General features: G+C 63.9%; 100 protein-coding genes, 3 tRNA genes, 6 pseudogenes and 1 riboswitch (2 of these 110 cut by a window edge). Of the genes and pseudogenes, 70 read left to right on the top strand and 39 right to left on the bottom strand.

Going from position 1 to position 114679, the window contains the following annotated elements; genetic code table 11:
- The 8 genes from HMPREF9153_RS10140 to HMPREF9153_RS10110 all read left to right on the top strand — a co-directional run.
- Positions 1-1055 carry the 3' portion of an MDR family MFS transporter gene (locus HMPREF9153_RS10140; protein ID WP_036980167.1) on the top strand. Its footprint begins 736 nt before the window's first position, so only the last 1055 of its 1791 coding nucleotides appear in the window; the start codon falls outside the window, past its left edge; the stop codon is at positions 1053-1055.
- A 102-nt stretch (positions 1056-1157) separates the two neighbouring features.
- Entirely contained in the window at positions 1158-2675 is a 1518-nt protein-coding gene (gene obgE, locus HMPREF9153_RS10135; RefSeq protein ID WP_004811740.1) for a GTPase ObgE, read from the top strand.
- Positions 2668-3801, top strand: a complete 1134-nt coding sequence (proB, locus tag HMPREF9153_RS10130; protein ID WP_004811739.1) for a glutamate 5-kinase — start codon at positions 2668-2670, stop codon at positions 3799-3801. Before obgE ends, proB begins: the two co-directional genes overlap by 8 nt.
- A 52-nt stretch (positions 3802-3853) precedes the next feature.
- The gene (locus tag HMPREF9153_RS10125) at positions 3854-5101 is read left to right on the top strand and encodes a glutamate-5-semialdehyde dehydrogenase (protein ID WP_004811738.1); all 1248 of its coding nucleotides are present in this window, start codon (positions 3854-3856) and stop codon (positions 5099-5101) included.
- 59 nt (positions 5102-5160) lie between these two features.
- Positions 5161-5283: a hypothetical protein gene (locus HMPREF9153_RS12795; protein WP_004811737.1), complete on the top strand. Its 123-nt coding sequence runs from the start codon at positions 5161-5163 to the stop codon at positions 5281-5283.
- On the top strand, positions 5283-5948 hold the full coding sequence (gene nadD / locus HMPREF9153_RS10120) for a nicotinate-nucleotide adenylyltransferase (protein ID WP_004811736.1): 666 nt from the start codon (positions 5283-5285) through the stop codon (positions 5946-5948). The genes HMPREF9153_RS12795 and nadD overlap by 1 nt, the downstream gene beginning before the upstream one ends.
- Positions 5945-6331 carry a ribosome silencing factor gene (gene rsfS, locus HMPREF9153_RS10115; RefSeq protein WP_004811735.1) on the top strand — a complete coding sequence of 129 codons (387 nt, stop codon included), beginning with the start codon at positions 5945-5947 and terminating at the stop codon, positions 6329-6331. Before nadD ends, rsfS begins: the two co-directional genes overlap by 4 nt.
- Positions 6328-6960: a histidine phosphatase family protein gene (locus HMPREF9153_RS10110; protein WP_004811734.1), complete on the top strand. Its 633-nt coding sequence runs from the start codon at positions 6328-6330 to the stop codon at positions 6958-6960. Before rsfS ends, HMPREF9153_RS10110 begins: the two co-directional genes overlap by 4 nt.
- 299 nt (positions 6961-7259) lie before the next feature.
- Here HMPREF9153_RS10110 and HMPREF9153_RS10105 read toward each other — a convergent pair whose 3' ends face one another.
- Entirely contained in the window at positions 7260-9338 is a 2079-nt protein-coding gene (locus tag HMPREF9153_RS10105) for an MFS transporter (protein WP_080564874.1), read from the bottom strand.
- 531 nt (positions 9339-9869) lie between these two features.
- Between HMPREF9153_RS10105 and HMPREF9153_RS12260 the strand changes: the two are divergent.
- Positions 9870-10039 (top strand): annotated as a pseudogene (locus HMPREF9153_RS12260) (IS256 family transposase); the annotation flags it as partial.
- 442 nt (positions 10040-10481) lie between these two features.
- On the opposite strand, the gene HMPREF9153_RS10095 reads toward HMPREF9153_RS12260, so the two are convergent.
- The 5 genes from HMPREF9153_RS10095 to HMPREF9153_RS10075 all read right to left on the bottom strand — a co-directional run bounded on the left by HMPREF9153_RS10095 (position 10482) and on the right by HMPREF9153_RS10075 (position 13955).
- A tRNA-Ala gene (locus HMPREF9153_RS10095) sits at positions 10482-10554 on the bottom strand.
- A gap of 69 nt (positions 10555-10623) precedes the next feature.
- Positions 10624-10699, bottom strand: a tRNA-Ala gene (locus tag HMPREF9153_RS10090).
- 219 nt (positions 10700-10918) lie between these two features.
- Complete coding sequence (locus HMPREF9153_RS10085) at positions 10919-12211, bottom strand: N-acetylmuramoyl-L-alanine amidase (RefSeq protein WP_004811730.1); 1293 nt, start codon at positions 12209-12211, stop codon at positions 10919-10921.
- A 110-nt stretch (positions 12212-12321) separates the two neighbouring features.
- Positions 12322-12900 (bottom strand): nitronate monooxygenase, encoded by a 579-nt coding sequence (locus HMPREF9153_RS10080; protein ID WP_004811729.1) that lies wholly within the window; start codon positions 12898-12900, stop codon positions 12322-12324.
- A 110-nt stretch (positions 12901-13010) separates the two neighbouring features.
- The gene (locus HMPREF9153_RS10075) at positions 13011-13955 is read right to left on the bottom strand and encodes a sugar-binding transcriptional regulator (protein ID WP_004811728.1); all 945 of its coding nucleotides are present in this window, start codon (positions 13953-13955) and stop codon (positions 13011-13013) included.
- 180 nt (positions 13956-14135) lie between these two features.
- On the opposite strand from HMPREF9153_RS10075, the gene HMPREF9153_RS10070 reads away from it, so the two are divergent.
- The 6 genes from HMPREF9153_RS10070 to HMPREF9153_RS10045 all read left to right on the top strand — a co-directional run bounded on the left by HMPREF9153_RS10070 (position 14136) and on the right by HMPREF9153_RS10045 (position 19771).
- Complete coding sequence (locus HMPREF9153_RS10070; RefSeq protein WP_004811727.1) at positions 14136-15128, top strand: phosphotriesterase family protein; 993 nt, start codon at positions 14136-14138, stop codon at positions 15126-15128.
- A 5-nt stretch (positions 15129-15133) separates the two neighbouring features.
- Entirely contained in the window at positions 15134-15787 is a 654-nt protein-coding gene (locus HMPREF9153_RS10065) for a 3-keto-L-gulonate-6-phosphate decarboxylase UlaD (protein ID WP_015582938.1), read from the top strand.
- On the top strand, positions 15784-16671 hold the full coding sequence (locus HMPREF9153_RS10060; protein WP_004811725.1) for an L-ribulose-5-phosphate 3-epimerase: 888 nt from the start codon (positions 15784-15786) through the stop codon (positions 16669-16671). Before HMPREF9153_RS10065 ends, HMPREF9153_RS10060 begins: the two co-directional genes overlap by 4 nt.
- 91 nt (positions 16672-16762) lie before the next feature.
- A complete protein-coding gene (locus HMPREF9153_RS10055; protein ID WP_004811724.1) occupies positions 16763-17431 on the top strand; it encodes an L-ribulose-5-phosphate 4-epimerase in 669 nt (222 codons plus the stop codon).
- Positions 17428-18378 carry a sugar kinase gene (locus HMPREF9153_RS10050; protein ID WP_004811723.1) on the top strand — a complete coding sequence of 317 codons (951 nt, stop codon included), beginning with the start codon at positions 17428-17430 and terminating at the stop codon, positions 18376-18378. The genes HMPREF9153_RS10055 and HMPREF9153_RS10050 overlap by 4 nt, the downstream gene beginning before the upstream one ends.
- 34 nt (positions 18379-18412) lie before the next feature.
- Positions 18413-19771 carry an MFS transporter gene (locus tag HMPREF9153_RS10045; protein WP_036979800.1) on the top strand — a complete coding sequence of 453 codons (1359 nt, stop codon included), beginning with the start codon at positions 18413-18415 and terminating at the stop codon, positions 19769-19771.
- Positions 19772-19775: 4 nt separating this feature from the next.
- On the opposite strand, the gene HMPREF9153_RS10040 is transcribed toward HMPREF9153_RS10045, so the two are convergent.
- Positions 19776-21143 carry a serine hydrolase domain-containing protein gene (locus tag HMPREF9153_RS10040; protein ID WP_004811721.1) on the bottom strand — a complete coding sequence of 456 codons (1368 nt, stop codon included), beginning with the start codon at positions 21141-21143 and terminating at the stop codon, positions 19776-19778.
- 111 nt (positions 21144-21254) lie between these two features.
- A riboswitch (TPP riboswitch) is annotated at positions 21255-21363 on the top strand.
- On the opposite strand from HMPREF9153_RS10040, the gene thiM reads away from it, so the two are divergent.
- The 4 genes from thiM (at position 21332) to HMPREF9153_RS10020 (ending at position 25615) form a co-directional block, all read left to right on the top strand.
- Complete coding sequence (gene thiM / locus HMPREF9153_RS10035) at positions 21332-22165, top strand: hydroxyethylthiazole kinase (protein ID WP_036901749.1); 834 nt, start codon at positions 21332-21334, stop codon at positions 22163-22165. (Overlaps the previous riboswitch by 32 nt.)
- Complete coding sequence (thiE, locus tag HMPREF9153_RS10030; protein WP_004811720.1) at positions 22152-22799, top strand: thiamine phosphate synthase; 648 nt, start codon at positions 22152-22154, stop codon at positions 22797-22799. Before thiM ends, thiE begins: the two co-directional genes overlap by 14 nt.
- A gap of 98 nt (positions 22800-22897) precedes the next feature.
- A complete protein-coding gene (locus HMPREF9153_RS10025) occupies positions 22898-23866 on the top strand; it encodes an L-lactate dehydrogenase (RefSeq protein ID WP_023032573.1) in 969 nt (322 codons plus the stop codon).
- Positions 23867-23908: 42 nt separating this feature from the next.
- The gene (locus HMPREF9153_RS10020; RefSeq protein WP_004811718.1) at positions 23909-25615 is read left to right on the top strand and encodes an NAD-dependent malic enzyme; all 1707 of its coding nucleotides are present in this window, start codon (positions 23909-23911) and stop codon (positions 25613-25615) included.
- 109 nt (positions 25616-25724) lie between these two features.
- On the opposite strand, the gene HMPREF9153_RS10015 is transcribed toward HMPREF9153_RS10020, so the two are convergent.
- Complete coding sequence (locus tag HMPREF9153_RS10015; protein ID WP_036976547.1) at positions 25725-25967, bottom strand: hypothetical protein; 243 nt, start codon at positions 25965-25967, stop codon at positions 25725-25727.
- Between HMPREF9153_RS10015 and HMPREF9153_RS12905 the strand changes: the two are divergent.
- Positions 25960-26349: pseudogene (locus HMPREF9153_RS12905) on the top strand (hypothetical protein). The gene HMPREF9153_RS10015 and the pseudogene HMPREF9153_RS12905 overlap by 8 nt on opposite strands.
- Before the next feature lie 72 nt (positions 26350-26421).
- On the top strand, positions 26422-27426 hold the full coding sequence (locus HMPREF9153_RS10010; RefSeq protein ID WP_004811716.1) for a DUF4192 domain-containing protein: 1005 nt from the start codon (positions 26422-26424) through the stop codon (positions 27424-27426).
- A 19-nt stretch (positions 27427-27445) separates the two neighbouring features.
- On the opposite strand, the gene HMPREF9153_RS10005 is transcribed toward HMPREF9153_RS10010, so the two are convergent.
- Positions 27446-28273 (bottom strand): VIT1/CCC1 transporter family protein, encoded by an 828-nt coding sequence (locus HMPREF9153_RS10005; RefSeq protein ID WP_004811715.1) that lies wholly within the window; start codon positions 28271-28273, stop codon positions 27446-27448.
- Between the two features lie 142 nt (positions 28274-28415).
- Between HMPREF9153_RS10005 and leuS the strand changes: the two genes are divergently transcribed.
- From leuS to holA, 5 genes are all read left to right on the top strand, one after another.
- The gene (gene leuS / locus HMPREF9153_RS10000; protein WP_004811714.1) at positions 28416-30896 is read left to right on the top strand and encodes a leucine--tRNA ligase; all 2481 of its coding nucleotides are present in this window, start codon (positions 28416-28418) and stop codon (positions 30894-30896) included.
- 152 nt (positions 30897-31048) lie between these two features.
- Entirely contained in the window at positions 31049-31903 is an 855-nt protein-coding gene (locus tag HMPREF9153_RS09995; RefSeq protein WP_004811713.1) for a helix-hairpin-helix domain-containing protein, read from the top strand.
- A 40-nt stretch (positions 31904-31943) separates the two neighbouring features.
- Positions 31944-34226 (top strand): ComEC/Rec2 family competence protein, encoded by a 2283-nt coding sequence (locus HMPREF9153_RS09990; protein ID WP_036980163.1) that lies wholly within the window; start codon positions 31944-31946, stop codon positions 34224-34226.
- Between the two features lie 113 nt (positions 34227-34339).
- Positions 34340-36088: a DEAD/DEAH box helicase gene (locus HMPREF9153_RS09985; RefSeq protein WP_004811711.1), complete on the top strand. Its 1749-nt coding sequence runs from the start codon at positions 34340-34342 to the stop codon at positions 36086-36088.
- Positions 36089-36120: 32 nt separating this feature from the next.
- Positions 36121-37119 (top strand): DNA polymerase III subunit delta, encoded by a 999-nt coding sequence (holA, locus tag HMPREF9153_RS09980; RefSeq protein ID WP_036979796.1) that lies wholly within the window; start codon positions 36121-36123, stop codon positions 37117-37119.
- 186 nt (positions 37120-37305) lie between these two features.
- Here the strand turns inward: holA and rpsT are convergent, their stop codons facing one another.
- On the bottom strand, positions 37306-37572 hold the full coding sequence (gene rpsT, locus HMPREF9153_RS09975; RefSeq protein WP_004811708.1) for a 30S ribosomal protein S20: 267 nt from the start codon (positions 37570-37572) through the stop codon (positions 37306-37308).
- 145 nt (positions 37573-37717) lie between these two features.
- Entirely contained in the window at positions 37718-39631 is a 1914-nt protein-coding gene (locus HMPREF9153_RS09970; RefSeq protein ID WP_004811707.1) for an alpha-amylase family protein, read from the bottom strand.
- A 175-nt stretch (positions 39632-39806) separates the two neighbouring features.
- Between HMPREF9153_RS09970 and lepA the strand changes: the two genes are divergently transcribed.
- From lepA to menD, 3 genes are read left to right on the top strand one after another with little or no spacing between them, the layout of a single operon-like run.
- Entirely contained in the window at positions 39807-41654 is a 1848-nt protein-coding gene (gene lepA / locus HMPREF9153_RS09965; RefSeq protein WP_004811705.1) for a translation elongation factor 4, read from the top strand.
- Positions 41651-42661: an o-succinylbenzoate synthase gene (locus HMPREF9153_RS09960; protein WP_004811703.1), complete on the top strand. Its 1011-nt coding sequence runs from the start codon at positions 41651-41653 to the stop codon at positions 42659-42661. The genes lepA and HMPREF9153_RS09960 overlap by 4 nt, the downstream gene beginning before the upstream one ends.
- The gene (menD, locus tag HMPREF9153_RS09955; RefSeq protein WP_004811701.1) at positions 42658-44208 is read left to right on the top strand and encodes a 2-succinyl-5-enolpyruvyl-6-hydroxy-3-cyclohexene-1-carboxylic-acid synthase; all 1551 of its coding nucleotides are present in this window, start codon (positions 42658-42660) and stop codon (positions 44206-44208) included. The genes HMPREF9153_RS09960 and menD overlap by 4 nt, the downstream gene beginning before the upstream one ends.
- 6 nt (positions 44209-44214) lie before the next feature.
- Here the strand turns inward: menD and HMPREF9153_RS09950 are convergent, their stop codons facing one another.
- From HMPREF9153_RS09950 to HMPREF9153_RS09935, 4 genes are read right to left on the bottom strand one after another with little or no spacing between them, the layout of a single operon-like run.
- A complete protein-coding gene (locus HMPREF9153_RS09950; protein ID WP_004811699.1) occupies positions 44215-45405 on the bottom strand; it encodes an isochorismate synthase in 1191 nt (396 codons plus the stop codon).
- A 60-nt stretch (positions 45406-45465) separates the two neighbouring features.
- Positions 45466-46632, bottom strand: a complete 1167-nt coding sequence (locus HMPREF9153_RS09945; protein ID WP_004811697.1) for an AMP-binding protein — start codon at positions 46630-46632, stop codon at positions 45466-45468.
- A 39-nt stretch (positions 46633-46671) separates the two neighbouring features.
- Positions 46672-47661 carry a 1,4-dihydroxy-2-naphthoyl-CoA synthase gene (locus tag HMPREF9153_RS09940; RefSeq protein WP_004811696.1) on the bottom strand — a complete coding sequence of 330 codons (990 nt, stop codon included), beginning with the start codon at positions 47659-47661 and terminating at the stop codon, positions 46672-46674.
- A 33-nt stretch (positions 47662-47694) separates the two neighbouring features.
- On the bottom strand, positions 47695-48216 hold the full coding sequence (locus HMPREF9153_RS09935) for a rhomboid family intramembrane serine protease (protein WP_036980159.1): 522 nt from the start codon (positions 48214-48216) through the stop codon (positions 47695-47697).
- A gap of 229 nt (positions 48217-48445) precedes the next feature.
- On the opposite strand from HMPREF9153_RS09935, the pseudogene HMPREF9153_RS12790 reads away from it, so the two are divergent.
- The 3 genes and pseudogenes from HMPREF9153_RS12790 to HMPREF9153_RS12785 all read left to right on the top strand — a co-directional run.
- Positions 48446-48616, top strand: a pseudogene (locus tag HMPREF9153_RS12790) (acetyl-coenzyme A synthetase N-terminal domain-containing protein); the annotation flags it as partial.
- Between the two features lie 60 nt (positions 48617-48676).
- A pseudogene (locus HMPREF9153_RS09930) lies at positions 48677-49783 on the top strand (AMP-binding protein); the annotation flags it as partial.
- 66 nt (positions 49784-49849) lie between these two features.
- Positions 49850-50332, top strand: coding sequence for an AMP-binding enzyme (locus tag HMPREF9153_RS12785; protein WP_370882837.1), 483 nt, complete (start codon positions 49850-49852; stop codon positions 50330-50332).
- A 94-nt stretch (positions 50333-50426) separates the two neighbouring features.
- On the opposite strand, the gene HMPREF9153_RS09925 is transcribed toward HMPREF9153_RS12785, so the two are convergent.
- Genes HMPREF9153_RS09925 through HMPREF9153_RS09915 form a run of 3 tightly spaced genes read right to left on the bottom strand, consistent with a single transcriptional unit; the run spans position 50427 to position 53567 of the window.
- Positions 50427-51281, bottom strand: a complete 855-nt coding sequence (locus HMPREF9153_RS09925; protein ID WP_036979794.1) for a carbohydrate ABC transporter permease — start codon at positions 51279-51281, stop codon at positions 50427-50429.
- Positions 51274-52278 (bottom strand): carbohydrate ABC transporter permease, encoded by a 1005-nt coding sequence (locus tag HMPREF9153_RS09920; protein ID WP_004811684.1) that lies wholly within the window; start codon positions 52276-52278, stop codon positions 51274-51276. The genes HMPREF9153_RS09925 and HMPREF9153_RS09920 overlap by 8 nt, the downstream gene beginning before the upstream one ends.
- On the bottom strand, positions 52275-53567 hold the full coding sequence (locus tag HMPREF9153_RS09915) for an ABC transporter substrate-binding protein (protein WP_004811683.1): 1293 nt from the start codon (positions 53565-53567) through the stop codon (positions 52275-52277). Before HMPREF9153_RS09915 ends, HMPREF9153_RS09920 begins: the two co-directional genes overlap by 4 nt.
- Positions 53568-53718: 151 nt before the next feature.
- Between HMPREF9153_RS09915 and hemW the strand changes: the two genes are divergently transcribed.
- The 3 genes from hemW (at position 53719) to HMPREF9153_RS09900 (ending at position 56618) form a co-directional block, all read left to right on the top strand.
- On the top strand, positions 53719-54897 hold the full coding sequence (gene hemW / locus HMPREF9153_RS09910; protein ID WP_016667415.1) for a radical SAM family heme chaperone HemW: 1179 nt from the start codon (positions 53719-53721) through the stop codon (positions 54895-54897).
- Between the two features lie 84 nt (positions 54898-54981).
- Complete coding sequence (locus tag HMPREF9153_RS09905; protein WP_171048644.1) at positions 54982-55860, top strand: DUF3097 domain-containing protein; 879 nt, start codon at positions 54982-54984, stop codon at positions 55858-55860.
- Positions 55857-56618 (top strand): inositol monophosphatase family protein, encoded by a 762-nt coding sequence (locus HMPREF9153_RS09900; protein WP_004811680.1) that lies wholly within the window; start codon positions 55857-55859, stop codon positions 56616-56618. Before HMPREF9153_RS09905 ends, HMPREF9153_RS09900 begins: the two co-directional genes overlap by 4 nt.
- A 26-nt stretch (positions 56619-56644) precedes the next feature.
- Here HMPREF9153_RS09900 and HMPREF9153_RS09895 read toward each other — a convergent pair whose 3' ends face one another.
- Positions 56645-57328, bottom strand: a complete 684-nt coding sequence (locus HMPREF9153_RS09895; protein WP_016667416.1) for an MBL fold metallo-hydrolase — start codon at positions 57326-57328, stop codon at positions 56645-56647.
- 143 nt (positions 57329-57471) lie between these two features.
- Between HMPREF9153_RS09895 and hrcA the strand changes: the two genes are divergently transcribed.
- The 3 genes from hrcA to HMPREF9153_RS09880 are packed head-to-tail and all read left to right on the top strand — an operon-like array spanning position 57472 to position 60401.
- Entirely contained in the window at positions 57472-58491 is a 1020-nt protein-coding gene (gene hrcA / locus HMPREF9153_RS09890; protein ID WP_004811678.1) for a heat-inducible transcriptional repressor HrcA, read from the top strand.
- A 3-nt stretch (positions 58492-58494) separates the two neighbouring features.
- Positions 58495-59670 (top strand): molecular chaperone DnaJ, encoded by a 1176-nt coding sequence (gene dnaJ, locus HMPREF9153_RS09885; protein ID WP_004811677.1) that lies wholly within the window; start codon positions 58495-58497, stop codon positions 59668-59670.
- A complete protein-coding gene (locus HMPREF9153_RS09880) occupies positions 59667-60401 on the top strand; it encodes a 16S rRNA (uracil(1498)-N(3))-methyltransferase (RefSeq protein ID WP_004811676.1) in 735 nt (244 codons plus the stop codon). Before dnaJ ends, HMPREF9153_RS09880 begins: the two co-directional genes overlap by 4 nt.
- A 111-nt stretch (positions 60402-60512) precedes the next feature.
- On the opposite strand, the gene HMPREF9153_RS09875 is transcribed toward HMPREF9153_RS09880, so the two are convergent.
- The 5 genes from HMPREF9153_RS09875 to HMPREF9153_RS09855 form a co-directional block, all read right to left on the bottom strand.
- On the bottom strand, positions 60513-60923 hold the full coding sequence (locus tag HMPREF9153_RS09875) for a DoxX family protein (protein ID WP_004811675.1): 411 nt from the start codon (positions 60921-60923) through the stop codon (positions 60513-60515).
- A 160-nt stretch (positions 60924-61083) separates the two neighbouring features.
- On the bottom strand, positions 61084-63213 hold the full coding sequence (locus HMPREF9153_RS09870; RefSeq protein ID WP_004811674.1) for a RecQ family ATP-dependent DNA helicase: 2130 nt from the start codon (positions 63211-63213) through the stop codon (positions 61084-61086).
- 83 nt (positions 63214-63296) lie between these two features.
- Entirely contained in the window at positions 63297-64514 is a 1218-nt protein-coding gene (locus tag HMPREF9153_RS09865; protein ID WP_004811673.1) for a hypothetical protein, read from the bottom strand.
- Between the two features lie 42 nt (positions 64515-64556).
- Entirely contained in the window at positions 64557-65408 is an 852-nt protein-coding gene (locus HMPREF9153_RS09860) for an EamA family transporter (protein WP_004811672.1), read from the bottom strand.
- A 102-nt stretch (positions 65409-65510) separates the two neighbouring features.
- Positions 65511-66743 (bottom strand): hypothetical protein, encoded by a 1233-nt coding sequence (locus HMPREF9153_RS09855; RefSeq protein ID WP_238993154.1) that lies wholly within the window; start codon positions 66741-66743, stop codon positions 65511-65513.
- Positions 66744-66890: 147 nt separating this feature from the next.
- On the opposite strand from HMPREF9153_RS09855, the gene tgt reads away from it, so the two are divergent.
- The 3 genes and pseudogenes from tgt to HMPREF9153_RS12355 all read left to right on the top strand — a co-directional run.
- Entirely contained in the window at positions 66891-68132 is a 1242-nt protein-coding gene (tgt, locus tag HMPREF9153_RS09850) for a tRNA guanosine(34) transglycosylase Tgt (protein ID WP_174266643.1), read from the top strand.
- A gap of 118 nt (positions 68133-68250) precedes the next feature.
- Positions 68251-68366, top strand: a pseudogene (locus tag HMPREF9153_RS12780) (sensor histidine kinase); the annotation flags it as partial.
- Positions 68367-68598: 232 nt separating this feature from the next.
- Positions 68599-68765 (top strand): annotated as a pseudogene (locus tag HMPREF9153_RS12355) (ABC transporter permease); the annotation flags it as partial.
- Positions 68766-68891: 126 nt separating this feature from the next.
- Here the strand turns inward: HMPREF9153_RS12355 and HMPREF9153_RS09845 are convergent.
- On the bottom strand, positions 68892-69644 hold the full coding sequence (locus tag HMPREF9153_RS09845; RefSeq protein ID WP_036976556.1) for a queuosine precursor transporter: 753 nt from the start codon (positions 69642-69644) through the stop codon (positions 68892-68894).
- Between the two features lie 37 nt (positions 69645-69681).
- On the opposite strand from HMPREF9153_RS09845, the gene pip reads away from it, so the two are divergent.
- Positions 69682-70686, top strand: a complete 1005-nt coding sequence (pip, locus tag HMPREF9153_RS09840) for a prolyl aminopeptidase (RefSeq protein WP_004811668.1) — start codon at positions 69682-69684, stop codon at positions 70684-70686.
- A gap of 64 nt (positions 70687-70750) precedes the next feature.
- Here pip and HMPREF9153_RS09835 read toward each other — a convergent pair whose 3' ends face one another.
- Positions 70751-71893, bottom strand: coding sequence for a phosphotransferase family protein (locus tag HMPREF9153_RS09835; RefSeq protein WP_171048635.1), 1143 nt, complete (start codon positions 71891-71893; stop codon positions 70751-70753).
- Between the two features lie 36 nt (positions 71894-71929).
- Here HMPREF9153_RS09835 and HMPREF9153_RS09830 point away from each other — a divergent pair, with 36 nt between their 5' ends.
- From HMPREF9153_RS09830 to era, 4 genes are read left to right on the top strand one after another with little or no spacing between them, the layout of a single operon-like run.
- Positions 71930-72958: a PhoH family protein gene (locus tag HMPREF9153_RS09830; RefSeq protein WP_169311836.1), complete on the top strand. Its 1029-nt coding sequence runs from the start codon at positions 71930-71932 to the stop codon at positions 72956-72958.
- The gene (gene ybeY / locus HMPREF9153_RS09825; RefSeq protein WP_004811665.1) at positions 72955-73422 is read left to right on the top strand and encodes an rRNA maturation RNase YbeY; all 468 of its coding nucleotides are present in this window, start codon (positions 72955-72957) and stop codon (positions 73420-73422) included. The genes HMPREF9153_RS09830 and ybeY overlap by 4 nt, the downstream gene beginning before the upstream one ends.
- Positions 73419-74717: a hemolysin family protein gene (locus HMPREF9153_RS09820; RefSeq protein ID WP_004811664.1), complete on the top strand. Its 1299-nt coding sequence runs from the start codon at positions 73419-73421 to the stop codon at positions 74715-74717. The genes ybeY and HMPREF9153_RS09820 overlap by 4 nt, the downstream gene beginning before the upstream one ends.
- Complete coding sequence (gene era / locus HMPREF9153_RS09815) at positions 74710-75732, top strand: GTPase Era (protein ID WP_036979792.1); 1023 nt, start codon at positions 74710-74712, stop codon at positions 75730-75732. Before HMPREF9153_RS09820 ends, era begins: the two co-directional genes overlap by 8 nt.
- Positions 75733-75746: 14 nt before the next feature.
- Here the strand turns inward: era and HMPREF9153_RS09810 are convergent, their stop codons facing one another.
- Positions 75747-77243 (bottom strand): amidohydrolase, encoded by a 1497-nt coding sequence (locus HMPREF9153_RS09810; RefSeq protein ID WP_023032602.1) that lies wholly within the window; start codon positions 77241-77243, stop codon positions 75747-75749.
- A gap of 211 nt (positions 77244-77454) precedes the next feature.
- On the opposite strand from HMPREF9153_RS09810, the gene leuA reads away from it, so the two are divergent.
- Positions 77455-79179 carry a 2-isopropylmalate synthase gene (leuA, locus tag HMPREF9153_RS09805; protein WP_004811661.1) on the top strand — a complete coding sequence of 575 codons (1725 nt, stop codon included), beginning with the start codon at positions 77455-77457 and terminating at the stop codon, positions 79177-79179.
- 28 nt (positions 79180-79207) lie between these two features.
- Here leuA and HMPREF9153_RS09800 read toward each other — a convergent pair whose 3' ends face one another.
- Together HMPREF9153_RS09800 and HMPREF9153_RS09795 are read right to left on the bottom strand one after the other, a co-directional pair.
- Positions 79208-79903: an isoprenyl transferase gene (locus tag HMPREF9153_RS09800; protein ID WP_036902381.1), complete on the bottom strand. Its 696-nt coding sequence runs from the start codon at positions 79901-79903 to the stop codon at positions 79208-79210.
- Between the two features lie 225 nt (positions 79904-80128).
- Positions 80129-80794: a membrane protein gene (locus HMPREF9153_RS09795; RefSeq protein WP_004811659.1), complete on the bottom strand. Its 666-nt coding sequence runs from the start codon at positions 80792-80794 to the stop codon at positions 80129-80131.
- Between the two features lie 143 nt (positions 80795-80937).
- Here HMPREF9153_RS09795 and recO point away from each other — a divergent pair, with 143 nt between their 5' ends.
- Positions 80938-81678, top strand: coding sequence for a DNA repair protein RecO (recO, locus tag HMPREF9153_RS09790; protein ID WP_004811658.1), 741 nt, complete (start codon positions 80938-80940; stop codon positions 81676-81678).
- A gap of 68 nt (positions 81679-81746) precedes the next feature.
- Positions 81747-81983, top strand: a complete 237-nt coding sequence (locus HMPREF9153_RS09785) for a hypothetical protein (protein ID WP_004811657.1) — start codon at positions 81747-81749, stop codon at positions 81981-81983.
- Positions 81984-82100: 117 nt separating this feature from the next.
- Here HMPREF9153_RS09785 and HMPREF9153_RS09780 read toward each other — a convergent pair whose 3' ends face one another.
- Positions 82101-83264 carry a sensor histidine kinase gene (locus HMPREF9153_RS09780; protein ID WP_004811656.1) on the bottom strand — a complete coding sequence of 388 codons (1164 nt, stop codon included), beginning with the start codon at positions 83262-83264 and terminating at the stop codon, positions 82101-82103.
- 48 nt (positions 83265-83312) lie between these two features.
- A complete protein-coding gene (locus HMPREF9153_RS09775) occupies positions 83313-83495 on the bottom strand; it encodes a hypothetical protein (RefSeq protein ID WP_036979789.1) in 183 nt (60 codons plus the stop codon).
- A 229-nt stretch (positions 83496-83724) separates the two neighbouring features.
- On the opposite strand from HMPREF9153_RS09775, the gene HMPREF9153_RS09770 reads away from it, so the two are divergent.
- Entirely contained in the window at positions 83725-84399 is a 675-nt protein-coding gene (locus tag HMPREF9153_RS09770; protein ID WP_004811654.1) for a response regulator, read from the top strand.
- Here HMPREF9153_RS09770 and HMPREF9153_RS09765 read toward each other — a convergent pair whose 3' ends face one another.
- Complete coding sequence (locus HMPREF9153_RS09765) at positions 84400-84810, bottom strand: Fur family transcriptional regulator (protein WP_004811653.1); 411 nt, start codon at positions 84808-84810, stop codon at positions 84400-84402.
- Positions 84811-85022: 212 nt separating this feature from the next.
- Here HMPREF9153_RS09765 and HMPREF9153_RS09760 point away from each other — a divergent pair, with 212 nt between their 5' ends.
- The 4 genes from HMPREF9153_RS09760 to HMPREF9153_RS09745 all read left to right on the top strand — a co-directional run bounded on the left by HMPREF9153_RS09760 (position 85023) and on the right by HMPREF9153_RS09745 (position 90225).
- Positions 85023-86441, top strand: a complete 1419-nt coding sequence (locus tag HMPREF9153_RS09760; RefSeq protein ID WP_004811652.1) for a glycine--tRNA ligase — start codon at positions 85023-85025, stop codon at positions 86439-86441.
- A gap of 129 nt (positions 86442-86570) precedes the next feature.
- Positions 86571-87341 (top strand): succinate dehydrogenase cytochrome b subunit, encoded by a 771-nt coding sequence (locus HMPREF9153_RS09755; protein ID WP_004811651.1) that lies wholly within the window; start codon positions 86571-86573, stop codon positions 87339-87341.
- Positions 87338-89470: a fumarate reductase/succinate dehydrogenase flavoprotein subunit gene (locus HMPREF9153_RS09750; protein WP_004811650.1), complete on the top strand. Its 2133-nt coding sequence runs from the start codon at positions 87338-87340 to the stop codon at positions 89468-89470. The genes HMPREF9153_RS09755 and HMPREF9153_RS09750 overlap by 4 nt, the downstream gene beginning before the upstream one ends.
- On the top strand, positions 89467-90225 hold the full coding sequence (locus HMPREF9153_RS09745; RefSeq protein ID WP_004811649.1) for a succinate dehydrogenase/fumarate reductase iron-sulfur subunit: 759 nt from the start codon (positions 89467-89469) through the stop codon (positions 90223-90225). The genes HMPREF9153_RS09750 and HMPREF9153_RS09745 overlap by 4 nt, the downstream gene beginning before the upstream one ends.
- Before the next feature lie 83 nt (positions 90226-90308).
- On the opposite strand, the gene nadC is transcribed toward HMPREF9153_RS09745, so the two are convergent.
- From nadC to nadA, 3 genes are read right to left on the bottom strand one after another with little or no spacing between them, the layout of a single operon-like run.
- Positions 90309-91199, bottom strand: coding sequence for a carboxylating nicotinate-nucleotide diphosphorylase (nadC, locus tag HMPREF9153_RS09740; RefSeq protein WP_004811648.1), 891 nt, complete (start codon positions 91197-91199; stop codon positions 90309-90311).
- A complete protein-coding gene (gene nadB, locus HMPREF9153_RS09735) occupies positions 91196-92776 on the bottom strand; it encodes an L-aspartate oxidase (RefSeq protein WP_004811647.1) in 1581 nt (526 codons plus the stop codon). Before nadB ends, nadC begins: the two co-directional genes overlap by 4 nt.
- Positions 92769-93776 carry a quinolinate synthase NadA gene (nadA, locus tag HMPREF9153_RS09730; protein ID WP_036979787.1) on the bottom strand — a complete coding sequence of 336 codons (1008 nt, stop codon included), beginning with the start codon at positions 93774-93776 and terminating at the stop codon, positions 92769-92771. Before nadA ends, nadB begins: the two co-directional genes overlap by 8 nt.
- A 99-nt stretch (positions 93777-93875) precedes the next feature.
- On the opposite strand from nadA, the gene HMPREF9153_RS09725 reads away from it, so the two are divergent.
- Positions 93876-94628: an NUDIX hydrolase gene (locus tag HMPREF9153_RS09725; protein WP_016667444.1), complete on the top strand. Its 753-nt coding sequence runs from the start codon at positions 93876-93878 to the stop codon at positions 94626-94628.
- Positions 94629-94688: 60 nt separating this feature from the next.
- Here the strand turns inward: HMPREF9153_RS09725 and bluB are convergent, their stop codons facing one another.
- Positions 94689-96455, bottom strand: coding sequence for a 5,6-dimethylbenzimidazole synthase (bluB, locus tag HMPREF9153_RS09720; RefSeq protein WP_004811644.1), 1767 nt, complete (start codon positions 96453-96455; stop codon positions 94689-94691).
- 70 nt (positions 96456-96525) lie between these two features.
- Here bluB and dusB point away from each other — a divergent pair, with 70 nt between their 5' ends.
- Positions 96526-97737, top strand: a complete 1212-nt coding sequence (gene dusB / locus HMPREF9153_RS09715) for a tRNA dihydrouridine synthase DusB (RefSeq protein WP_174266641.1) — start codon at positions 96526-96528, stop codon at positions 97735-97737.
- Positions 97738-97785: 48 nt separating this feature from the next.
- Positions 97786-98904 (top strand): HD domain-containing protein, encoded by a 1119-nt coding sequence (locus HMPREF9153_RS09710; RefSeq protein ID WP_004811641.1) that lies wholly within the window; start codon positions 97786-97788, stop codon positions 98902-98904.
- A 29-nt stretch (positions 98905-98933) separates the two neighbouring features.
- On the opposite strand, the gene HMPREF9153_RS09705 is transcribed toward HMPREF9153_RS09710, so the two are convergent.
- Positions 98934-99728: an ABC transporter permease gene (locus HMPREF9153_RS09705; protein WP_004811640.1), complete on the bottom strand. Its 795-nt coding sequence runs from the start codon at positions 99726-99728 to the stop codon at positions 98934-98936.
- Positions 99729-99770: 42 nt separating this feature from the next.
- Here HMPREF9153_RS09705 and dnaG point away from each other — a divergent pair, with 42 nt between their 5' ends.
- The 4 genes from dnaG (at position 99771) to HMPREF9153_RS09685 (ending at position 103203) form a co-directional block, all read left to right on the top strand.
- Entirely contained in the window at positions 99771-101615 is a 1845-nt protein-coding gene (dnaG, locus tag HMPREF9153_RS09700) for a DNA primase (protein WP_023032616.1), read from the top strand.
- 86 nt (positions 101616-101701) lie between these two features.
- Entirely contained in the window at positions 101702-102514 is an 813-nt protein-coding gene (locus tag HMPREF9153_RS09695; protein WP_004811638.1) for a sigma-70 family RNA polymerase sigma factor, read from the top strand.
- 13 nt (positions 102515-102527) lie between these two features.
- Complete coding sequence (locus HMPREF9153_RS09690; RefSeq protein ID WP_023032617.1) at positions 102528-103034, top strand: hypothetical protein; 507 nt, start codon at positions 102528-102530, stop codon at positions 103032-103034.
- A gap of 96 nt (positions 103035-103130) precedes the next feature.
- A tRNA-Asn gene (locus tag HMPREF9153_RS09685) sits at positions 103131-103203 on the top strand.
- A 132-nt stretch (positions 103204-103335) separates the two neighbouring features.
- Here HMPREF9153_RS09685 and HMPREF9153_RS09680 read toward each other — a convergent pair.
- Entirely contained in the window at positions 103336-104739 is a 1404-nt protein-coding gene (locus tag HMPREF9153_RS09680) for an alpha,alpha-trehalose-phosphate synthase (UDP-forming) (protein ID WP_004811636.1), read from the bottom strand.
- 124 nt (positions 104740-104863) lie between these two features.
- On the opposite strand from HMPREF9153_RS09680, the gene otsB reads away from it, so the two are divergent.
- From otsB to cysK, 4 genes are all read left to right on the top strand, one after another.
- Complete coding sequence (gene otsB, locus HMPREF9153_RS09675) at positions 104864-105757, top strand: trehalose-phosphatase (RefSeq protein WP_015582861.1); 894 nt, start codon at positions 104864-104866, stop codon at positions 105755-105757.
- 439 nt (positions 105758-106196) lie between these two features.
- Positions 106197-107267, top strand: a complete 1071-nt coding sequence (locus tag HMPREF9153_RS09670) for a YeeE/YedE family protein (protein ID WP_004811633.1) — start codon at positions 106197-106199, stop codon at positions 107265-107267.
- Positions 107264-107491, top strand: coding sequence for a sulfurtransferase TusA family protein (locus tag HMPREF9153_RS09665; RefSeq protein WP_004811632.1), 228 nt, complete (start codon positions 107264-107266; stop codon positions 107489-107491). Before HMPREF9153_RS09670 ends, HMPREF9153_RS09665 begins: the two co-directional genes overlap by 4 nt.
- A gap of 74 nt (positions 107492-107565) precedes the next feature.
- Positions 107566-108501: a cysteine synthase A gene (cysK, locus tag HMPREF9153_RS09660; RefSeq protein WP_004811631.1), complete on the top strand. Its 936-nt coding sequence runs from the start codon at positions 107566-107568 to the stop codon at positions 108499-108501.
- A gap of 52 nt (positions 108502-108553) precedes the next feature.
- On the opposite strand, the gene pdxR is transcribed toward cysK, so the two are convergent.
- On the bottom strand, positions 108554-109960 hold the full coding sequence (gene pdxR, locus HMPREF9153_RS09655) for a MocR-like pyridoxine biosynthesis transcription factor PdxR (RefSeq protein WP_023032619.1): 1407 nt from the start codon (positions 109958-109960) through the stop codon (positions 108554-108556).
- 83 nt (positions 109961-110043) lie between these two features.
- On the opposite strand from pdxR, the gene pdxS reads away from it, so the two are divergent.
- The 5 genes in view from pdxS to HMPREF9153_RS09630 are tightly spaced (at most 35 nt apart) and all read left to right on the top strand, a layout consistent with a single transcriptional unit that may run on beyond the window.
- Entirely contained in the window at positions 110044-110940 is an 897-nt protein-coding gene (pdxS, locus tag HMPREF9153_RS09650; protein WP_015582858.1) for a pyridoxal 5'-phosphate synthase lyase subunit PdxS, read from the top strand.
- A complete protein-coding gene (pdxT, locus tag HMPREF9153_RS09645) occupies positions 110891-111583 on the top strand; it encodes a pyridoxal 5'-phosphate synthase glutaminase subunit PdxT (protein ID WP_004811628.1) in 693 nt (230 codons plus the stop codon). Before pdxS ends, pdxT begins: the two co-directional genes overlap by 50 nt.
- 35 nt (positions 111584-111618) lie before the next feature.
- On the top strand, positions 111619-112956 hold the full coding sequence (gene bioA, locus HMPREF9153_RS09640; protein WP_004811627.1) for an adenosylmethionine--8-amino-7-oxononanoate transaminase: 1338 nt from the start codon (positions 111619-111621) through the stop codon (positions 112954-112956).
- Positions 112953-113657: a dethiobiotin synthase gene (gene bioD, locus HMPREF9153_RS09635; RefSeq protein ID WP_004811626.1), complete on the top strand. Its 705-nt coding sequence runs from the start codon at positions 112953-112955 to the stop codon at positions 113655-113657. Before bioA ends, bioD begins: the two co-directional genes overlap by 4 nt.
- Positions 113654-114679 carry the 5' portion of an APC family permease gene (locus HMPREF9153_RS09630; protein ID WP_004811625.1) on the top strand. It continues 345 nt past the right edge of the window, so the window shows 1026 of its 1371 coding nt (coding positions 1-1026); the start codon lies at positions 113654-113656; the stop codon falls past the right edge of the window. Before bioD ends, HMPREF9153_RS09630 begins: the two co-directional genes overlap by 4 nt.

Below are 114679 nucleotides of genomic sequence, written 5' to 3'. Positions count from 1 at the left end.
CGGTCGTGGCGTGGGCCGTGCTGCCCGTCGTCGAGCGTCGGGTCGCCGATCCGGTGCTGCCGCTGGAGCTGTTTCACAACCGCACCTTCGTCGTCTCGACGATCATCGGAATGCTCGCCATGGGCGCCATGTTCGGTGTGCTGGCCTATCTGCCGACCTACATGCAGATGACCTACGGTTACTCGGCCACGGTGTCTGGTCTACTGCTCATCCCCATGACCATCGGTATTCTGCTGTCCGCGACGATCACCGGTCTGCTGACCTCCAAGATCGGGCGGTACCGCATCTTCATCATCATTGGTCCGATCGTCGCTGCCGGTGGCATGGCGCTGATGTCGACCCTGAACCAGGACTCCCCGGTCTGGCGGATCATGGGCGACACCTTCGTCCTCGGTCTGGGCATGGGCATGTTCTTCCAGCTGCTCGTCATGGCGGTCCAGAACGACGTCCGCCCAACCCTGCTGGGAACGGCCACCAGCCACAACAATTTCTTCCGTCAGATCGGTGTGTGCCTGGGCTCTTCTCTCATCGGCGTGGCCTTCACCACCCGCCTGACCAATCGTGTCACGGACCTGTTCACCTCCCTGGCCACCAGCAAGGATCCGACCGTTCTCAAGGCGCTGGGCTCGATGAGCTCGTACAGCCACGCCGCAGCCTCGTTGACCCCGGGTGCCGTCAATCAGATGCCTGACGCGATTCGGGACGGTATCGTCCAGGCCTACGTCAACTCCCTGACCCCGCTGTTCCTGTGGATGGCCCCGATGGTTGCTGTAGCAGGTCTGCTGGCCTTCCTCCTCAAGGACGTGCCGCTGTCCCACCACACTGGTATCCAGATGCGCGCTGCGTCCGAGTCCAAGGAGAGAACTTCTCAGGAGACTTCGGCAGCCTCCGGTGACGCCGTGGAGATTCCGTCCCAGGACGCCTGCGCCGAGGCTTCGGACGGCCCGAAGAGGGACGAGCTCTCCGGTACGCCACGGCATGCCGCGGATTCGGTGAAGGTTGAAGCAGGTCCGCCACGTCGAGCTGCTGGACCGGAACGACCAGCACAGGCCTGACAGTTCGGGACGCGCCACCTGGATGGGGTGGCGCGTCCCGGCGTCTAGACTTGGGATCCACCCTGGGCCAGACGGCCCGACCCCATCTTCGAGGAGCAGAACATGGCCATCCCGTCCTTCGTCGACCGCGCGACGCTGACCGCCGTGGCGGGCAAGGGAGGACACGGCTGCGCCTCCATCAAGCGTGAGAAGTTCAAGCCGTTGGGCGGCCCCGATGGTGGCAACGGCGGTCATGGCGGATCGGTCATTCTGCGCGTCGACCCCCAGGTGACGACCTTGGTCGACTATCACTGGCAGTCCACTCGCAAGGCGACCAACGGCGAGCCTGGACGCGGTGACAACCAGGCCGGGGCCAACGGCTCCGACATCGTCCTGGGTGTTCCCGAGGGCACGGTCGTCTCCGACGCCGACACCGGCGAGCCACTGGGAGACCTCGTCGGAGTGGGATCCGAGCTCGTCGTCGCGGCCGGTGGTCGTGGCGGTCTCGGCAATGCAGCGCTGGCTAACTCGGCGCGCAAGGCCCCCGGTTTCGCCTTGCTCGGTGAGGCCGGAGAGGAACGCAAGGTCCTGCTCGAGCTCAAGGTCGTCGCCGACATCGGCCTGGTGGGATTCCCCTCGGCCGGAAAGTCCAGCCTCATCGCGGCGATCTCGCGAGCCAAGCCGAAAATCGCCGATTATCCCTTCACCACCCTGGTGCCGAATCTGGGCGTGGTCGTCGCGGGGGAGACGACCTACACCGTTGCGGACGTGCCTGGCCTCATCCCGGGGGCCTCGCTGGGCAAGGGCCTTGGCTTCGACTTCCTGCGCCACATCGAGCGTTGCCGGGCCATCGTCCACGTCATCGACTGCGCCACCTACGAGCCCGGTCGCGACCCTGTCACCGACCTCGACGTCATCGAGGGGGAGCTTGCTGCCCATGGTGGCCTGGAGGATCGTCCACGTCTGGTGGTGCTCAACAAAGTTGACGTCCCGGACGCCGCTGACCTGGCCGACATCGTCTTCGACGATGTCGCCAAGCGTGGCTGGGCGGTCTTCCGCGTCTCGACGAAGTCGGGAGAGGGGCTCAGCTCCCTCAAGTTCGCCATGGCCGATCTGGTCGAGAAGGCTCGCGAGGATGAGCCCGAACCCGAGCCGGAGAGGATCGTCATCCGGCCCAGGCCCAAGGAGGAGGGTCCGGCCTTCTCCATCAAGCGTCAGGGCGACGGTGAGGGCGGCTTCCTGTGGCGTGTGACCGGTGACAAGCCGGCTCGATGGGTCGCCCAGACCGACTTCGACAACCCGGAGGCCGTCGGCTACCTGTCGGATCGTCTCAACCGCCTGGGCGTCGAGGAGGAGCTGCTGGCCATGGGTGCCATTGCCGGTGATGCCGTCGCCGTCGGTGGTGAGGACGCCGTCATCTTCGACTTCGCCCCGCAGATCGAGTCGGGTGCCGAGCTGTTGTCCCGCCGCGGTGAGGACCAGCGTCTGGAGACCGAGCGTCCCTCGGCCACCCGTCGTCGCGAGATGGATCGCGAATATCACCGCGCCCGTGAGGAATACGGCCAGGTCGGTCGCGATCCACGGGGTGAGTCGTGGCGTGCCCGTGTCGCCGAGGAGGAGCGGTTCGAGGGCCGTGACTGATCAACGTCAAGTCATTTCCGCGGCCACCACTGTGGTAGTCAAGGTCGGATCATCCTCGTTGACCCTGCCCGGCGGCGGGATCGATGTTCGCCGTGTCGACGAGCTGGTCGACGTGCTCAGCGAGGTCGTCGCGGACGGCAAGCGGGTCGTCCTGGTGAGCTCAGGAGCCATCGCCACCGGTTTTCCAGCGATGGGAATGACCCACCGCCCACGGACCGTGGCCGGCAAGCAGGCGGCAGCCTCGGTCGGGCAGGGAATCCTGCTGGCCCACTACACGTCACGGTTTGCCAGCCACGGGTTGCGGGTCGGACAGGTACTGCTGACCGTCAATGACCTGGTCCGTCCCACCTCCTATCGAAATGCCTGGTCGACCCTGGACACCCTGCTCGAGCTGGGAGTCGTGCCAATCGTCAACGAGAACGACACCGTTGCCACCGGGGAGATCAAGTTCGGCGACAACGACCGACTCGCTGCCCTGGTGGCTGAGCTGGTGCGCGCTCAGGCCCTCGTGCTGCTGTCTGACGTCGACGCCCTCTACACTGCTCATCCGGATTCCCCGGACGCCCGTCGTCTGGATGTCGTTGAGGACATTGACGCTCTGGAGATCGACACCCACAAGGCCGGATCCGGGGTCGGCACCGGGGGCATGACGACGAAGCTGGAGGCCGCCCGAATGGCCACCAGCGCGGGGGTCCCTGTGGTGCTCGCATCGGCTTCGGATGCCCGTGGCGTCCTGGGTGGGGCAGCCGTGGGCACCTACTTCCGACCGATGGCGACGCGGCGGTCCCGGCGTCTGCTGTGGTTGGCCGACGCCGCCACCCCGCAGGGTCAGATCGTCATCGACGAGGGGGCCGTCGAGGCCCTCACCACACGCCATTCGTCGTTGTTGGCGGTGGGTGTCACTCGGGTTCACGGGGATTTTCAGGCGGGCGATCCGGTGACGATCCTGGCCCCGGACGGTCGGCTCGTCGGGCGCGGCATTGCTCAGTTCTCCCATGACGAGGTGCGCGTGATGAGAGGACGTTCGAGCGCCTGGCTGGCCGCAGAAATGGGCCCGGCGGCGTCTCGGGAGATCATCCATCGCGACGCCATGGTGTTGAGCCGTCGTCGAACTACCAAGAAGTGACTCACCGTCGCTGTGGTCACCATGGTGGTGTTGCCCATCTGACGAATACCATGTGGCCATGAGCTCGCGAGTCATCGAACAGGCCAAGGCTGCCCGATCTGCCGCCACGGTGTTGCGTCGGCTGCGTCGCATCGACAAGGACGACCTGCTGATGGCCATGGCCGCCGGGTTGCGCCAGAACGTCGACGACATCCTGGCCGCCAACCGTGCTGATGTCGATCGTGGCCGCGGAAACGGGATGGACGAGGCCCTTGTCGACCGTCTCACCCTCACCCCGGAACGGGTCGAGGGAATGGCCGTCGGTCTGGAAGGGGTCGCTCGGCTCGACGACCCCGTCGGTGAGGTCGTGCGTGGCAGGCACACTCCGCTGGGAGTCAAGGTGGAGCAGGTCCGGGTGCCGATCGGCGTCATCGGGATCATCTACGAGGCTCGTCCCAATGTCACCTCTGACGCCGCCGGTATCTGTCTCAAGTCCGGTAACGCCTGCCTGTTGCGAGGATCGTCCTCGGCTCTGGAGTCCAACCGTGCCGTCATCGCGGCGATGCGTTCCCGGTTGCCCGAGGAGATCCGTGAGGCGGTGCAGCTCGTCGAGGGTGGCCATGAGGTCACCGACGAGCTCATGGCTGCCCGCGGGTACGTCGACCTGCTCATTCCGCGTGGTGGGGCCGGGCTCATCAACGCCGTCGTCTCCGGGGCCGAGGTGCCCGTCATCCAGACCGGAACCGGTAACTGCCACCTCGTCATCGACGTCAGTGCCGATGTGGAGATGGCAATCGGCATTGCCGTCAATGCCAAGACGCAGCGTCCCAGTGTGTGCAATGCCGTCGAGACGGTGCTGGTGCATCGGGGAATTGCGGACACCGCGGTGCCGCTGCTGGTGGACGCCATGAGCGATCGCGGAGTGACGGTGCATGGCGATGAGGACAGTATTCGGCTGGATCCCCGCATCGTGCCGGCCGAACCCGATGAGTACGACGACGAGTACCTGTCCCTGGACCTCGCGCTGCGCATCGTCGACGACCTGGAGGAGGCCGTCGACCACATCGCCAAGCACGGTTCGGGCCACTCGGAGACGATCGTCACCAAGTCGATGACCTCCCAGGAGTTCTTCACCTCCAGCGTCGATGCCGCGGCGGTGTTGGTGAACTGTTCCAGCCGGTTCGTCGATGGCGGGGAGTTCGGATTTGGTGCCGAGATCGGTATTTCCACCCAGAAGCTCCATGCCCGCGGACCGATGGGTCTGCGGGAGATGACGACGACGACCTACGTCTTGCAGGGCGACGGTCAGACCCGTCCGTGAGGCTGTCCTTGACCGTCCAACGGTAGTTCTGGGGTGATTGTGGGATAGGCTGAGGCGCCATGAGCATGGTTCCTCTTCTCATGGAGTCCTCGGCCCTCGTCGTCGGTATCCTGACGCTGCTGGTGCTGCTGATTGCACTCGGCATCGTTCGTGGCATCGGCAAGGGTCGGCCGCATTCCTGATGCCGAGTGTTGAGCTGGGGCTGGCGCGGGTCCACAACGGACGCCGCTACCGGCTCGGGGTGATGGGCGGTACCTTCGACCCCATTCATCATGGCCACCTCGTCGCAGCCTCGGAGGTTGCGGCCAGGTTCGACCTCGACGAGGTCGTCTTCGTGCCCACTGGCGTGCCCTGGCAGAAGAAGGGACGTAAGGTTTCGCAGGCCGAGGACCGTTACCTCATGACGGTCATCGCGACGGCGTCGAACCCGTCGTTCTCGGTGTCACGGGTCGACATCGATCGTCCGGGGGACACGTACACCGTCGACACCCTCAAGGATCTGCGACGAGAGCGAGGCAGCGACGTCGACCTGTTCTTCATCACCGGTGCCGACGCGCTGAGTCACATCCTCACGTGGCGTGGCGCTGAGGAACTGTTCGACCTCGCACACTTCATTGGGGTGTCGCGTCCTGGAGTGCCGCTGGGAGCCAAGGACATCTCCCATCTGCCGGCTGAGAAGGTCACTCTTCTCGAGGTGCCGGCCATGGCCATTTCGTCGACCGACTGCCGTCAGCGGGTCGGGGAGGACATGCCGATCTGGTACCTCGTGCCGGACGGCATCGTGCAGTACATCAACAAGCGCGGTCTCTACCACGACAACATCAACATCAATCCGGAGGATCATTGAGCGCCACCGAACAGGCCATCGAGCTCGCCCGTGTGGCGGCACACGCCGCCCTCGACAAGAAGGGCTTCGACATCGTCGCCCTTGATGTCTCGGAGCACCTCGCCATCACTGACATCTTCGTCATCATCTCTGCGGCCAGCGAGCGTCAGGTGTCGGCCGTGGTCGACGCCATCGACCAGACCATGCATGAGCACAAGGCTCATCGCGCCCGCCGCGAGGGAGAGCGGGAGAACCGTTGGGTGTTGCTCGACTACGTCGACATCGTGGTGCACGTGCAGCATCAGGAGGAACGCGAACTGTATTCCCTGGAAAGGCTGTGGAAGGACTGCCCGGCCGTCGACCTGCAGCTGCCTGAGGAGCAGCTCGACTGGGACCAGATGTGACGACGCGGATCGTCCTGGTTCGGCACGGCGAGACCGAGTTCAACGCCGACGGACGACTCCAGGGGCAGCTGGACATTCCGCTGTCCTCGGTGGGGATTGCCCAGGCCGAGGCCGTCGCGCCCGTTATTGCCGGGATGGATCCGGTGGCGATCGTGTCGTCGCCGTTGGTGCGTGCCAGGGTGACGGCCGAGACGATCGGGCGTGCTGCCGGTCTCGAGGTCGGTTTCGATGACCGGCTCAAGGAGGTCGACGTAGGTCAGTGGGCGGGGGAGACCGTGCCCGCTCTACATCGCAACGACCCCCATTACACGCACCTGATGGCCTCCGGTGAGGATTTCCGGCGCTCTGACGGTGAGACGACCGCCGAGGTTGCCGAGAGGGTGACGGCGGCCGTCAGGGATGCCGTGGACGAGCAGAAGAACCAGACGGTGTGCCTGGTGGCCCATGGATTTGCTCTGCGGGCTGCCGTGGTGTGGCTGCTCGGCGGTGGGTACCCGGAGTTCCTTCGGTTCGGTGGGCTGGGGAATTGCTCGTGGACCGTGCTGGATCGGATTGGATCCGGCGAGGCCGACCGACGCGGAATGGACGATCGGTGGAGGTTGCGGACATATAACGCGACCGTACTGTGACTTGGCGATGCTGGTGTACTGATCGGACGCGTTGATTTACGCCCGCCAAGAAACCTCGTTCCACGAATGCTACAAGTTGTATTTGTGGCACTGCCTGGGAGGTCATCGTGGACATGGGACACATGCCCCAACCGGACGAGTACGCCGCAATGTCAAGGTCGGCCCGACGCCGAGCTTCCCTTCTCACGATTCATCAACGTCCCTAGTCAGTACAGCGCGAGCAACGCTGGGCATGAGAGTGAGGCTGGTGGGCTTGGTCCTGCGGCATGCGCTCTGGCTTGGAGCAGTCGACTTGAGCGTCATGCCTCCGGCGGCTGCGATCCGGTCAGCCACACCTGGAAACTCTCGGTCAGACACTGCTTGAGTAGGCGGACATCCGGTTGGGTTGAGGTGGCCGGCCAGGCAAGCAGTCCCTCGAGCCCCACGGCGACGAGGCTGCGAGCCTCCGCGCGGCGGGCGAGGCTCGTTGTCGCGGGCATGTGTGGGGCGAGTGCGTCGGTCCATGTGGTCGTCCGTGTCCAGAGAGCCTCGCCGAGCTCCGGGGTAGACGTGATGAGCACGACCCGCTGGTAAAGCTGCTCTACCGGATTGGACGCAATGTGAGCGACCATGGCATCAGTCAATGAAGCCGCGTCGAGGACATGACCTTCGGAGACAGCTGCAAGCAGGACATCGACATCAGAGGTCTTGGCGACGGAGAGAACCAGGGATTCCTTGGTGCCGAAGTGTCGATAGACGGTCATGGGTGACACGTCCGCAGCAGCTGCGACTTCCTCGACGGTGGTCTCTGCGTAACCGCGGGCCGTGAAGAGATCGATGGCTGCACTGCGGATTTTGCGGCGCAGCTCAAGCTTCTTCGCTGCTCGAGATCGGGACGTCGCCATGAGCCGTACTCTACTGGGCGAAGTACGGCCCATGGCGGTGGTGAACAGGAGCAGTGCGCTGACGATAACGGTGACCGAACAGAGGGCCAGTACCGAATCCATGGCAGTGACGTAGGCAGTGTTAGCCGTGGCATCGATCTGGTCCCGGAGCCCAGGGAACTGAGGGGCTGTGGCCTTGGCCACACCGATACCGGTATTGATCTGCTTCACGATGAACTCGGGAAGGTGCGTTGATTGGCTGGTGACTGCCCGGGTGTAGCGGTTTCCGAGCAGGCTGCCGAGGATCGCGATCCCGAGCATGGACCCGATCTGATGAATGGTGTTGATGAGCGCCGCCGCAGTTCCATGTGCTTCTTCGTCAACTTGGTCCATGGCGTGCGCAAGAGCAAATGATTGAGAAAGCCCCTGCCCCAATCCCAAGAGTGTCAGTCCCGCCATGATCGGCGCAGCGCCTGAGACGACCTTGGTGGCGGCGATGCCCATCCCGATCCCGATCAGGACCAGACCGCTGGGGAGGGCTAGTTGTGCGCTTTGGGGATGCTTGGACGCGCGGGCAGCAGCGAAGGACCCCAGTCCAGTCGCCGCTGCCATGGGGAGCAGCATCAGCCCCCCGGCAACGGCCGAGTGTCCCAGCACGCTCTGGATGAATCCCGGCACGATGAACAACACGCCGAACAGAACGAGGTTGACCACCATGAGGCCCATGGCGGACGTGCGGAAGTGGTGATTCCTGAGCAGGGACAAGTCGGCCAGGGGCGACTGGGTCCGGGAGTCGACGACGAGGCACACAATGAGTGCGGCGACCCCTGACGTCGTGGCCATGTAGCCGCCCGGTGAGTTGATCAGTCCGGCGGTGATCAGGATGAACCCGGCAGTCGACAGAAGTATCTGCGGGGCAGGGGCCGCTCGCCTGACAGGGCGCATCGGGTCTGGTGGGATGCACGCCGCAAGCACCATCACGAGGGCAAGGGCACCGACGAAGTCGATCGCGAACATTGCCTTCCATCCCCAGTTGTCAATGGCCAGCCCGCCGAGGATGGGACCGAGCGGTGCGCCCAGCGAGCCGGCAGCGCTCCAGATGGCGGTCGCACGTGCCCGGTATGGCGCCTGGACGAGCCATGGGATCAAGGCAAGTGACATCGGAGTGAACACGCTCGCGCCCAGTCCCATGACGGCCCGTCCCACGAGCAGCCCGATCACCGTGGGACTGAACAAGGGGACAGCGGCCCCCACTCCGAACAGACAGACGCCGATCAACAGAAGGCGGCGGTGCCCGATGCTGTCGCCCAAAAGACCGCCGGGGAGCAGCGCAGCGAGAAAGCCCAGCGTGTAGGAAGACACGATCCACTGCAAGGCTCGGTTGCCCGCATGGATGCTGCTGCCGAGGTCCGGCAGTGCGACGTTCACCATGGTGGTGTTGACGTAGAGCAGAGCCATTCCTCCAGCAAGAGCCCACACTCCTGCCCACCGTTCAGAACTGGTAGTCCCTAACATATGTTAGAGGCTACCAGTTTCCGATCGTCCACTATCACGGCGAGCAGCTCAGGAGGCATACACATGCGTATCTATGCGTCGGGTCGACCTCTGTATCAAATCACCCACCAGATCCATGACCTCATGGTCCAATGTGATCACGAGTTCTTTTCTCCGCTCTCATGACGCCAAGGCGTGGGCGTTCAAGTGCGGAGTGATCACCAGCTCGAGGGCGGTGCCGAAAACCGCTTCTCCTCGATGATGACAGGCGCCCGCACCATCACTCTTGTCAAGAACGGCGATCTGGATGCCTTTCTGGCCCGCTGCGCTCCGGTGTCATGGAAAAGGGGTAGGGCTATGTCCACGTGAGCACGGCGGTCGTGACACCGGCCAACCGTGGTAAAAGGCTCACCAAAACGTTCGCGGCTCCCGTCGTGGTGGCGGTTGTGCGGCAGGGTGCGGCCGGTCGATTATGGAAGGTCGGGGACCAGGTGGACAAACATGAGGTAGTGTTCGCTTCGAGGTCGGTGGGACCACACCGTGGGGTCAGCATCCTCGATCGTGCGCCTGGCCGGAGCCGTTCTGGCCGAGCAGACCGACGAATGGGTCGAAGGATGTCGCTACCGCGGCCTCGAGGTCCTGGGCCCGCTGCCCGTATCACTCTGGTACCCGACACCTACCTCGAACACACAGACCACGACCTACCAGCCCTGACCGTCTGACCCCGAGAAGGAGTACGCAGCTACACCACCACTAGGGATTTGGCCTTCCCGGCCCTGCTCGCAGCGGGACCATCCGGACCGCCTCCGTTTTCTCATCCGGGGTGTGGCGCCGTGTCTGCGGTTTCCCGGGAACCTGCCACTTCGGCATGTACTCATTCTCGTTTCTAGACCAGTGCCTGAACAGGCTTGGATCAGCTCACCGAACTCCTGGTCGACCTCGACGACCTCCACAGCAATTGCGAACCAGCCGAACGCCGCATCCTCAACCGCACACTGTTCACCCACATCACCATCGACGACGAAGAAAACGCCACCCACATATCCGCCGAGGCCACCGTCAGCGTCCTCGCCCACACCAACATCGATGCCTCGGCGCAGGTCACCGCAGAAACAAAACTGCCCCACCATCAGGCGGGGCAAGCTTCGATATTCTCATTTTACGTGGAGCATAGGGGATTCGAACCCCTGACCTCTTCCATGCCATGGAAGCGCGCTACCAACTGCGCCAATGCCCCGCGGGCGACCTTGTCAGGCCTTCGACACGATCCTCCGCTGCGGCGTCCACCACGCCGGAACATCCTGTCTGGTGGAGCATAGGGGATTCGAACCCCTGACCTCTTCCATGCCATGGAAGCGCGCTACCAACTGCGCCAATGCCCCGAAAACAACTCCTCAGGAGGGTCATCCTCTTCGTTCACCCGACCGCCCGGGCGACCAGGCAAACGTTACCGGATCCCACCCATCCTCACCAAATCGGACCAAGCCAGGCCAGTATTTGCGTATGGGTATCGACACACACTCATGCGCAACGCACCTTCACCGCCCCAAGAAGCCGTCCACCACCGCGCCGCCCCTCTCGCACGACTCCTACTGCCGAGGTCAGCTCTGCACGTCTGTGGCTTTCAGGTAGCCCTGACGGTGTCCCAGGAAGACACATACGTACCGGTCCTTTCCGGTCACATCGACGTGGTCCTTGGGTGGCGGAGCGTTGAACGTCTTGGACCGGTAATAGTCTGTCGCGGGCTGAGGGTCGATGACGACATAGCGCTGACCAGGCTCCAACACGTACGGCAACGCAGCCTCGGGCTGCACCCAGGTGCCGTCCGGATAGGCAGAGGCTTCCGGGTACGCCCGGCCATAACCTGACGTGCGCGAAACCACGGTGATCGTTCGCGCCTCCGGGACGACTCGTGCCACCGGCTGCTGAGCGGGATTGTGGAACCACGCCTTAGCTCCCAGGTACCAGACGGCGACCCACTCGTCGTCCTTCCCTCCAACCTCTGCGACGACATACTCCGCACCCGTGTTCAGCCGGGCGCCGACGTCGGCAGGTTCTGTTGTTGCCGGCTCCGGGCTGATACCGGCATCAACAACCGTCGGGGCATCCGACGACGGGGCCTGCCTCGCCGTCACAAAGTTCACTCCTCTGACGACCTGGCCGTTGTAGGCCTGCGTGTTCATTTCGAAATCAGGCAAAATCCTCACGACGTCGTCGCGCTTGGGTCTGGTGCTCACCGTGCCCTCGGTGAGTGGGCGGCCCAACAGCTCAAAGTATCGAGCCCAGTTCCAGAAGGCGCCCGGATCCCAGTGCATCCCCTTGATGTGCTCGGTGTCAATGCCAGGAACCTCGTCATGGCCAATGACGCGACCACGCGTCAGCGGGATCCCATATTTATCGCACAGATAGCGGACTAGCGCTGCACTCGAGCGGTACATCGCGTCCGTGTACCAGGATTCTCCCTCGAGAGCCTTACCCTCGTGCTCGAGTCCGAGGGCGTGCATGTTGTAGTACCAGTTCCCGGAGTGCCAGCCGATGTCCTTGGGATCGAGGTGCTGCGCAACGTGACCGTCAAATGATCTCAACGTGTAGTTCCATGCGAGGTAATTCGGCTTCTCCACAAGTTTGATGGTGTTGTCGTAGGTCTCCTCGGTGTCGTGGATGACGATTCTCGTCAGCGAAGGCGCAGAGGGGCGGCGCGCAAGGTCGTGATTTCCGTACTTCACCGGATCAGATCCGTACTGCTGATATGGAGCAGGTATCCACTCGATGTGGAGGCTATCCGGCCCGTCAATCGGCGGCCCGGACACCTTATGCTCAGGTAACGCTGTTCGGCTGATAAGCGGGCCGAAGATGGCCATGGTAGTAAACGAACGGCGGCTCATGTCGATCATCGGAATCGTCCTCTCGCCCAGTAAAGATGCTTATGAACCCACACAAGCACACCACATATGGGGGTCACATCACGAAGGATCACCGCACAGGAGCGTTACATCCATACCGGTTAGGTGAGGTGGCCATCGTCGGGGAGTGGGTAGAGCGTGCGGATGATGTTGGCGGCTGGGCCGGTGGGTGCGTTGCGGTAGCCGGTGCCGGCCCAGAGGTGGACTCGGTGGGTGTCTCCGGCTTGGGTGGCGGCTTGTCGCAGTGGGCGGGTGAGATGGTGCATGGCGGGGTATGCGTGGGGTGCGGTGGCGTGGTGTTGGGTGATGAAGTCGTTGGTGAGGGCGCGGGCCGGTCGTCCGGTGAACGCGTGGGTGATGGTGGTGTCGTCGAAGGCGGGGTCGGCCAGTGCCGCCCGGTGGGTGGCTGAGGTTCCGGCTTCGTTGGTGCGGAGCAGAAGGGTCCCTACGGCAACCGCGATGGCGCCTGCATCAAGTGCTGCTCGTACCGCTTCAGCGCCATCGATGCCGCCGGCGGCGATCACTGGCAAAGGGCTGGCCTTGCGCACGTGTGAGACGAGAGTGGGGAGGTCTTCCGGTTGTGGTGTCCGCGTGGGGTCGAAGGTGGCGCTGTGTCCACCGGCTGAGGGGCCTTGGATGATGAGCCCGTCGGCGCCGCGTTCGGTTGCGGCGACGGCCATGCCGTGGGGGAGGGATACGCCGTCGTCGGTGAGGAAGATGGGGACGTTGTTGATCTCGCGGAGTTCATGGCAGGTGGGTATTCTGTTTTGCGGGGCCGGTCATACCAACCTCAGCCGCGAGGATCGAGCACAGCCTTCGCAGTTGCGATGTCGGTTACCAGATCCGTTACCAGATTGCCTCGAAGGATCGCAGTCAAAGCCGGGGCCTTTTCGGCTCCGAAAGCGCTGACGATGACGTGGGTGATTGATGGGATTCGGTCGATCGGTATTGTCATCAACCCTTGGCAGAAGCCCGCATCGACGTGACGGCCCTGAGCATCGATGTGGTGCCCACAGATGTGGCCGACCGCTCCCCGCGACAACAACTCGGCATGAGCCCGTTCGGGCATCACATGATCGAAAATCGGTGCCACCGAATTCACCCCGACCGCGCCCACCCCTGTCACCAAGATGTCGGCGTGGGAGGCCATTGCGATCGTCATTCCAATGGACTTCTCCGCCTTTAAAGCCGCTGCTACTTGCGGATTCGATACCAACACTGGCGCGGGCATCACTCGGTAAGCGCAGCCAAGTCGCTCCGCCAGTTGGCGACACAGCTCGGGGGAGTCAAGGAGTAGATTCCCCCGCGCTGTCCCCCCAATTGCCTGGACCACTGTCGCTTCAGGGTGACGTGTCGGGGTCATGGCGCGCACCACCGAAGCTACTCCACGCCCATTCGACAGCGCGATGACCGAGTCCGGGTGCATATATGTAGTCACGAGATCGGAAGCCATCCGTGACACCTCGTGAGCCGCAGAGTCGTCATCCGACATGGCTACGCGCGCGCACGCTAACCCAAAGGTGCGCGTCAGGTCCTGTTCCAACGCAACTGCTCGTTGTAACGGGTGCTGCACGGTAAACGTGATGATTCCGCGGCGCCGCGCTTCGTCGAGCAGGCGTGACACCATCGATCGGGAGTAGCCGATCTCAGCAGCGATCTCGGCCTGAGTCGCTTGTTCCAGCCAGTATCGCTTTGCCACGGTCAGTAGGGTCTGGATGTGTTCGCGGTCAGTCATATGTATCTCACAAATGTGAATCTTCGTACTTATGGCCCCGCAGAAACGCGGTGTTAAACCATCATACCGGCGCTTTAGCGCTTAGTGAATTCACATATGTGATCCCATGGCCTTGCGAAGGATGTCAGGCTGACGGCTGAATGGTTCTCGTCACACAGTCGTGAGAGAGGAATCACCCCAATGGCCGTCGTTCGTACCATCACTGGCGACGTTTCACCCGACACGCTTGGTGTCGTCAATGCCCACGACCACCTCATCCGTGTTGGCGCCGGTGAGGTCTACATCGATCCTGATCACCTGCTCGACGACGTCGACAAGGCCGCTCAGGAGGCCACCTACTTCGTCGAAGCTTCCATGAGCTGGGCCGACGGCGCCACGATCGTCGACATGTGCCCCGCATCCTCGGGTCGTGGTGTGCTCAAGACCCTTGAAGTTGTCGAGAAGGTCCCAGGCCTCCAGGTCGTCCAGGCCACCGGATTTCACCAGCAGAAGGTCTACCTGGAATGGCGTCAGAGCTGGGTCAACCAGTACACCGTCAACCAGATTGCCGATCTGCTCATTGCCGACATTGTCGAGGGCATCGACCGCTTCGACTACATGGGCCCCATCGTCGAACGCACCGGGGCCAAGGCCGGCGTCATAAAGTGGGCGACCGCTTACGGCAAGATTACCGAGTGGGAACAGAAATCCGGCAAGGCGGTGGCTATCGCATCTAAGGAGACCGGATGCCCTATCAACACCCATGTAACGGCCGGAACTTGCGGCCCCGAGCAGGCACGCTTCCTCGTCGACCAGGGCGTCGATCCTGCCAAAATCGCAATCGGTCACATGCAGCGTAACTGGGATCCGTGGGTCCACGAGCAGATCTGCAAGCTTGGCTGCTACGTCGAGCTCGACGGCACAAACCGCATCAAGTACGTCCCGGACAATACCCGCGTCAACCTGATTAAGGCCCTCGGGAAGAAGGGCTACGGCAAGCAGGTACTGCTGGGTACCGATTCCGGTAAAGCCTCTTACCAGAAGGTCTACGGCTCGGTCTCCGGCATTGACTATGATCCGGCCGTTTTCTGCCCGCGTCTGATTGAGGACGAGGGCTTTGACCGCAGCTACGTCGATGACCTGCTCATCAACAACGCCGCGACCTTCCTTGGCTTCGAGCCCCTGGCTGGGTGACGACGATGCCACGACTCCAAGTTGCTCTTGATACCTACGACCTGCCGTCGGCCCTCGCCCCGCTGTCCCAAGTGTCCAACGAGGTTGACGTCATCGAGTGTGGCACCATCCTGGTTCTAGCCGAGGGCATGGATGCGGTGCGTGCCATCCGGGCGGTCTATCCTGGGAAGGTTATTCTCGCCGATGTTCGCATAGCCGAAGCCGGGGCCAAGATCGCCCGGCTGTGCTTCGAAGCCGGAGCCGACCTCGTTTCCTGTGTCGCCGGGGCATCTCTGACCACCATCGATCAAGTGTGCAAGGTGGCAGAGGAATTCGGTGGCGAAGTCCAGGTCGAGCTCGCGGATGAGTGGTACGACGCCGACCGCGCCCGCACCTGGCGTGAATTGGGTGTCCAGCACGTCATCGTTAAGCGTTCCCGCGACCGGGAGGCCGCCGGGGACTTGTCGTGGAAACCCGAGGATCTCGGGCGGGTCGACGAACTCGCCGAGATGGGATTCACGGTCACCGTCACTGGAGGCATCACTCCCAAGGACCTTCCGGTCTTTGCTGAGCATCCAGTCGGCATTGTCATCGCCGGTCGTTCAATCGTCGCCGCCGACGACCCAAGGGCTGCGGCACAGCAACTACGCTCCACGCTAGACGAGGTGTGGCCGAGATGACCGAGTCGCTGTCGGACGGAGTGGCACTCGGCATTTACGAGAAGGCTCTTGTTGGCAACCAGCTTGAGACTGATGACGACTGGCGTCGCTTCCTTACCCAGGTGCCTGAGGCCGGCTTCGGTTTCGTCGACCTATCGGTCGACGAAACCGAAGGAAGGGCCGCACGGCTTGAGTGGGATCAGGACCGCCGTCGTATGGTGCGTCGCTGTGCCGAGGAAACAGAGACCACGATCGGTGGTATCTGCTTGTCAGTGCATAGGCGCATTGGCCCCGGTAGCGCCGACCCCGCGGTGCGTCAACGTGCCCGTGACGTGCTAGCCGAAGGCCTGCACCTTTGCCACGATCTCGGAGCGTCCGTGCTTCAGGTGGCGGGGTACTACTGCTACTACGAGCAGATGAATGACCACGCCGAGCAGTGGTACACCGACCTTCTCCTCGACGCCATCCCGATGGCGGCCCGTCTCGGCGTCGTCATGGGCATCGAGAATGTCGACGGCACCGACGTTAATTCCATCCGCAAGGCCATGGAGTTCGTCAAGCTCGCTCACTCGCCTTACCTGCAGGTCTACCCCGACATCGGAAACATTGCCGAACGGCAGCTCGACGCCTCGATCGAACTCGAGGCTGGGCGTGGCCACATGGTTGCGATCCACGTGAAGGATGTCCGGCCTGGCGAGCCTCGACGGGTACCGATGGGAGAGGGGACCGTTGACTGGGACGATGCCTTCGCCATCCTTGCCAGGCAGGGCTGGCGCGGCCGAATGATGATCGAGATGTGGAACGACGATGCCCCCGATTCCAATGATCGCAGTGTGTCGGCGCGTGAGTTCATCGAGGGGCGTCTTCGAAGCGCCGGAATCCCGATTCGTCGGGCCCTCGCCTGATTCGAGATCGGTTGGCCCAGCTTGAATCCTGGGCCGACCGACACCAAACCTCCAAAAAATTCCTATACCGCTGTTCAAAGGAGAACGTTCGATGCTCGAAGAGCTCAAGAAAGACGTTTGCGAAGGCAATCTCGACCTGCCCCGACACGGCCTGGTGACCTGGACCTCGGGCAATTTGTCTGCCCGAGACCCCGGGACCGGCTTGGTGATCATCAAGCCCTCCGGAATGCTGTACGACGACATGACCCCTGACGACATGGTTGTCGTCGACCTTGACGGAAAGGTTGTCGAGGGAGATCGTGGACCATCTTCGGACACTGCTTCGCACCTGTACGTCTATCGTCGCCATGACGACATCCGCAGCATCATCCACACTCACTCCACCTTCGCCACCGCCTGGGCTGCCACAGGCCAGGACATACCCTGCGCCATGACCGCCGTCGCTGATGAGTTCGGTGGACGAGTCCCGTGCGGAGATTACGCCCAGATCGGCACTGAGCAGATAGGTGAGCAAATTGTACGGTTCATCGACGAGTCCCCAGCCGTACTACTCAAGAAACACGGTGTCTTCACTGTCGGTACGTCTATTGAGAAGGCTGTCAAGGCAGCCGTTATGGTCGAGGACGTCGCCAGGACCCTGACTTTTGCCAAGCTCATCGGCAAAATCTCCCCGCTCCCGCAGTCGGAGATCGACTCCAACCACGACCGATACACCAACCGCTACGGCACCCCAGCTGCGTCCCAGGGGGTGACGGCATGACTTACGACATCTCAACTATCGGTGAGGGACAGATCCGGCTCACCTGCTACAAGGGCGAGCGTCTCGTTAATGCCCAGCAGCTACGGGCCACCGCTGCCTGCTCCGAAGCCAACGTTGCAGGCTTGCTGTCCCAGCTCGGTCGCGACACCTGCTGGACATCTGTTATGCCACAGGGCGATCTTACCGACCGGGTTGTCAACGAGTTTCGTAGTGTCGGTGTCGATGTCTCCCACATCTGTATCAAGCCTGAGGGGCGCGTCGCACTGTACTTCATGGAGCCCGGTGAGTATCCGATGCCAGCACGTGTGCTTTACGATCGCGAGCACACCCCTTTTCGTGACGTCCGTGTCGAGGATCTCGATTGGGAGGCCATGCTCGACACGAAACTGGTTTTCGTGACTGGCATCACGGCTGCTCTGACCGAGAACACGGCTGTTGTGGTGAGCCATTTTGTCGAGGAGGCCCACCGCCGTGGAATAGCCGTCGCACTTGACGTCAATTATCGTTCCCTGTTGTGGGAGCCGAGACGGGCCCGAGAAGTGCTCGAATCCATTGCGTGCATATCGGACATTGTCTTTTGCTCGGTGCGTGACGGCATGGCAGTATTTGGGATTGAATCTGACGGCGAACAGGCATGTCACGATCTGCGTGAATTGTTCGGAGCACCGACGGTCGTGTCCACTGACCAGATCAATGGTGTCTATCTATCCGACGACGAGCACGGCGACCACACCTTCCCAGTGGTTCAGGTGCCTGTCGTCGACCGTCCAGGCGCAGGAGACTCCTTCGTCGCAGGAACATTGCACGGGTATCTTGCAGGTGACGTGGTCCAGGGAATCTATTACGGGCAGCGGACATCTGCTTACGCCCTGACTCATTATGGAGACCTTACTCGTGTGAGTCCCAGTGAGCTCAATATTCCTTCGAACACAGACATTCTGCGTTGACAACAACCGCGGCGCAGGTAGGAGATATAGTTACATGTCCACCTCTACAACATCCAAGCAATCAGCCTTAGATCTTATAGATTCGCGCCCTTTGACGCTCAATCAGAAGAATCTTGTCGCCCTGGCCATCATCGGAAACATTTCCGAGTTCTTTGACATCTTCCTCATTGGTTTCGTGGTATCCGTCCTCACTAAGCCATGGAACCTGACCGGCACTGAGGCGGGCCTCATCCTCGCCTGTTCTGGCCTGGGTACGGTCATCGGTGCCATTATGTGGGGACGTCTGGCAGACAAAATCGGACGCCGTTCGTCATTTTTCTGGTGCGTCCTCATGTTCGTTGCATTCACCGTCGTATCAGTGTTCACTCCAGATCACGGCTGGATCATGCTAGCCATATTGCGTATTGGTGTGGGGATCGGTGTTGGCGGCCTCAATATCACGTCGATTCCGTATGTTCAAGAGTTTGTGCCAGCTAAACAGCGCGGCCTTCTTGCGGGATTGGCGTCGGTATTCATACCGCTCGGTCTTTTCCTGGGATCTCTCGGGCAAAAAGCCTTGAGTGATAATTGGCGTGCTCTCATCGCGCTGGGGGCGATTCCTGTCTTCCTGCTTGTGTGGATTCGCTTTGTCCCCGAGTCACCAAGGTTTCTACAGAGTCATGGACGGGAAAATGAAGCCCGTGAGGCTTTGGCGTGGGCGTTGGAGATGCCGGCTGACGACATTGGAGATCTGCCGTCGGTAGAGCACGTCCAAGACGCTTCGTACTCACTTGTCTTCGGCAAGTACCGCAAGGGCCTCCTCATAGTCAGCCTAGGGTCCTTCTGCTTCATTCTGGGGTCATTCACGATTCAGTCGTGGGGTCAGACCCTCCTCAAGACCGGGTTCGGCAAGTCTGCAGAGCAAGTCGGGATCCTGTTTATGTTCGTCTCTCTGGCCGATCTCATCGGGCGCTTCCTGTCAGCATGGCTGGCCGACCGCATCGGTCGGAGGATCACGATGCTGTCATTCGGTCTGGTAGGTGCCGCCGGAACTCTGATCATCGCGCTTTCGGCTCATCTGGGTTGGGGCTGGCAGGTTTTCTTTGCCGGCGTCCTTGTTGCGATGGCCTTCGGCGACGGCGCCTTCGGCATTCTGAACGCCTTCGGAGCCGAGCAGTTTCCCAACGAGGCTCGCTCCACCGGTCTGGGACTCGGTTACGGCATCGGTGCGACTGCCAAGGTCATCGGTCCGGCGCTCATGGGACTCATGGTGGGCGGATCTGCGGTCAAACAGAATGTCACCTTGGACGCGGTCTTCCCGGCGTTCATCCTGTTCACCGTGCTGCTCGTCATCGGCGGTGTGACATACATGTTCGCCCGCGAAACTCGCGGCACCTCACTCGACACGATCTGACCTATCAAACGATCCTGACGTCGAGGGCCTGTACCTGACCCAACGGGTTAACCGAAGCCGTGACCTGACGGGTAGCCAGGGGGCCCTCGACACGCCAGATCCAGCGATACGGCGTCATCTCGACGACGTCGATCGCGGCATCCACGGATTCCCCGGTGGCCTCGACCACGTCCTCGAAATCCTTGCGGCGCTGATCCAACGGACGATCCATGTCCATCGTCGGGCTCCACTCCCGAGCCACCAGATCGTTCGACCAGTTGCGAATGATTTTCTCGACGTCGTCGAGATGTTGCCGGACTTGGGGATTCATCGGCGAAGGATGGACGGCGTCGCAGGTCTTGCGATCCTTGGCTGCCGAGGGCAACAGCAGGTCACCCACCCCGGGAACAACGGTGTCGAGGGCCGTGGAGGTTACGCGGATGGCCGGGTGATACGTCCGATTCGCCAGCACCACGATGCCGACTCCCGAGCGCGGATGCCACATCATCGTCGATCCATAACCCGGGTACCCACCGCAGTGATAGACGATGTGTTCCTTCCCCGTGACAGCGACGTGAAGGCCATATCCGTACCCTTCGGTGACTGGGCCGTATGTCGTGAAGTACCGGTACATCTGCTGCATCTCGCGGAAGACCCGACCCCAACCATCGTCCTCGCTGGTCCACGCGGTGATGAAATGGCTCACCCAGATCCCGACATCCTTGGCGGTGCAGATGAGGCCGCCGATGGGGGAGAAGGTTCCGGGGCCAAGCAAGGGCTGGACGCTGCCATCTCTGCCGAGGCATGGGGTGAGCTTTCCCTCGGGTACTTGCGTGACGTCGAGGAAGGATTCGGTCATCCCCACCCGACGGATGATGTCTTCCTCGACGACGTCGATGAATGGCCGCTCGGTCGCCAACTCGACGACGCGGCCCAGGATCGCGTAACCGAGGTTGGAATAGGCGTACCCCGTTCCCGGCGCGAAGTTCGTGATGAAGGGTTTACCCAACAGCGCCTCGAACTCCTCGCGTGACATGGCCTGCTGACGGTCAGCCCACGGATCGTCCGGTGGTAGACCGGTAGACATGGACAACGCGTCACGAATCGTTGCGCTGGCGATGGGCTCCTGAAGCTGCGGAATCCAACTACCGAGGGTGTCGTCGAGAGCGGGCCGTCGAGAAGCCACGTCGATCAGCCCGTGACAGATCCCAAGGACGCTGGCAGCGGTGAACGACTTCGACATCGACGCGATGCTGTAGACGCGATCGTCGGTGTCGCTACAGCGCACCTCACTGTCGTCAACGGCTGCCCAGGACAACGAGGTTCCACTCCCGGCAGCTTCTGACGAAGCAGCACTGAGAACGTCGACGACAGGGTCAAGACGGGAACTCATGGCCGCATTGTGCCACTTGAGACATTGGGCTGGTAGAGCGGATTCAGGACACCGCTGGCCCTAGAAGACAGGACCGCGGCGTTGCCAGCGCGCATCGTGGGTAAGATTGGACCACAACAACGCGGGAGCCCACCACAAGGGCTGAGAGGGTGCCGAGATGGCACCGACCGCCTGAACCTGTCCGGGTAATGCCGGCGAAGGGAGTGGTTGACATGACTGAACTGTCGAATTTGGTGTCAGAGTCCGTGGAGCGGCTGCGTCGGGACAAGCCGCTGGTCCAGTGCCTGACGAACATCGTGGTTGCCAACTTTACCGCGAACGTGTTGTTGGCTGCGGGGGCAGTCCCCGCCATGGTCGATAACCCCGAGGAATCTGAGGGATTCGCATCGTTGGCTGACGGCGTGCTCGTCAATATTGGTACTCCGTACCGGGAGACCGCTGAAGCCATGGTTGTTGCCGTGCGTGGCGCAGCAGGTAGTGACACACCGTGGGTGCTCGACCCGGTGGGAGTCGGGATGTCATGGCGTACCCAGGTCGCCCTGGACGCGTTGCATGTCGGTGCTCCAGCCGTCATCCGGGCGAATGCCTCCGAGGTATTGACCCTGGCTGGGACGGGAGCGTCCCCCCGAGGCCCTGAGGCCGGAGATGCCGTCGAGGATGCCTTGGGGTCCGCCGCTGAGCTCGTGCGCACATACGGCACCGTGGTCGCCATTAGCGGCCCCGTCGATCACATCGTGGACGCGCACCGGCACGTAACCGTGTCATCGGGGCATGAATGGATGGCGCGAGTGACCGGGGTTGGATGCTCACTAGGGGCTCTGACAGCGGCCTTTGCAGGCGTCCAGAAAGATCATCTCATTGCAGCTGCATCCGCAACCGCCATGTTGTGCGTGGCTGCCGAACGAGCGGCGGATCGCAGTGTGGGCCTGGGCGGATTCGCTCAAGCTCTCATCGACGAACTGTTCCTGGTGTCACCCGACGAAGTCGGCGCGCGGGGAGGGCTTCGCGATGTCACGGCCTGACTTCGATCTTTCGGTGTACCTCGTCACAGACACCGCCCAATGTGGTGGCCCAGAGGAGATCGTCGAGACCGTGCGACGCGCTATCTCCGGCGGGGTGACTCTGGTCCAATTCCGCGACCACGACCTGCCTGATGACGAATTCGTCGCTTTGGGACGACGGGTGAGAGATGTATGCGACGAAATACCTCTCATCATTGACGACCGGGTCCATCTGGTCGCTGAGATCGGAGCTGACGGCGCCCATGTCGGGCAGTCCGACATGCCGGTCGCCCAGGCTCGAAAGGTTCTCGGGGACAATCTGCTGATCGGCTTGTCCGCGCAGACCCCCGCCCACGTGGAGGCCGCGCTGTCTCATGGCCCTGACGTCGTCGACTACTTGGGCGTTGGGGCCTTGCACGCCACAGGAACCAAACCGGAGGCTGGGGAGCTCGGCCTGGCTGCGATACGCGATGTCGTCGACGTCAGCCCGTGGCCGGTGTGCGTCATCGGCGGAGTTACTGCCTCCGACGCTCAGGATGTAGCCCGGGTGGGCTGCGACGGCCTCAGCGTCGTCTCGGCAATTTGTCGAAACGCCGACCCTGAATCCAACGCTCGGGAACTCGCACAGGCATGGTGCCACGCGAAGGGGCGGTGACATCAGGGCGTGCACAACCGCTCAGGGCTGCTGGCATCTTGTTCAGATGCGCGGCCCTGGTGCGCAGCGTTGGGGATCAGGTGCGAGGGCACCCTAAGATGAGCGCCATGAGCACTTCTGACGTCACTCGTCGCGCCTCCAAGATCTCCGTCGTCGGGGCCGGTTCGGTTGGTTCCTCGCTGGCCTACGCCTGCCTCATCCGCGGATCGGCCGACCTCGTTGCCCTCTACGACATCGCCAAGGACAAGGTCGAGGCCGAGGTAGCGGACCTCGCCCATGGCACTCAGTTCACCCCCGCCTCAGTGATGGGTGGCGCTGATGTCCACGACACTGCCGACTCTGATGTTGTCTTCATCACTGCCGGAGCTCGTCAGAAGCCGGGCCAGACCCGTCTGGACCTCGCCGGCGTCAATGCCAATATTCTGCGTTCCCTCATGCCGCAGCTGGTCGAGCAGTCTCCGAACGCCCTGTTCGTGCTCGTCACCAACCCCTGTGACGTCCTGACCGTCGTAGCCCAGCAGGCCACCGGGTTGCCGGCCAACCGTGTCTTCTCGACCGGCACCATGCTCGACACCTCGCGGCTGCGCTGGCTCATCCGTCAGTGGGCTAACGTCGAGCAGCGCCATGTACACGTGACCATCGTCGGCGAGCACGGCGACTCGGAGTTCCCGCTGTGGTCGACCGCCAACATCTCCGGTGTGCCGATCCACGACTGGACCGTCGAGGGTGAGCGCGTCTTCACCGAGGATGTGCTCGCTGACCTGGCCCACGAGGCCGCCTTCGCCGCGTACAAGATCATCGAGGGCAAGGGTGCGACGAACTACGCCATCGGTCTGACGGGTGCTCGTCTTGCCGAGTCCCTGCTGCGTCCGGGCCGTTCCGTCCTGCCGCTGTCCAGCGTCATCGAGGATGTCCACGGAGTCTCCGGGGTAGCCCTGTCCATGCCGTGCATCGTCTCGCGTGACGGCATCGAGGGAGTGGTCCCGGTCTCCATGAGCGCAGCGGAAATTGCCTCCCTTGCGGCCTCCGCGGAACGCTTGCGTGACACTTTGTCATCCATCTCGTGACCTGCTGAACATTTGTGCTGACGACCTTCTAGGCTAGGGGGTATGTCAGTTCCTTTTCAGTATGCACAGGACAGTGACGGAGAACTTCTCAAGATTGCGGCTCGCGGCCAGGAGGTGTTGACGAACCCCCTGGCCAACCGAGGCACGGCTTTCACCCTCGAGGAGCGCAAGACCCTTGGTCTCACGGGCCTGTTGCCGTCGGGAGTCATGACGATCACTGACCAGCTCAAGCGGGTTTACGCCCAGTACTCGGCGCAGCCGGACGACCTGGCGAAGTACCTGTACCTCAACCACATGCACGACCGTAATGAGGTGCTGTACTTCCGCCTCATCGCCGAGCACATCGAGGAGATGCTGCCCATCGTCTACACCCCGACGATCGGCAAGGCAATTGAGGAATACAACCACTGGTACGACCGTCCGAGCGGTATTTACCTGTCCATCGACGACCCGGAGGACATGGAGCAGGCCCTGGGGCAGTTGGGCCATGGCCCTGACGATGTCGACCTCATCGTGGCCACCGATGCAGAGGGCATCCTTGGCATCGGTGACCAGGGTGTCGGTGGCGTGGCGATCACCGTCGGGAAACTAGCGGTGTACACCGCGGCAGCCGGAATCCACCCGCACCGTGTCCTACCCGTCATCCTCGACGTCGGCACCGACAACATGGAACGCCTCAATGACGACGGCTACCTCGGTGTGCGTCACCCTCGTGTGCGCGGAGAACGCTATGACGCCTTCGTCCAACAGTACGTCGAGACGGCCCACCGGATGTTCCCGCACGCCCTACTGCACTGGGAGGACTTCGCGGCCGGTAACGCCACCCGAATCCTCAACAAGTACCGGGACGACTACTGCACCTTCAACGACGACATCCAGGGCACCGCGGCCGTGGTCGTCGCCGCCGTGTTGAGTGCCGTCAAGGCGTCCGGCACCCCGCTGAGCAAGCACCGTATCGTCATTCACGGCGCTGGTTCAGCTGGCACCGGCATCGCGAATCTCCTGGTACAGCTCATGGTTAGCCAGGGCCTGGACGAGGAAACTGCGCGTTCCCACTTCTGGGGATTGGGATCCCGGGGTCTGCTGCGGGACGGTCTGCGGCTGCGTGACTTCCAGCAGCCCTTCGCTCGCAGCAAGGAGGAGCTGGAAGGGTGGACCACTGACGCCCCCGACCAGTACACGTTGAGTGACGTCGTGCGTAACGTCCATCCGACGATCCTCATCGGTTGCTCCGCCCAGACGGGGGCCTTCACCGAGGAGATCGTCAAAACGATGTCGGCCCACTGTGATCGTCCGGTGATCATGCCGCTGTCGAACCCGACCCGTAAGGCCGAGGCACTGCCTTCCGACATTCTCAAGTGGACTGAAGGACGCGCCCTGGTGGCCACCGGTTCGCCGTTCAAGCCGGTCATGGTCAACGGTGTGACGTATCAGATCGCTCAGGCCAACAACGCCCTGGTCTTCCCGGGCATCGGTTTGGGAGCCATCGCAGTGCGGGCGTCCCGCGTCACCAAGGGCATGATCGCGGCTGCTGCCGAGGCGGTCGCCATGCACGTCGACAACCGGGTGATGGGAGCCTCGCTGCTGCCGTCCATCAAGACCCTGAGACCGCTGTCGGCGTCGGTGGCCATTGCCGTTGCCCAACAGGCGATGGAGGAAGGTGTGGCGACCGAGGCCACCGATAACCCGGTTGAGAAGGTGTTCTCGGCGATGTGGCAGCCGCGGTACCCACGCGTCGAGGTCATCTGAGCGACGACGCAGACTGATGACAGTGAAGTGACGGGACTGAGCTGATGACATGGGGTCCGGCATCGTGCCGGACCCCATGTCATCTCAGATGGGCATCAGAGGTGGCGAGTCACGCCTTGATCGTCAGAGCTGAGATGGGGGAGGACATCCCCGATCCATGAGTGAACATGACGGTGGCGTCAGCGCGCGGACAGTCAATGGTGACCGTGCCGTGCACCTTATGTCCCGGGGAGATGGTGTCGCCGAGGGTTCCGGTGGGCGGCAGGCTGGCCTCGTGGATGTTAGTCGACTCGTTCTCCATAATGAAGAAGGTGTAGTCGCTCAGGGATCCCCTGGTGACCTCGATGGTCACCGTGAGGGTGACACTTCCGGGACCCCAACTGACGTCGTCGATCGACCATGTTCCCTCGGTCGAGTTGTCCTTGGACGAGAACGGCACCGAGGAGGCCACAGCCGTCACTGATGCCGGAATCGGTGTCGGCGTGGTCGCCGATGACGGCGTCGCCACCGGAGTTGGCATGGGGGACTGGGAGAGATCAGGGTCGCTGGTGATCCGGCGAGCCACCAGAACAAGGGCGATGATGACAGCCACCGCGATGATGGCGGCGATCCAGCCGCGGTGGCGTTTCGGCGGCTGATACTGGCTGATGTCAGGCGGTTGGCTCATGGTGGCTCCATTTTACGTGGTTGGTGGTCGTCGGTGCTGTCCACAGGTTGGCGTTGAGACGAGATGACGCTGCCGGGAGTTGTCCACAGGTCCCCAATTGCTTGGCGGATTTCACGGGGTCGGGACGACAACTGAAGGTATGACAACACTGCATTCGTCCACCACCGATGACCGTGATCCACTGACTGTCAGGACCGTCGACGAGGCGATAACCCTGGCGCCCTACCTGCTCGGCTTCCAACCCAGCGAGAGCCTGCTCCTCATCGTCGCTGACGATGGCGCGACCTGCCAAGGTTTCGTCGCCCGGGTTGATCTCGACGACGTCGAACTGACCCTGGCCATGGACGCCTTCGCATCCCGAGTCGTCTCGTTGGCAGGGCAAGGACGGACGGTGATCCTGGCCTTCACCGAGGACCAAGACCGTGGCGTGGCTGCCTTGGTGTTGGCCATCCGGGCGATGGAAGGCATGAACATTAGTGACGCTGCCTGGACAGATGGTGAGAGCTGGCGCAGTATCTTCGGCGATGAACGGAGCTGCGGGGAGAATCACCCGCACATTCCCGCCCCGGAGATTGCTGCCGAGGCGGTCTATCGGGGGCTCACCGTTCTGCCGAGCCGCACCAACCTGGTCGATCAGCTGTCCGGGCCCGGAAGAACCTGTGACCCAGGTACTCGTCGACTCATCACCAATGCGCGACGACGACTCTCTCGCTGCGGTGATGATGTCGTCGCTGCCAGATGCCGTGCCCTCGTGAGGTCCGGTTCACCGATTGATGATGCCGCCGCCGTTGAAATGGCCGTTGCCGTCCAGCGTCCGGAGGTGGCACGCACCTTGTGGATGACGATGGAACGGGAGCACGCGTCGAGATGGCTGACGGTCTGGAGCCAAGCCGTCGGAATGATCCCTGATCGGTTGGCCCCGGCCCCGCTGGCCCTCTGCGGGCTGGCCGGGTGGCTGAATGGAGACGGGGCGGTGGCGTCAGTGTGCGCCCACCGATGTCAATCCATGGTGGGGGCTGCGGACCTGCCACAAGCCTTGATGGTCATCGTCGACGCCTTCGTGCCGCCCAAGCTATGGGAGATCATGGATCGCGACCCAACGTTGATCGCCCACCCACTCCCGGCGGAGCAGGTGGGCGAATAAGTCACAGCGGCGACGACAGTCAGACCTGCATACCGACGAGGTGACCGATGACATAGGTGATCGTCATGGAACAGATGCCCACGATGATGTTGCGGGCGATGGGGTGGGCCTTGCCACTGCCGCTGGCGATGGCTGACCCCAGACCGGTGAGGAACAGGCCGATCATCGTGGCGGCGATGGTGATGTAGACGCGGGTTGCCGTCGGGGAACACACCATGGCGAGCAACGGGACCAAGGCGCCGACGGTGAAGGCAGCCATCGAGGCGAAGGCCGCGTGCCAGGGGTTGGTGTACTCGTCAGGGTCGATACCCAGTTCGGCCTCGGCGTGGGCTCGCAGCGGATCGTGATCGGTGAGCTCTCGGGCAACCTGACGAGCAGTCTGCTCGGACAGGCCCTTCTCGGCGTAGATCCCGGCGAGTTCCTCGAGCTCCTCGTCAGGGAAGTCACGCAGCTCAGCGGCCTCCTTGGCCATGACGGCCTTCTCGATGTCGCGCTGTGAGCTCACGGAGACATACTCGCCGCCGGCCATGGACAGGGCACCGGCGACAAGCCCAGCCAAGCCGGCGATGAGGAGGGAGGAGCGATCGATGGTGGCGCCGGCGACACCCATGACGATGCCTGCCGTCGAGATGATGCCGTCGTTGGCTCCGAGCACCGCGGCACGCAGCCAGTTGAGTTTGGAGTTGAGGCTTCCCATGCCCTTGTCGGCCTCGTGAGGCTTGCGGGCTGGGGCGGGGGAGTCGGCCGACGTTGCGTCGTCGGCGGGGGCCAGGGCGGACATGGCCGGAACGGAGGCCGTTTCGGTCTTCCCGACTGACCTGTTCGCGCGGTGTGCCGTGGTGCTCATGACACCAACTGTGCTCGTGTTCAACGAGTGTTCACAAGGAAGGACAGGGAATCCTGGCGGTAGGTGTGGGGCAGCTTCGCTAAACTCTGGTCCGTATGTGTCGCGGGTCGGTGAGACCCGTAGTGGATCCGAGAGGTGTGACGTGAGCGACCAGGTGCGCGAGACGACGGGCTACGACGCAGCCGCAGCCCAGGAGAAGTGGTCCAGGTACTGGGAGGAGAACCACACCTTCGCAGCCCTTGACGACGGTTCCAAGGAGCGCCGCTACGTCCTCGACATGTTTGCATACCCCTCCGGTGACCTCCACATGGGTCATGCCGAGGCATTCGCCATCGGCGATGTGCTTGCGCGCTACTGGCGACTGCGCGGGTTCGACGTCCTGCACCCGGTCGGTTGGGACTCCTTCGGTCTGCCGGCCGAGAACGCCGCCATCAAGCACGGCACCCACCCCGCCGAGTGGACCTACAACAACATCGACACTCAGGCAGCCTCCTTCAAGCGTTATGCCGTCTCCTTCGACTGGTCGATGAGGCTGCACACATCCGACGAGGAGTACTACCGCTGGACCCAGTGGCTGTTCAATCGCTTCTTCGAGAAGGGGCTGGCCTACCGCAAGGATTCCTGGGCCAACTGGTGCCCCAATGACCAGACCGTGCTCGCCAACGAGCAGGTCAAGGACGGCTGCTGCGAGCGCTGCGGCGCCGTCGTCACCAAGCGTCAGCTCAACCAGTGGTACTTCCGCATCACCGACTACGCCCAGCGTCTGCTCGACGACATGGGTCAGATCGAGGGCAAGTGGCCCGATCGCGTGCTGTCGATGCAGCGCAACTGGATCGGACGTTCCGAGGGGGCCTACGTCGACTTCACCATCGACGGTCGTGAGGAGCCGGTGCGGGTCTTCACCACTCGCGCCGACACCCTCTATGGAGCGACCTTCATGGTCGTCGCCCCCGACTCCGCCTTGGCCCAGGAGATCGTCTCCGACGAAGCCCGTCCCGACTTCGAGACCTACCTTGGTGAGGTCAAGAAGAAGTCCGAGATCGAGCGTCAGTCCACCGAGTACGAGAAGACCGGTGTGCCTCTCGGTGTCGAGGCGACCAATCCCGTCAACGGGGCCAAGATTCCAGTGTGGGCTGGCGACTATGTGCTGGCTGACTACGGCACCGGTGCCGTCATGGCCGTGCCGGCCCACGATCAGCGTGACCTCGACTTCGCCCGCAAGTACGGCATCGACGTCATCCCTGTCATCGACACCGGCGAGGCCGATCCGCGCGAGTCCGGCATCGCCACCACCGGTGACGGCGCATACCAGAACTCCGGATTCCTCGATGGCATCACCACCAAGACTGAGGCCATCGAGAAGATGTGCGAGTTCCTCGGGGACAAGGGCATCGGCGAGCCGACGATCACCTACCGTCTGCGCGACTGGCTGCTGAGCCGTCAGCGCTTCTGGGGATGTCCGATCCCGATCATTCACTGCGACACCTGTGGCGACGTCCCTGTCCCCGATGACCAGCTGCCGGTCAAGCTGCCCGATCTGCGCGGGGCCGAGCTGGCTCCCAAGGGCAAGTCACCGCTCGCCGGTGAGGAGGCTCGCGAGTGGCGAGAGGTCTCCTGTCCCAGGTGTGGCGAGGACGCCCAGCGTGACACTGACACTATGGACACCTTCGTGGACTCGTCCTGGTACTTCATGCGTTACTGCTCCCCGCACTTCGACCAGGGGCCGTTCGACACCGACGCCGTGCGTCGTTGGATGCCGGTCGCCCAGTACATCGGCGGCGTCGAGCACGCCACCATGCACTTGCTGTACTCGCGGTTCTTCACCAAGGTGTTGCACGACCTCGGCATGCTCGACTTCACCGAGCCCTTCCAGCGGCTCATGAACCAGGGCCAGGTCATCAATGAGGGTCGGGCAATGTCGAAGTCGCTGGGCAACGGTGTTGATCTCGGCAAGCAGATCGACGAGTTCGGCGTCGACGCGGTGCGGACCACCGTCATCTTCGCCGGTCCGCCGGACGAGGACATCGACTGGGCGGACGTCTCCCCAGCTTCGATCCTGAAGTTCCTGCAGCGTGCCTGGCGGGTGGCTTCCGAGGTCACCAGCGACCCCGACGTCGACGTGACCAATGGCGACGTCGGCCTGCGCCGTGTGACTCACCGCAGCATCGCCGACATCACCGAGCTGCTCGACGGCGGCCGGTACAACGTCGTCGTGGCGCGCATTATGGAGCTCGTCAATGCCACCCGCAAGGCCATTGACTCGGGTTGTGGCCCGGTCGACCCGGCGGTGCGCGAGGCCGTCACCTTCACCGCCCAGGCGCTCTCCCTGGTGGCCCCGTATCTGGCCGAGGAGATGTGGGAGATGCTCGGCCTCGAGCCGTCCGTCGCCAACTCTCAGTGGCCGACCGCTGACGAGAAGCTGCTGGTCGCCGAGGAGGTGACCATGGTCGTCCAGGTGACGGGCAAGGTTCGTGCCAAGATCCAGGTGAGCCCTGACATCACCGAGGAGCAGGCCCGTGAGCTGGCCCTGGCTGACTCCAACGTCCAGCGGTTCACCGAGGGCAAGGAGATCGTCAAGGTCATTGCCCGTCTGCCGAAGATGATTTCCATCGTCGCGAAGTGACCCCCTGAAGTCCTCGTGATCATGCCGGTCATGAGCTGACACTCCGACGACGCGGCGGCGAGTCTGTGGAAAACAGACTCGCCGCCGCGTTGCGTTGTCCACAGATTTGAAAAAGGTGGCGGATTCCAGGTCCTGCGACGACAACTGAAGGTATGAGCGATGAGTACCGAGAACGTCTTGAGGACCTCATGGCGCGGCTGCCTGCCCGAAGTACGGGGCCCAGACGCTCTGCCACCCCCGCGGCGGAGGAACCGGCAGAGGATGACGCCCCAAGGCCGACACGGTCAGTGACCCGTGTCCACGCCTCGGCCGTGGGCATCCTGCTCGTCCTGGTGCTGTCAGTGGTGGCCGTCGTCTTGCTGAGATCCAAACCCGCCGAGGTACCTGCTGGGGCAGTGGTCGTCTCGACGGTGCCAGAAGGTGCGACTCTGCCGGGCGCAGCCAGCAGCGATGCGGAGACGCCTGAGGGATCTGCGTCTGCTCCAGCGGCAGTGTTGAGCCCCTCACCAGCTCCCACCGAGAATCAGAGTGTCCAGGTGCACGTGGCGGGGCGGGTGAGGCATCCCGGGGTCTACACGGTGCCTGGCGACGCGAGGGTTGCTGACGCCGTCGAAGCAGCTGGAGGCATGGCATCTGGAGCTCACCCGGGACGCCTCAACCTTGCCGCTCCGGTCTGTGATGGCTGCCAGATATGGATTCCAGCTCGTGGGGACGGAATGGTGGCCCCGCCTGGTCAGACTGGCAGCGTCACAGCGACTCAGAGAACCGGACCGAGTGATACTGGTGGGGCCGCCGGCGGGCCGTCCGCGGCTGGCGCTCCGATCAATCTCAACACCGCGAGCCAGGGTGAGCTCGAGTCGATCGATGGGGTGGGGCCGGTCATGGCCGGTCGGATCGTGGCGTGGCGGCAGGAACATGGTCGCTTCACCTCGGTCGATCAGTTGCGCGAAATCTCAGGGGTCGGTCCCAAGACCTTCGAGAAGATCAGACCCCATGCCACGGTCTGAGCATGGCCATGGCGAGCAGGCCGTCACACCTGACGTCCGCATGGTTCCGGTCGCCGTGACGGCGTGTGTGGCGGCTGCACTGGGGATCAGTGGTCGGCCTCGGCTCATCCTCGTCGCTGCTGCGGGATGGCTTCTCGCGAGCATGATCGCAGCACGGCGCAAGGGATGGCTCGTGGTCGTCACGGCCCTCGTGGGTCTCAGCGTCCTTGTCACCTCCGGAATGCGCGACCACATCGTCCATGGCATGGGAGTGGCGGAGCTGGCTGACGAAGGGGCCATGGTGACCGTGACAGGTCGGGTGACCGTGGAGCCACGGACCTTTGACGGCAACGGGTCGGGAGGACCGATGGTCATGATCACCCTCGCTGTCAGTCGCGTCGCCACCGAGGACCGGGTCATCAGGCAGTCGACACAGGTCGTCGTCATGGCAACGGGGCTGAGATCGGCCGCAGCCGCGAAGCTGTCCGTCGGGGAACAGATCGAGGTGCGTGGGCTGCTGACCCCGCCACGGGAGGGACGCTCGGAAGCGGCTGTCATGAAGCTGCGCTCACCGCCCAAGGTTGTCGCTCCCGCCGGTCCGCTAGACCGTGCCGTCAATCGCTTTCGCGCCGGCCTGGTGAGGGCGGTGGCAAGGTGCCCTGACGGTCAGCGGGCCATCGTGCCGTCCCTGGTCGTTGGGGATACCGCGGCGGTGTCGGAGGAGATGTCGGAGGACTTCCGCGTCACTGCATTGACCCACCTCATGGCCGTCTCAGGAGCCAACTTGGCGTCCACGACCGCTTTGCTGTGGTGGATCGGAGCGTGGTGCGGCATGAGGAGGCGCGGGTTACGCGTGCTCTCGGTGATCGGGGTCGTCGGTTTCGTCGCGGTGTGTCGAGCAGAGGCATCCGTGGTGCGTGCAGCTGCCATGGGAGCCGTCGCCATGGCGGCGACCGGGGTGTCCTTCGATCGTCGCGGGGGAGTACGGACCTTGGCGGTCGCGGTGGCCGGACTCATGCTCGTCGATCCGTGGCTGGTGCGATCAGTGGGATTCTGGCTGTCCGCCTGCGCCACGGCAGGGATTTTGTGGTGGGCCCGACCCTGGACGACCGCGATGGCGTGGGCGCCGACCTGGTTGGCAGCGGCCGTCACCGTGCCATGGGCCGCCCAGCTTGCGACCCAGCCAGTCGTCACCTGGATGGCAGGGACGGTTTCCACCACCGGTCTGGTCGCCAACCTGGCCGCAGCTCCCTTCGTTCCGCTCGCCTCGGCCCTGGGAATGACGGCTGGACTCGTGGCCTTCATCTGGCCACCGCTGGCCGTGCCGTTGGGACGCCTGGCGGGATGGTGTGTCCAGCCGATCATCTGGATCGCGCACCTGGGAGCCAAGGCTCCGGCTGGCCTGTTGACCTGGCCAGCGGGAGGGACGGCCCTCGTCGTCCTCGGTGGGTTGTGTCTGGGCCTGGCCTTGATCACACCTGCTGTCCTGGCACGGCCATGGTTGACGGTGGTGGCAGGCGTCGCGGTGGTTGCGGCCACTGTCGTCCGCCCTCCTGTCCCTGGCTGGCCGGGGGCGTGGCAGGTGGCCATCTGCGACGTCGGGCAGGGAAGTGCCGCGTTGGTGCGCGCTGGCCCTCGTGCCGCAGTCGTCGTCGACACTGGTCCTGATCCTGACAGGCTGGGCCGGTGCCTCGATGATCTAGACGTCAACCAGGTGCCCATGGTGGTTCTCAGTCACTACCACGGCGACCACATCGACGGGTTGGACGTCATTCGTGATCATGGGCCGACGACGACTGTCGTCGTCTCTCAACTGGCGTCTCCGGAATGGGCAGCCAAGCGGGTGACGCAGGTCGCCACCCAGATGGGAGCACAGGTTCTCGTCGCACACCCGGGCCAGGTCATGACGGTTGGTACGGCGAGTCTCACGCTTTTCGGTGGAATCCACCTGGTCGACGCTGACGAATCGGAGGAGGAACCTGCCGTTGAGAACAATTCCTCCGTCATCGTCAAGGCCACGGTCGAGGGGCTACGAGTTCTCCTTCCAGGAGATGCCGAGCTCGGTGAGCAGCGCCACGTCCTGGCAGATCACGCTGATCTGTCGAGTGACGTCCTCGTGGTTCCCCATCACGGATCTGCTCATCAGGACGACGACTTCTGGGCCGCGACAGGGGCTAGCGTCGCGGTGATTTCGGCAGGTAAGGCCAACCCTTTCGGACATCCCTCTCACAAGGCCATTTCCCTGGCCAAGAAGATGGGGATGCAGGTTCACCGCACTGACGAGGAAAGTACGGTTCTGCTGGCGCGCAGTGGTGGGACCGTCCTGGTGCAGACGCGATCATGACTGATCCCGTGTTCCGCGTCGCAGGGAGATTCGTCGATGTGGAGGTGTCGGACGAGCGCGCTAATCTGAGCGGTCGGTTCACCTGAGGTGAGCCCTCACGGGAAGGAGAGCAGGTGGCGTCACGGTTCACGACCAAAGGGCCTCGCATGCCGATGCGGTTGCGCACATGGCAGCGGGAGGCGCTGGATTCGTACCTGGCTTCCAGCCCACGTGACTGGCTGGTGTGCGCTACCCCTGGCGCCGGCAAGACGACGTTCACCCTGGCCGTCGCGGCTCACCTGTGGCAGGACCACGTCATCAACCGTGTCATCGTCGTCTGCCCGACCGACCATCTGCGCACCCAGTGGATAGGTGCGGCCCGCGGACTCGGCTTTGACCTGCGCGACACCACGAATGCTGAGGCGCTTCCGCCCGACTGCCACGGCTGCGTCGTCACCTACGCCCAGGTCGCCCAGAAACCAACCCTCCACGCAGCCCGGTCTACTAACATGCGCACCCTCGTCATCTTCGACGAGATCCACCACGCCGGCGACGTCATGAGCTGGGGATCTGGCGTCATCGAGGCCTTCTCGGGCGCGGTGCGACGCCTCGGTGTTACCGGAACCCCGTTCCGTTCCGATGAGGCCAGGATCGCTCACGTCCGCTACGAGGAAGTCGGCGACGGCGCCTTCGAGTCGGTGGCCGACTACACCTATGGCTACGGTGACGCCCTGCGTGACGGGGTCGTGCGTCCCGTCACCTTCGCCACCTATACCGGACGATCCACCTGGACCGACGCGCTGGGGGAGACCCACACCGCCATTCTCGGTGACTCCGAACTCACCAAGGCCAACGAGGAAATGGCCTGGCGTACCGCCTTGGACTCAGACGGGGAGTGGATCGCCCATGTCATGGCCGCGGCATGGGCGCGGGTGAACCAGCTGCGCGATTCCGGGACGATCCCGCACGCCAAGGTGCTCATCCCGGCCTCGAATCAGAAGGTGGCCAAGGAATACGCGGAGGTCTGGCGAGAGGTCACGGGCAATGAGCCCTCGGTGATCCTGTCCGAGGATGCGGCCTCGGCCAAGAAACTCACCGTCTACCGTGACGACCCGGACAAGATCTGCGCGGTCTGTGTGCGCCTCATCACCGAGGGGGTCGACGTTCCCGACGCTGCCGTGCTGATCTACTCGACGACGGCCTCGACCCCGCTGTTCTTCGCACAGATGGTGGGGCGTGTGGTTCGTGCGCGCAATCGTCGCGAGCGTGCCACGGTCTTCTTGCCAGTAGTGGGACGTCTGCTCGACATGGCCTCCGAGATGGAGGAGACTCGCGACCACGTCATCGGGCCGCCCGAGGAGCCGGACCTCATCGAGGAGTTCGACACCCGGGAACGCTCCGAGCCTGACCCTGATGCCGGGACCTGGCAGGCCGTCGCCTCTGATGCCATCCTCGGCGAGGTCATCGACACCTACGCTCCCCTCCCATCCGATGGCGGACTCTTCGCCCTCGACGGCCTCTTGAGTCCTGAGCAGGAGCGCGCTCTGCTGGCCCGTGACGAGAAGATCCGCGCCGAGCAGGCCCGGCGCGTCGCCTCGGCTCGCCGTGCCTCCAAGGCGTCGAAGGCAGCGGAGGAGAGGCAGGCCCGACGTGACGACCTCGTCGCCCTGCAGCGCCGTGGTGGCTCGGTGTATGACACCATCAGTGACCCGCGCGAAATGCGCCGAGAGATTCATCGAGCCCTGCTCGACTACTCCCGCCATCACGACCTCACCCCGCAGGCGGGCTGGGGGCAGCTCTACCGAGAGGTGCCGGGCCCCAAGAATGAGTCAGCGCCGATGGATCTGCTGCGCACCCGGTTGGAGTGGCTGCACTCTCACTGATCCTCTGACGAGACAGAACACCACCTGACGCGATCCTGACGGCATCCTCTGGCATCCTTGGGAGAGTGAGTTCGGTCTACGGCACAGCATTGTTGGTCCAGGGGTCGGAGACCCTGTTGTCGGACAGGGCCGTCGATGCTCGGGTGAAAGCCGCCCGACAGGAGGTCCCAGAGGCTGAACTGGTTGAGTTGGAGGGCCGCGAGGTCGACGCGGGCCGGTTCGTGGAAGCCACCGGAGGGTCCCTGTTCAGCGAGGCGACGATCGTCGTCGTCGATTCCATCGCTGATCTCGACAAGGACCTCTTCGACCTGGTCGTCACCACGGCGTCACAACCCTCGGACGACCTGTGCCTCGTCCTCGTCCATCCCGGTGGGATGAAGGGAAAGGGGCTCTTGACCAAGCTCTCCAAGGCGAAGATCGAGACGGTGAAGGTGGGACCCCCCAAGCCTTGGGCCATCCCTGACTTCATCGCCAAGGAGGCTCGTCGAGCCCATCTCGACATGGATCATGACGCCTACGACGCCTTGCACCAAGCCCTTGGCAACGATCTTCGCACTTTGGCCGCGGCCATCGACCAGCTGGCCAGCGATTCACCGGATGGCCGGATCGGGACCGAGACCGTCAAGACTTATTTCGGTGGCAGGGCGGAGATCTCGGCATTCAATGTTGCCGACGCCAGCCTGGAAGGACGGCTTCCCGATGCCCTGGAAACCTTGCGCTGGGGGTTGTCGACCGGGGTTCAGCCAGCAGCGGTGACGGCCGCGATGGCTCGCGGTCTACGATCCCTGGGACTGTTCCTGGACATGCGCAGCCAGCGGATGGGGGACAAACAGCTGGCTCAGGCGATCGGCGTCTCGCCATGGAAACTCAAGGCCCTCAACAAGCAGGCTCGGTCCTGGAGCAAGGCTGGAGCGGCCAAGGCAATTCGGCTCGTCAGTACCTGCGACGCCGCCGTCAAGGGTGCCGCAGTTGACGCCGATTACGCCCTGGAGTCGATGCTCATCGACGTCGAGAGGGCCCGACAATCCTGAACCAGAGCCCCGGGCCGTATCCTTACCAAGGCTCTGAAGAGTGTCAGGTCCGATGGAGTTCCTGGGTTGGCCGGGCCGCATGATTGGCGGTAGCGTCTTGACATGCTCCACGACAGGAACGTCAAGCGCCTCGACCACCCAGTGGGTCGAGGCGCTCTGTGCATCCCCTGAAGGGGAGAGGAAGACTCAGGCAGCCAGAGAGTTGAGCTTCTTGGAGATGGCCGACTTGCGGTTGGCGGCCTGGTTCTTGTGGATGACGCCCTTCGACACGGCCTTGTCGAGCTGACGGTTGGCGATCTTGGCAGCCTTGGTGGCGACCTCGACGTCTCCGGCCTCAGCGGCGCGACGGAAGTTGCGCACGTAGGTGCGCAGGGCGGACTTGACGGCCTTGTTGCGCTGGCGCGACTTCTCGTTGGTCTTCACGCGCTTCATCTGCGACTTGATGTTCGGCACTGGGCAGCCTCTGATTCCTTGATCGGTGTACGTGGAAAGCGCCAAACAGGCGCGACAGGTCATGTTACCAAATCGACGCCGTACGCCCCAAATCAGCGGGTACCCTCGTGGTCTCACCCCTAGTCGGAGCATTGTGGTGGGCACATCAGGATCCAGGTCGGGCACTCAACCAGAGACACTCGTATGGGGCAAGCCGCAGGTTCATGGGGGTGAGATCGTAGTCGAATCCGCTCAGCAGCTCGGTGACGACGTCGTCGAGTTCCGATCGGAGGGTTTCCATGGGGAACCAGACTTCCTGCTCGCTGACGTTGTACAGCTCGATCATTCGGCCTTCTGGATGCGGTCGGCCCCACATGATGACCTTGCGGCTGGGTGAGGGCAGTACGACCGTCTCCACCGACGCATGGAACTCGGGGCTGCGACGACGGGCATTGATGGCTCGTCTCACCCCGCGCCAGATTCGACCAGGGACGCTGTGAGGCTCGGCCTGAGCCTGCTCCACCAACGACCAGTCCATCACCGGACGATGGACCCATCGGTTATCGTCAGTATGATCAGGGTCGCGCTGCCAGTCGTCGTTGAGCATTCCGACCTCGTCACCCATCCAGATGAGCGGCACGCCGCCGTACCCCAGGATCGCGGTGTGCAACATGACGATGCGGGCGATGGCGGCGTCGATGAGGGCCGGGTCCTCGGCCTCCAGGGCACGTTCCAATCCAGCGAGGCTCGCCAGGGAGCCGCTGATGCGACGGTCTCCGGTCTCCGGGTTGTCCTGGAAGACCAGGCCGCGGGCGAAGGACCCGGGGAAATCCCCAGAGTAGAAGTCTGAGAGGAATTGACGGTGGGCGACGGGGTCCAGCCCGGTGTCGCGGGCGTCAGCGTCGTCGATCGCCCATCCGATGTCGTCGTGACACCGGGCATAGGTGGCCCAGGTTGTCGTCGAGGGCTTGTCGGGGACCCGGCTCAAGGCCGTCTCCATGAGACTGACGTCGCGGGCAGCCAGGGCGCTCCACAGCTGCACCATGAGGCTATTGTGGTACGCCATGTCCGAGAGCCTGCTCCAGTGGCGACCTCGTCCCAGGTACCCGATGAGGTCATTCGGGCCGACGACAGCCTCGGCCTTGAAGGCCACGGCAGGAGCGACGATTCGCATCGCCTGGCGCAGTGACTGGGTGATGTCGTGGACTTGTGGGAGGTTCTGGCAGCCGGTGCCGAGCTTCTTCCAGATGAAGGCGATGGCGTCCAGACGGAAGACCTCGACTCCGCGGTTGGCGAGTTCGCACATGAAGTCGAGGAACTCGCAGAAGACGTCGGGATTGGCCCAGTTGAGGTCCCACTGGAACTCGTTGAAGGTCGTCCAGACCCATCCCTGACAGTCGTCGTTCCAGGTGAAATTGCCACGCGCAAAGTCGGGGAAGACCTCCGGGAGATCCTTCTCCCAGGCATCGACCTCCTCCTGAGTCTTCAGGACGTGGAAGTAGTCACGGTATTTCTGCTGACCAGCACGTGCTCGCTGAGCCCACTCATGCTCGGCCGCCACATGGTTGACGACCAGGTCCACGACCAGGGAGATGCCGTGGCTCCTCAGCGTGGTCGTCAGATCGTCGAGATCGTCCATCGTACCCAGATCAGTACGGATCGTGTGATGGTCGGCGACGGCGTAGCCCCCGTCATTGACTCCTTGTCGTGGTTGCAGCAAGGGCATGAGGTGCAGATATCGCACCCCCATCTCGGACAGATGGTCCAGATGATCGTTGATGCCCTTGATGGTGCCCGCAAAACGGTCGGTGTAGGTGGCGTATCCGATCATGGACGGCTTCTGCAGCCAGTCGGGTTCAAGGAGCCGAGCCTCATCGAGACGCTTGAGATCGTCAGGGCGCTTGGCGATCCGGGTCACGAGAATGTCCCGGACTCTCTGCAAGGTTTCGTCGGCGCGATCGCCGTAGACCCTGCTGAGACCGATCCACAGATCGGGGAGATAACGCTCCCAGCGCAGTTCGAAGGATTGCTGGGTGGACGGATCGAGGCTCGCATGTCGGAGGCTGTCGTCGGCGACCATGATTCAAGCCTAATCGGGTGTGGAGCTGACCGTCGGGATTGACGTGTGGTCGACGGGATGAGCGCCGTGATGAGTACTGAGTTGAACCAGGCCGTGAGCACTGGTTGAGCACTGTGTCGCTGGTGCGTGAGAGACTGGAAGTTGAGCCGGGCACCCCCGGCACCATCGTCGAGACATGAGGGAGCAGATGTCCGCGCCTCAGCCTGGCAGCACAGATCCAGCCATCATTCGGAACTTCTGCATCATCGCGCACATTGATCACGGCAAGTCGACCCTGGCCGACCGGATGTTGCAGATCACCGGTGTCCTTGACGAGCGCAGCGCTCGCGCTCAGTACCTGGACCGTATGGACATCGAGCGGGAACGCGGCATCACCATCAAGTCCCAGGCGGTGCGGATGCCGTGGGAGGTCGACGGTGCCACCCACATTCTCAACATGATCGACACCCCGGGGCACGTCGACTTCTCCTACGAGGTCTCGCGGTCCCTGCAGGCTTGTGAGGGGGCGATTCTGCTCGTCGACGCGGCTCAGGGCATCGAGGCCCAGACCCTGGCCAACCTGTACCTGGCCCTGGAGGCCGACCTGGAGATCATCCCAGTTCTCAACAAGATTGACCTTCCGGGCGCCGAACCGGATCGTCACGCCGCTGAGATCGCCGGAATCATTGGATGTGATGAGTCCGAGGTGCTGCGGGTCTCCGCGAAGACCGGTGACGGGGTAGACGACCTGCTCGACACCATCGTCGCTAAGGTGCCTGCTCCCGAAGGAGTGGCCAACGCTCCAGCTCGTGCCCTCATCTTCGACTCGGTCTACGACACCTACCGCGGCGTCGTCACCTATGTTCGCGTCGTCGATGGCGCTTTGCGTTACCGCGAGAAGATCCTCATGATGAGTACCGGGGCAGCCCACGAGGTGCTCGAAATCGGCGTCATCTCCCCGGAGATGGTGCCAGCTGACGGACTGTCCGTCGGCGAGGTCGGTTACCTCATCACTGGCGTTAAGGATGTCCGTCAGTCCCGAGTCGGCGACACCGTCACCAATGCCGCTAAGCCCTCCGAGAAGGATCTCGGCGGGTACCAGCATCCCAAGCCCATGGTGTACTCGGGGCTCTTCCCAATCGATGCCAAGGACTATCCGGAGTTGCGCGACGCCCTCGACAAGCTGCAGCTCAACGACGCAGCCCTGGTCTACGAGCCCGAGACCTCGACCGCCCTGGGATTTGGTTTCCGCGTCGGCTTCCTGGGATTGCTGCACATGGAGATCGTGCGCGAGCGCCTGGAACGCGAGTTCGATCTCGATCTCATCTCCACCGCGCCCTCGGTGGTGCATCACGTCCTCATGGAGGATGGGTCGACCGTCACCGTCACCAACCCGTCGGAGTACCCGACCTCCGGGCGTATCGCCGAGGTGCACGAGCCCATCGTCGATGCCACCATCCTCAGTCCTGCTGAGTACATCGGCACCATCCTCGAGCTGTGCCAGCAGCGTCGTGGGGTCCAGCAGGGACTGGACTACCTCTCCTCGGACCGCGTGGAGATTCGGTACCGACTACCCCTCTCGGAGATCGTCTTCGACTTCTTCGACCAGCTCAAGTCCCGCACGAAGGGCTACGCCTCGCTGGATTACCACGAGGCGGGTGAGCAGGCCGCTGACCTCGTCAAGGTCGACATCCTGCTCAATGGCGATCCGGTCGATGCCCTCAGCTCCATCGTCCACCGCGACAAGTCCTATTCCTATGGCGTCGCGATGGCGGCCAAGCTCAAGGAACTCATCCCGCGCCAGCAGTTCGAGGTGCCGATCCAGGCTGCCATCGGCGCTCGCGTCATCGCCCGAGAGACCATCCGTGCCGTCCGCAAGGACGTGTTGGCCAAGTGTTACGGCGGTGACATCTCCCGAAAGCGCAAGTTGCTCGAGAAGCAGAAGGCCGGTAAGAAACGGATGAAGGTGGTCGGCTCGGTCGAGGTGCCCCAGGAGGCCTTCGTGGCCGCTCTGCGCACCGGCGAGTCGACGGAGAAGAAGTGAGTTCCCGACTGCACGCCCGTCGGCTGCAGGTTCCGCCCCAGCTGGCTGATCGCGGCATCGACCAGGTGATCGCCTTCACCGTGCCGCTGACGGTGAGGTTTCGTGGCATCGAGGTGCGCGAGGGAACCCTGCTGCACGGCCCGGAGGGCTGGGGAGAGTGGTCCCCGTTCTGGGACTACGACCCGGCCGAGTCCGCGTCCTGGTTGCGTGCGGGCATCGAGGGGGCCACTCAACCTGTCCCGGCCGCCCGACGTGACCGCATTCCCGTTAACGTCACCATCCCTGTCGTTGACGCCGATCTCGCCCGGACGATGGCAGCTGAATCGGCCTGCACCACCGCCAAGGTCAAGGTCGCCGATCCCCGCAGCGACTTGTGGGAGGACTGCCGCCGGGTCGCCGCGGTGCGTGAGGCCATGCCAGACGGCCAGATCCGGGTGGACGCCAATGCTGCGTGGGACGTCGAGACGGCAGTGTGGGCCATCACCGAACTCAACGCCGCAGCCGAGGGACTGGAGTACGTCGAGCAGCCTTGCCCCCAGATCGAGGATCTCGCCCAGGTGAGACGCCGGGTCGATGTTCCGGTGGCGGCCGACGAGTCGGTGCGTCGCGCTGACGACCCGGTTGCGGTGGCACGAGCTGGTGCGGCCGACCTCATCATCGTCAAGGCTCAGCCGTTGGCCGGTGTTGTCCGCGCCCTCGAGGTCATCGATGCCGCCGGGTTGCCGGCCGTCGTCTCCTCGGCCCTGGACACCAGCATCGGCATCGGACTGGCCACCCACCTGGCGGCCGCCCTGCCCGAGCTCGACCATGCCTGCGGGTTGGGAACCCTGAGGCTCTTCCGTGGTGACGTCAGTGGCTCACCCCTGATGCCCGTTGACGGCTACCTGACTCCGCAGCGAGGCGTGGTCGACGTCGAGGCCGACGATCCCGACGACGACCTGTGTCCGAGATGGACCGAGCGTCTGGATCTCACCGTGGCCGCCCTGGCCGACTTGGAACGGAGATGACCGTGAACCCCTCCACTGCAGTAGCTCGCCGATTGGTGAGTGCCCTTGTCGGAGCCGGGGTCGAACATGTCGTCTACTGTCCTGGATCCCGCGACGCCCCCATCGGATATGCCTTGGCGGATGCTGAGGCTGCTGGATGGCTGCACGTCCACGTGCGTCTCGACGAACGGTCGGCCGGATTCGTCGCCCTGGGGCTCTCACGAGGCTCGATGATGGAGGGTTTGTGGCGCCCGGCCGTGGTCGTGACGACCTCGGGGACAGCGGTGGCCAACCTGCATCCCGCGGTGTTGGAGGCCGACGCCAGCGGAGTTCCGCTCATCGTGTGCTCTGCCGATCGTCCCCACGAGATGTGGCAGACCGGCGCCAACCAGACCACCACCCAGGAAGGGATTTACGGAACGGCACCGAGGTTCTTCGGCGCCATTCCCGCCGGCTTCCCCGCTGACGACCGTCTCGACGGGCTCGTGCTGCGTGCCGTGACGGCTGCCAGTGGGGCGCTGTCCTCGGACCCCGGGCCGGTCCATCTCAACGTCGGATTCCGTGACCCGCTCGTCCCCGACGAGCCGTGGCATCCGGTGCCCCCCAAGCCCCGAGTCGTGGACAGGATCGTCCGGCCGTCGACCCCGGTCTTCATGCCTCCTCACACCGTCGTCGTCGCCGGTGACGGTGCCGGACGTGACGCCGTCGCCCTGGCCGAGGAAGGATGCTGGCCACTGCTGGCCGAGCCGAGTTCCGGGGCGCGAGTGGGGGAGAACGCCCTCACCGACTACCAAGGAGTGCTCGGTACCAATCTGGCCGACGAGGTCGAGGCCGTCCTCGTCCTCGGACATCCCACCTTGTCACGACCCGTTACACGACTCTTGGCGAACCAGCCCGTCACCGTCGTCGCCGACGGTTCTCGCTGGACCGACGTCGCCGGTGGTGCCCGGGTCGTCCCAGGTCCCATCACGGTGCGCACCGCCAGTCGGGACGAGGCCTGGCTCGCTCGGTGGAAACGCGCCGACCATCCGGTAGCCGCCACTCGCAAGGACGAGATCTGCGCGGCCATCTGGGCCGACGCCTGCCGCGAGGTCGGGCCACTTCTCGTGCTCGGCGCTTCCGCCGTCATCCGCTCCTTCGATCGCTGCGCCGTTCCCGAGCAGCGGGGACCGGTGGCCATCGCCAACCGAGGACTGGCTGGGATTGACGGCACCGCTTCGACAGGTGTCGGCCTGCACCTGGGGCTGGGAATGCCGGTGCGAGTCGTCGTCGGGGACCTTACTGCCGCCCACGACGCGACCGCCCTCCTCAGGGGAGCTGCGGAACGGGACATCGACGTCCAGGTCGTCGTCCTCAATGACGCCGGGGGAGCGATCTTCACCGGTCTGGAGCACGCCGCTGCTCCTCGTCCGGTGTTGGAGAGGTTCTTCCTCACCCCGCAGGAGCTCGATCTGGCAGGGCTGGCGAAGACCGTCGGGGCCCGCTACCAGTGCGTCGAGACCACGGATTTCCTGACTGAATCTGTCCGCGGACGAAGCATCGTCGAGGTGACATTGCCGCAGGTCTGAGGGGTCTCAGCCCTCCAACGCCGACGTGAAGGCCTCCATCTTGGCTCCGGTCTCGATCCATTCCTTGTCCGGGTCGGAGCTGGGCATGATGCCCGCACCGGCGTGTACCCGGACGGATCGGTTGTCCTCGGAGAACTGACCACAGCGCAGAGCCAAGGCCCACTGGCCTGACCCATCCGGCGACATCCATCCCACTGGCCCGGCGAACCGTCCTCGGTCAATGACCTCGGTCTGCTCGATGAACTGGTAGGCGAGCTCTCGAGGAGTGCCGCACACAGCTGCGGTCGGGTGGATGACGTCAACGATCTGTGCAGCATTCGACGTGCCGACCCTAGCGGTGATGTCCGTGGCCAGGTGGGTGACATTGGGCAGTTCCAGAAGGAACGGTCCTCGAACGGCAGGGTCGGACAGGCCAGCTTCAGAAAGCCGATCGGTCACGGAAGCCACCGCCAGCTCGTGCTCACGATGCTCCTTGGGATCCTGCAACAACTCATGGGACCAGGAAGGCTTGCGGGTACCGGCGAGCACCCGGCAACGGAACAGGCCATCGCGGCAATCAACGAGCAACTCGGGAGTCGCCCCAACCAGGCCGTCATGGCAGTAGGTCCAGCAGCCGCTGAACTTGCCCGATAGCCGGGACGCGACGAGTCCACGGTCCATCGGGGCGGACGCCTGGACGGTCACCGACCGCGAGAGCACCACTTTTTCCAGCTCGGGGTCCTGGGACAGCCGGGTCGTCGCGGCGTTGACGGCCTGGCCCCAGTTCTCAGCGTCAAGATCGGGAAGCTGGGTCTCGATGACCGGCAGGTCAGAATCGCCGCGATGAATCGGGGTGGGATCCGCGCAGAAGACGAGAGTGCGCTCGCCCAGGTGACGACGGAGGAGGAGGACAGCGGGGACGACGAGGAATCCGTCCTCGTCCCGGGAAAACGGGAAAGAACCGAAAGCCACGGGAGCTGCGTCAGAGTGCTGCGCAGCCCACGATGAGTAGGCATTGAACGCCTTCGCGGCAGCGCCGTGGCCGCCTGCGGTGAAGCGGGCCTGCTCGCCCCACCCGACCATGGCCGGGGCATCGTCGGTGTCGGGAGCCACCCAGATCCACGGCTCGACCTCGGGCGGGCAGTAACGACGCGCGGTATCCAACCACCGAGCCCCACTCGCAGCGGACAGGTCGACATCGCAGGACAAGGTGTGCACGAGGGGAGATGCTACTCCGGGCCTGTCGGCCGGCCGCGGGAACGGCAGCAGCGGCCTGAGTCAACGCGTCCAGGCAGATCCGTTTGCCTTGGCCTGCTCGGCTAGTCTCCTCACCTCGAGACGATCCACTTTCCCGGAAGCCAGCATGGGAATGGCCTCGACCGTCACGACGATTCGCGGACGAAGTTCCCGTGGCAGATTGACGGTGTCCCGGACACGCTCCGGTTCCTGACATCCCGTGACGACGGCCGTGACGACCTGGCCCCACCTCTCGTCGGGCAGCCCGACGACGACACAGTCCTTCACCAACCCGGTTGCGGTGACGGCATCGGCCACCTGGCTGGGGGAGATCTTGAGTCCACCGGAAATGATGAGGTCGTCGGCCCGACCATCGACGGCGAGTCGGCCGTCTCGCCAGTGGGCGATGTCGCCGGTGAGGTACCAATCATCGGCCGGTCCCTCATCGAGATACCCCGACATCACCATCGGACCAGACAGTGACACCCGACCATCCTCGTCCAGACGAACCTGCACCCCGTCGAGCGGGACCCCGTCGTAGACACAACCGCCACAGGTCTCGCTCATGCCATAGGTCAGCACGATCGGCATCCCCGCAGCTCGAGCCTCGGAAACCAACTGCGAGGAGGTCGCGGCACCCCCGACGAGAATCGCGGAACACCGCGTCAAGGCGTCACGGGCAACTGAGTCATCCATGCAGTCGGTCAGCTGGGTCGGCACCAGGGACAGATACACCCGACCGTTCGGATCCCTCCGTACCGCTTCGTCGATGGCGTCAGACAGGGCCTGAGGAGTCACCTTCCCCTCGACGACGACCACCGAGCGATCACCGGCTGCGGCCCTGGCGACGACCTGTAGACCGGCAATGTGGTTGGGGGGAAGGGCGAGCACCCAGGTTCCGGCCCCGCCAAGTCGCGCATCCGTGGCGTTGATGGACGCCAGCAGCTGAGCCGCTGAGATACCCACGAGGCGTCCGTGAGCAGAGGTCGACCCGGACGTGCGCATCACGAGCCCGACCTCATCGGGCAGGAAGACCGTCCTCCTCTCGACGTCCTCGAGGGTGGCCACTGGGTTCTCCTCGCTCCCGGCCGGCACGAGAACCGAGCGCGTTGAGCCTTGGAAGAAGCGTGTCAAGCGCTCGGTCAGCCAGACGACGTCTGTCTGGGTGCGTTCCACCCTGACGACGTGCAGTCGTGCGGTCTCGGCCATCGGGCCTCCTGTCGGGTCGTGGTGTCCAGAGGTGAGGAATCAGAAGTAGTACGGGTAGCTGGACCAGTCGGGGGAGCGGTGCTCGAGGAAGGCGTCGCGACCCTCCTGGGCCTCCTCGGTCATGTATGCCATGCGGGTTGCCTCCCCGGCGAACGCCTGCTGACCGGCGATGCCGTCGTCGACCATGTTGAAGGCGTACTTGAGCATTCGGATGGCCTGCGGGGACTTACCGGCGATCGTCAGGCCCCACTCGATGGCGATGCTCTCCAGCTCGACGTGATCGACGGCACGGTTGATGACCCCCCACCGCTCGGCCTGCTCGGCGGTGTACGTCTCCGCCAGGAAGAAGATCTCGCGGGCCCTCTTGTCACCGATCTGGCGAGCCAGCAGGGCCGAACCATATCCGGCGTCGAAGGAGCCGACATTGGCATCAACCTGCTTGAACCGAGCGTTCTCCCGGCTGGCCACCGCCATGTCGGCCACCACCATGAGGGAGTGGCCACCACCGGTCGTCCAACCAGGAATGGCGGCGATGATCGGCTTGGGGGTGGCGCGCATGAGCCGCTGCACCTCGAGGATGTGGAGACGCCCCAGACGTCCCCTGGCGATCCGCTCTCGGCGGGCGTCGGTGGCCAGGTCCTCGTCGCCGGCCGTCTCCTCGGACTCGTACTGGTAACCAGCTGCACCGCGAATGCGCTGGTCACCGCCGGAGCAGAAGGAGTATCCGCCGTCGCGCGGAGAGGGGCCATTCCCGGTCAGGATGATCGCTGCCACGTCAGGGGTGCAGCGTGCCGCGTCGATACAGCGGTACAGCTCGTCGACGGTGTGCGGGCGGAAGGCGTTGCGGATGGCAGGACGGTCGAAGGCGATCCGCACCACCGGCAGGTCCTCGCCGGCCGGGGCGTGGTCGACCTCTCCACGCGAGATAAGGCGGTGGAAGGTCATGTCGGTCAAGGGGTCGCCGGGAAGGTTGACCTCGCGCCAACGGTCTGCGTCAAAGGTGTCGGAGACGAAAGGAAGGGTGCTCACCCGGTGGAAGCTACCACCCCTGGTCAGGCAGTCTCACCTGGGACGACGAGCCAGCCACGACGCCGCGATGACACCTCCGACCGCACCGCCCAGATGGGCCTGCCAGGACACCCCAGCCTGTCCCGGAAGCACACCCCACAGCACAGACCCGTAGATGAGGAAGACGACGATGGCCACCAGGATGTCGCGCAGCCTCTTGGTGAACAGGCCCCGGACCAGCAGATACGCCAACCAACCGAAGACGATCCCGGACGCACCGAGGGTGATGGTTCCTGGCGCGCTGAAGAACCACGCGAAGAGCCCCGAGCACACCGTGATCATGAGCCCCGAGATGACCCAGGTTGATGTCGATTCCATGTAGACGAGCATGCCGAGGACGAAGAGCGGCACGGAGTTACCGGCCAGATGGGCCCAGCCGTAATGCAGCCACGGAGCAGTGAAGATTTCCCACAGCCCCTGACCGGTCCAGGAATGGATCCCGAACTGATCGAGGGTGTTGCCGAGCACGGTGTCGACGACCTCGAGGACCCACATGATCGCGACGACGACAGCCATCACCCCGGCGCTGCTGGCGATGGAGTTCGTGCGGCTCGGTGGTTCGGCCCGACGTCGGCGGACAGGAGTGGACGACGGAGGCAGGTAGGAAGTCATGTATCCAGTGTGGCAAAGAGGAATCGGAAAATTGTTGTGATTTTCCTCACAAACAACCTGACGGTGTGGTTCTATCGTTCCCAACACACGAAACGGATGCCGCAAGAGCGGTAGAAGCGTCGAGGAGGACCGTATGACGGACCAACAGGACGTCTTCGAGCCTGATCAGAGCATCATCGACAACTCCTGGGTCTCGGACTGGAAGGCGCTCGAGGAGAAGGCCAAGGCCGACCCAGTCGCTTACTGGGAGGAACGAGCCCGGGAGCTCGAGTGGTCGAAGCCGTGGGACAAGGTTCTGGATCGTTCCGACACTCCGTTCTTCAAGTGGTTCACCGGGGCCAGCACGAACATCGTCACCAATGCGGTGGACCGTCATCTCGATACCGCGCGTCGTAACAAGTTGGCCCTCATCTGGGTCGGTGAGGACACCGACGAGGTGCGCACCTTCTCCTACTTCGCCCTCAACCGCGAGGTCGAGCAGATGGCCAACATCCTGCTTTCGATGGGCGTGCGCAAGGGTGACGTCGTCACTATCTATCTGCCTCGGATGCCTGAGATCTTCTTCGCGATGCTGGCCTGCGCCAAGATCGGTGCCGTTCACTCGGTGGTCTTCGCCGGTTATTCCTCGGAGGCCCTCAACCAGCGTATTGACGGTTCGGAGTCCAAGGTTGTCATCACCGCTGACGGGTCGTGGATCAACGGCAAGGTCTTCCCGATGAAGCAGATCGTCGACGATGCGGTGAAGTTCTCACCGACCGTTGAGAACGTCATCGTGGTGCGCAACACCAAGTCCGACGTCGCCCTGGACTCCACTCGGGACCACTGGTATCACGAGCTGTGCAAGTTGCCGATTGCCAAGGGCAAGTGCCAGACCGTCCAGGTGGACGCTGAGGACCCGTTGTTCATCCTCTACACCTCGGGCTCGACCGGTAAGCCGAAGGCCATCGTTCACACTCACGGTGGCTACCAGGTTGGTACCTATACCACCCTCAAACAGTGCTTCGACATCAAGGAGGAGGACCGCTGGTGGTGCACGGCCGACCCGGGCTGGATCACCGGCACCTCCTACGTCATCTACGCCCCGCTGCTGCGCGGCGCGACCACCTTCATGGCCGAGGGCAGCCCGGTCTTCCCCTACCCGGACGTGTGGTGGTAGCTCATCGAGCACTACGGCATCAACAGCTTGTTCACCGCTCCGACGGCCATCCGCACCTTGATGCGCTTCGGTGACGCCTGGGTGCGCAAGCACGACCTGTCCAGCCTGCGCATCCTCATCAGTGCCGGTGAGCCCCTCAACCCGGAGGCCTGGCAGTGGTTCCACGACGTCGTCGGCGATGGCACGTGCGCCATCATCGACACCTGGTCCCAGACCGAGACCGGTGCCATGCAGCTGACCAGCCTCCCGACGATGCCGAAGAAGCCGGGATCTGCGGGCAAACCCATCCCCGGCCAGGAGGTCGCCGTTGTCGACGAGGAGGGCAAGGAGGTCCCGCCGGGCACCGATGGCTTCCTGGTCCTCAAGAACCCATGGCCGTCGATGCTGCGCACCCTGTATAAGGAGCCGGAGCGTTACGTCGAGACCTACTGGAAGAAGTATCCGGGGGTCTACCTCACCGGCGACTCCGCCCGTATCGACGAGGACGGCTACATCTGGATCATCGGACGTACCGACGACGTCATCAAGGTGTCCGGTCACCGCATCGGCACCGCCGAGGTCGAGTCCGCCCTCATCTCCCACCCGGCCGTCGCCGAGGCTGCCGCGATCGGTTTGCCGCACGAGGTCAAGGGCAATGCGATCCACATGGTCGTCGTGCTCAACACTGGGTATGAGCCGTCCAAGGATCTCATCGCCGACATCCGCGGCCACGTCGCCGAGACCCTCTCGCCGATCGCAAAGCCCGACGCCATCGAGTTCGTCGAGAAGTTGCCGAAGACTCGCTCGGGAAAGATCATGCGTCGCGTCCTCAAAGCTCGTGCCTTGGGAGAGGACGAGGGGGACCTGTCGACCCTGGAGGACTGAGCCACTCCATTGACGTGCGAGGGCCGGGACACCAGATGGTGTCCCGGCCCTCGTGATGGTTCTCGACGGCGTAGCTACGCCGGAGCACGGTTCCTTAGTCCATGCCAGAGGTCTCCAGGCCCTGCACCAGGTAGCGCTGCAGGACGAGGAAGACAATGACCACCGGCACGATTGCCACCAGAGCGCCGGCGAAGAGCTCGGAGTAGTTGACTCCCTGGCTCGTCATGAACCGACTCAAGGTGAGCTGGACGGTCGTGGTGTTGTCGCGAGCCACCAGCAGCGGCCACAGGAAGGAGTTCCAGGCCCCGATGAAGGTGATCGTCGACACGGCCGCGATGATTCCCTTGGAATTGGGGACGACAATGCGCCACATCGTCGTCCACGGATTGGCTCCGTCGAGGTTTGAAGCCTCCTCCAGCTCCTTGGGGAACTCCAGCAGGGATTGCCGAAACATGTAGGTCGCGAAGGCCGAGAACATCATCGGGATGATGAGGCCACGGTAAGAGTCGATCCATCCGAATCGGGTCGTCATGATGAAACTCGGCACGAAGGTGACAGCGGTCGGTACCATGAGGGTGAGTACCGTCAGACGCAACACCACCGTCGCAGCCTTGCTGCGGAATCTTGCCAGCCCGTAGCCAGCCATGAAACTGACGATGACCGTCAGCACCGTCTGGCCGACGGCCTGGATGGCTGAGTGGACCATCGCCCCAGGCAGGTTGAGGTCAGTGTCGGAGAAGAGATCCCGCAGCACCGAGAAGTCGAGGTTGTCAGGCAACCACTTCCAGTCCGCGGCGACGAAGGCCTCCGAGCTGCTGAAGGCATTGCGGAAGATGACGTAGAAGGGCAGCAGGAAGAGCAGGGCCAGGATGAACAGCACGACGATCTTGAGACCGTGCAAGAAGCGCCTCGAGCGGCCCGTGACCATGTGGGAACGTTCCTCAGCCATCGAACACCTCCTTGCGGTGGGTCTTGGCAGACTGCTTGATGGCCTTCTTCTCGCGACGCTCCTGGCCACTCATGAGCCAATTCTGGGCCAGTCCGAACAGCACGATGATGGCGGTGAGGGCGACGGTCCCGGCGCCACCCATACCGAGATCCTGGTCGGCTCCACCGACGCTGATGAGGTACAGATGCACCAGCGGGGGGCGAGCGTAGGGCGGGTAGGTGCCCGAGGAGGACAACAAGTTGTAGAACTCGTCGAAGGCCTGGAAAGCACCGATGAGCAGCAGCATGAGGACGGCCGCACTCACTCCCCGCAGCTGCGGCATGGTGACGTGACGCAGGGTCGCCCAGCGACCGGCACCGTCAATCGCGGCAGCTTCATAGCTGTCGGTGGGGATGCGGTTGAGACCCGCGATGAGCAGGATCATGTAGTAGCCGACCTGCAGCCACAACCGCAGTGAGATCAGCGCGATCCAGTACCAGTAGCCCACTCCGGACAGCCAGTCGATGTTGCTACCGCCGACCTTGCGCAGCAGGGAGTTCGCCAGGCCGAACCGTGCTCCGTTGAAGAAGCTGAGTCGCCAGACCATTGCCGCGACGACGTAGGAACATGCTGTCGGGATGAAGAAGGAGGAGCGGAAGAAGGCCCGGAACTTGCCGACGTTGTTGAGGGCCAGCGCAAGGGCCAGGGAACAGACGTAGGTGAGCGGAACGATGAAGACCGCGAAGATGATGAAGACCAGCATCGAGTTGCGGAACAGGGTGTCCGACAACAGGTTCTGGTAGTTCGCGAAACCGACGAACTTCGTGGGGGATAGGGTTGCCCGGGCGTCGAAGAATGACAGGTAGGCGCTCCAGATGATCGGGATGTAGACGAAGACCAGCAGCCCGATCAGGAACGGCGCAACGAACAGGGCAAACCAGAGGTTACGCCCCTGGTGCCCCCGAACCCGCTGCCAGAAACTGCGGGTGGGGGGCACCGAGACTGCCGACGAACTCACTTGTTGACGCGCTTGAGCTCGGCCTTGGCCGTCGACTGCACTCCGGCAAAGGCCGACTTCGGGTCTGCACCCTTCTTGACGACGTTCGTGAGCGCGGCGCTGTAGGCGTCGGAGATCTTGGAGGTCCAGAAGAGGCTCGCGGCCTTGCCATGCTTGTCGACCATCTCGGCAGCGGCCTTGCCTGCGCCGTTGTTGATCTGGGAGCACTTGTCGGTGAGGTCAGGCTGAGACGGGATGTGGGTGCCGTAGGAGTTGGCGAAGTCGACCTGCTTGTCGGTCTGATCGACCCACAGCCACTTGGCGTACTTCTTGGCGGCCTCGACGTCGTTGCTCGCTCCCTTGGCGGCGACACAGGAACCGTAGGCGCCGAAGGGCACGGCCTGCTTGCCGGACTTACCGATGGCAGGGAACGGGATGACGCCGAAGTCGTCCTTCCACTTCTTGGAGATGTCGCCCAACGACCACAGGCCGCCCCACTGCATGGCGGTCTCGCCATTGGTGAAGGGGGAGGCGTCGAACCAATCCTTGGAGGCGGCAGTCAGCAGGGCGCCGGACTTGTAGAAGTCGCGGTAAGCGGCGACGGCGTCGAAGAAGGCCTGCTCCATGAAGGCGACGTCAGTATGGTCGTCGTTGAGCTGGTCGAATCCGGAGGCCCAGATGAGAAGGTTGCCGAGCACACCGACGCCACCGTCGTTGCCAGCGAAGAAGCCGCCCATCTCCTTGGTCTTGACGGCCTTGGCAGTCTCGACGAGCTGCTCGAAGGTGGTCGGGGCCGACAGCTTGGCCTTCTCCAGGGCTGACTTGCGGTAGTAGAGCAGCTGCATGTCGACGACCTGCGGGATCGCGTAGACCTTGCCGTCGAGGGTCATGCGATCCAGCACCGGCTTCGAGAACTTGGACTTGGCGTCACCGATGGTGTCGGTGAGATCAACGACCTGACCCTTCTGAATCATGTCGAGGGTGGCGCCGTACTCGGACTCGAAGACATCAGGGATGCCCGATCCGGACAGCAGGGTGGTGCTCAGCAGCTTCATGTAGTCGGTACCGGGGTTCCACTTCACGGTAACCGTGGCGTCCTTGTAATCCTTGGCGTAGCGATTGACGGCCTGCTGGACCCCTTTCTCGCCGTATTCGTGGTACCACTGGACGATTTTTCCGGAGCCACCCGAAGCGGCGCTGGATTTCGAGCCGGTGGAGACGCTACCGGTGTTCGATCCGCATCCGGTTAGGACCGCGGCAGTGGCCAAACCGGCTGATGCGCTGAGGAAGTGACGGCGAGAGAAGATCATGACGGCAGCTTAAACCTCAAACTGTTGAAATTTCACCCGTTGATCGTGGTGTTCGCCATTCGAATAGCTGTGAACTCGTGCGGCTGAGCCGTCTCCGGCCCAGATGGCATCATGCAAGGGCCGCATTCGCACCTTGGACCTCAGGAGGACCATGACTCACGCAAACGGCGACCTGCCACAGCTCCAGGCAGCTGACGGCCCATGGAGCATCTATCTGCACGTGCCGTTCTGTGCGTCCCGGTGCGGATACTGCGACTTCAACACCTATGTGCTCGCAGCCATGGGGGAGGACGCCATCCCTGGTTACCTAGAGGCGGCTCATCGCGAGTTGGACCTCGCTGGGCAGATGTGGAGACGGCGTCCGGCGGTGTCCACCATCTTCTTCGGGGGAGGCACTCCGACGATGCTCACCCCGGCCCAACTGGGAGAGCTCGTCGATCACATCCGTACTGTGTGGGGGATCGACGACGACGCCGAGATCACCACGGAGGCCAACCCGGAAACCCTGGACGAGGATGTGCTCTCTGGGTTGCTCGCAGCCGGGATCAACCGGTTGTCCATGGGAATGCAGTCCTCCGATGAGTTCGTCCTGACGATTCTGGATCGTCGTCATCGGCCCGGGCGTGCCGTGGAGATGGCAAGGCTGGCCCGCCAGGTGGGATTCGACGACGTCAGCCTCGACCTCATCTTCGGCGCCCCCGGGGAGGACCTCGGTTCCTGGCGGTGCAGTCTCGAGGCCGCGCTGTCGGCCGAGCCCGATCACGTCTCCGCCTATTCCCTCATCGTCGAAGAGGGCACCAGGCTGGCAGCGCGCATCCGGCGTGGCGAATTACCGATGACTGACGAGGACGACCTCGCCGACAAGTACCTCATCGCCGAGAGGGTCCTCACCGAGGCAGGGTACGTCAACTACGAGGTGTCGAACTGGGCCCGGCCCCGCGACGGTCACGACCACCGGTGTCGTCACAACATGGCGTACTGGCTGGGACGTGACTGGTGGGGGATTGGTCCTGGAGCCCACTCCCACGTGAACGGGACGAGGTGGTGGAACGTCAAGCATCCCGCCACGTACCGGAGCAGGCTGGCCGAGGGTCGTCTACCCGTCGAGGACCATGAGGTCCTCGACGCGGAGCAGCGTCACGAGGAGACGGTGCTGCTGCAGCTGCGTCTGGCTGACGGGTTGCCGTTGTCCCAGCTGACAGAGGTGGAACGTCACCGGGCTGACCACGTCGTGGAGCAGGGACTTGGGGCGATCCAAGGCGGTCACCTGGTGCTCAACCTGTCCGGGCGAATGGTGGCAGACAGGATCATCACGGATTTGTTGGTGTGAGGCCATTGCGCGGGTGGTCATGCCGAGTGGGTCATTTCAGCTGGTGATGCACGGCTTGTCGTCATAGCCATGCGTGGCAATACAGTGGCTACCGTGATCGACCGGTATTCCCACGACGTCCTCGCAAGCGGCTGGCGCACCTCTCACATGAAGAAAAGCGTCGACATGCCATTGGAACTCGACATGGTTGTCGAGGATCCATCGAGCGGATACGTCGGGGCCGTCGTCGCGTGGCAGAACGGCTTGGTCGTGCTCGAGGATCGCAAGGGCAAGCGCAAGTCCTTCCCCATCGGTCCGGGTTTCTGGGTGGACGGCAAGCCCGTCAATCTGTGCATTCCCCCTCGTCAGGGCAGTGCCAGCATCAAACACACGGCGTCGGGGTCCGTTGCCGGAGCGGCTGGACCAGCTCGCGTTGCCCTTCCCAGCCGCATCTACGTCGAGGGTCGTCACGACGCCGAACTCGTCGAGAAGATCTGGGGAGACGACCTGCGCCACGTCGGGGTCGTCGTGGAATACATGGGCGGTATGGACGACCTGGTCGGAATTGTCGCCGAGTTCAAGCCGGGCCCTGGGCATCGACTGGGAGTGCTCGTCGACCATCTCGTTGCCGGAACCAAGGAATCCCGCGTGGCTGACGAGGTGAGACGCGGCGGATATGGCGAGTACGTCATGATCACCGGACACCGGTTCATCGACATCTGGCAGGCCATCAAGCCCGAGCGGATCGGACGGAAGGGGTGGCCGGAGGTTCCGATGGACGAGGACTTCAAGCTCGGCACCCTGAAACGTCTCGGCCTGCCACACTCCACCCAGGCCGACGTGGGCAAGGCCTGGCAGGCCATGTTGAAGAGGGTGCGTGACTGGCACGACCTGGATCCACGGTTCAACACCGAGATGGAGAAACTCATCGACTTCGTCACCTGTGACCACGTCGACGAGCTGGACGATGAGGAGACGGCATGAGTATCGATGCCGAGACGGTCTGCGACCTCATCCGGGACGTCAGTGCCAGGATCATCGATCCGCGGTTCCGGTCCTTGCATGATCATCAGATCCACCAGAAGAAGCCTGGAGACTTCGTCACCGACGCCGATCGTCAGGCTGAGAAGGAGCTTGGCGCGGCGCTGACCAAGCACGCCGGTGGAGTCGTCGTCGGGGAGGAGTCCGCCTTTGCCGACCCGACCATCCTCGACGCCGTTCCGGGCGCCGACCTGGCGTGGGTCATCGATCCCATCGATGGCACGAAGAACTTCGTCCACGGATCGGTGGACCACGGGGTCATGCTCGCTCAACTCATTCGTGGCGAAACGGTGAGGGCCTGGATCTGGCAGCCCCAGTACGGCCACATGTGGTGTGCCGAGCGCGGTGCCGGGGTCACCTGCGACGGTCAGGCGGTGACCCGCGACGGGTCCCGCATCCCGGTTCGCGCCGCGACGACCCACGAAGCTTACAAGATCGCCTCACCACAGGTGGAGTGGCGGATGTCGAAGTGGTGCTGCGCGGTGGACTACCCACTGATCTGCCTGGGGGAGAACGACGTCACCGCCTATCAGCACTCCCACCCGTGGGATCACCTGCCTGGCGCCCTCATGGTGCGCGAGCTCGGCGGGGTCGTTCGGACTGTCGACGGGGCCGAGTACGGGCCTCGCGAGATGTCGGGAACACTCGTCGTCGCAGCCGACGAGGATGCCTACCGGGTGGTTGCTGAACTGCTGCGCTGAGCTAGCCGTGCGGGGCCGGGCCCGCATCAGGCCAGCTGGGGAGGAACGTGCCTGGTCACCGGGGTGAGCGGGATCTCGACGGGGACTCTCTCGGCGAGCTCGGCGCGCTGCTTCATGACGGCGGTCGCATCGATCGGGTGCCCGTGGCCAGGTACGTAGACGCCTACACCATCGGTGCCGGTGATGACCGAGTCAATGGCGCGCGGCCAGCCCCGGACATCGGTCGTCTCGTCGGACTGTGGCTCTCCTGCGGTCTCCACCAGGTCCCCGACGAAGGTCACCTTCTCGTCGCGGACGATGACGACGAGGTCCCCGTCGGTGTGGGCCGGACCAGGGTGGATGACCTCGGCGCCGATGCCGACCAGGTCGACATAGGCCATCAGCGCGATGGGATGGTCGGCCCGGAGATCAGGGCAGTGAGCCAGAGCGGCCTCATGCATCCAGGTCTCAGCCCCGTCAATCCCAGGGAGTCCGCCGCTGTGGTCATAATGATGGTGGGTGACGACGACCCGATCAACCGGACGACCCAGCATGCATGCCGCCGACATCGCCAGGGCGTGTCCCTGTTCAGGAGCCGAGCCGGTGTCGATGAGGAGGACATGATCGTCACCGGCGACCAGTCCGCAGGTGACGGCTTCTGGTTTGATGACGGTCGTCCATACCCGGGCAGTGAGAGCGGACCACCGGGGAGTCTCGGGATTCGTCGACATGATCACCAGTGTGGCACGTCCCGAGGCGTGCGCTGCCAGCGAGAGAGGCAGAAGGACGCCAGGTGAACGCGATAAGGTGGCACTCGGCACCTGAGAGTGCCAAAGTGGGACTTGTACCCGATGGGATCGCGTGAGGAGGGATTGTGCTCGACGACCGCAAGCTCGACGTGCTCAAGGCCATCGTCACCGATTACGTCTCCAGTAAGGAGCCGGTGGGTTCCAAGGCGTTGGTGGAACGCCACGGGCTTCGGGTGTCCCCGGCAACCGTTCGCAATGACATGGCCGTCCTGGAGGAGGAGGGGTACGTCACCCACCCCCACACCAGCGCCGGTCGTATCCCGACGGACAAGGGGTATCGCCTCTTCGTCGACCGGATCGCCACCCTCAAACCGCTGTCCGGGCCAGAGCGCCGGGCCATCCAGGCTTTCATGACCGGAGCCGTCGACCTCGATGACATCGTGCGTCGCACGGTGCGACTGCTCGCCCAGATCACTCACCAGGTCGCCATCATGCAGTATCCGGTGGCGACGACGGCGACGATCCGTCACCTCGAGTTGGTGAGCCTGTCGACCGACCGCATCCTCATCGTCCTCATCATGTCCTCGGGGTCGGTGGAGCAGCGGATCGTGGAGCTTCCCGGTCACGACGAGCAGAATCTTGTCGCCCTTCGTACCCGGCTCAACCAGGCCCTCGTCGGTCTGACGGTGGCAGAGGCCGTCGACTCCCTCAATCGGCTTCTTGACGAACTCGGGCCGGCTGAGGGGCCGCGCGCGACCTCCGTCGTCGCGACCGTCCTGGAGATCCTCGCCGTCGACCCATCCGCCCGCGTGGTGGTCGCCGGGGTTCCCAATCTCACCGCATTCGGTGCACAGTGGGAGACGACGGTGCGTCCGGTCTTGGAGGCTCTCGAGGAGCAGGTCGTCCTGATGCGACTGCTCGGCGAGGCCACCGCTGGAGAAGCCGGTGAGGTCACGGTGCGTATTGGTGCCGAGAACACTGACGTGCCCTTCCAGTCCACCTCACTGGTGGCAAGCACATACGGATCCGACGATACCCTGTCGAGCCTCGGCGTGGTCGGACCCACCCGAATGGACTACCCCTCAACCATGGCAGCCGTGCGAGCCGTGGCCCGTTATGTGGGCCGGTTCCTGGCAGAAGGATGATCCTTGAGCAACGACTACTACGAGATTCTCGGTGTTTCCCGCGATGCGAGCGCCGACGAGATCAAGAAGGCTTATCGCCGCAAGGCCATGAAACTCCACCCCGATGTGGCCGGACCGGGATCCGAGGACGAGTTCAAGAAGGTCCAGGAGGCCTATGAGGTGCTCCAGGATCCGCAGAAACGCGCCGTCTTCGACCGTGGTGGCGACCCGAATGCCCGCATGGGCGGATTCGGGGAGGGAGGATTCAGCAGCGCTGGATTCGACTTCACCAACCTCGTTGACGCCATGTTCGGTGGTGGAACCTCCTTCGGTGGTGGCGGACGTGGGCCACGCTCACGGACCCGGCGAGGTCAGGACGCCCTGGTGCGGATGCGCCTGAGCCTGGCCGAGGCGGTGTTCGGCGTCACCAAGCCGCTGGAGGTCGACACCGCAGTTGTGTGTCCCAAGTGTCAGGGCAAGGGGGCCGAGTCCGGCTCCGAGCCCGTTACCTGCAACACCTGTCAGGGACGTGGTGAGGTCATCACGGTGCAGCGTTCCTTCCTGGGCGACATTCGCACCAGCCAGCCCTGCCCGACCTGCCGTGGTTACGGCACGGTCATCCCGGATCCGTGTCAGGAGTGCTCCGGTGAGGGACGAGTGCGCACCACCCGCACCATCAACGTCAAGATTCCTGCCGGTGTTGCCGACGGCAACCGGATCCACCTGGATTCACAGGGAGAGGTGGGGCCCGGTGGTGGCCCAGCAGGTGACCTGTACATCGAGATGACGATCAGCCCGCACGAGGTCTTCACCCGCGAGGGTGACAACCTCGAGATGGTCGTCACGATCCCGATGACGGCGGCTGCGCTGGGAACCAAGGTTCCGGTGCACACCCTCGAGGCCGATCGCGAGGACTTCGACGAGTCCCAGAAATCGGTCAGCGTCGAGGTGCCGGCAGGAACCCAGTCGGGAACCCGCATCGTCGTGCCTGAGCGGGGAGTGCCGAGGCTGCGTCGTGGCGGTCGGGGCGACCTGGGCGTCACCTTCATCGTTCAGACACCGACCAAGCTCGACTCCCACCAGAAGGACCTGCTGCGCCAGTTGGCCGAGGCCCGCGGGGAGACCAAGGTGTCGGCGTCCGTGGAGAAGTCGGGTGGACGCGGCATGTTCTCCCGCATCAAGGAAGCCTTCGGCGGATGAGTGACGCCTGCTTCCTCGGGGAGGTTGCCGGGGCCACGCCCGGGTCGGTGGTCGAGATCACCGGTGCGGAAGGCCACCACGCCGGTTCGGTGCGCCGCATTCGGATGGGAGAGTCCGTCCTCGTCACCGACGGCGTGGGCCATGCGGTGCGCGGACCTGCCGTCGAGGTGACGAAGGGATCCGTGAGCGTCGAGGTGACCGAGGTGCTCGAGGCCCCTGTCACGGCTCACCGCTGGATTGCCGTCCAGGCCCTGCCGAAAACCGACCGCGCTGAGCTTGCGGTGGCAACCCTCACCGAGATGGGGGTTCACGAGATCTTGGCCTGGCAGGCCGATCGCAGCATCGTGCGCTGGAAAGGCGACAGGCAGGCCAAGGGTGTGGCGAAGTGGCAGGCGGCTGCCCGCGAGGCCACCAAGCAGTCACGACGATTCCTCGTTCCCCAGGTTGAGCTGGCGCAGACCAAGGATGTGGTTGAGAGGATTCGCGATGCTGACGCTGCCTATGTGCTCCACGAGTCGGCCACCGAGCCGCTGGTGAACCAGGACCTGCCCGAGTCTGGTGAGGTGATCGTCATCGTCGGGCCTGAGGGCGGCATCACCGACCAGGAAGTCGAGTCCTTCGTGGCTGCCGGGGCTCATCCGGTGACCGTGTCTGATGGGGTCCTGCGGACCTCGACGGCTGGCGTGGTCGGACTGGCCCAGTTACGGGCCATAGCCGACATGGCCGAATGATCCGGAGCACAGTCGATTTCTGACATGACGATGGGGCCGGACGAATGATCCGGCCGGCCCCATCGTTGGCGAAGGGCGTTGGCTGCCATGGCGTGACGGCAGCTCAGGAGGTCACTTCTTCTTGGTGGCGCCATCAAGAGCGACGACGAGCAGGCCACCGATGAGACCAAGGTTCTTGAAGAACTGGATCTGCTCACCGGTCTTCTCGTCGCCATTCTTCTCCCAGAAGGGATGTCCGGCGAGGGTCACGGGGACGAGCTGGGCGGCCAGGATGGTGGCGGCCAGGCGCGGCTTGATTCCGAGGGCCAGCAGGGAACCGGCTGTCAGCATGGTGCCGCCGCTGACCTTGACCAGCAGTGAGGGGTCAACCTCAGGAATCTGAGAGCGGACCGATTCGGGCAGCTTCTCGAGCAGCCCGTCAACAGCGCCGGAGAGCTGATTGGCATTCTTGAACTCGGCGAGGCCCCCGGTGACGAAGATGGCCGACAGGGCGGAACGGGCGGTGAACTTGGCAAGGGACATGAATCCTCCTGACTGCTAGGTGCTACTTCCATCGTGCCCCATCAAGGCTCGCTTGGGTGGTCACGTTCGCGTTTAGGTGACGAATCCACTTCTTTTCATGGTGACAACTCAAGGACGATGGCGGCCATGGACGAGTGATTCGTGGGCGAACACCGGGGGATCAGTGGGTCAGTGCCAGGGCCAGCGGCAGGACAGGGCCTGACCCAGCTCGTCTCAACGATCGTGCGGCGACAGTCATCGTCCATCGACTGGAGATGACGTCATCGACGAGGAGAACCGGGGCACCCCCGAGGTGTGACAGGCGTGACATGAGCTGCGGACCGACGCTGAAACGGTTGTGTACGTCGCGAAGGCGGTAGGCCGAATTCGTCGATGAATTGAGTCGTGGTGCATTCTCTGCGAGATCGAGCCCGCCAAGGTCCTGGATGTGGCCGACCCGGGCAAGTCCCGAGGCCAGGGAGTCGATGAGGTGAGGTCGGGTGGCGGATGGCACTCGGACCACAGCGGCCGGACGATGCTCCCATCCCCACTCGGCCAGTACCCGGACACAGACCTTGGCCAGTGCCGGGGTGATCTCGGCGTCGTTGCGAAGCAGGTCTCTCAGCGGCCCACCCCAGCCCAGATCGGAGAGCCTGGCGATGACGCGGCCCTCCTCGGCCGTCTCGTCGGTGCTGATCCGACCCTTGAGCCCAACTCCCAGGGTGTCCATTCCCGATGGCCACGTCGTGCGAGGCTCCACAGGTACGCCTACTCGGTCCAGGGCGGCCGTCGCCGAGGATGATGCTGTTGGGTCAACCTTCGTCGGATACCACGGTCCGGTGCAGACATCGCAACGACCACAGGGAGCGGGTGAGGGGTCGTCGAGCTGACCGGTGAGGAAGACCATCCGGCAGGTGTCCAGCCGTTCGTAAGTGAGCATGGCCTGCTGCTCATCGCGTCGCGCCTGGGAGATCCGCTCGTAGCGCTCGGTGTCATGGACCCACGGCTTTCCGGTCGCCCGCCAACCACCACGAACCTTTTCGACCGCCCCATCGACCGCCATCACCTTGAGCAGCAGATCGAGCTGACTGCGTTTGATGTCAACACGGGCTTCCAACGCCGGCACCGACAGCACCTGACCGTTGGACAGTGCTCCCAGGGTGGTGTCGGCACGTTCCTGGGTAGGCATGGATGCGGTTGCGAAGTAGGTCCATATCCCCTGGTCCTCAGGACCCGGAAGCAGCAGGACGTCAGCGTTCTCAGTGGCGCGACCGGCTCGACCGATCTGTTGGTAGTAGGCGATGGGGGAGCTGGGTGCTCCCAGATGAACCACGAACCCCAGATCGGGCTTGTCGAACCCCATGCCAAGAGCACTCGTCGCGACGAGTGCTTTCACCTGGTTGTCGCGCAGAGCCTCCTCGAGGGCTGCTCTTTCCTCGGGGTCCGTGCGTCCGGTGTAGGTGCGTACCTGGTGCCCGGCCTCGACCAGTGCTCGTGCGGTGTCCTCCGCCGTGGAGATCGTCAGGCAGTAGATGATCCCGGACCCTGGCAGCTCACCCAAGTGCTGCACGAGCCAGGCCAGGCGGTCGGCCGGCCTCGACAGGTTGAGCACTCCTAGGCGCAGGGAGGCTCGGGCCAGGGGTCCGCGCAATACGAAGACGTCATGACGATCACGAGCCGGTGCGATCTGTTCGGCGACGTCCTGGACGACCCGCGAGTTGGCGGTGGCAGTCGTCGCCAGCACCGGGATGTCGTCGGGCAGTGCCGAGACGAGATCACGGATGCGTCGATAATCGGGTCGGAAGTCGTGGCCCCAGTCGGAGATGCAGTGAGCCTCGTCAATGACGAGCATCCCGAGTCGTCTCACCAGATCAGGCAGTTGCTCATTGGCGAATTGTGGATTGACGAGTCGTTCCGGAGACACCAGCAGGACGTCGACCTCGTCAGCATCGAGCCGCTGGATGATCTCGGCCCACTCGGTGACATTGGTCGAGGAGATCGCGGCGGCCCTTACCCCAGCGCGCTCCGCTGCAGCCACTTGGTCGCGCATGAGGGCGATGAGAGGGGAGACGATGAGGGTCGGCCCTGAACCCGTGGCACGCTGAAGCAGGGTGGCGACAAAGTAAACCGCCGACTTTCCCCAGCCGGTGCGCTGGACGACGAGCGCTCGACGATGATGGGCGACGAGAGCTTCGATGGCCTCCCACTGTCCGGGGTGGAACTCGGCATCATCACGACCGACGAGCCGGCGCAAGATTGCCAGTCCGCGGCTGTGCAGGTCGCGGTTCGGTGTCTCAGACGTTGTCGTCATGGTCCCTCCTCTCACCCCTCATCCTGACCGGAACCACCGACAGTTTCGTGCCGCGGTCCCGGAACGCCAGGAGAACAGCGAGGTCAGAACGGCAACGGCAGTTGGTCGATGACTTCCTGGGCCTGGGACTGCTGGGTCGAGACGATGCTGCCCAACCATTCGATGACAGCCTCTTGGGTGGCTTCGTCGAATCCCTGCACGACGTCGAGGTACTCGGCGCCACTGTTCGCGGCTGCACCACAGGAACGCACCACGTCAGCCGGAGCCGGCGCATCGACGACGGACAAGATGGACAGGAAGACGTCACGGCTCTCGATCAACTGAGCTCGGCCTGCGTCGGTCGGCCGGAGCTTGCCGACGAGGGACTCGAGCCTCTTGACCCGCTCGGCACGCGCCGAGGCGAGGTTGTCGAGGGCTCCCTGCCACACCAGCCCGGACAGCCGGTCGTGCGACATGAAGAGGCGACGAATCTGGCGGTACCAGGCCTCCAGGGCCGACAGGTTGCCGAGGTAGGTGACGTTGTGGGCGATGATCCTGTCGAGCTTGGCGTAGCTGGCCGGGGTCACCGGACGCTGCCTACCGGCGGGCGGAGGAGCGAGGACGAGCTGGTCGTCATCGGGGATGTCGTCACGCAGGATCGACCCAGCCCCGACCACGGTTCCGAATCCGGTCACCACCGGCCCAACGGTGCCTCCCTGACCACCGAGAAAGATCGGGTGCTGATTGAGCAACACCCCATGCGGGACGTCACCGAAGAGGGATGCCGTCGTCTTGTCGCCGTCAGGAGTGAAGTTGAAGTGAATGTAGGACGACCCGACCTCGGAGTGATCCGACCGAGAGGTTCCTCCGGCCATGAGGACGTCACAGAAGTTGATGAGGCTGCCGAGGGTGACGAATGGCAGCAGAATGGTCTGCTTAAGGCCGACGGTGTGGGCCCCACTGGCCTCTTCCTCGAGGATGGTGCCGCCACGGACGTGCGCGCCCGATGCCATATTCGCCCCGGCCAGGAAGACGGCGTCCCGGGCGAAGCCGCCCTTGAGCTTGACCCCGGTGCCGAGCTGGCAGTCCTGGATCGTCATGGGGGTTTCGTCGCCGAGCACGCACCCGGCGGAGATGACCGTGCGACGGCCACGAATCCGACATCCGGGGCCAATGAAGACCCCGTCGCCACTGATGTTGTCGACGTCGACGCCGTCGTCAATGTCGACGGTCAACGGATTGGGGATGCGCGCCCCCTTGTCGATGAGCTTGGCCACTTTCTCCAGGCCACGCGGTTGCAGCGCAGGGGAGTTGACGTCCATCGATGGTCCTTTCGGGGTGGCGGTTCGTACCGACCAGCGTAGTCAGTCGTGCTGACGGCCGCGGGCCATGACGAGCCAGGCCGCTGCGACGACGAAAGCCATGCCGACCATCTGCACCGGGGTGAGGGTCTGGCCCAGGATGAAGAATCCTGCGGTTGCGGCCACGGCCGGTTCCATACCGGTGAAGACGCCATAGACCGTGGTGTCAATGTGGCGCAGGGCGTACATCTCCAGGCTGTAGGGCAGGGCGGAAGACATCAGAGCCACCACGAGACCCATGAGGAGGTGACGGGGCCGGACGAGGTCAACCCCCTGGGCAACGAATCCGATCGGCAGCAGGACGACCGAGTTCAGCGCGATGGCCCACCACAACCCCTCGAGCTTCGACCAACTCGCCCCGACGAGCTGTGCTGACTTGGCGTAGAGGGCCCAGAAGATACCGGCGGTGAAGGCCAGCAGGAGGCCGAGAATGCTGATGCTGGCCCAATCGGCATTGAGGGCCCCGGAGACCCCGACGACACCGCCCAGAGCGAGCAGGATCGCCAACCAGTCACGCACTGAGTGGCTTCCCAGGGCGGCCATCCCCAGTGGCCCGAGGAACTCGACGGTCACTGCCACACCCAGCGGCAATCGCTCCAGGGAGAAGTAGAAGGCGGTGTTTAAGCCGCCCAGGGCGATGACCAGAGCCAGCACCCTCATCCAGTCGTCGCGGGTGTGGTCGTGTAGATGAGGTCTGACGACAGGGGCCATGAGAAGGGCGGCCAGCGACATTCGCAACGCAACGGTTCCCAGCGGTCCCACCTGAGGGATGAGGGTGGCAGCCAAAGCTCCCCCGATTTGAACTGAGAGGACAGCTCCTAACATGAAAAGAACTCCGCGCACGGGGCCCACCATAGTGGCGCACCTGCCACGATCATGGCGCTGCTGTCGGCTCGTCGCGCCCTGGAGGGTCTGGATCGATGCCCCACACTCGGTGTATCGGTTCTGTGGCTGACCTCAGCGCGGCACCACCAGGGCGAATCCTGACAGGAATAGGCCGGTGAAGATGCCTCCGGAGCGTTCTTGGGCTTTCTTGGCTGCTGATGGGTCCACTTCTTTGATCATGGCTCCGGTTTGCAGATCGTAAAGTCTGATGACAGGACTGTCGGTGGCGGTGTCGACCACCCCGACGGTTTTACCTTGGATTCGGAGTGGAATTCCCTGATCTGCGGCCAAGTGGGTGTTCACGATGAGGCGGGATTTTCCAGTGGTCAGGTCAGTGGCCACGACTTGCCCGGACAGGAGGGTCCAGATGAATTCATGTCCCATGATGACCGCGTCTGAACCGGTAGGGCCCATGCTGTCTTCGCGGACTCCTCCGCCGTCGATCGTATTGAGGGGTTTCCCGTGTTCATCGATGATCGGGATCTGCCGGGCTGATCCTGTTTTCAGGTCGAAGAATGCCAAGGTGGTTTGCGGGTATGTCGCCTTTTTGTTCCATGACGTTGCTCCCAGTCGCACGACAAGATCCTTCCCGTGACATGCGAGGCCGCTTTCGGGGGTCAACCCCCACCGGGGTGTCATAAGAGGCCCGAGGTCTACCGTCTTGTGGTGCTGTCGGTCGATGCGGAAGAATTGCACTCCTGAAGGGCTATGGTATGTGTTGTAGGAAATCCCATATATCTGATTGTTGCACATTGTAATATCAGACACCCAGTGTGGTATGTGCATTGATGTGCCATCGGTGAATTCGAGAAGGAATGTATATCTGTCGGGATTTGATGAATCGTCGCCCCAATTCGACAAGAATGCAAATTCTCCGGCACCGAGAGGATAGGGGTAGATGAATTGCGAATCTGATACGTAAGGATCTTTTCGGGGTATGATCCTGGTTCCTGATTTCCCCATGACGTACATGTTGGAAAAGTCAATGAAGGCGACATTTCCGTCACTATCGGAGCTAGCGCTGGTGTATCGGGGTGCGTTTTCAAGTCTTTTGAGTTCATGGGTGGTGTCGCCGTCGAGGGACAGAAAACCCGGGCGATTGAAGATGGGGGAATCTGGTTGGCTCCAGGATGTGGCGATCCTGACATCGGCATGAAGCGTATCGGCTTCACTGATGGAACTCGTTCTGACTTTTCCGCACGCACTGGTTGTAATGAGACAGATCACCGCGACCATGCAGGTCGCGAACCTTGTGCGCTTGTGTCGATTGCGTGTTGCTCTCATGGTGATTGGCGCGGTTTTCATCCTCAGTACTTCCCGGAGGTGAGCCACATCGCTCACAGCGTAGCCACAGGCTAGCAGTAGGGGCCGTACCGGAGAGGGGCAGGGTGGTTTCCCTGGTCCCCTCTGGCCCGGCGCGCCCAGGGGGGACTCGTCAATACAATGACGCCCATGCCATTCGGATTCGACGTCACCTCGCACCTCGACGACTCCTATGGGCGCACTGGCGTCATCCACACCCCGCACGGTGATATCGAGACCCCGGCCTTCGTCGTCGTCGGGACCAAGGCCACGGTCAAGTCCTTGCTGCCTGAGTCCGTGGCGCAGCTGGGAGCTCAAGCCGTTCTGGCCAACGCCTATCACCTCTTCCTACAGCCGGGTCCAGACCTCGTCGACGAGGCCGGCGGACTGGGACGGTTCATGAACTGGACCGGCCCAACCTTCACCGATTCCGGCGGCTTCCAGGTGCTCAGTCTCGGCGCCGGGTTCAAGAAGACCCTGGCGATGGACGTCTCGGAGCTCACCGAGGAAGACGTCATTGCTGCCGACGCCGACCGCAAGGCCATGGTCGACGACGACGGCGTCACCTTCCGCAGCCCGCTCAACGGTGACCTCCATCGCTTCACCCCTGAGGTGTCGATGGGGATCCAGCACCATCTCGGTGCGGACATCATGTTCGCCTTCGACGAGCTGACCACGCTCATGAATACCCGCTCCTACCAGGAGGAGGCGTTGGAGCGGACGCGACGGTGGGCCGAACGCTGTCTCGCTGAGCATCGTCGCCTCACCGAGGCCCGGGTCGGCAAGCCGTACCAAGCCCTCTTCGGGGTCGTCCAGGGTGCCCAGTACGAGGACCTGCGCCGCAAGGCCTGCCGGGATCTGTCGCAGATGGAGATTGACGGCCAGCGATTCGACGGCTTCGGCCTGGGAGGTGCCATCGAGAAGGTCAATCTCGGGCGGATCGTCACCTGGTGTGCCGAGGAACTGCCGGAAGATCGTCCCCGTCACCTGCTGGGCATCTCCGAGCCTGACGACCTCTTCGCCGCCTGCCGTGCGGGTGTCGACACCTTCGACTGCGTCAACCCTTCCCGGGTGGCCCGCAACGCCGCCATCTACACCGTCGATGGGCGCTACAACGTCAACACCGCCCGATTCCGGCGTGACTTCGGTCCGTTGGAGGAGGGCTGCGACTGCTACACCTGCACCCATTACTCCCGTGCCTACCTCCACCACCTGTTCAAGGCGAAGGAGATGCTTGCCAACACCCTGGCGACGATCCACAACGAACGCTGGACGGTTCGGCTCGTCGATCAGATTCGCGCTGCCATGCGGCATGGAGAGCTCGACGCTCTCGAGACCGAGTTCATGGGTCGCTGGAATATCAACGGTGGAAGGTTGGTCAAGGCCAACTGATATGCCTGTTCTCCCTCATTCCCGGCCTCGCGACGGAAGAGACTGAAGGCGCCACTCGTGACGCTCGCGAACGCGAGAGTCGATCGTGGCCTTCGTGGCGATGGACGCCCTTGACGTCGATGACGACGTCGAGGTGGGGTCACTGATAATGGTCGGTCGATTCGATCGGCTCCCTCGACCAGGGTGATGATTGACGGGATGCCCGAGCGGGTCGAGGTCCTGGGCGGCACCATCGCCTCGTCGAATTCCGTGGTTCCACTCAGATCGACCGTCTCCTCGAGATCATCGTCACCGAGCCGATGAACCGTGGCGGACTGATCAAGCTGGACCATCTTCGCCCGAGCTTGAGCGGGATCTACCGAGAGGTGTCCCAGTGGGACCTGGCTGTCAGCGAGGTAATGGACAAGATCGAGGTGGTTCGGGCTGCTGATGAGGCCGAGGCCGATCGCAGGTTTCAGGGTGACGGCTGGTCTTCATTCCACTGCGCATGCTCGGTCATCGCGCGCGGCGGTGGCCCTTGTCCTCATGGCGTTCTCCGTGCTCACAGGAGAAAGGATCTACCGACACTCGATCTTGCAGACGAACGGCCGGGTCAGCGTCGAGAACGCTTGGAGGCCGAACGAATTCGTGGCGCGACGTTCGAAGGTGCTGGTGTACGGGACTGTCAGCGAAATCTGCCAAAAATCGGCCCGACACCATGATGGCAACGTCACCATCGGCGTTTATTGGCAGATTTCGCCGGTATTCCGAGGCACAGCGTCAATGCTGAGCTGCTGCCAGCCTCTCCTGGTAGGTCGGCTCACGCTTCTTGATCCACGCGATGATGCGAGTCGTGATCGGGATGCAGGCGTACTCAACGAGGGTCTTCCACAAGAATCCGAAGAAGGCGTAGTTACACCACTGGCCGAAGCTGGTGATTCCGACGACTGGTGCCGCGATGGCGCAGAAGATGACGGTGTCGACGGCCTCACCAGCGCCGGTGGACCCCATCAGTCGACCGACCAGGCCGCGCTCCAACCACTTGGCCTTGAGACGAACCATGATGACCGAATTCGTGAACTGCCCGGCGAGGAATCCGCACGCACCGGCCAGCACCATTTGCCACAGCGGTCCCAGCGACATCTCGAGGGCGGCGTCATGAGCCACAGAGTAGGGATCGGTGAACCCCGGAAGGGCAATGATCGCCCAGAAGCACAGCACCGAGAGGATTGCACATATGAACCCCATGACGATGGCCCGGCGAGCAGCCTTGATCCCGTAGATCTCAGTGGTGATGTCTCCCATGACGTAGGCGAGCGGGAAGAGGAAGAACCCGCCGTCGGTGGTGATGGGGCCGAGCTGGACTCCCTTCGATCCACCGATGTTCGACAGGATGACCACGACACACATGAGGGTCAGGAGGATGTCGTAGTGCCCAGATCCGCGATCGGCATACGTCGGGCGGATGGTGGCAGATGATCTGCGGCTGGAGGAGTCTGATGTCACGGCGAAATGGTATCCGTGTTGAGAAATACCATCGAGGTGACGACCACAACCAAAGGAGGTTTCCGTGACCCTTGCAAGCTCGGAACTCAGCATCAGCCCACAGCGAGATCTTTACCCGCCGATCGAGCCTTATGACACCCGGATGGTCGATGTGGGTGATGGTCAACAGCTTTACGTCGAGCAGTGTGGCAACCCCAATGGCAAGCCGGTGGTCTTCCTGCATGGTGGCCCTGGCGGCGGTGGCGGTGTCGAGCGCCGTCGTTTCTTCGACCCCGAGGCCTACCGCATCGTCGTCCTCGACCAACGCGGTTGCGGCCTGTCGACCCCGCACATTGCCAAGGCTCGCACTCCGGAGGAGATGACCACCAACACCACCTGGAAGCTCGTCGAGGATCTTGAGACCATCCGGGAGCTACTCGGCATCGAGCGTTGGCAGGTCTTCGGCGGGTCCTGGGGATCATGTCTGTCCCTGGCCTACGCCGAGAGTCATCCCGAGCGGGTGACCGAACTGGTGCTGCGCGGCATCTTCACTCTGCGCGAGCAGGAACTCGACTGGTATTACAACTTCGGTGCGTCCGAGGTGTACCCAGAGCTGTGGGACAAGTTCTGCGAGCCGCTGCGTCGAGCTGGACATGACTTCTCCCGCGACAACATCGCCGCCTACTACGACCTGCTCTGGGACGACGACCCCGATGTCCACGGCCCCGCCGCCGTGGCCTGGACGACCTGGGAGGGAGCGACCACCTCGCTTTCCTTCGACCCATCCCACGTCAAGGAGTTCTCCGATCCGGAGTTCGCGCTGGCCTTCGCCCGCATCGAGAACCACTACTTCGTCAATCACGGGTTCATGGTGGAAGGACAGCTGTTGCGTGATGCCCACAAGCTTGCCGGCATCCCGACGATCATCGTCCAGGGCCGCTACGACATGTGCTGCCCAGACGTCACTGCCGTCAGCCTGTCCAAGGCCCTGCCGAACGCGGATCTGCGCATCGTGCTGGCTGGTCACTCGGCCTTCGAGCCGCTCGTCGCCTCCGAACTGGTCAAGGCCACCGATCAGTTCCGCGGTTGAGATCTGACTCCGGGAGGGCCGGCGTCGAGAGGTGCCGGCCCTCCCGGACTGTCCTCCAGACTGATCACCCGCGGAAACAGGGGACCGTCTCCAACTCCCCGGGCCATCCCCATTCCTGGACGGCCAGGTCTGCCGCCCGGCCACACATCCGGGCCAATTCCGGCGTCCGTCCGCGGTGGTCGGCCACCCACCGCCACCGCGAGACCAGACGTTGACGCCCGCTCCCGAACCGTCCGGAAGCCTCCCGTCGCCGCAACGGGCCCAGCGACAACTCGGTGGTTTGCAAGGTGGCCGCAGCCGCAGCCAGGGCAACCATGTCCTCACTCACCTCGGGGCCGACCTCCCGATACCCGGCCATGGCAGCTTCCCTGAAAAGCTTGCTCACCTGGCCAGAGTCGTCACAACTGACCCACGGAACCTGCAGATGTGCGAGATCGACCGCGGGATGATGGACGCTGCTGGCCTCGAAGTCGATGAAGGTGGCGTCACCCCCATCAGCGGGAATGACGATGTTTCCCGGACACGGATCAGCCTGGGTGAGGACGGCGTCATCCCCGCCTGCGAGCTCGGCGAACAGCTCGATCTCGGTCAACGCCTCCGCGCTGAGCACCCCGTCGTCCAACAGCTCAGCGAGTCTCGTCGCCCCACGCCCTGGCAGCCGAGGAGAGGCCGGACCGCCTGCGGACAGCGTCCCCGGATCGGCCTTCCTGATGAGTTGTCGGAAGGTCGCCACATCGGCCCCGCGCATCGTCGCCCCCAGTCCGCGTCCCCACGCCCGAGCGGCCTCCACAGCGGTATCAGGATCAGATCCGGACAGCACATCGGCCAAGGTCGTCATCTCGCCGAGATCGGCCATGACGATGACCCCGAGATCCAGGTCGGCGGCCAACAACCGTGGCGCCCCGGGGATCGTCGCCAATCCAGCCCATTCCCGCACGATCCCGAAACCGCCGGAGTTGTGGGCCATGGCCTTGGATCGAAAACACTTGGCAATGACGGTGTGGGCTCCCTCGCTGGCCACGGTGGAACCGTCCACCCAGCACCGAGCGACGCTGGTGCGCACCCCGTCGCGCAAGACCTCGTCAAGGGACAACTCCGTGCCCAGGACGAACGCGGCGTCGTCGAGCCAGCCCAGTCCCATCTCCACCTCCTGGCTACCGCGACGATCAATACAGTCGTTGGCTACGTCTACAGTGGGAGAGTACACATTCGCGTCATACCGGAGAGAACCCTGACCACCACCTTGCACTCCCACAACACCGATACCGGCAACCCCGGCCCGGCGCGCCGAGTCGTGACGGTGCCCGCATCGATTCCCATGGTCACCCTGGTCGGCCCCAACGACGAGTTCCTCAAGCATCTCGAGGACGCCCTCGGTGCCGACATCCTGGTGCGAGGCAACGAGATTCACCTCGCCGGGCATCCCGCCGATCTTGCCGACGCCAACGACATCCTCACGGAGATGACCACCATCATCCGTACCGGGCAGGGACTGTCCGCCGACGACGTCGACCGGATCGTCGCGATGACCCGCAACGGGGAGGGGCCGGCCGAGATCATGACGGCCGACATCCTCAGTAGTCGTGGCAAGACGGTTCGCCCCAAGACCCTCAACCAGAAGCGCTACGTCGACGCCATTGACGCCCACACCGTCACCTTCGGCATCGGCCCCGCCGGTACCGGCAAGACCTACCTGGCGATGGCGAAGGCGGTCCAGGCCCTGCAGACTAAGCAGGTGAGCCGGATCATCCTCACCCGTCCGGCCGTGGAGGCGGGGGAGAAGATCGGCTTCCTGCCGGGCACCCTCTCGGAGAAGATCGACCCCTACCTGCGCCCGCTCTACGACGCCCTGCGCGACATGGTCGACCCGGACTCCATCCCGCGTCTCATCGGCGCCGGAACCGTCGAGGTGGCACCGCTGGCGTACATGCGTGGCCGCACCCTCAACGACGCCTTCGTCATCCTCGACGAGGCCCAGAACACCTCGCCCCAGCAGATGAAGATGTTCCTCACCCGTCTGGGGTTCGGATCCAAGATCGTCGTCACCGGCGACATTACCCAGGTCGACCTGCCCGGTGGGGTGAAGTCCGGCCTGCGAGTGGTGCAGGGCATCCTTGACGGCATCGATGACATCGCCTTCTGCAACCTCACCAGCCGTGACGTCGTCCGTCACCGTCTCGTCGGCAAGATCGTCGCCGCCTACGACCGGTACGACACCGTCGCCGAGTCATACGGCCCCAGGAACCCGCGCAAGAACAGGAAGACCCGATGATCGACATCACCAATGAGTCCGGTTCCCCGGCCGATGAGGAGGGGCTCGTCGGACTGGCGACCTTCGCCCTCGACCGGCTCCGCATCCATCCCTCCTCGGAGCTGTCGATCATCCTCGTCGACGAGGACACGATGGAGGCCTACCACGAGAAGTTCATGGGCCTCCCCGGACCGACCGACGTGCTGAGCTTCCCCATGGACGAGATGCGTGCTCCCGGCGACGACGAGGACCCGCCGTCAGGTCTGCTCGGCGACATCGTGCTGTGCCCGACCGTCACGGCTCGGCAGGCGGCCGAGAACGGTCGTACCCCCGACGGGGAGGCGGAATACCTCCTCATCCACGGTTTGCTTCACCTGCTCGGCCACGACCACGCCGAGCCGGAGGAGAAGCGCGTCATGTTCGGACTCAACGACGAGATCATCGCCGCATGGGATGATCATCGAGAACAGGCAGGCCAGCGGTGACGCAGCAGGAATGGGTCGTTCTTGCGATCGCCTTCATCTTCACGGTGTTGGCAAGCCTCAACGTGGCCATGGAGACGGCCCTTCAGCATATGTCCCACTCCAAGGCCGAGGAGCTGGCCGCCGATGGGCGGAAGCCTCACCTGCGAGTGCAGGACATGGTGGCCGATCCCGCCCCCCTCATCAACACCGCGATGCTGGTGAGAGTCATTTCCGAGGTGACGGCGACGGCCCTCGTCGCTCTCCTCATCTTCGGTCATTTCGATCTGCTCTGGCAGCAGGTGCTTGTCGTCGTGGCGATCATGGTCTTCGTCGATTTCTTGGCCTGGGGAGTGGCGCCGCGCACCCTGGGTCGCCAGCATGACACCGCCATCTGCACCTTCTGGTCGCGACCGTGGGGTGTGTTGGCGCAGATCCTTGGCCCGATCGCAGCCCTGCTCATCCTCATCGGCAATGCGCTGACCCCCGGAAAGGGATACGCCGAGGGTCCGTTCACCTCCGAGGCCGAGCTGCGCGAGATGGTCGACTACGCCGAGGCCTCCGACCTCATCGAGGCCGGCGAGCGCGAGATGATCCACTCGGTCTTCGAGCTGGGTGACACCCTCGCCAAGGAGGTCATGGTCCCGCGTACCGACGTCGTCTTCATCCCGCGGTCCAAGAACTTGCGTCAGGCCATGTCCCTGGCCCTGCGTTCCGGATTCTCCCGGGTCCCGGTCATTGGTGAGAGCCTCGACGATGTTCAAGGGGTCGTCTACCTCAAGGACCTCTCGCGTCGAGTTCTCGACAACCCTGAGGGCTACGCGTCCGAGACCGTCGAGTCGATCATGCGTCCGCCCGTCGTCGTTCCCGATTCCAAGCCGGTCGACCAGGTGCTGCGCGAGATGCAGCGTGACCGTAATCACCTCGTCATCGTCGTGGACGAGTTTGGTGGCACTGCTGGCCTGGTGACGATCGAGGACATCGTCGAGGAGATCGTCGGCGAGATCGTCGACGAGTACGACGCCGAGCCCACCCTCACCGAGGAGATCGAGGACGGAGTCTTCCGGATTTCCTCGCGTTTGCCAGTCGACGACCTGGGCGAGCTGTTCGACCTCAAGGTCGACGATGACGACGTCGAGACCGTCGGCGGCCTCATGGCCAAGGAATTGTCCGTCGTCCCGATCCCCGGATCTGTCATCATCTGGGAGGGGCTGGAGATCACCGCCGAGAAGGCAACCGGGCGACGTCACCAGGTGGACACCTGCCTGGTGAAGCGAGCCCCCGAGGAAACCCCCGATGAGGAGGACGACGATGAGTGACGACGAGATGCCCTCGCTGGCCTATCTCATGGACGGTGACGACGAGGAGATCTCCGACGTCGACTATGTGGCTGCCCGGGTGGCCGAGTCCACCCGCTCCGGGTTCCATTCCGGGTTCGTGTGCTTCGTCGGGCGCCCCAACGCCGGCAAGTCGACCCTGACGAATGCCTTGGTCGGCTCGAAGATTGCGATCGCCTCCTCGAAGCCCCAGACGACCCGCCACGTCATCCGCGGCGTCGTCACCGACGAGAACTCCCAGATCGTCGTCGTCGATACCCCCGGACTCCACAAGCCGCGCACCTTGCTGGGCCAGCGCCTCAACGACCTCGTCTTCGACACCTGGACCCAGGTCGACGTCATCGGGGTGTGCCTGCCGTCCAACCAGCGGATCGGGCCGGGGGACACCTATCTCGTCAAGCAGATCGCCGACCTTCCCAGGAAGCCTGCACTCATCGCGCTGGCGACGAAGTCGGATCTGGTCTCCTCGGCGCGGATGGTTGAGCACCTCACCGCCATCGACAAGCTGCAGGAGGAGGTCGGCATCGAGTTCGCCGCGATCGTCCCCTGTTCGGCGGTCTCCGGTGAGCAGGTCGACGAGGTGCACGACGTTATCGTCTCCCTGCTACCCGAGGGGCCGGCCTACTACCCGGACGGAGAAGTCACCGACGAGCCGACCGAGACCCTCGTCGCCGAGCTCATCCGTGAGGCGGCCCTGGAGGGTGTGCGCGAGGAGCTCCCGCACTCGCTGGCCGTGGAGATCGTGGAGATGGGGCTGCGTGAGGGGCGGCCGGAGGACCGTCCGCTGCTCGACGTCCACGCATCCCTCATCGTCGAGCGTGACTCTCAGAAGGGAATCATGATCGGTCATCGCGGATCCCACATCAAGGAGGTCGGCACCCAGGCCAGGCAGCAGATCTCTGCTCTGCTGGGGACGCCGACTCACCTGGACCTGCAGGTCAAGGTGCTGCCGAATTGGCAGTCCGACCCGAAGTACCTCAACCGGCTGGGGTTCTGAGACCGATGACGGCCTCATATGGCTGAGGCCGTCACCTCTCCGCCGACGATCGTCAGGTCACTGGTCAACCCTGCCAGTGTCTCCCCGGAGAGGTCGAAGGGGTTGGGGCCCACGGCGATGACGTCGCTCGGCCCGCCCTCGACCACCTTGGCGATCTGGCGAGTACTGGACAGCAAGGCCTGGGAGACGGTGAGGGCATGCTCCATGTGCCATCCCGGGCGATGGTCCCCGGTCCGCTCGACGGCCACCCGTACGGCACCCCATGGATCGACTGGGGAGACCGGGGCATCCGACCCCATCGCCAACTCGGCCCCGGCGTCCACCATGTCGGCGAATCGGAAGCAGCGATCGGCGCGGTCGGCCCACATGACGTCGGTGGCGTCACGATCATCGACCATGTGCAGGGGCTGGACGCTGGCTCGCACTCCCAACTTTGCGAACCGGGGGACGTCGGAATCGGTGAGGACCTGGGCGTGCTCCACCGATCCCGAGATACCGGTCGTCTCGAAGGCGTCGAGGACCTCCCGGACGGCGCGATCACCGATGGCATGGGCCGCACACTGCAGGTTGGCAGCTTTCGCCCGTCTCATGAGCTCGACGAGGTCCTCAGGCGTGACCGAGTCGATTCCGGCCCCCTCAGGCCCACCACCTGATGGATATGAATCCATGCACCACGCGGTGCGCGTTGACATTGAGCCATCGACGATGACCTTGAGCGGGCCCATGGCGACCCGGCTCGGACCAGGCTTCTCAGTGATGGGGGACTGCCCGGTGGCCAGCCCTTGCGCGATCGCCTCGTCAAGACGCTCGGGGTAGACGCTCACCTCGACTCGCAGCGGACAGCGTCCATCTGCCTCGCGCCGCAGCCAGGTCTCGACGTCGGTGTCGAATTCCATGTCGCGGATGCCGACGATTCCTAGCCGAGCAGCCGCACCTCCACAACTTCCGACCCAACCGTCCAGCACGTGGGGATCGACGTGGGAAAGCTGGGTCTGGATGTCGAAGCTGGCCTTCTCGCGGAAGAATCCGTCACCCTGGACGCCGAGTTCGCGCATCGCCGCGGTGTTGCACCACACCGAGTGCAGATCAGCCGAGACGAGGACGGCTGCCCGGTCTCCGGTCACGGCATCGAGCTGTGCGGCATTCGGGTTCGAGTCCCACACCGAGGACCGAAAACCAAACCCTTGCAGGATGGGCTCGTCACTGTCCGTGCGTCGTTCCACGTGTGCCGCGACCTCGTCGAGGACCTGTTGGTAATCAGCGGTCTGGCTGACGAGGAATTTTCGGGATGCCAACGCCCACTGCCCGACGTGGACGTGTTCGTCCCACAGCCCAGGCATGAGGATGCGTCCGTCCAGGTCGACACGTCGCACGGCCTCCGAGGAATCAGCGGCACGCTGCCAGGCCTCCGGACCGATGGCGACGACGCGGTCGGAGAGCAACACATCGGTGGGTTCGCCAGTGGACCCGTCAATCAGGTCGAGAATGCGGGCGTCGTGAAGCAGCAGCATGACCAGATGGTCCCACCTACGGTGGCCCATGTCAGACTTCGGACGAATTTGAGAGGAATCCCACGTTTTCACGACTGCGGTGTACTCTGACACACATGTCGCGCGCGCTCCTGCTTGTGTGCCGCAGCGAGACCCGTTGAAAGGGTGGCCTCCTCGCTGCGGGTGATCGGGCTGCCCGAGAAATCACACACTTTCGGAGAGACCACCACTGATGACGCGAATTCAGCCCCTCCCCTGTCAGCTGGCCAGCCAGATGCCCATCGGTCGCTACAAGCCCTTCGTCCCGCAGAAGCTGCCTGACCGCACCTGGCCCGACAAGACCCTCGACCACGCCCCGCGCTGGCTGTCCACCGATTTGCGCGACGGCAATCAGGCCCTCATCGACCCCATGACCCCGGCTCGCAAGATGCGCATGTTCGAGCTGCTCATCGAGATGGGTTACAAGGAGATCGAGATCGGCTTCCCCTCAGCCTCCCAGACTGACTTCGACTTCGTCCGTCAGGTCGTCGGGTCCGGCATCGTCCCTGACGACGTCACCATCTCGGTCCTGACCCAGGCCCGTGAGGACCTCATCGAGCGCACCGCGCAGAGCCTCGTCGGCGCCCACCGCGCCACCATCCACATGTACAACGCGGTCGCCGAGCTCTTCCGCCGTGTCGTGTTCAAGATGGACGAGCAGCAGTGCATCGACCTGGCCCACCAGGGCACCGAGTGGGTCGTCAAGTACGCCGAGAAGTACCTGGACGACGTCGAGTTCGGTTACGAGTACTCTCCGGAGATCTTCAGCCAGACCTCCACCGACTTCGCCATCGAGGTCTGCCATTCCGTCATGGACGTCTGGCAGCCCGGTCCGGACCGCGAGATCATCCTCAACCTGCCGGCCACCGTCGAGATGAGCACCCCGAACACCTACGCCGATCATATCGAGTACTTCTGCCGCACCATCCGTGACCGCGAGAATGTCTGCGTCTCCCTGCACCCGCACAATGACCGTGGCACCGCCGTCGCGGCCGCCGAGTTCGCTCAGATGGCTGGCGCCGACCGCGTCGAGGGCTGTCTCTTCGGCCACGGCGAGCGCACCGGTAACGTCGACCTGGTCACCCTGGGCATGAACCTCGTCAGCCAGGGAGTTGACGCCGGTATCGACTTCTCCGACATGCCCAAGATCCGCCGCACCGTCGAGTACTGCACCTGTCTGCCAGTACCGGCCCGCCAGCCCTACTCCGGCGATCTGGTCTTCACCGCCTTCTCCGGTTCCCACCAGGACGCCATCAAGAAGGGTCTGGAAGACCTGGCCCGGCGCGCCGAGGACCAGGGCATTGACATCAATGAGATCGGCTGGGAGGCCCCGTACCTGCCCGTCGACCCGCACGACCTCGGCCGTACCTACGAGGCCGTCATCCGCGTCAACAGCCAGTCCGGCAAGGGCGGCATGGCCTACCTCATGAAGACCGAGCACCAGGTCGACCTGCCGCGTCGTCTGCAGATCGAGTTTTCCCGTGCGGTGCAGAACTACACCGACGACCAGGCTCGCGAGGTCTCCCACGACGAGATCTGGGACCTGTTCAACCGCGAGTACCTGCAGGTGCCCGGTATCGAGCTGGTCAGCCGCACGACCTCCACGGAGTCCGGCTCCTACCAGCTCACCGCCAACCTGCGGAACAACGACGAGGACGCCCAGATCCATGGTGAGGGCAACGGTGCGGTCTCGGCCTTCATCGACGCCCTGGCCTCCCTCGACGTCGCCGTCCAGGTGCTCGACTACTCCGAGCACGCCATGACGTCCGGCGGCACCGCGAAGGCCGCCGCCTACGTCGAGTGTGAGATCGGAGATGGCGAGACCTCGCAGATCCTCTGGGGCGTCGGAATCGATCCCGACATCACCCAGGCCTCCCTCAAAGCCGTTGTCAGCGCGGTGAATCGCTCCCGCCGCTGACCCGGCCAAGGGCGGGCGACCAGCAAGATCAGGCGGTGGGGCTGACCTCATTGGGGACGGCCCCACCGAACCTGCGGTCCCGCTTCGCGTACTCCAGGACGGCGTCCCACAGGTCTCGACGATCGACGTCGGGCCACAGCACGTCGGAGAACACCATCTCGGCGTAGGCCGATTGCCACAACAGGAAGTTCGATGTGCGCTGCTCTCCCGAGGAGCGCCAGAACAGGTCGACGTCAGGAATCTCTGGTTCGTCGAGGTGAGTGCGGAAGGTCTTCTCGGTGATGTGATCCGGATCGATCTTCCCCTCGGTCGCCAGCCTGGCGATGTCTCGCACCGCGTCGACGATCTCGGCGCGACCGCCGTAGTTCACGCAGAACTGCAGGGTCAGGACGGTGTTGTCGGCCGACTGCTGCTCGGCCGACTCCAGCTCCTTGATGACCGACTTCCACAACTTGGGGTGACGACCTGCCCAGCGGATACGCACCCCCATGGCGTCAAGCTGGTCACGACGACGGTGGATGACGTCGCGGTTGAACCCCATCAACCAACGCACTTCGTCGGGGGAGCGCTTCCAGTTCTCGGTGGAGAAGGCGTAGGCGCTCAGGTAGGGGATGCCCATCTCGATGGCCCCCTCGATGACGTCGAAGAGGGCGTCCTCACCACGGGCATGCCCCTCGGTTCGCTTGAGGCCGCGCTGCTTGGCCCACCGTCCGTTGCCGTCCATGACGATGGCGACATGTCGGGGGATGAGCTCTGGAGGCAGTTCCGGAGGACGAGCTCCGGACGGATGCGGCAGCGGGCCGCGCTTCGGGGGTCGCGGTGTGGTGTGAGCCATGGGTCACAGCGTAGTGGCGTTGCGCTCGCCTGGGATCCGACGTTGTTGGTGTTACAGCCGACGTCCCATGTTGTACAGACAGACCAGCAGCAACTGGCAAGTCTGCTTCGACCATCACAGGGTCGTCCAGACGATGATGATTCCCGAGCCGAGACAGGCGATGATCGAGGCGACGCTGGTCCAGTGGCCGATGCGCTCTCGAGTCCGTCCGGAGATACCCGAGGAATTGGGTCGCAGACGATCGACAACGATCGGCAGCCATGCCGGGACCAGGACGATCCACCACGAGACGATGAAGGTCAGTATGCGCACGATGAGTGGCAGGTCGGCTGTTCCGATGCGCTGGCTTGACGAGATGAACAGTGGGATCGTCGTGAAGTTGGTGGCCATGCCGAGAGCACCCCAGGTGAACATGCCGTGCGCACCCGTGGATCGCGGACCTGACGATTTCTTGTGTCGGAATTTCTGGACGCGATGGGATCCCCATTTCTTCCACGCCAGATAACAGCCGAAGAGGAAGAGCAGAATGCCCAGTACACGGTCGACGGCGTGGGAAGCCAGCTGACGGGATGCGAAGTCGGTGGCGGCACTTCCAAGCAAGCCAAAACTCGTGATGCCAATGGCGCCGAGCACCAGCCCGGCCCCCGACACGAAGGCCCAACCATGGTTCTGTTTCTGGCCATGCACAGCGGCGCTGGCATTGAGGATCATGACCGGACTGACGGCTGCCACGAGCACCAGGTACCACACGCTGCCGAGCAGCGCGACAAAGGTATTCATGAGGCTTCTCCTGGTGGGGGGTCGCAACAACGTTACTGGGTGGGGGCATGCTCAGAGTCGGCGGACACCCTGAGAGGCCAGGCATGGCAGTTTTGCGCGGAGCATTTTCGGCTGCACACCGTGACTGGGAGACAATAGGTGTCATGCCCACCTACCGCGATCAAGCCGTCGTCCTGCGCACACACAAGCTGGGTGAGGCCGATCGCATCGTCTCCATGCTGTCGCGGGAACACGGCAAGATTCGCGCAGTAGCCAGAGGTGTCCGACGCACCTCCAGCAAGTTCGGGGCCCGGTTGGACCCTTTCAACCTCGTCGATCTGCAGTTGGTGCAGGGGCGAAACCTTGACGTCGTCGCTCAGGTGGAATGCCTTCACCCATATTCCGCGCCACTGCGTCAGGACTATGGGCTCTTCACGGCCGCAGAGGTCATGGTCGAGGCCGCCGATCACCTGGTCCCGGTGGATCGGGAGCCTGCCCCGGCCCAGTATCGCTTGCTCGCCGGTGCGCTGCGGGTTCTTGGCCGGGGGACGACTGACGGCCCACGTCCACCTGAGATGGTGTTGGACTCCTACTTGTTGCGATCCTTGTCGGCGTCGGGATATGCCCCGGATCTGGTCGATTGCGTCCGCTGCGGAGCTCCCGGCCCGCACCCTGGGTTCTCGCCCAGCCTGGGCGGAGTGGTCTGCATCAACTGTCAGCCACCGGGCACGCCACATCCCCATGAAGAGACGATCGCCTACCTGCAGGCGCTGCTGGTGGGGGACTGGCCTGCCACCCGTGAGGTGACGTGGCCGAGGATCCGGGAAGGATCGGGGCTCGTCGCCGCCTTCGTGTCCTGGCACATGGATCGAGGACTGCGTTCGATGCCATTCCTGGAGCGTTGACCCGGTCTGGAGCCTGACCTCTGGCCACCTGCGGTGGCTACGACGACACTTCTACGGTTAATCACAACGTGCCGATCATCCACACCGACACCAGCGGTCCAGTGAAAGCCAATCTGCTCAGCACCCATCCGGTGTGCAAGCAGGACGACTACCGCGCCGTGATCTCCCCGGGATGGGGGGACACCTTCAAGCCCTATGAGGCCTTCGAGACGACCAGCACCACTGACTGGGAGATGCCGCTCACCCAGGCTGGTCGCCTTCCTGACGACCGAACCACGTGGAATGACCAGGACATCAATTCCTAGAAGTGGACCTGGAACGACACGAATAACTATCAGAACGCTGGACTGTTCTGAGCTGTCAGAGATAGCGGGAGGCCGGCGTGATGTCGGCCTCATGTTTGTGTGTTCTTGTACGGAGTATCAGGTTTCGCGAATGGGTTTGGCGCGCGGGATCCGAGCATCGACGATCCACCAACCATTGCGCAGACCAATGGAGATCTCACCACGGAGTAGGGAGACCCGCTCCTTGAGTCGCGCAATACCCATCCCGGTGGAACGGACGGGTTCAATCTGGGATCCGGTAACCGGATTGGAGACGGTGACGACGACGTCATCTCCATCGTCTCTGACAATAATCTTTGCCGTGGTCGGACCATTGTGTTTGATCGCGTTCGCGGTCGACTCGTCGAGGATTCGGTTGACGGCGTCGGAAACACTCACTGGCATCGGTTCGCAATCAACCGACCAGTCGACGTGCCATCCCAAGGTTTCAAGGCGCGTCACCATGGCTGCCACGGTGGCCTCGACGGACTCCTCGTGGGTGGGGGAGGACACCAGCGGAAGATTCTGGTTTCGCAGCACCAGGAGCAGGCGCTGAAGGTCGTCGAGGGCCGTCCGGGAGGTCGTCTCAATGGACTTCGACGCCGTGATGACGTCTTCGTCAGCGGTATTGAGACGAAGGGAACCCGCCAGCATGGTGATGACGGTGAGATCCTTGGCCACGACATCGTGGAGCTCGGCTGCCAACTGTTGGCGCTCTTCCTCGTGGGCATGGGCTGCCTGTTCGAGGGCGTCAGCTGCTTGTTTCTCCGCCTGCTTGCGGCGGTGATCGAGCCAGCGGAATGCAGAGCCGAATCCGACACCGATTCCGCATGCGAGGCCTGCGACCAATAGGATGGAAGCCCATCGTTCTTCGTGAGCAGTCGCTCGGGTCATGACAACAGCGGCTCCGATAATAATCGGAATGAAATGGCGTCTTAGACCGTGTTGGCTGGCGAAGAATGCAAGCACGACCAACAGAGGAATGCTAAATGCGACCTTTTCCGCGGCGACGCTACTGACCAGGCCGACAAGCAGTAGCAATTCCTGTAGTGCAGGACGCTGCCAACACAGCAGAGCCACTGTGGTGAAGACGTAAGTGGCTACCAGCCAGATCATCGTACTGCCGCATCGGTGAGTTACGACAGCCACACGCAGATCGTCCGCACCGGAAAACACCAGTACAGTGATGACGGTAACCGTGATACCAAAGGTTCGACTGCTCCCTTTGGGAATGAGGCGGCGTCCAGACGCACCACTATTCATTTGATGCGTTTCCCCATGGGCCAGACGGCCTATATATTGGGTATGGGATCAGTCACACCAATTAGGATAGATGGCGCACAAGCCTTCTATAATTCCCTTGACTTGTGCCTTTGGCTGTGTATTGACGGCGTTCTGAACAGGGGTGGACTCGGCGGAGGCCTGAGCGGGGGCTGCCATCGAGAAGGAGCTAACTGCCAAGGCAGCCACGATGCCGGTGATGATTTTCTTCATGGGCACAATGTATCCCTTCGGAGGGGTCATCTACAACGGGATGCAGAGAGTCGCGCGGATGTCACTGACACGTGCAGCGACATGCTGTGCGCATGGGCCGGTTGGCCGCGCACATGGCCGGCAATGTGGCCTGACGGTGATCATTTGTTCGTCAATGGCGCTGGGTCGAACCCGCTGTCATGAGGACTGCTCAGACATGCGAGGATGGTAACCAGCGTAAGGAGGTGCGATGTCAGTTCGACTCGTCGTCACTGACGATCATCCGATCATGAGGCAGGCCCTCGCGGGCTATTTCTCCCGCGTCGAGGAGATGGAGGTCGTCGGTCAGGCCTCCAACGGTCGTGAAGCCGTCGAGCTCGTTGACCAGCTGTTGCCCGACGTCGTCCTCATGGACCTCAAGATGCCTGAGATGGACGGTCTGACGGCCACCCGAATGATCGTCTCCCGCCATCCTTCTGTTCGCGTCGTCGCCCTGACCACCTTCGCCCGCCGGGACATCGTCGTCGAGGCCATCCTTGCCGGTGCCGCCGGGTATCTCCTCAAGGAGTCCGAGCCCGAAGCCGTCATCGCTGGGGTACGCGCCGTCATGGTCGGTCAGGTGACCGTTTCACCAGAGATCGCCCGAGGGGTTGTCGAGACCTTCTCGGCCCAGGTTGGGGGTAAGGCAACACCTCGTCAGGTCGACATGAACCCGGTGGAACTCTCTAACGCCGACGACGACGTCCTCAAGCTTCTCGCTGAGGGGCTGTCGAACGCTGTCATCGCGGAAGAACTGTGCCTCAGTGAGTCTGCCGTCAAACAGCGTATTGGTCATCTGGCGAAGAAACTGGGAGTGCGAAGCCGTCTCGAGGTGCTGGTGCGAGCCTGCGAGCTGGGTCTCGTCACCCCGCGGCTGCGCCGCTGATTAGGAATTGTCGCGCTTTGTCGAGCATTCCGAGCAGATCCCGAACAACTCCAATTCGTGTCCGGTCTCGCTGAACCCGTGCTTGGCAGCGATGTCGCGCGCCCAGTCCTCCAGGATTTTCTCCGGGCCAATCTCGACAGCCTTGCCGCAATTACGGCACACCAGATGGTGGTGGTGAGCTGAGGAACAGCGTCGGTAGGTCATCTCGCCATCCTCGGAGCGGATGGCATCGAGCTCGCCGTCCTCGGCCATCGTCTGCAAGTTCCGGTAGACCGTGGCCAGACCGACCTGGTCCCCCCGTTCCCTCAGTTGGTCGTGGACCTGCTGGGCAGTGAGGAAGAACGACTCGTCGTCAAACAGAGCACGAATGGCAAGGCGCTGTTTGGTCGTACGCCGCCGATTCTCCACCATGATCACCTCACTGCTGGGCGTGGAATTGCCTCAAATGTACCCCAGCGTCTTGTGGATGACCCCGGGCGCACCATCTCGGACGGCTCCGAGGCGGGGTTGGTGGTGATTGCTGCCGCGTGGTTACCGGTAGGCTGGTCAATGGCCTCGCTGCCTGGACATGTAGATCCGTCGGTGGCGCTGCCCGCGTGGACACCATCCGGGTGTCCACTCCAATGAGGACTTGGAAGAAAGGGACGGCTGTGGCCTCCACCAGCACACTCGACAACGTCATCAACCTTTGCAAGCGTCGCGGATTCGTGTTCCCCTGCGGCGAGATTTACGGCGGCACCCGCGCAGCCTGGGATTACGGCCCATTCGGCGTCGAGCTCAAGGAGAACATCAAGAGGCAGTGGTGGCGTTACATGGTCACCTGTCGTGACGACGTCGTCGGCCTTGACTCGTCGGTCGTCCTGCCCCGCGATGTGTGGGTCGCGTCCGGCCACGTCGGCGTCTTCAATGACCCGTTGACCGAGTGCCTCTCCTGCCACAAGCGCATGCGCGCCGACCACCTTCAAGAAGGCCACGCCGCCAAGCACGGGATCGACGATCCGGACTCCGTCCCTCTGGAGGAGATCAACTGTCCCAATTGTGGCAACAAGGGCCAGTGGACCGAGCCCCGTGACTTCAACATGATGCTCAAGACTTACCTCGGCCCGGTCGAGGACGAGTCTGGTCTGCACTACCTGCGTCCCGAGACCGCCCAGGGTATCTTCGTGAACTTCCAGAACGTGCTCACCAGCGCTCGTAAGAAGCCGCCGTTCGGCATTGCTCAGACCGGTAAGTCCTTCCGCAACGAGATCACCCCCGGGAACTTCATCTTCCGCACCCGTGAGTTTGAGCAGATGGAGATGGAGTTCTTCGTCGAGCCCGGCACCGACGAGGAGTGGCACCAGTACTGGATTGACAACCGCACTGCCTGGTACACCGACCTCGGTATCAACCCGGACAATCTGCGTCACTACGAGCACCCCAAGGAGAAGCTCTCCCACTACTCGAAGCGTACCGTCGACATCGAGTACAAGTTCGGGTTCGTCGGTTCCGACTGGGGCGAGCTCGAGGGCATCGCCAATCGCACCGATTTCGACCTGGGTACCCATTCGAAGCATTCTGGCAAGGACCTGTCCTACTACGACCAGGCCAACAACAAGCGTTATCTGCCTTATGTTATTGAGCCGGCGGCTGGTCTTACGCGTTCGCTCATGGCGTTCATGGTTGACGCGTACACCGAGGATGAGGCTCCGAATGCCAAGGGTGGGGTTGATAAGCGTACTGTCCTGAAGCTGGATTCGCGTCTTTCGCCGGTCAAGGCTGCTGTGCTGCCGCTCAGCCGTAACTCTGATTTGTCTCCGAAGGCTCGTGATCTGGCGGCTCGCCTGCGTCAGCGGTGGAACGTTGACTTCGACGATGCTCAGGCCATTGGTAAGCGTTACCGTCGTCAGGATGAGATTGGTACTCCGTTCTGTGTCACTGTGGACTTTGACAGTCTTGACGACAATGCTGTGACGGTGCGGGACCGTGACACCATGGCTCAGGAACGCATTGCCATCGACAAGGTCGAGGAGTTCCTCGCCGGGAGGTTGCTCGGCTGCTGATCCTCTGGTCAGACCAATCCGACTGACAGTGGGGCCGGGGTATCCATCTCAGGTATCCCGGCCCCGGTGCGTCTTAGGAAAACGTCGTCCTTTAAGCTGTTCGGACAGCAGTGAAAGGGTGATGACTCCATGAGCGTGCCTGACGTTCGAGAGCGACGTGAACTTGAGCGCGGGGGGGATGCCGTGGCCATTCGTGCGCGCAGCGCAGCGCGTCCCTCCAACGTCACACTGAAATTGATCATGGCCATCACGGGGACGATCTTCGCGTTGTTCGTCTTCGTGCACATGGTCGGAAACCTCAAGGCCTTCATGGGCGCAGACGACTACAACGCCTACGCGGAGTTTCTCCGCACGGTCCTGTACCCACTGTTCCCCATAGGTGGGGTGCTGTGGTGCTTCCGGATCGTGCTGCTCGTCTGTCTGGTCCTGCATGTGTGGGCCGGTCTGACGATCTGGGCAAGGGGTCGACGAGCCCGCGGAAAGTTTTCCCGGCACAACATGAAGGCGTTGGGATGGGGGGCCCGCACGATGGTGCTGTCGGGCATCGTCATCTTGGCCTTCGTCGTGGTGCACATCCTTGACCTGACCTTGGGTAAGGGTGTCGCGTCCGCGTCCTTCCAGGGGCCGGTCAACGAGGGAACTCCTGACATCCAGATCACCGCGTACCAGAACCTCATCGCCAGTCTGTCGCGGCCGTGGATGGCGATCTTCTACACCGTCGTCATGATCATCATCGGGTTGCACATCTGCCAAGGCGTGCGCAACACCATCAATGACTTCGGCGGAACCGGCCGTCGTCTCCGCGCCGTCTGGACGGTGATTGGCCTGCTCATCGCACTGGCCATCGTGGTGTGCAACGGCGCACTTCCCATGCTCATTCTCGCCGGGGTGATCTCATGAAAAACGTCATTGGTGCCATCATCAAGCCTCTTGAGAAGATTGCCGGACGTCACGGTGAGGTGACTGTCGACGAGCCGGCCAAGGAACTTGTCAAGCCCGAGCAACCTCAGCCACGTCAGGCTGAGGTGAGCGTGCCGAGACGAGCAGCCCGCAAGGGTTCCAAGGCCCGCGACAACCTTGGGCCGGCTCAGAAGAAGGCCGGATACCTCGTAGGGGACGAGCTTGACGGCAAGGCCCCCGAGGGGGACCCGCTGACCGCGTGGACCCGTCGTCAGAGCGAGTACAAGCTGGTCAACCCCGCCAACCGACGCAAGATGAACGTCATCGTGGTGGGAACTGGACTGTCCGGTTCCGGCGTCGCCGCGACCCTGGGGCAGCTCGGCTACCACGTCGACTCCTTCTGCTTCCACGACTCGCCGCGTCGGGCCCACTCGGTGGCCGCTCAGGGCGGTATCAACGCCGCTCGGTCCCGCAAGGTTGACGGCGACTCCCTCAAGAGGTTCGTCAAGGACACCGTCAAGGGAGGCGACTACCGAGGCCGTGAGGCCGATGTCGTTCGACTCGGCACCGAGTCTGTACAGGTCATCGACCACATGTATGCCATCGGCGCTCCGTTCGCCCGCGAGTACGGCGGTCAGTTGGCCACCCGATCCTTCGGCGGCGTGCAGGTCTCTCGCACCTACTACACCCGTGGTGAGACTGGTCAGCAGCTCGAGGTTGCCTGTTCCCAGGCCTTGCAGGCCCAGATCGACGCCGGATCGGTGACGATGCACAACCGAACCGAGATGCTCGACCTCATCGTCGCCGACGGCAAGGCTCAGGGCATCGTCACTCGTGACCTGCTCACCGGTGAGGTCAGGGCTTGGACGGCTCACGTCGTCATCCTGTGCACCGGCGGATACGGGTCGGTCTACCACTGGTCGACCCTGGCCAAGGGATCCAACGCCACCGCGACCTGGCGGGCCCACCGTCAAGGTGCCTACTTCGCCAGCCCTTGTTTCGTGCAGTTCCACCCGACCGCCCTGCCGGTCAGTTCGTACTGGCAGTCCAAGACGACCCTCATGAGTGAGTCGTTGCGCAATGACGGCCGGATCTGGGTGCCGAGGAAGGCCGGTGACGACCGTCCTGCCAACGACATCCCGGAGGAGGAGCGTGACTACTACCTGGAGCGCAAGTACCCGGCCTTCGGCAACCTGACGCCTCGTGACGTCGCCTCCCGCAACGCCAGGACTCAGATCGACAGCGGCCACGGTGTGGGCCCGCTCAAGAACTCGGTGTACCTGGACTTCCGGGATGCCATCCAGCGTCTGGGCAAGAAGACCATTGCGGAGCGTTACGGAAACCTCTTCGACATGTACCTCGATGCCACCGGGGAGAACCCCTACGAGGTGCCGATGCGTATCGCCCCGGGAGCCCACTTCACAATGGGTGGCCTGTGGGTCGATTACGACCAGATGAGCACCATCCCGGGTCTGTTCGTCGGTGGTGAGGCCTCGAACAACTACCACGGCGCCAACCGGCTGGGAGCCAACTCCCTGCTGTCGGCCAGCGTCGACGGGTGGTTCACCCTGCCCCTGACGGTGCCGAACTACCTGGCCGGATTCGTCGGGAAGCCAGTATTGCCGCTGGATGCTCCCGAGGTCACCGCGGCCATCGAGAGGGTCCGGAAGCGTACCGACGCCCTGCTCAATTGTGGGGGGACCCACCGTCCGGAGTGGTTCCATCGCAAGCTGGGCGACATCCTCTACGAGCACTGCGGGGTCTCGCGTGACGAGTCGGGCCTCCTCGAGGGTCTGTCCAAGGTGCGTGAGCTGCGTGAGGAGTTCTGGCGCGACGTCAGAGTCGTCGGAAGTGGTGACCGACTCAACCAGGAACTGGAGAAGGCTGGCCGGGTCGCCGACTTCATCGAACTCGGCGAGGTCATGATCCTCGACGCCCTGGACCGCCGGGAATCGGCTGGTGCGCACTTCCGCACCGAATACGCCACCGAAGCTGGCGAGGCCAAACGTAATGACGACGACTGGTGCGCGGTCTCGGCGTGGGAGACACGGCCCGACGGCACCCAGGTTCGCCACAGCGAGCCGCTGACGTTCTCGTTGATCGATCTGCAGGTGAGGGATTACCGATGAGGGTGACATTGGATATTTGGCGTCAGGACGGCCCGAAGGCCAAGGGACGTTTCGAACGCCACGTCGTGGAGGACGCCGAGCCGGAGTGGAGCATCCTCGAGTTGCTCGACCGGCTCAACGACCAGATCGTCGAGAATGACGGTGACCCGATCGTCTTCGAGTCCGACTGCCGCGAGGGAGTGTGTGGCTGCTGCGGATTCGTCGTCAACGGCAAGCCGCACGGGCCGCTGCCGAACACCCCGGCGTGCCGTCAGCACCTCAGGGCCTTCCCCGAGATCACCCACTTCAAGATCGAACCCTTCCGCTCGGCGGCCTTCCCGGTCATCCGTGACCTGGCCATCGATCGCTCGAGCCTGGACCGCCTGGTGCAGGCCGGCGGAACCGTCGACGTCATGACGGGAACCGCTCCCGACGCCGACTCGGTGCCCCAGCCGCACAAGGAGGCCGAGCAGGCCCTTGACTTCGCATCCTGCATCGGATGCGGAGCCTGCGTGGCTGCCTGCCCGAACGGTGCTGCCATGCTTTTCGCCGGCGCGAAACTCTCGCACCTGGCGATGATGCCGCAGGGTCGTCAGGAGCGCTCGAAGCGAGCGCGTCGCATGGTCAATGCCCTCGACGAGAATTTCGGCCCCTGTTCCCTCTACGGGGAATGCGTCGAGGCCTGCCCGGTGAGCATCCCGTTGGTTGCCGTCGCCCGGGTCAATCGGGAGCGCTGGCGTGCCGGGTTCCGTGGGGCGCGCAGCAAGGACAACTGATTGGAAAGGTCAGCTGAGACGACGAGAGGGCTGGTACCCGTCACGGGTACCAGCCCTCTCGCGTGATGTGTACGGGATCCGGCTCAGTCGAAGTCCAGACCCAGGTCGAGCACCGGGGCGGAATGGGTGATGACACCCACCGCTATGTAGTCGACCCCGGTCGCGGCCACATCCTTGGCTCGGTCGAGTGTCAGGCCACCAGAGGCCTCGGTGATGACACCGCGGGGCCGACAGATGCTGACTGACTCCGTCATGAGGGAGTCGTCCATGTTGTCGAGCAGAATCGTCGTCACACCTGCCTCGACGGCCTCGCGCACCTGGTCGACGGTGTCACACTCCACCTCGCAGACGATATCGGGCTGGTGGGATCGCACCGCTTCGACAGCGGCCGTCAGAGACCCGGCCGCGGCGATGTGGTTGTCCTTGACGAGGGCAGCATCCGACAGTCCCATGCGATGGTTGAGCCCACCTCCGCAGCGCACCGCGTACTTGTCGAGGTCACGCAGACCGGGGACGGTCTTACGGGTGTCGCGGACCTTGGTGTCGGTGCTCGCCAGGGCATCAACCCACTGGGAGGTGGCCGTCGCCACTCCGGAGAGATGATTGGCCAGGTTGAGCATGGTGCGCTCTGCCACCAGCAGGGTGCGCAGCGGCCCCGAGACGGTCGCGACGGCGTCGCCGGGGGAGACCCGGGTGCCGTCGTCGTGGTGGGTGGTGAACTCGACATTGGTTCCGGTGCGGTTGGCGAGGACGTGCAGCACGGCAGCGGCGACTGGAACCCCGGCCAGGCAGCCGTTCTGACGAGCTCTGATGTCGGCTCGGCCGGCGGCCCCACCGAAGATCGACTCGGTGGTGACGTCAGTGCCGCCGCGCAGGTCCTCGTCCAGACAGGCCTCGATGGTTCTGACGACGAGGTCGGGATCGAGCCCGCGTTCGGAGATGGTGCGGACCAGATCGTGCGGCAGTGCGGTCATGCGATGCTCCTCTCCTGGCTGCGCGTGATGACCGTCGGACGTCCACCGACGAGGCGCAGGTCAGTGTGCAGCTGGAAGGACGGGTTCTGACCCGGATGATCGCTGCGGCGATGAGCTCCCCGGGACTCCGTGCGCCACAGGGCCGCGATCGCCAGGGTTGTCGCGACCAGAGCGGCATTGGTCGCGGTGAGGGTGGCGTCTTCGAGACCCTCGGTGGGAGTCATCCGGTGCAGGTCTCGGAGGGCTCGCTGCAGACCGGTGGCATTGCGACTGATGAAGACGTCGCGGTCCATGATGGCCTGCACGGACTCCAGATGCTCGCCCGGTAGCCAGCGACGATGGCGCAGCTGCTCAGGGACGTGGGACGTCGGGGAGAGCGGGCCAGTGGGACTGGTGGAGCGGCGTCCGCTGCGCTCGCCAGCGATGAGGGCCTCGGTCAAGGAATTCGAGGCCAGACGATTGGCCCCGTGAACTCCTGTGCAGGCAGCCTCGCCGACGGTCAGCAGGCCGGGGACCGAGGTGCGTCCATCCATGCCGGCGGCGATGCCACCGCAGTGGTAATGAGCTCCTGGAGCGACCGGGATCGGCTCGGTACAGGGGTCGATGCCGTGTTCTCGACAGCTGGTCAGGATCGTCGGGAAGCGATGCCGCCACATGTCCTCGCCGAACCCGGTCGCGTCGAGGAGTACGTGGTCAGATCCGGTGGCGATCATGGCCTCGTGCTCGGCGGCGGAGACGATGTCGCGGGGTGCGAGGTCGGCGAGCGGGTGGACTCCGGTCATGATGCGACGACCGTTGACGTCCAGGAGGACGGCACCCTCGCCGCGCACCGCCTCCGAGATGAGGGGAGATCGGCCCTCGTTCCCGGGGAGGAAGAGAACGGTGGGGTGGAATTGCATGAACTCGGGGTTGCGGATCGTCAGTCCGGCGCGCAGGGCTGCCGCCATCCCGTCACCGGTACACACCGAGGGGTTGGAGGTGGTCGACCACAGCGCTCCGATGCCCCCGGTCGCCAGTACGACGCAACGCGCCGGAATCATCACCGCATTTCCGTCAGACAGAGCCGTCACACCGCACACATCCCCATTCGGACCGATGATGAGGTCGATGAGACGGGTACCCGTCAGGACGGTGATCCCGGTTCCCTCCAACTGAGCGCTGAGGCACTGATGGACCTCGTGTCCGGATCGGTCGCATTCGGCATGGAGAACTCGACGGGCATGGTGGCCCCCTTCGAGGTGGAGATCCGGCTCGCCATCGGCCCCGGTGTCGAAGTGAGCTCCGAGGCCCATGAGATGACGCAGGGCTCCCGGGGCGTGGTGGACCAGGTCGTCGACGTTGTCGCGGTGGCACAGCCCAGCACCTGCCGCGAGGGTGTCGTCGAGATGGAGGGAGAAGGAGTCATCCTTGCCCCAGACCGCAGCCAGACCACCCTGCGCCAGATCGGTGGAGGAGTCGTCTATCCCCTCGCGGGTCATGATCGTCACGGAGCGCCCGATCTCGGCAGCGGCCAGAGCGCAGGACAGGCCCGCGGCTCCGCTGCCGACGACGAGAACGTCGCATTGATGCTCAGGCATGAGCCGACTCCTTGACGGGGGTGGCCGTCCCGCCGATGGCGATCATGCGCTCAACGGCTCTGCGAGCCTTCTCGGCCAGGGCGGGATCGACGGTGACGGCCTCGGCCCCGGTCTCCAGGCAGCGCAGCAGTTTCTCCGGAGTGATCATCTTCATGAAGGGGCAGACGGCATCCGGGTTGACCGCGGTGAAGGTGGTGCCGGAATTGGCCTGACGCAGCTGGTGGAGCATGCCGGTCTCGGTGGCGACCAGGACGTGGCTGTTGCGGGTGGCGCGGGCGGCATCGAGCATTCCGCCGGTCGACAACACGTGGGTACGGTCCTGGGGAAGGTCGCCATTGCTGGTCAGCCACAGGGCGCTGGTCGTGCAGCCGCACTCGGGGTGGATGTAGAGGTCGGCCTCGGGATTGGCCTTGACCTGGTCACACAGCTCGGTGGGGGAGATGTCGGCGTGCACGTGGCACTCGCCCATCCAGACGTGGATGTTGTGGCGTCCGGTCCTGCGGCGCACATGGGCACCGAGGAACTGGTCAGGACCGAAGAGGATTTCCTGGTCGGCAGGTAGGGAGTTGACGACGTCGACGGCATTGGAGCTGGTGCAGCAGATGTCGGACTCGGCCTTCACCTCGGCGGTGGTGTTGACGTAGGTGACGACGGCAGCGTCGGGATGCTCGGCCTTCCAGGCCCGCAGCTGTTCGACGGTGAGGGAGTCGGCCAGGGAGCAGCCGGCCTGGGCGTCAGGGATGAGGACGGTCCTGTCGGGGCACAGCAGGGCAGCGGTCTCGGCCATGAAGTGGACTCCGGCCAGCACGATGGTGCTTGCCGAGCTCTTGGCGGCCAGGCGCGCGAGGGCCAGGGAGTCGCCGACGTGGTCAGCCACGTCCTGGATCTCGGGGGCCTGGTAGTTGTGGGCGAGGATGATCGCGTCGCGCTCCTTTGCGAGGCGACGGACAGTGTCGGCCCAGGTCGAGGAAACTCGGGTAGTGGCGCAGTCGGTGGTCACGGGAACGACTCCTTTCAGGTAATCGACGTCTAGTCTAGAACTACTCGTCTCAGAGGCGAAAATGGGATCGTCGGGGCACCCGGATAAGCTGATCCCGTGATGACAACGGCTCACGGTGACGCCGGAGATCCCGCCCCGCGTCCGACCTATCGAGACCAGAGCGGGGTGGCGAAGTATCGTCACGAGGTGCTGGTCGTCGTCGTCAGGGTCGCGGGTGCTGATCTCGAGGTGGTGGTCAAGGATCGTGCTCGCGAACCGTTCACCGGGATGCCTGCTCTGCCCGGTGGACCACTCGAGGTCTGTGAGACCATGGAGCAGGCCGTCGTCCGCCACCTCAAGGGTCTGTTGGACGTCTCACTGTTGGGCCACCACGAGCAGTTGTCCACACGCTCCGAGCCGGGACGTGACCCCTTCGAGAGGACGGTCGCGACGACATACCTCGGTCTGGTGGCCCCCGACGTCGAGGCTGGCGGGGGAGCGCGCTGGCTGCCGGTGCGGGAGTCCGTACCGATGGCCTTCGACCACGCGCAGGCCGTCGAGGAAGCCGTCGTCAGACTGCGTGGCAAGGTCTCCTACACCAACATCGCCCATGCCCTTGCGCCTGCAGAGTTCACCCTGGCCCAGTTGCGCGACATCTATTGCGCTTGTCTGGGCCATGACGTCGACGTCACGAACCTCTCGCGAGTGCTGCGTCGTCGTGGCCAGATCGTCAAGACCGGTCACCTGGAGGAGTCGGGGGAAAGAGGAGGCCGGCCACCGGCCACCTGGACCTTCACCCGACACGACTACGAGGTCACCGATCCCTTCGCCGTGCTGCGTCCGGCGTCACGGGACAACCTCACGGGACAATGAGTCCTGAGGCCTGACTGAACCCTTGCGACCCAGTGGCTCAACCAGACGCCTCAGCTGAGTTCAACGCGTGCGCGCGGCCGTCCGTCGCACTTGAAGACCAGTGAGGATCATCTGGGCTCCAAGACATGCGCCGACACCCTCACCGGCTCGCATCCGCAATTCCATGAGGGGTTCCACCCCAAGCTCGGCCAGCACGGCTTGGTGAGCGTGCTCCCGGGACGCGTGGGAGGCGACGAGCCAGCCGTGGAGACCTGGCGAGAGTTTGGTGGCGATGAGGGCTGCGACGCTGGTGGCCAGCCCGTCCAAGACGACGGGGGACCCGGCCTGGGCGGCCCCTAGACACACTCCGGCGAGGACGACGAACTCCGGTCCGCCGAGGGATGCCAGGAGATGCTCGGGGTCGTTGGGGCCGGCCTGGGTGCGGGCCAGCGCAGCTGTGATGACATCAGCCTTGCGCTCAACCATGGCGGTGTCGCTGCTGGCTCCTAGGCCGACGGCCTTCGTGGGATCCAGACCGGTGAGGGCGCAGGCCAGAGCCGTGGCAACGGTGGTGTTCCCGACACCGATCTCTCCCAGACACACCAGGCCGGCCTCGGCAGCCTCCTTGCCCAGGGCACGACCATCGCGCAGCAGGGCCTCGACCTGGGCTGGGGCCATGGCGTCGGTATGCAGAAGATCACCGCGTTCCCCGGGAACGCGCATGGAGCGAGCGCCCTCCACTGGCTGGGTGACCCCGGCGTCAACAACGAGATGGGAGAGCTCGGCGGCCGTGGCCGTCGACACGCCGAGCCCCGTTCCGGCAACCGAGGCAGCCATGACGTCATGGGTCACCGTGGGGTCGAAGGCCGTCACCTCCAGGTCGGCGACCGGGTGGTCCGCCCCGACGAGGACGAGGGTGCCGCCGGTGATCTCAGTTCCGCCTGCGGCCTCGACGCGGTCCAGGGTCTGGTCGAGCAGGCCGAGAGATCCAGGCGGGGTGAGGAGCTGGTCGGCATCGTCGTGGGCCGCCACCACCCGATGGCGGTCAGGTGAGTGCAGGGTCTCCCGAAGAGCAGAGACGGGGGCCTCGGGCTGATCGTCGTCGGGCCAGCGATCGGCCAGGGTGACGTCGGCCAACGGGAGCCGACGGGACCAGCCGCGTCGCTCGAGTCCCGGGGCCGGGGGACGTTCGTCAGGCCATCCCAGGCACAACCAACCGAGGGTCTCCACCCCCTCGGGCAGGTGAAGCAGGGCGGCGAGTTCCTCTGGCTGGAAGAGGGTCACCCATCCCATTCCGAGTCCGTGGGCGCGGGCAGCCAGCCACATGTTCTCCACGGCGCAGGCACAACTCCACATGTCGGCGTCGGTGAAGGTGTTGCGTCCCAGCACCCCCGACGCCGGGGTGCGACGATCGCAGGCCACGACGACGCCGACCGGGGCCTCACGGATCCCCTCGAGCTGGAGATCGAGGAGCCGGGCGCGACGATCCGGGGTCAGCAAGTCGGCCTGACGCAGTCGCTCCCGGTCGGCCATGACGGCGGCACGATCGCGGGTGTCGGCGTCACGCACCACGATGAACCGCCACGGCTGGCTGTGACCGACGCTGGGGGCGCGGTGGCCAGCCCACAGGACGGTATTGACGAGGTCTTCGGGGACGTCGTCGTTGCGGTAACGACGGATGTCACGGCGGGCGTCGATGGCGGTGTCGAGCCCCTGCTGCACCTGGTCACCCAGGGACCACCCAGCGGGATCAGCGGCGCGAGTGGCCGAGGAGGTGGTGTCGCCGATCCGGGGGATCGGGCGGGCCCAACGCTCGCTGGTGGATGCGGTCTCATCAGGGGTGCTCACAGCACGAGGGTAGTGGGAAGCCCGTCGCGGCTCGTCGCCGGGATGGTGTGGCGAGGCCGTTTGCGGCGGCTTGTGGTGCCACGGGGCGGGCACGACGGTTTCGGTCGAGCCGGTGTGCCACGTCTACCATGGGCGAGTGCCTTCCAACCCTCTGACCTTGACCGCGCCTTCTGGCGGCACCGTTTCGGTGGACACTCCGGTGGTGTTGGCACCGATGGCCGGTGTCACCAATGCCGCTTTCCGTCAGCTGTGTGCCGAGCAGGGAGCAGGGCTCTACGTCTGCGAGATGATCACCTCTCGCGGCCTGGTCCATGGTGACCACAAGACCCACGACATGCTCGCCTTCGCTGACTGCGAGGACGTCCGTTCCGTGCAGCTCTACGGGGTCGACCCCGGAATGGTCGGTGAGGCCACGTCGATCCTGTGCGAGAAGTACGGGGTCAACCATGTCGATCTCAACTTCGGCTGCCCGGTACCGAAGGTCACTCGCAAAGGCGGCGGGGGAGTCCTGCCCTGGAAGCTCGACCGGTTCGCCGCGGTCGTCTCCGCTGCCGTCCAGGCCGGCGACACCCACGGAGTTCCCGTCACCGTCAAGACCCGTATCGGCATCGACCCCGACCACATCACCTACCTCGACTCTGCCCGCGTCGCCGTCGACTCCGGGGCGGCTGCGGTGTGCCTGCACGCTCGCACCGTCGCCGAGGCCTATGCCGGGCACTCCCACTGGGAGGCCATCGGCGACCTCGTCGAGACCGTCGACGTCCCGGTCATCGGAAACGGCGACATCTGGGAGCCCAGAGACGCCATGGCGATGGTCGAGCAGACCGGATGCGCTGGCGTGGAGGTCGGACGCGGTTGCCTGGGCCGTCCCTGGCTCTTCCGCGACCTGGCAGACGCCTTCGCCGGTCGCGACACGACCACCCTGCCGGCCCTGGGTGAGGTCTGTACGATGATCCGACGTCACGCCGAGTTGCTCGTGAGGTATCAGGGTATCCATGGCCTGGTTGACATGCGAAAGCACATGGCCTGGTACCTCAAGGGTTTTCCAGTGGGTGGGGAGACCCGTCACGCCTTGGGGCAGATCTCCAGCTTCGAGGAACTCGACGCACTGCTGGCCACCCTCGACCACGATGCGCCCTTTCCCGTCAAGGAACTCGGTAAGGCACGTGGCCGCCAGGGCACCCCGCGTCGCAAGGTCGTCATGCCCCACGGTTGGCTGGACTCGCGCACCCTCGACGACGACGATCTGTCAGCCGCCGAGATTGACGCTTCCGGGGGCTGATTCCATCCGGGTCTGGTCCTACGGGTCGAGGTGAGACAGGATGGGGCCATGTCCGAAGTGGGAGAACGCGCCCGAGCCTGGGCTTTGACGATGTCCGGCCATCGCGGTGCTGACGACGTGGTCCACGCCCATCTGTCAGGTAGTGCCCGGATCGACACTGGAGAGGTCGTCAGACGGGAGGCTCGGGAGGAGAGGGAGAACCTTCTGCTGCGTTCTGGAGCCACCCGCGCTCAGGGGGCAGGGAATCGCGCTATTCCGGAGGAGCCAGATCCCGAGCGGACCTGCTTCGAGAGGGACCGTGATCGTATCGTCCACTCGACCTCTTTTCGGCGACTTGCCGGCAAGACCCAGGTCGTCGTCCATCCCACTGATCATCAGCGCACTCGGCTGACCCACGCCCTCGAGGTGGCCCAGGTGGCTCGCTCCATCGCGGCTGGTATTGGGGCCAACGTCACCCTGGCCGACGCCATGGCGCTGGGGCACGACTGCGGCCACGGCCCCGGAGGTCACGCATCGGAGCAGGCCTTCGACGCGTTCATCCCGGAGGGTTTCGATCATGGGCCGTGGGGAGCCGACGTCAGCCTGGCCAGTCTCAATCTGTGTGCCGAGACCCTGGACGGCATTCGTAACCACTCCTGGTCACGTCCGGCCCCCAGCACCGTCGAGGGGGAGGTCGTCTCGTTCGCCGACCGGATTGCCTATTGCGCCCATGACCTGGAGGACGCTATCAAGGCGGGGATCGTCACCGTCGCGGATCTGCCGCAGGTCGTCGTCGAGGTGGCTGGGACGGATCGGCGCACCCAGTTGTCGGTCTTCATCCGGTCCGTCATCGACACCACCTGCGCAACTGGACGGGTGGGGATGGCAGCCGACGTCGCGGACGCCCTGGCGGCCCTCAGGGCCTTCAACTATGAGCGGATCTACACCAGGCCCGAATCACTGGGGCAGTCGGAGGCCGTCATCGAGGTTCTGCACGGATTGGTCACGTACTACCAGGGACATATTGATGATGTGCCGGCCGAATTCCTCGAGACCGATGCCGACCGAATCCACCAGGTTGTGGCATATGTGGGGGGAATGACCGATCAGTTCGCCTTCTCCCGGGCAACCCAGTTGCTGGGATGGGATTGCAGCCGGCTGCCCAAGGGTATGGGCAGGGGCTTCTGACAACTGTCAGGGTGTTGATCAGAGTGTCGTCACGGGTGCAGCTTGCCCGCCAGATCCTCGGGCAACAGCTTCGCCCTCTTGACCAATTCGTGCGCCACCACCACGGTGACGGTCTGGCCCGCCAAGATGCCGATGAGGACGAGGGCCTGGGCAGCACCGGCCTGGAGAGCCGAACCGCCACCGAGCAGCACACCGACGAAGGCGCCCGGCAAGGTCACCAGACCGACGGTCGCCGTGCGGTCCACGGTGGGCAACACGGATTCCGTGACGCTCGGTTCGGTCACCAGGGCGATGGCGTCACGACGTGGGAAACCAACGGCCAGACCGGCCTCGAAGATGCCGATGCCCTCGCGCAGGTCGGCGAAGAAACGGCGGCATGCCAGAGTGTGACCGCTCATGATGTTGCCGATGATGATGCCGGCCACCGGGATGAGGGAAGCGGGGCTGAACGGCGCGCAACCCGTCGCGAAGATGATGAGGAGGACCGGAATCACCCCGGCAAGCATGGCCACCGCGGCCCAGATCCAGGCCTTGCCGACTCCGGAACGATTCGCCGTCGTGCGAACCGCGATGGCGAACATCAACAGGGTGAACAGGCAAGCAGCCCACAGATGGGCGAGGGCATAGACGAGGATGACGGAGACGATTCCGAGCTGCACGACGGCGCGGATCGACGCGATCACGGACGACTTGGCGATGCCCAGACGTCCAAGGAGTGAGGCGACGACGGCCAGCACGACGAGCATGACCATCGCCAGGGCGAGCTGCCAGGTGGGGTTCACTGTCACGGCGGAAAGTTTGGCACCAATCTGGCCCACCTGCATGCATGGATAGCATGTCCTGCGCAGATGGGTAGGATCGTGGGCATGGCTGGCCGGATCAACGAGGAGGACATCGCGCTGGTCCGGGAACGCGCTCGGATCGACGAGGTCGTCGGCGAATATGTGGCTCTGCGCAATGCCGGCGGCGGTTCCCTGAAAGGACTGTGCCCCTTCCACGACGAGAAGACGCCCAGTTTCCAGGTGACCCCTTCCCGTGGGCTGTTCTACTGCTTCGGCTGTGGGGAAGGTGGCGACACCATCTCCTTCGTCCAGAAGATCGACAACCTCACCTTCGTCGAGGCCGTCCAGCGTCTCGCCGACAAGGTTGGCGTACAGCTGCGCATCGTCGACGACGGTCGCCCCGGGCTGGAACCAGGTCTACGCATGCAGATCCTGGCCGCCAACGAGGCAGCCGCGGAGTTCTTCCAGGCCCAGATGTCGACTAAGGAAGGTCAGATAGCCCGAGATTTCGTCGCCGGGCGCGGATTCTCCCAGGATGCCGCGGTGCAGTTCGGGATGGGATATGCGCCGCGCGGCGGCCACGTGCTGCGCGACCACCTGTTGGCCAAGGGGTTCACACCCAAGGCCCTCATCGAGTCCGGCCTGGTGCGATCCCAGGGCTGGGACTTCTTCCAGGGACGTGTGTTGTGGCCGATCAAGGATTCCGGAAAATCCGTGCTGGGTTTCGGGGCCCGACGGGTTTATGACGACGATCGCCTGCCGGCCAAGTACGTCAACACCCCCGAGACCCCGGTCTACAAGAAGTCGCACGTCCTCTATGGCCTGGACATGGCTCGGGCCAACATCGGCAAGAAGAGTCAGGCTGTCATCGTCGAGGGATACACGGACGTCATGGCGGCACACCTGTCCGGCATCGACACAGCTGTCGCGGCCTGTGGAACCGCGTTCGGTGAGGACCATGCCCGACTCATCCAGCGGCTCATGGGCAACAGCGGTTCCCTCAATGGCGAGGTCATCTTCACCTTTGACGGTGACGCCGCCGGCCAGAAGGCCGCCCTCAAGGTGTTCCGCGGTGACAAGCAGTTCTCCGCCCAGACCTATGTGGCCATCGAGCCCACCGGCCTTGACCCGTGTGACCTTCTCATGCAGCGCGGTCCGGAGGCGGTTCGGGAATTGGTGGCCCGACGGATTCCGCTGTACCGCTACGTCATGGAGAACACGGTCAGTCAGTTCGACCTCGACCGAGCGGATGGACGCGTCGCCGCGGTCAGGGCTGCAGCCCCGCTCGTGACGAGTATTCGTGACCAGTCCTTGGTCGATGGTTATCTGCGCGAGCTCTCCCAGGTGGTGGGTGCCGACATCGATCTGGTGCGTCGTGAGGTGTTCCGTGCCGGAAAGCAGCATCATGCCGTGACGGTGGTGCCTCCGCCCCAGCCCCAGCAACCCGCTGGTATTCCGTGGCCCGACCCGGCCGACATCTCGCTGTCCGTGGAGCGCGGATTCCTCAAACTTGTCCTGCAATACCCCGATCTCTTCGACGAGGACTGGGACCAGGTCGAGGTCGAGGACCTGCGTCACCCCGCCTACCAGGCGGTTTTCGAAGCCATCTTGTCAGTGCCTCGTGGTCAGGAGAACTGGGCCGAGGAAGTCGGTAAGGCGACGAGCGACCCGCAGGTGAAACAGCTGGAGGTGGCCCTCCTCGTCGAGCCCATCTTGCGCGAGGAGCCGGACCAGAGCTACGCCGCTGCGTACGCCGCGCGGGTGCGATTGCTGTCCATCACTGACGACATCGCCAACCTCAAGTCTCGTCTGCAACGCACTAACCCGAACCAGGATCGCAAGCTCTACGACGCGATGTTCTCCGACCTGGTGACCCTCGAGGCGCTGCGCAAGAGTCTCATCCTCGCTGGTGGAGCGACCTCAGCCTGATGTGACATCTGTGGACAGCTAATTCGCCGTCCACAGATCACCGCGGAAGGGTTCCACCGTGGTTCTGGGCGAGTCATCGTCAGACCATGAGATACACGGATTTCATCGACGATGTCGTCGCCCTGGACCCTGCCGATGAGCGCGAGCTCTTTCGCAGACTCGATGCCGGGGTGATTGCTGATGCCATCTTGTCCGGACGGTTCCTGGCCACGACACCGGTCACCGTTTCCGAATTGAACGCGATTTCCGACGACGGAGCAGCAGCCAGGCAGAAGCTCTGGCGACAGATGCTCGCGATGGTGCTCACCCAGGCCCGTCAGGCTGCCGCGACCAATCGGTGCAGCGTCGAGGATCTCATCCAGGCCGGCTGCGTGGGGCTGGGAGAGGCGGTCGAGAGGTACGACGAGCGTCGAGGGGCTCGATTCTCAACGGTCGCCTGGACCTGGATCCGTCGTCGTGTCGGCGAGGAGGTCGTCCGCCTGCGTGGCGCCAGGTCCCGGGCCGCGATGCGGGAGTCAGCCGAGGTCGCCCGAGTCGAGGAGGAGCTGACGACGCGGTGCCGGCAGGTGCCGACCAGCGAGGCGATTGCCGAGTGCATGGGCAAGGACGTCATGTGGGTCGAGCAGCGGCGCGCCGAGTGCTGGGAGGTCGACAGCAACGTCCTCGAACACGTGGCGGCCCCACAAAGACGACCAGTCCGTCCGGAACTCCACCTGCTTGCCGTGCTGGCGGGGCAGGAACGGCAAGTCGTGGTATTGCGTCATGGATTCGAGGGAGAACCCATGAGCTTCGAGGCGGTGGGCGAGGAGATGGGGATGTCCGCCTCCAGCGTCCGGCGGATCGAGCAGAGGGCACTGGACCGGCTGCGACGCCATCTGCAGCAGGCTGGGGCGGCGTGACAGGATGGATGCCATGTGGCGGACGAATGGGCCCAGTTCCGAGGAGATGACCCGGGTACGAGCCGTACTCGGGTTCGACGACGTCAAGGTGCTCGCCTGCGGGAGAGGAGAGAGGGCGACCGTCATCGCGGTGACGGAGGGGCTCGTCATCCTGACCGACGAGACGGATTCCGCGGTGGCCTGGCACGAGATCGTCCATGGTGGCTGGAATGGCGACACCGCGACGCTGACCTGGGACTTCCTGGACGGATCCGGTGCCTCGGCGGTGTTGGAGAAACCCGGCAAGATCCCTGAGATGTTCCGGGCGCGGGTCACCGAGTCCATCGCCGCGACCCGCACTGTCCCGGTGCGTGGCGGAGACGTTCTCATCGCCGGGCGTGTTCCGGCCGGCCACCTGGCCGCCCCGGAGGGAGCCATCACCTGGACCGCGATGGCTCGGGAGTCCGCCGACCTCGATGACCCCGAGACCCGTCAGAAGGTGTTGGAGGCCACTGACGCTCTCAAGAAGGAGTGGAACTGACGAAGTCGCGCCGCTGCCCAGAACTCGACAAATGTCAACGATTTGTCATCTGCCGAAGGGCGCTGCTAGTGTTTCATTTCGCGCCCGGGGCGCTGATCCCCTGTAGCTCAATTGGCAGAGCATCTGACTGTTAATCAGAGGGTTACTGGTTCGAGTCCAGTCGGGGGAGCGCAGATCATCCCAGATCCGATTTCGGATCTGGGATTTTTCATGCCCAGACAGCATCGAGCATTGACGTTGACGGCGGCCGGTCGGTGATCACCGACCGGCCGCCGTCAACGTCAATGTGTCCGTCTGTCGCTCAGCGACCTTCCAGCTCCGTGAGGAAGTCATCGGCCCAGACGTCGATCGTCTTGTCGAAAACCTGACGACGCATCGAGCGCATCTTGCGGGCCTTCACCTTCGGCGAGTCGGTGAGGGCCTTCATGATCGTGGCCTTCATGCCGTCAATGTCGTACGGATTGACCATGTAGGCCTGTTTGAGCTCACGGGCAGCACCGGCGAACTCGGAGAGCACCAGGGCCGAGTCGTCGTTGGACCGGCATGCGATGTACTCCTTGGCAACGAGGTTCATGCCATCACGCACCGGGGTGACGAGCATGAGATCAGCCACCTGGTACATGGCGGCGAGGACCTCACGGGGCACCGACTCGTTGCGGTAGACCAGCGCACGATTGGCGATAGTGCCCACCTTGGAGTTGATCTGGCCGACGAGCTGGTTGATGTCGTCGCGCAGGATCTTGTACTCCTCGACGCGTTCGCGCGACGGGGTGGCCAGCTGCAGGAAGACGACCTCGTGAGGATCGAGTTTGCCCTCCTTGAACAGCTCTCCGACGGCGCGGATGCGCTGGCGCAGACCCTTGGTGTAGTCAAGACGATCGACACCGAAGATGATCGTCTCCGGGTTGCCCAGGTCCTCGCGCAACTTGGCGGTCTCGGCCTGAACCTTCTCCGAGGTGGCAAGTTCGTGGAATCCGCGCGAGTCGATCGAGATCGGGAAGTCACGGACGACGACGTCACGTCCGTCACGGGTGTGCGCCCGACCGCGGGAGGCCGTGACCCCCGGACGACGCTTGGCAAGGCGCAGGAAGTTGGCGGCGGCACCAGGAGTCTGGAATCCGACGAGGTCGGCCCCCAGCAGTCCTTCGACGAGTTCCTCACGCCACGGCAGACGACTGTAGAGCTCGATCGGCGGGAACGGGATGTGGAGGAAGAACCCGATACGAAGATCGGGGCGCATCTCACGAAGGTATGTGGGAACGAGGTTGAGCTGGTAATCCTGCACCCACACCGTGGCGCCCTCGGCGGCTTGCTCGGCGGCCTGCTCGGCGAACCGCTTGTTGACTTTCTGGAAGGCGTCCCACCACTCGCGGTGGAAGACCGGCTCGACCACGCAGTCGTGGTACAGCGGCCACAAGGTGGCGTTGGAGAATCCCTCGTAGTACTCCTCGACCTCCTGGGCGCTGAGCGGCACAGGGTGGATGTCGTAGCCATCATGGTGGAAGGGCTCGACAACCTCGTCAGGGGCACCATGCCACCCGATCCATGCACCACCCTTGCGCTGCATGACCGGCTCGAGTGCCGTCACCAGACCACCCGGGGAGGACTGCCAGCTGACGTTTCCTTCATCGTCGATCTTCCGGTCCACGGGCAGGCGATTTGCGATGACAAGGAAGTCAACCTTGTCCTGGACGGTCTCCGACATGTCTCATCACACCTCTCATGGAGGTCCTGCCACGCAGCAGGCCCTCCTTCACGCTACCAACCCGTAGTTCGTGTTCGAGCTGATCCTCCCTATTCGCGGGCTGAGGTCCCACCGTGGGACCGGTATGTGTGACCATGGGCCCATGACTGATCGCCCCGCCCCTGCCAAGAAGTCGTGGACCCCTCTCACCGACGCCGGAAGGGGGGTCCTCGACGCCGTCGCCACTGACCCGGGTTCGGTGCTTCTCGCCTTGGACTTCGACGGCACCTTGGCCCCCATCGTTGACGATCCCGCTGACTCCGCCATGGCCGAGGAGTCCAGGGCGGCAATGTCTCGGATGGACGAGAAGCTCGCCATCATGGCCATCATCACCGGACGTGAGGTAGCCGCAGTACGACACATGACGGCCGTCGACGAAGTCCCTGGCCTGGAGCACCTGGTGGTCCTGGGGCAGTACGGGGTTGAGCGCTACGACGCCGCCACCGGGGCGCTGCGTGACCCCGAGGTGCCCGAGTCGGTGCGAATCGCCAAGGGACGTCTCGAGGGACTTGCCGAGGAACTGGGGCAGCAGGATCCTCGTGACGTCGGCTGCCGGATCGAGGACAAGGGTCGCGCTGTCGCCCTCCACACCCGTCGCGCAGCCGATCCGGCTCATGCCCTGGCCAGTGCTGCGCCGCGAGTCCGTGAGATCGCCGAGGAGCTCGATCTCCACTGCGAGGACGGCCGCAACATCATCGAACTGAAATCCGCCGTCACCACCAAGGCCCAGGCTCTGCGCGAGCTCATCGACGAGGTGAAGCCGCGGGTCGTCATCATGTGCGGTGACGATCTGGGTGACGTCCCGGCCCTCGAGGTCATCGCGGAGTGGATTCGGGAGGGTCACCCCGGTGCCCGCGTGGTGAGCTATTCCGACGAGCAGCCGTCGATGACCGATCACGCCGACATCATCTGTGATCAGACTGAGGGGGTCTCTGCCTTCCTGGCAGCCCTGGCAGACCGGGTTTGTTTCACAAAGTGATACCCGAGATCAAAATATAAGAAAAACTAACCTTTTTCTTGAAACGCCAAGGCAACTGTGCTTGCATGATTTCAGACACCATTGATGAACGTTGCGGCGCGGCGTCGGGGCAGTCCCGGGAAGGTCGATGAACGTCATGGCGGAATCATCGGTCATGGGTCATGAATGGAAGGACGAGAAGGTGAACACACACCGTGTCTGGGGTCATCGTGCCGGTCGATCGGTCATGAGCTCAACCATGATGATGTGTTCAATGTGCCGGTGTTGTTGCTGATCCGGGGTTGATCGCACATGCGCCGGACATGAGAGGTCATGTCGACCCCATGCCGATTTCAGCGCACATGAAATGCACATCACGTCCATCCCTGAATCCGCTTCTACCTGTGTGTTTCGAAAAACTCACAACGGCGTTGTCGGATCATTCTGAACGGAATTTGTCATGATCCTTACCGGCTTACTCGTCGGAATTGCTTTCGGCTTCGTTCTGCAACGTGGTCGCTTCTGCGTGACCAACGCCTTTCGTCAAGTGTGGCTTGCCAGGAGCGCCACGTGGATCACGGCTTTCCTGCTCGTGATCGCCATTCAGGCCATCGGCGTCACGACGTTGACCCAGCTCGGCGTCGTCCACCTGTCCTGGCAGCCGCTGCCGTGGCTCGGCGTGATCGTCGGAGGACTGCTCTTCGGCGTCTCGATCGTGCTTGCTGGCGGATGCGCCACCGGAACCTGGTTCCGCAGTGGTGAGGGTCTGGTCGGTTCGTGGATCGCGCTGGTCTTCTACGCGATCGGCGCGGCGGCCATGAAGTATGGCGCCTTGTCGGGACTCAACGAATCAGTGCGATCCGTCAAGGCGCCTGTGACGACGATTCCTGCTCTGGGAGTCTCTCCTTGGATTCCCACCGTCGTGTTGGTCCTCGTCGTCGGTGGCCTGGTGTGGCGTCAACTGCGCAAGCCGGCCCGAAAGGTCGCCACCCTTCCGCCGGAGATGGCAGGTGTCGCGCACTGGCTCTTCGAGGCCAAGTGGCATCCGTTCCTCACTGCGGCCCTCATCTCGGTGATCGCGATCATCACCTACCCGCTCAGCGAGGCGACCGGTCGTCATGCCGGGCTGGGCATCACCACCCCAACCGGCAACCTGCTGGAGTGGGCCGTGACAGGTGATGCTTCCTACGTCGACTGGGGAGTGCTGCTCGTGCTCGGCATCCTCGTCGGGTCCTTCATCGCTGCCAAGGCATCCGGTGAGTTCCGAGTCCGCGTCCCCGACTCAACCCAGGTCGTCAAGTCAATCGGAGGAGGGCTCGGAATGGGAATCGGGGCCAGCTGGGCTGGAGGCTGCACCATCGGCAACGCGATGGTCGAAACTGCTCAGTTCAGCTTCCAGGGCTGGATCGCCTTCCTCTTCATGTTCCTCGGCGTGGGCCTCGGCACGAAGGTCTTCGTGCTCGGCTTCGCCCGGCGCAACCCCGGACTGGGGACGCTGCCAACCGCCACCGTCACCGAAGGAGTGTCATGACCACACATGTTCTCGAGACCGGTGGGCAGGTGTGCCCGTTCCCGCTGGTCGAAGCCCAGAAGGCCATCGCCGGGCTGCCAGTCGGAGATCGTCTGACCATCAACTTCGACTGCACTCAGGCCACCGAATCCATCCCGGAATGGGCCGCCACGGCCGGTTATCCGGTCACCGACTTCCGGAAGGTGGGTGATGCCGGCTGGACGATAACCGTCGAAAAGGCATGACCCACATCAACCTACGCACACAGAGATTTTCCGAACACCCATTGACTCGAATCTCAACCGAAAGGACTGACACCATGACGACGATCGCCAACGACGTCACCGAGCTCATCGGCCACACTCCGCTGGTCAAGATCAACAAACTCTTCCCGGACTCCCAGGCCACCGTGCTGGCCAAGCTGGAGTTCTACAACCCGGCCTCCAGCGTCAAGGACCGCATCGCCAAGTCGATCATTGACGCGGCCGAGGCATCCGGACAGCTCAAGCCCGGCGGCACCATCGTCGAGGCCACCTCTGGCAACACCGGCGTCGGCCTGGCCCTCGTCGGTGCTGCTCGCGGCTACAAGGTCATCATCACCATGCCCGAGACCATGTCCAAGGAGCGTCGCGCCATCATTCGTCTGCTGGGTGCCGAGCTCGTGCTCACCCCCGGTGCTGATGGAGTTCCGGGTGCCAACGCCAAGGCCGCCGAAATCGTCAAGGAGACCCCTGGCGCCATTCTGGCCAGCCAGTTCGACAACCCGGCCAACCCGGAGGTTCATCATGATGCCACCGGCGAGGAGATCTGGAACGACACCGAGAGCAAGGTTGACGCCATCGTCGCCGGCATCGGCACCGGCGGCACCATCTCCGGTGCCGGCAAGTACCTCAAGGAGAAGAACCCTGAGGTGAAGACCTTCGGTGCCGAGCCCGCCGAGTCCCCGGTCATCACCAAGGGAGAGAAGGCCCCGCACAAGATCCAGGGCTGGGGCCCGGGCTTCGTGCCGGAGAACCTCGACAAGTCCGTCGTCGACGAGATTCTGCTCGTCCCTGGTGACGACGCCATTGCTTTCGCCCGCCGTGCCGCCGCCGAGGAGGGCATCATCACCGGCATCTCCGGTGGTGGCGCACTGCAGGCCGCTGGCCAGGTCGCGGCCCGTCCGGAGTTCGCCGGCAAGACGATCGTCGTCGTCATCGCCGACACCGGTGAGCGCTACCTGTCGACCGCTCTCTTCGAGGGCCTCGTCGACTGACGGCTCATTCGCGGATCGGCCGGTACCCCACCGGGGTGCCGGCCGATTTGCGTCACGAACCGGTATGGTCGGCGACCACCCGAGCGATCGTCGTCAAGGCCGTTGCCAAGGTGTCGTCGTCGTGGCTTCCGAAACCCAGCACGATCCCAGCCGCGTCGGCGTCAGCCGATCCCCAGTAGGTCGACAGGGGAGTGACGCCGACCCCCTCATGACGACACTGTCTGACGACGTCCTCCTCGGACCCGTTGAAGAGCAACACGGCATGCAACCCACCGTCGATCGGCTGCAATGTCGTACCGGGTACCGACCCGAGAATGTCGATGACGGTGTGGCGGCGGCGTCGGTACACCTGGCGCATCCGCTGGGTGCGACGCCGTAACGCCCCGGTCGACAGGTAGTCGGCGACGGCCTCCTGGACGATGGCGGGAACAGGTTGCCCGGTGGCCTGACGCTGTTCGGCGAAGGGGTGCATCAAGTCGGGCGGGATCACCAGATAACCACACCCCAAGGCGGGGGTCAGTACCGACGAGAAGGTACCCAGCAAGATGGTGTGTTCCTCGTCCAAGGATGCCAATGCCGGAAGGGGAGCACCGACGTGACGCAGCTCGGAGTCGAAGTCATCCTCGATAATCCAGCAACCCGCCCTCTCGGCCCACTCGATGACGGCAGCCCGACGACTCGCCGACAACGATCCTCCCCAGGGGTACTGATGGCTCGGGGTGATGAGCACCGCATCCAGATTCGTCGCGTCGCTTCCGGTGGGAAGGCCCTCGGGGTCAAGTCCGTGGTCATCAGTTGGCAGCCCGACGATGCGATGGCCAAGTGCCGTCGGCACTTTCCTCAGGCTGGGGTACCCGGGGCTCTCGACCCCGACCATCAGGTGTCTGGACCTGTCACAGAGCACCTGAATGAGCTCGGCCAGTCCGGCGCGGGCACCACCGGTGACGACGACCTGGCGCGGATCGGCGAGCAGGCTTCGCATCTGACGTAGGTGCTCGGCGACTTCATGCCGCAGCCGAGGAGACCCCAACGGATCGGTGATCCGGCGCGGTTGGACGCAGGCGCGATGCCAGGCCGACCGCCACGCTGAGTTCGCCAATCCGGCCGTGTCGGGTGCTCCCGGCGCCAGATCGATTCCGTGGCGATGGCGAGGGGACGGGGGAGGGGTCGGCGTTGCGGAGCGCCGATGGAGACCTCGCAGGTCAGGGTTGACCTGGGTGCCCGACCCGCTCGCCGCGACGAGGTACCCCTCAGCCTCCAGCTGTTCGTAGGAGGCGACGACCGTGCCGCGGGACACCCCGAGTTGGGCGGACAAGGCCCTGGTACTTGGCAGATGGTCCCCCGGGGCCAGCACCCCGTCCATGATGAGACCGCGCACCCCCTCGCAGATCCGCACCGGGAGCGGCTGGGAGTCCTGAGGAAGGTCCAGCGGCACGTCGACGACGAGATCCGGTCTCATCTCGTCCATCCGAGAAGTGGTCCAACGGAAGTGGTCATATATGGATCTTGTCATGAACCACAATCGTCGATTCGATGAGGTACATGACTGAGAATGCAACTACCACTGGGACCACGCGGGTCAAGCGTGGACTGGCCGACATGCTCAAGGGCGGCGTCATCATGGACGTCGTCACCCCCGAGCAGGCGAGGATCGCCGAGGATGCCGGAGCCTGCGCCGTCATGGCCCTGGAACGTGTCCCTGCCGACATCCGCGCCCAGGGCGGAGTGGCCCGGATGAGTGATCCCGACCTCATCGGGGGAATTATCGACGCCGTCTCCATCCCTGTCATGGCCAAGGCTCGTATCGGCCACTTCGTCGAGGCTCAGGTGTTGGAATCCCTCAAGGTGGACTTCATTGACGAGTCCGAGGTGCTCAGCCCGGCTGACTACGCCAATCACATCGACAAGTGGGCCTTTGACGTCCCCTTCGTCTGCGGCGCCACCAACCTGGGTGAGGCCCTGCGTCGCATCACCGAGGGCGCCGCCATGATCCGCTCCAAAGGTGAGGCCGGCACTGGTGACGTCTCGGAGGCCGTCCGCCACCTGCGCACCATTCGAGCCGAGATGGCACGTCTGAGCAGCATGTCTCCTGATGAGCTCTATGTCGCTGCCAAGGAACTGCAGGCCCCGTACGATCTCGTCGTCGAGGTGGCTCGTACGGGTGAGCTCCCGGTGGTGCTCTTCGTTGCCGGTGGTGTGGCGACTCCGGCTGACGCCGCCCTCGTCATGCAGATGGGTGCCCAGGGCGTCTTCGTCGGGTCTGGCATCTTCAAGTCCGGCAATCCTGCTGCCCGCGCCGCTGCCATCGTCAAGGCCACCACCGCCTACGACGATCCCGACACCATCGCCGAGGTCTCCCGCGGACTGGGCGAGGCCATGGTGGGCATCAATGTCGCCGACGTCCCGGCGCCGCACCGTCTGGCCGAGCGGGGTTGGTGAGGTGGCTCCACTCATTGGGGTCGTCGCCCTGCAAGGCGGATTCGCTGAGCACATCGAGGTTCTCGAATCCCTCGGCGCGACGACCCGTCGAGTCCGTCGGGAGGCTGATCTCGAATCCCTCGACGGGATCGTCCTGCCCGGTGGGGAGTCGACGGTCATCGACAAGCTGATGAGATCTTTCGGTCTCGCCGACCCGCTGCGAGAAGCCATCACCGGAGGCCTGCCGGTGCTGGCAACCTGTGCCGGCCTCGTCGTGCTGGCGACAGAGGTGGAGGACGCCGCCACGGGCCAGCAGACCCTCGGACGGCTCGACGTCACCGTGCGTCGTAATGCGTTCGGATCCCAGCTCGACTCCTTCGAGGGACATCTGGACATCGATGGGGTGGGTGAGGGGATCCCCGCCACCTTCATTCGCGCTCCGATCGTCACCCGTACCGGGCCGGGGGTCGAGGTCATCTCGACGCTGCCCGACGATGCCGACGAGGCGGGTGGGGCCATCGTCGGTGTCAGACAGGGGAACATCCTCGCCCTGTCTTTCCATCCCGAGGAGACGGCGGATGATCGGGTGCACCGACGGTGGCTCGATGAGCTGTCCGAGAGGGGTCTCCAGGCCGTCGGAGCGGCCAATTCCGCCCCCTCCTGAACACTGTTCAAGAGTGACGGCTAGCATTCCTCGCTGTGAGTCCTGAACAGCATCTTCTCGAATACGACAGACGTCATGTCTGGCACCCCTACGCTCCGACGGTCGGGGCCGATCCGATGCTTGCCGTCACGGCCGCCGACGGGGCCCGGTTGCAGCTCCATGACGGGGAACACCGCTACGAGGTTATTGATGGCATGGCCTCGTGGTGGTGCCAGATCCATGGTTACCGCAACCCTGTCCTCGACGAGGCCGTGAGCCGTCAGAGTTCCCAGTTCAGCCATGTGATGTTCGGTGGGCTCACCCACCAGGCAGCCGTCGACGCCGTCAAGGCCCTCGTCGACCTCGCCCCGGAACCGTTGGATCGGGTCTTCCTGGCCGACTCCGGCTCGGTGGGTGTCGAGGTGAGCCTCAAATTGGCTCGTCAGGTGCAAATTGCGCGCACTGCTGCGCGTGGCGGCACCCTCACCCGTACTCGTATCGCCGCCCTGCGCGGTGCCTACCACGGTGACACCCTCGGTGCCATGAGCGTGTGCGACCCGGTCGGCGGCATGCACGCCATGTTCTCCGACTCGATTCCCCAGCAGCTCTTCCTGCCTCGCCCGCCCTCCTTCGATGCCGATGACGATGCCGTCGAGACCTGGTGTGACCAGGCCAATGAGATCATCGACGCGCACCGCGACGAGCTGGCCGGCATCATCGTCGAGCCGATTCTGCAGGGGGCGGGCGGCATGTGGCCGTGGTCTCCGGCATGTCTGAAGCACCTTCGCCAGCGCGCTGACGACCTGGACCTCGTTCTCATCGCTGACGAGGTCGCCACCGGATTCGGTCGTACCGGAAAGCTCTTCGCCTGTGAGTGGGCCGACATCGTCCCCGACATCATGGTCGTCGGGAAGTCCATGACTGGCGGGTACATGACCCAGTCGGCCGTGCTGTGCTCCGACGAGCTCGCCACCGAGGTCAGTCGAGGCCCGGGCGGGTCCCTCATGCACGGGCCAACCTTCATGGGCAACCCACTGGCCAGCGCTGTCACCGCGGCCAGCCTGGGCATCGTCGCCCAGGGCGGATGGCAGGACGACGTCGCCCGGATCAACGAGGTCATGTCCCGCGAGCTGACCCCGCTGCGGGACCTCGACGGTGTCATCGACGTGCGCGTCTTCGGAGCCATCGCAGCTGTTCAGGTTGACAGCCCGATCGTCATGAGACGAGCCACCCGTACCGCCGTAGAGAACCGGGTGTGGTTGCGCCCGTTCCGTGATCTCGTCTACGCCATGCCGCCCTACATCTGCACCGAGGACGACCTGGTGGTGATGGCTGCCGGAATGCGGGCAGTCGTCACCGATCAGCTGACACACACGTCATTGGAGGAGTCATGAAGATCACCGATCTGGACGGAATCGTCATCGTCACCGGAACTGACACCGATGCCGGCAAGACTGTAGCGACGGCCGTCATCGCCTCGGCCCTGAAGCAGGCCGGCAAGGAGGTCCTCATCATCAAGCCCTACCAAACCGGTTTGCCCCCCGAGGAACCCGGCGACGTCCATGACGCAGGCCGTCTGGCAGGTATTGATTCCGAGAATCTGCTCGAGTACGTGCGCTGTCCTGAGCCACTGGCCCCGACGACGTCGGCTGCCCGCGCTGGGATGACGATTCCTTCCATCGAGGAGATCGCGGCGCGAGTCCTTGTCGACTCCGACGGCTACGACGTCACTCTTGTCGAGGGTGCCGGGGGCGTTCTCGTCGGTCTGGACAACGCCGGAGCCGGTGTCCTCGATCTCATGGATTCCCTGACACACCGTGGACACGAGCCCCACGTGGTCGTCGCTACCCGCTCGGTGCTGGGCAGCCTCAACCACACCGGACTGACCTGCAATGCGATTCGCGATCGCGGCCACCAGGTCGACGCCATCATTATCGGGTCCTGGCCGGCCGAGCCCGACCTGGCCGAGAGGTGCAACCTCGAGGAGATCGAGGATGCTGCCGGAGCCCCATTGGCTGGAGTAATTCCGGCCGGCATCGGAAAGGACCCCGCCGCCGTTCAGCGGACGGCCCTGACACTGGGAGAAACTCAGTGAGCGTAACCCTCGCCCCCGACTCCCAGTTGGAGGACCTGGGCTACCAGCCCAGTCTGAACCGTCAGCTTCCCCTCGGTTCGCTGTTGGTCTACGGACTGCTCTTCTTCGTCCCGATGGCCCCGGTCGCCGTCTTCGGCCCGGTAGTCAACCGCTCCGGCGGGGTACCGGTGTTGGTGTACCTGGTGGCCGCGGCCGTCATGGGGCTCTCGGCCATCAGCTATCGCGAGATGGCCCTGCGCTTCCCAGTTGCCGGATCGGTGTACGGGTACACCCGGTTCTCCCTGGGACGCGTCCCCGGGTTCATCGCCGGATGGCTCATCCTGCTCGACTACATCCTCATGCCTGCCTTGTTGACGGTGCTCTCCGCCGTCGCCCTGGCCCACATCTGGCCCAGCGTCCCGACGGGGATTTTCGCCGTGGTCTTCGTGCTGGCCTCCATGGCCCTCAACCTGCAAGGGGTGACGGTCACCACCCGAGTCGGCCTCGTCCTGCTGGCCATCCAGGTGGCGACGATCGCCGTCTTCCTGGTGTGCGTCGGGCAAGGGTTGGCCAGTGGCGAGGTGGCGTGGAGTTGGCATGCCCTGTGGCGTCCGGGGACGTCGTGGGCGTCGGTGGCCTCGGCGGTGTCCATAGCCGCGCTGAGCTACCTCGGTTTCGACGCCGTAGCCACCTTGAACGAGGAGGCCCGTGGGGGAGGCCGAGCCGTCGGCATCGTCACCCTCCTCCTCGTCGGCCTGCTCGCCGTCCTCTTCGGGGTACAGGTGTTGGCCGCCGGTCTGGTCTCTGACACCATGCACTTTGCTCCCGGCGGGGCGACCGACCGGGCCTTCTACCACACCGTCGATCAGGTGTGCCCAGGCTGGTTCACCTCGATCTTCACCGTCGTCAATGCCTTCGTCGCCATCTTCGCCTGCCTGGTCGTCGCCCATTCCTCGACAGCCCGGCTGGTCTTCGCCATGGCCCGTGACAAGGTGATGCCCTCGGTGCTCTCGCTCACCAGTTCCAAGGGTGTGCCGTGGGTG

It is taken from the genome of Cutibacterium avidum ATCC 25577, from assembly GCF_000227295.1.
GTDB classification, from domain to species: domain Bacteria; phylum Actinomycetota; class Actinomycetes; order Propionibacteriales; family Propionibacteriaceae; genus Cutibacterium; species Cutibacterium avidum.
Note: the sequence above shows the minus strand (reverse complement) of the source record. Positions and strands in the feature narration are given on the sequence as shown.

Bases quoted from the DNA above. Each gene is read 5' to 3' on its own strand.
- HMPREF9153_RS09680 (WP_004811636.1), bottom strand. From the start codon at position 104,739: ATGTCGGAGACCGTCCAGGACAAGGTTGACTTCCTTGTCATCGCAAAT.
- era (WP_036979792.1), top strand. From the start codon at position 74,710: ATGAGTGACGACGAGATGCCCTCGCTGGCCTATCTCATGGACGGTGAC.
- HMPREF9153_RS09695 (WP_004811638.1), top strand. From the start codon at position 101,702: ATGAGATACACGGATTTCATCGACGATGTCGTCGCCCTGGACCCTGCC.
- HMPREF9153_RS09690 (WP_023032617.1), top strand. From the start codon at position 102,528: ATGTGGCGGACGAATGGGCCCAGTTCCGAGGAGATGACCCGGGTACGA.
- HMPREF9153_RS09860 (WP_004811672.1), bottom strand. From the start codon at position 65,408: ATGGTGGGCCCCGTGCGCGGAGTTCTTTTCATGTTAGGAGCTGTCCTC.
- bioD (WP_004811626.1), top strand. From the start codon at position 112,953: ATGAAGATCACCGATCTGGACGGAATCGTCATCGTCACCGGAACTGAC.
- HMPREF9153_RS09990 (WP_036980163.1), top strand. From the start codon at position 31,944: ATGGTTCCGGTCGCCGTGACGGCGTGTGTGGCGGCTGCACTGGGGATC.
- lepA (WP_004811705.1), top strand. From the start codon at position 39,807: ATGAGGGAGCAGATGTCCGCGCCTCAGCCTGGCAGCACAGATCCAGCC.
- HMPREF9153_RS09800 (WP_036902381.1), bottom strand. From the start codon at position 79,903: ATGGACGGCAACGGACGGTGGGCCAAGCAGCGCGGCCTCAAGCGAACC.
- tgt (WP_174266643.1), top strand. From the start codon at position 66,891: ATGCCATTCGGATTCGACGTCACCTCGCACCTCGACGACTCCTATGGG.
- HMPREF9153_RS09865 (WP_004811673.1), bottom strand. From the start codon at position 64,514: ATGGACGTCAACTCCCCTGCGCTGCAACCGCGTGGCCTGGAGAAAGTG.
- HMPREF9153_RS09670 (WP_004811633.1), top strand. From the start codon at position 106,197: ATGATCCTTACCGGCTTACTCGTCGGAATTGCTTTCGGCTTCGTTCTG.
- HMPREF9153_RS10060 (WP_004811725.1), top strand. From the start codon at position 15,784: ATGACCGAGTCGCTGTCGGACGGAGTGGCACTCGGCATTTACGAGAAG.
- HMPREF9153_RS10040 (WP_004811721.1), bottom strand. From the start codon at position 21,143: ATGAGTTCCCGTCTTGACCCTGTCGTCGACGTTCTCAGTGCTGCTTCG.
- HMPREF9153_RS09915 (WP_004811683.1), bottom strand. From the start codon at position 53,567: ATGATCTTCTCTCGCCGTCACTTCCTCAGCGCATCAGCCGGTTTGGCC.
- HMPREF9153_RS10055 (WP_004811724.1), top strand. From the start codon at position 16,763: ATGCTCGAAGAGCTCAAGAAAGACGTTTGCGAAGGCAATCTCGACCTG.
- HMPREF9153_RS10025 (WP_023032573.1), top strand. From the start codon at position 22,898: ATGAGCGCCATGAGCACTTCTGACGTCACTCGTCGCGCCTCCAAGATC.
- HMPREF9153_RS10105 (WP_080564874.1), bottom strand. From the start codon at position 9,338: ATGTTAGGGACTACCAGTTCTGAACGGTGGGCAGGAGTGTGGGCTCTT.
- HMPREF9153_RS09925 (WP_036979794.1), bottom strand. From the start codon at position 51,281: ATGGCTGAGGAACGTTCCCACATGGTCACGGGCCGCTCGAGGCGCTTC.
- HMPREF9153_RS09995 (WP_004811713.1), top strand. From the start codon at position 31,049: ATGAGCGATGAGTACCGAGAACGTCTTGAGGACCTCATGGCGCGGCTG.
- HMPREF9153_RS09665 (WP_004811632.1), top strand. From the start codon at position 107,264: ATGACCACACATGTTCTCGAGACCGGTGGGCAGGTGTGCCCGTTCCCG.
- cysK (WP_004811631.1), top strand. From the start codon at position 107,566: ATGACGACGATCGCCAACGACGTCACCGAGCTCATCGGCCACACTCCG.
- HMPREF9153_RS09810 (WP_023032602.1), bottom strand. From the start codon at position 77,243: ATGCTGCTGCTTCACGACGCCCGCATTCTCGACCTGATTGACGGGTCC.
- HMPREF9153_RS10075 (WP_004811728.1), bottom strand. From the start codon at position 13,955: ATGACTGACCGCGAACACATCCAGACCCTACTGACCGTGGCAAAGCGA.
- HMPREF9153_RS09710 (WP_004811641.1), top strand. From the start codon at position 97,786: ATGTCCGAAGTGGGAGAACGCGCCCGAGCCTGGGCTTTGACGATGTCC.
- HMPREF9153_RS09760 (WP_004811652.1), top strand. From the start codon at position 85,023: ATGAGGACTTGGAAGAAAGGGACGGCTGTGGCCTCCACCAGCACACTC.
- HMPREF9153_RS10045 (WP_036979800.1), top strand. From the start codon at position 18,413: ATGTCCACCTCTACAACATCCAAGCAATCAGCCTTAGATCTTATAGAT.
- HMPREF9153_RS10065 (WP_015582938.1), top strand. From the start codon at position 15,134: ATGCCACGACTCCAAGTTGCTCTTGATACCTACGACCTGCCGTCGGCC.
- HMPREF9153_RS09970 (WP_004811707.1), bottom strand. From the start codon at position 39,631: ATGGTCGCCGACGACAGCCTCCGACATGCGAGCCTCGATCCGTCCACC.
- HMPREF9153_RS09875 (WP_004811675.1), bottom strand. From the start codon at position 60,923: ATGTCCCTTGCCAAGTTCACCGCCCGTTCCGCCCTGTCGGCCATCTTC.
- HMPREF9153_RS12785 (WP_370882837.1), top strand. From the start codon at position 49,850: ATGCTGCGCACCCTGTATAAGGAGCCGGAGCGTTACGTCGAGACCTAC.
- menD (WP_004811701.1), top strand. From the start codon at position 42,658: ATGACCGTGAACCCCTCCACTGCAGTAGCTCGCCGATTGGTGAGTGCC.
- HMPREF9153_RS09755 (WP_004811651.1), top strand. From the start codon at position 86,571: ATGAGCGTGCCTGACGTTCGAGAGCGACGTGAACTTGAGCGCGGGGGG.
- pdxR (WP_023032619.1), bottom strand. From the start codon at position 109,960: ATGAGACCGGATCTCGTCGTCGACGTGCCGCTGGACCTTCCTCAGGAC.
- otsB (WP_015582861.1), top strand. From the start codon at position 104,864: ATGTGTGACCATGGGCCCATGACTGATCGCCCCGCCCCTGCCAAGAAG.
- HMPREF9153_RS09775 (WP_036979789.1), bottom strand. From the start codon at position 83,495: ATGAAGAAAATCATCACCGGCATCGTGGCTGCCTTGGCAGTTAGCTCC.
- HMPREF9153_RS09745 (WP_004811649.1), top strand. From the start codon at position 89,467: ATGAGGGTGACATTGGATATTTGGCGTCAGGACGGCCCGAAGGCCAAG.
- HMPREF9153_RS09725 (WP_016667444.1), top strand. From the start codon at position 93,876: ATGACAACGGCTCACGGTGACGCCGGAGATCCCGCCCCGCGTCCGACC.
- nadD (WP_004811736.1), top strand. From the start codon at position 5,283: ATGCCGAGTGTTGAGCTGGGGCTGGCGCGGGTCCACAACGGACGCCGC.
- HMPREF9153_RS09780 (WP_004811656.1), bottom strand. From the start codon at position 83,264: ATGAATAGTGGTGCGTCTGGACGCCGCCTCATTCCCAAAGGGAGCAGT.
- HMPREF9153_RS09750 (WP_004811650.1), top strand. From the start codon at position 87,338: ATGAAAAACGTCATTGGTGCCATCATCAAGCCTCTTGAGAAGATTGCC.
- pdxT (WP_004811628.1), top strand. From the start codon at position 110,891: ATGTCGCCGACGTCCCGGCGCCGCACCGTCTGGCCGAGCGGGGTTGGT.
- thiM (WP_036901749.1), top strand. From the start codon at position 21,332: ATGCCGGCGAAGGGAGTGGTTGACATGACTGAACTGTCGAATTTGGTG.
- leuA (WP_004811661.1), top strand. From the start codon at position 77,455: ATGACGCGAATTCAGCCCCTCCCCTGTCAGCTGGCCAGCCAGATGCCC.
- HMPREF9153_RS12795 (WP_004811737.1), top strand. From the start codon at position 5,161: ATGAGCATGGTTCCTCTTCTCATGGAGTCCTCGGCCCTCGTCGTCGGT.
- HMPREF9153_RS09935 (WP_036980159.1), bottom strand. From the start codon at position 48,216: ATGGCTGTCGTCGTCGCGATCATGTGGGTCCTCGAGGTCGTCGACACC.
- HMPREF9153_RS09900 (WP_004811680.1), top strand. From the start codon at position 55,857: ATGAGTATCGATGCCGAGACGGTCTGCGACCTCATCCGGGACGTCAGT.
- nadC (WP_004811648.1), bottom strand. From the start codon at position 91,199: ATGACCGCACTGCCGCACGATCTGGTCCGCACCATCTCCGAACGCGGG.
- HMPREF9153_RS09770 (WP_004811654.1), top strand. From the start codon at position 83,725: ATGTCAGTTCGACTCGTCGTCACTGACGATCATCCGATCATGAGGCAG.
- ybeY (WP_004811665.1), top strand. From the start codon at position 72,955: ATGATCGACATCACCAATGAGTCCGGTTCCCCGGCCGATGAGGAGGGG.
- HMPREF9153_RS10005 (WP_004811715.1), bottom strand. From the start codon at position 28,273: ATGAGCACCACGGCACACCGCGCGAACAGGTCAGTCGGGAAGACCGAA.
- obgE (WP_004811740.1), top strand. From the start codon at position 1,158: ATGGCCATCCCGTCCTTCGTCGACCGCGCGACGCTGACCGCCGTGGCG.
- HMPREF9153_RS10050 (WP_004811723.1), top strand. From the start codon at position 17,428: ATGACTTACGACATCTCAACTATCGGTGAGGGACAGATCCGGCTCACC.
- HMPREF9153_RS09855 (WP_238993154.1), bottom strand. From the start codon at position 66,743: ATGAAAACCGCGCCAATCACCATGAGAGCAACACGCAATCGACACAAG.
- HMPREF9153_RS09765 (WP_004811653.1), bottom strand. From the start codon at position 84,810: ATGGTGGAGAATCGGCGGCGTACGACCAAACAGCGCCTTGCCATTCGT.
- thiE (WP_004811720.1), top strand. From the start codon at position 22,152: ATGTCACGGCCTGACTTCGATCTTTCGGTGTACCTCGTCACAGACACC.
- HMPREF9153_RS09895 (WP_016667416.1), bottom strand. From the start codon at position 57,328: ATGTCGACGAATCCCGAGACTCCCCGGTGGTCCGCTCTCACTGCCCGG.
- dnaG (WP_023032616.1), top strand. From the start codon at position 99,771: ATGGCTGGCCGGATCAACGAGGAGGACATCGCGCTGGTCCGGGAACGC.
- HMPREF9153_RS09795 (WP_004811659.1), bottom strand. From the start codon at position 80,794: ATGAATACCTTTGTCGCGCTGCTCGGCAGCGTGTGGTACCTGGTGCTC.
- HMPREF9153_RS10010 (WP_004811716.1), top strand. From the start codon at position 26,422: ATGACAACACTGCATTCGTCCACCACCGATGACCGTGATCCACTGACT.
- nadB (WP_004811647.1), bottom strand. From the start codon at position 92,776: ATGCCTGAGCATCAATGCGACGTTCTCGTCGTCGGCAGCGGAGCCGCG.
- HMPREF9153_RS09705 (WP_004811640.1), bottom strand. From the start codon at position 99,728: ATGCAGGTGGGCCAGATTGGTGCCAAACTTTCCGCCGTGACAGTGAAC.
- HMPREF9153_RS09945 (WP_004811697.1), bottom strand. From the start codon at position 46,632: ATGGCCGAGACCGCACGACTGCACGTCGTCAGGGTGGAACGCACCCAG.
- hemW (WP_016667415.1), top strand. From the start codon at position 53,719: ATGACTCACGCAAACGGCGACCTGCCACAGCTCCAGGCAGCTGACGGC.
- pdxS (WP_015582858.1), top strand. From the start codon at position 110,044: ATGACTGAGAATGCAACTACCACTGGGACCACGCGGGTCAAGCGTGGA.
- HMPREF9153_RS09880 (WP_004811676.1), top strand. From the start codon at position 59,667: ATGAGTGACGCCTGCTTCCTCGGGGAGGTTGCCGGGGCCACGCCCGGG.
- recO (WP_004811658.1), top strand. From the start codon at position 80,938: ATGCCCACCTACCGCGATCAAGCCGTCGTCCTGCGCACACACAAGCTG.
- HMPREF9153_RS10070 (WP_004811727.1), top strand. From the start codon at position 14,136: ATGGCCGTCGTTCGTACCATCACTGGCGACGTTTCACCCGACACGCTT.
- HMPREF9153_RS10085 (WP_004811730.1), bottom strand. From the start codon at position 12,211: ATGATCGACATGAGCCGCCGTTCGTTTACTACCATGGCCATCTTCGGC.
- HMPREF9153_RS10020 (WP_004811718.1), top strand. From the start codon at position 23,909: ATGTCAGTTCCTTTTCAGTATGCACAGGACAGTGACGGAGAACTTCTC.
- HMPREF9153_RS09870 (WP_004811674.1), bottom strand. From the start codon at position 63,213: ATGACGACAACGTCTGAGACACCGAACCGCGACCTGCACAGCCGCGGA.
- HMPREF9153_RS10080 (WP_004811729.1), bottom strand. From the start codon at position 12,900: ATGGCCGTCGCCGCAACCGAACGCGGCGCCGACGGGCTCATCATCCAA.